Raw genomic sequence first — 113437 nt, 5'->3', positions numbered from 1 at the left:
GGAGCGCAGGTCGACGGGGGAGAGACAGCCGAGGGTGCGGGACCCGTCGCCGTCCAGGCGCCGCCGTGCGGTGACCAGCAGGGTCGCGGCGATCAGGGCGTGCACGGAGACGCCCGAGCCGCGCGCCGTCCGGCGCAGCCGCGAGGTGAGGTCCGGATCCAGGGTCAGCCTGCGGACCTCGATGTGCCCGTCCGGGCCGGTGGCGGGCGGGCGCCGCACATCGTAGGGCACCAGTTCGACCGGGTGCCGCCGTGCCTCCTCGAGGCGGCCGTCTAGGTACTTCGCCGTGTCGGCGTCGTCGGCCGGAGGCAGCAGCCGGCTGACGGGCTCGGGCAGGCGCGGGAGGCCGGGACCGCCGGCTCCGGCGGTGGGGTCCCCGTCGACCAGCGCCCGGTAGCGGTCCCACAGCGCGTTGTGCAGCGCGATGCTGCTGTGGCCGTCGGTGACGGTGTGATCCACCACCAGCACGAACAGATGGCTCTCGCCGTCCGGCGCGCTGACCAGGACGGCCCGGCTCAGCGGGCCGCCGACCGTGAGGGGCCTGTTCAGCTCCGCCGCGTAGGCCTCCTCCTCGCCGCCGGTCCGGGTGACCAGTCGGGGCCGCTCGGCCTCACCGAGAACGCGCAGGACGTGGCCCGCGCCGTCCTGTTCGATGCGGGACCGCAGCGGCGGGTTCGCCTCCGTCACGGCGTCGAACGCGGCCGACAGCGCCGCGACGTCCACGGGCCCGCGCAAGGCGCAGGACAGAACGGCCCTGCTCCTCTGGCCCACATAGAGCGTCTCGACCGGACACAGCGCACGATGCATGCCGTCAGCCTTCTTTCCGTCGTTCGATTCGGGTTTCCACGGCCCGGTTCGGTCTTCCGCCGCGGTTTTCCGCGGGTGTCGGGGGCCTTTCGAGAGTGCACGGCGGAACGCCGCCGAATCCAGCCGAGAGCCCGGAGTGAAGGGAAGTCGCGTGATTTCCCTAAAGGTCGGAGCGGGACGCGCACTCCCCGGCTCCGCGTTCTCCAGGGAAATCCCTGAAACGGCGTCCCGGGGGCCCGCTCCCCCTTGACCCGGCCGGTTCCGGTGCACCACCGTGCTGTGCCGTGAAACCGGGGCGGGTGACGTGATCCCCCGCCCTCGGCGTGCGACGTCCTTTCCGCCCCGTGGGCCCGCCCGGCGCGTACACACACGCGAGGGCGGCACGGAGCGGTGGCCGCACCCGTCCGATCCGGCCGGGCCTTCGCCGGCCGGGACATTACGGCTTGCCACGTGAGGGTTGTGCTATGTCACTCCAGGAGGACGAACGTCGACCGCTGTCCGGGGCCCAGGAGGGCCTCTGGTACGCCGGGCGGCTCGCACCGGACGGCGCCGCGTACAACACCGCGGAGGCGGTGGAGATCCACGGCCCCCTCGACACCGCTCTGTTCGAGACCGCGCTGCGGCGCACCGTCGGTGAGGCCGACACCTTCGCCCTGCGTTTCGCCGACACCGACGACGGGCCCCGCTGTCACCTCGCCCCGGACGCGGACGACTGGCCCCTGCACCGGGTGGACGTCAGCGACGCCGAGGACCCCGGAGCCGCCGCGTGGGCCCACGTCCGCGCCGATCTCACGGCCCCCGTGGACCTCGAGAAGGGCCCGCTGTTCGCGCACACCCTGCTGACCCTGGCCCCCGACCGCTTCCTCTGGCTGCTGAGGGCCCATCACCTCCTGCTCGACGGCTACAGCTACAAGCTCCTCGGGCGGCGCCTGGCCGAGACGTACAACGCCCTGGCCGAGGGGCGGGAGCCGGACCCCTGCGGCTTCGCGCCGGTGAGCCGGCTCCGGGCGGAGGAGGAGGCCTACCGCGCCTCCGAGCGGTACGCCCGCGACCGCGACCACTGGGCGCGGCGCCTGGCCGGCCTGCCGGAGCCCGCCCGGCTCACCTCCCGCACGGCCGCCCCCGTCGCGCCCTTCCTGCGCCGCACCGCCGAGCTGACGCCCGCCGAGGCCGGCGCCCTCGACGCCGCCGCGGCCCGCCTCGGGGTCCGGCGCACCGACCTGCTGACCGCCGCCACCGCCGCCTACCTGCACCGGATGACCGGCGCGGAGGACCTGGTGCTGGGCCTGGCCACGATGAGCCGGCTCGGCGGCGCCGCCCTGCGCACCCCCGGCACCGCCTCCGACGTCCTCCCGCTGCGCGTGGCCGCCGCCCCCGGGACGTCCGTCGTGGAGCTGGCGCGGGCCGTCGCCGGCGAACTGAAGGCCCTGCGCCGCCACCAGCGCTACCGGGGCGAGCTCCTCCGCCGCGACCTGGGTCTGCTGGGCACCGGACGCCGACTGCACGGGCCGGTGCTCAACATCGTCCCGTTCGACGAGTCCCCGGTCTTCGGCGGACACCCCACCACCTGGCACCACCTGTCCGGCGGCGCCGTCGACGACCTCCAGATCTCGGTGCGCCCCGGCGCCCGCCCCGGCGGACTGTGGCTGGCCCTCGACGCCAACCCCGCCCTGTACGAGGAGGACGAACTCACCCTGCACCGCGACCGGTTCCTCACGGTGCTGCGCCGGCTGGCCGAGGCGGAGCCGACGACGCCGCTGGGCGACCTGGACGTCCTGCTGCCGGGCGAGCACCCGCGCGACACCGCCGTGCACACGTACCCGGTCGAGCGGACCCTCACGGAGCTGTTCGAGGAGCGGGCGGCGGCCGGGCCCGAGCGGACCGCCGTCACCTGCGGGGACGGACGGCTCACGTACGCCGAACTCAACGCCGAGGCCAACCGCCTGGCCCGGCTGCTGACCGGACACGGCGCCGGCCCGGGCCGGGTGGTGGCGCTGGCCCTGGAGCGCGGAGCGCGGCTGCTGCCCGCCCTGCTGGCCGTCCTCAAGACCGGCGCCGCCTACCTGCCCCTGGACCCCGGCCACCCGGCCGAGCGGCTGCGGCTGGTCGTCGAGGACGCGGCCCCCGTCGCCCTCGTGACCGAGCACGCCCACGCCCACCTCGCCCGAGGCGCCGTCCCCACCGTCCTGCTGGACGACCCGGAGGTCGCGGCGGACCTCGCCCGCCGCTCCGGCGCCGACCTGGGCGACGCCGACCGGCACGGGCCGGTGAGCCCGTCCGACACCGCGTACATCATCCACACCTCCGGCTCCACCGGCCGCCCCAAAGGCGTGCCCGTCCCGCACGCGGCCGTCGTGCGGCTCTTCGCCGCCGCGGCCGAGCACATCGACTTCCGCGCCGACGACGTGTGGACGCTGTTCCACTCCTACGCCTTCGACTTCTCCGTCTGGGAGATCTGGGGCGCCCTGCTGCACGGCGGCCGGGTCGTCGTCGTGCCGCACGCCGTCAGCCGCTCGCCGGGGGAGTTCCTGGAGCTGGTGCACCGCGAGGGCGTGACGGTCCTCAGCCAGACGCCGTCCGCGTTCGAGCAGCTGATCGACGCCGACCTGGAACGGGCCGGGGACAGCGGGGCGCTGCGCCACGTCGTCCTCGGCGGCGAGGCCCTGCGCCCGGCGCGGCTGCGCCCCTGGGCCGACCGGCACGGCCTGGACCGCCCGGCGCTGACGAACATGTACGGCATCACCGAGACCACCGTGCACGTCACCCACCACCGCCTCACCCGCGCCGACCTGGACGACCCGCGCCGCGGCAGCGTCATCGGCACCCCGCTCGCCGACCTCCGCGTCCACCTGCTGGACGCCGCGGGACGCCCGGTGCCCCCCGGCGCCACCGGCGAGATGTACGTCTCCGGCCCCGGCGTCGCCGCCGGATACCTGAACCGGCCCGAGCTGACCGCCGAGCGCTTCCTCGACGACCCCTACGGCCCGCCCGGCACCCGCATGTACCGTTCGGGCGACCTGGCCCGGCGCCGCCCCGACGGCACGCTCGACTACCTCGGCCGCGCCGACGCCCAGGTGCAGCTGCGCGGCTTCCGCGTCGAACCCGGGGAGATCGAGGCCGTCCTCGCCGCCCACCCGGGCGTCGCCCGCGCCGCCGTCGTGCCCCGCCGCGCCGACAACGGCGCCCTGCACCTCGTCGCCTACGCCGTCCCCGCGGGCGACGGACCCGTCGACCCCGCCGAACTGCGCGCCCACACGGCCGTGCACCTGCCCGCGCACATGGTCCCGGCCGTCTGCGTCCCGGTGGACCGGCTGCCGTTGACCGCGAACGGCAAGCTCGACGTCCGGGCCCTGCCCGCCCCCGACTTCACCGCCGCCGCGTCCGGCACCCGCCCGGGGACACCGCAACAGGCCCTGGTGTGCGGACTGTTCGAGGACGTGCTGAAACTGCCGCGGGACACGGTGGGCACCGACGCGAACTTCTTCGACCTCGGCGGCGACTCCCTGCTCGCCACCCGCCTGCTGGCCCGCCTGCGGCACGAGACCGGCGCCGAGATCCCCGTCACCGCCCTGTTCGAGGCGCCGACCCCGGCCGCCCTCGCCCGGCGGCTCGCCGTGCGGGCGGGCGCCGTCCCGCCCCGGCCGGTCCTCGCGGGCGCCGCGCGCCCGCAGCGGGTGCCGTTGTCCTTCGCCCAGGAACGCATGTGGTTCCTGAACCGGCTCGACGGCGGAGCGGCCACCTACAACATCCCGCTCCTCGTCCCGGTCGGCGCCGACCTCGACACCGAGGCGCTGCGGTCGGCCCTCGGCGACCTGGCCGACCGCCACGAGAGCCTGCGGACGGTGATCGCCGAGCACGACGGAGTCCCCCACCAGCGCGTCCTGCCGCCGGGGGAGCTGCGTCCGGTGCTGCGGCGCGTCGACTGCCCCGCCGCGGAGACCGCCGCCCACATCACCGCCGCGCTGCGGCACCGCTTCGACCTCACCGCCGAAAGCCCCCTCGCCGCCTGGCTGCTGGGCACCGGAGCCGAGCGGACGCTGCTGTTCGTCCTGCACCACAGCGCGGCCGACGGCTGGTCGCTCGGCCCCTTCGCCGACGATCTGAGCACCGCCTACGCGGCCCGCCGGGCCGGCCGGGCGCCCGCGTGGACCCCGCTGCCGGTGCAGTACGCGGACTACGCGCTGTGGCAGCGCGCCCTGCTGGCCCCCGGACCGGACGGCCCGGGCCGGCTGGAGCGGCTCACCGCCCACTGGCGCACCGCGCTGGACGGCCTGCCCGAGGAGTGCACCCTGCCCGGCGACCGGCCGCGTCCCACCGCACCGCGCGGCGGCGGCGCGCACGTCGAGGCCACCGTCGACGCCGCCCTGCACCGCGCCCTGCTGGGCCTCGCCGACCGCGAGGGCGCCAGCCTGTTCATGGTGCTGCACGCCGCCGTCAGCGCCCTGCTCACCCGCTGCGGCGCCGGCGAGGACATCGTCCTCGGCACCCCCGTCGCGGGCCGCACCGAACCCGCGCTGGACCCCCTGATCGGCCTGATCGCCAACACCCTGGTGCTGCGCGCCGACACCTCCGGCGACCCCGCCTTCCGGGACCTCCTCGCCCGGCTGCGCACCGCCGACCTGGCCGCCCTCGACCACCAGGACCTGCCCTTCGACCGGCTGGTGGACGAACTCAACCCGCCTCGAACCCCCGGCCGGCACCCCCTGTTCCAGGTGATGCTGGCCCTGCAGAACAACGCCCCCGCCGTCCTCGAACTGGACGCCGTCCGAGCAGAGTTGCGGCCCACCGCCACCGGCACCGCCAAGTTCGACCTCTTCGTGGACGTCCTGGAACGCCACACCCCGGCGGGCGCCCCCGACGGCCTGACCCTGCACGTCGAGTACGCCACCGGTCTCTACGACGCCGGCACCGCAGAGGCGTTCACCCACGCCCTGCACGACGTCCTGCGCGCGGTGGGCGCCGACCCCGGGGTCCGCGTCGGGGAACTGCCCGCGCTCCCCGGGCGCACCCCCCTCCCGGCCGCGACCGACCCCGCGGAGCTGGAGGACGCGGCCCTCGCCGTGCCCGGCGTCCGCGACGCCCGCGCCCTGCCCGGCGCCGACGGCGCCCCCCCACGTCTGTACGTGGTGCCGGGGCGGGCGGACGCCGCCGAACGCGTCGAGGACGCCCTGGACCGCGCGGGCCACGGCACCGTCCGCGTCACGGCGGTCAACGCGCTGCCCCGCGCGCAGGACGGCACCGTCGACACCGCGGCGCTGCGCGCCCTGCCCGCCGTCGACCGCACCGCGGCCGGCACCTGGCGGGATCGCCTGACCGCCCTCCCCGGCGTCACCGACGCCGAGGTGACGGTGGAGCAGGCCCCCGAGGAACTGGACCGCCGTCACACCGGCCTGCCCGACCGCGGTACGACCCCCGCCCCCGCCCCCGCCCGCACCGACCGGGCGTCCGCCGTCCCGGCGCTCAGCGAGGGCCCCGCACTGACCGAGCCGTCCGTGCCGAGCTGGGCCGAGGCCCTGCGGCGTGCCGCCGCACGGGACCGGGGCGACATCGTCCACGTCCACGCCGACGGCAGCGAACACCGGCGCCGCTACGCCTCCCTGATCCCCGAGGCCTCCCGCGTCCTGGCCGGCCTGCGCCGGGCGGGCCTGCGCCCGGGCGACCGGGTCGTCCTCCAGTGCGACGCCACCGAGGACTTCCTCGCCGTGCTGTGGGGCTGCGTCCTCGGCGGCTTCGTCGCCGTCCCGCTGACCGTCCCCGCCTCCCACGACACGCCCTCGGCGGCGCTGACCAAGCTGGAGGGCGTCTGGCGGATGCTCGGCCGGCCCTGGATCGTCTGCTCCGCCGGCCGCGAGGCCGGACTGCGCGCCCTGGCCGCCCGGCAGAACTGGCCCGGACCACGGATCACCACGGCCGACGCGCTGCGCGAGGCGCCCGAGGACCGCGACTGGCACCCCGCCGAGCCGGACGACCTCCTGCTGATGCTCATGACGTCCGGCAGCACCGGCCTGCCCAAGGCGGTGCGGCTCACCCACCGCAACGTGCTGACCCGGTCCGCCGCCACCGAGCAGATGAACGGGCTCGGCGCGGACGACGTCTCCCTGAACTGGATCCCGCTCGACCACGTCACCGGCGTGGTGATGTTCCACCTGCGGGACGTGTACCTCGGCTGCCGCCAGGTCCACGCCCCCACCTCCTGGATCCTGCAGGACCCGCTGCGCTGGATGGACCTCGCCGACCGGCACCGGGCCACCGTCACCTGGGCGCCCAACTTCGCCTTCGGGCTCCTCGCCGAGCAGTCCCACCGCTTCACCGACCGCGCCTGGGACCTGTCACCGATGCGGCTGGTGATGAACGCCGGCGAGGTCGTCGTCGCCTCGGCCGCCCGCCGGTTCCTGCACGCGCTGAAGCCGTTCGGCCTGCCGCAGCACGTGATGCACCCCGGCTGGGGCATGTCCGAGACCTGCTCCGTGGTCACCGACGCCGTCCTGCCCGGCGAACCCGACGCCGCCGAGGGCGCGTTCGTCAGCTGCGGCCGGCCCTACCCCGGCTTCGCCATGCGGGTCGTCGACGACACCGGCACGGTCCTCCCCGAGGGGGACGCCGGCCGGCTCCAGGTCCGCGGCACCTCCGTGACCGGCGGATACCACGACAATCCGGCGGCCAACGCCGAGGCGTTCACCGGGGACGGCTGGTTCGACACCGGCGACCTGGCGTTCCTGCGGGGCGGCGAGCTGTACATCACCGGCCGCGCCAAGGACGTCATCATCGTCAACGGCGTCAACCACTACAGCCACGAGATCGAGGCCTGCGTCGAGGAACTGCCGTGCGTGGAGCGGAGCTTCACCGCCGCGGTCGCGGTGCGCACCGACCCGTCGTCGCCCACCGACGAACTGGCCCTGTTCTTCCACCTCACCCCCGAGGCAGCCGCCGACCCGGCCGGCGCCCTCCGCGAGATCGCCGGCAAGGTCACCCGGGAGATCGGCGTCAGTCCGGCCTTCCTGATCCCGGTGGCGCGCGAGACCGTCCCCAAGACGGAGATCGGCAAGATCCAGCGCACCCGACTGCGCAAGCGCTTCGAAGCCGGCGACTTCGACACCGAGGTCCGCCGCACCCAACTGCTGCTGGGCACCGCCGCCACCGTCCCCGACTGGTTCCTCCGGCCCGTGTGGCAGCGGGCGGAACGCCCCGACGCCCGCCCGGCGGCGCCCGGACGGCACACCCTCGTCCTGGCCCGGGACGGCGACGCCCTGGCCCAGCGGCTCGCGGACGCGCTGCGCGGGAGCGGCGGCCGGTGCACCGTGGCCGAAGGGGGCACGGCGTACGCACGCCTCGACGCCGCTCGCTACCGCGTCCGGCCCGGCGAGCGGAGGGACTACGCCGCACTGCTGGACCGGTTGGAACGCGACCAGCGGCCGGTCGACGCCGTACTGCACCTCGGCGCACCGCGGGGCACCGGCGCCGTGGAGCCGTACGACACGACCGGCGCGGAGGAACTGCTCTCCTTCGTCCGGGCCCTGACCGCGCGTCCCGAACCGTCGCGCCCCGTCCACCTGGTGCACGTGACGGCGGGTGCCCAGGCCGTGCACCCCGGCGAACTCCCCGATCCGGCCCACGCGATGACCGGTGCGCTGCTGAAGTCGCTGGGCGAGGAGTCCGGCAGGCTGCGCGCCACGCACCTCGACCTCCCCCCGACCGGCGACCCGGACCTGCCGACCCTCCTCGCCGAGGCGGCGGTCACGGCCGACGGTGCGGACGTGGCGTACCGCGACGGGCAGCGGTACGTGCGCCGCCTCGCCCCCCTGCCCGACACCCCGCCCCGCGCGGGACAGCCCGCGCCCGACGGTTTCACCCTGCTCACCGGCGGGCTGGGCGGCGTCGGCGCCGAGATCGCCGCCCATCTGCTGCGCACCCCCGGCACCCGGCTGCTCGTCATCGGGCGCACACCGAGACCCGACGGCCGTGTCCTGCCGCGTCTGCGCGAGCTGGGCGAGGTCCGCTACGCCCCTGCCGACGTCACCGACGAACGCCAGGTGCGGGCCGCGGTGGAGGCCGCCGCCGAGGAGTGGGGCGTGCCCCTGGGGTCGGTGCTGCACCTGGCCGGCACGCTCGTGGAACGCCCCGTGGGCGAGCTGGACGCCGCCGCCTGGCGCCGGGCGCTGGAGGCGAAGGCGCGCGGCGCGTGGACGCTGCACAGGATCACCGCCGACCACCCGGTCGGCTCCTTCATCACCTTCTCCTCGGTGAACGGCTTCTTCGGCGGCGCCATGAACGCCGCCTACGCCGCCGCCAACGCCTACCTGGACGCCCTCGCCCGCCACCGCCGCGCCCTCGGCCTGCCCGCGCAGTCCCTGGCCTGGAGCATGTGGCGCGAGCGCGGCATGAGCCGCGGCTACGGGCTCACCGCGCTCACCGAGGCCCGCGGCTACCGGCTGCTCGACGTCCCCGCCGCGCTGCGCTCGTTCGACCTGGCCCGCTCCCTGGACGAGCCGCACCTGCTGATCGGCGCCGACCGCACCGCCCCCTGGGTCCGCAGCCACGTCGTGGCCCCCGTGCGGCAGGTGCGGCGCCTGGCCGCGCGCGTCGGCCTGGAGGACGGCACCGACCTGGGCGCCCTGTACCGCGCTGCGGCCGACGGCGCCCACGCGGCCGGCCTGTCCGACGCCTGGACGCTGCGCTCGGCGGGCACCACCGCGCGCCCGGACGAGGCGGAGGCGGGAGAGGAACTGCGGCGGCTGGAGAACCGGCTCGCCGAGGTGTGGTGCGGCGTACTGGGCCGCGACCGGGTGGGCCGGGACGAGAACTTCTTCGACCTGGGCGGCAACTCCCTGCTCCTGGTCACCGCCAAGGCCGCCGTCAACCGCGCCTTCGGTACCGACCTGCCGGTGGTCGACCTGTTCGCGCACCCCACCGTCCGGGACCTGGCCCGCCACCTGTCGGCGCGCGTCGGCGCCGGCGCCACGACCGCCGTCGGACCGGCGCCGCGGCGCGAGCCCGCCGAGCCCTCGCACGGCGGTCTCGACCGGGCCAAGGACCAGGCACGGCGCCAGCGCGCGGCACGCGCCCGCCGATCGGCACGGCACGGCGAGGACCGGGGCCGTGCGTGACACCGCGGGGCCGGGAGAGGACGAGGCGACATCCATGCACGACACCACCGAGCCGGGAGAGGACGAGGCACAGGCCGTGCACGACACCACCGCACCCCACGACGAGGACCTCCCCGCCGTCGCCGTCATCGGCATGGCGGGCCGCTTCCCCGGCGCCGACGACCTCGACGCCTTCTGGGAGAACCTCGCGGCCGGCCGGGAGTCCGTGCGGCCCGTCACCGACGAGGAGTTCCTCGCCGCGGGCGGCGACCCGCGCGACCTGGACGACCCGACGCTGGTCCGGATGGCGTCGGTCGTCGAGGGCATCGACCGCTTCGACTCCGGCTTCTTCGGCTACGGCCCCGCCGAGGCCGCCGTCGTCGACCCGCAGCAGCGGCTCCTGCTGGAGACGGCGTACCACGCCCTGGAGGACGCCGGCTGCCTCGGCGGGGACCGCGCGGGGGAGGCGTTCGGCGTGTACGCGGGCGGCGGCGACAGCCGCTACTACCCGGCCCACGTGTACCCCCGCTTCGCCGGGCAGCCCGGCTCGGTGGCGCTCGTCCACGCGGCCACCGCCAACTCCCTGGGCACCCTCGCCACCCGCGTCTCCTACGAACTCGGCCTCACCGGCCCCGCCGTGTCCCTCCAGACGGCCTGCTCCACCGGGCTGGTCGCCGTGCACACCGCCTGCCAGGACCTGCTGGACCACCGCTGCGACACCGCGCTCGCCGCCGCCGTCTCCCTCAACCCCTCCGCGGCACTGGGCTACCGCCACGTGCCCGACGGGCCGTTCTCGCCCGACGGCCACTGCCGCGCCTTCGCCGCGGACGCCGCCGGCACCTCCTCCGGCGACGGCGTGGGAGCCGTCGTGCTCAAACGGCTGGAGGACGCCCTCGCCGACGGGGACCGGGTCCGGGCCGTCATCCGCGGCAGCGCCGTCAACAACGACGGCCGCCGCAAGGTCGGCTTCAGCGCGCCCAGCGCCGCCGGACAGACCGAGGTGATCCTCGCCGCGCAGGCCCAGGCGGAGGTCGACGCCGGCACCATCGGCCTGATCGAGGCGCACGGCACCGCCACCAGGCTCGGCGACCCGATCGAGGTGTCCGCCCTGACGGAGGCGTTCCGGCAGAGCACGCGGCGGACCGGATTCTGCGCGCTCGGCTCGGTCAAGACCAACATCGGCCACCTCGGAGCCGCCGCCGGCATCGCCGGACTCATCAAGGCGGTCCTGGCCCTGGAACACCGGCGGATCCCGCCGAGCCTGCACTTCGACCGGCCCAACCCGCTCATCGACTTCGACGCGAGCCCCTTCCGCGTGCCCACCGTCCTGGAGGACTGGCCCGCAGGGGAGCACCCCCGCCGCGCCGCCGTCAGCGCCTTCGGCATCGGCGGCACCAATGCCCACGTCGTCCTGGAGGAGGCCCCGCCGGCCCCCGCCGCGCCCCGCCCACCCGAGGACGGACACCGCCTGGTACTGCCGCTGTCCGCGCGCACCGCCGGCGCCCTGCGCGGCCAGGCCGAGGCACTCGCCCGGCACCTGGAACGCCGGCCGGCGCTCCGCCTGGACGACGTGGCCCACTCCCTGCGCGCCGACCGGCCCGCGCTGCGCCACCGGCTCACCGTCACGGCGGCCTCCCGCGACGAGGCGCTCGACGCGCTGCGCTCCGCCGTTCCCGCCACCCCGCCGCTCTCCGACGACCCGGCCCGCGTGGCGTTCCTGCTGCCCGGCGGCGGCACCCAGTACCCCGGCATGGGCGCGGACCTGTACCGCGACCGCACCGTCTACCGCGACACCGTCGACGAGTGCGCCCGCATCCTGCGGCCCGTCCTCGGCGCCGACCTGCGCGCCGCCCTCTTCGAGGAGCGGCGGCCCGACGACACCTCCGCGTTCCTCGGGCTCGTGGTCACCGAGTACGCCCTGGCCCGCACGCTCATGGAGTCGGGCGTGCGCCCGGACGCGCTGATCGGCCACTCGCTCGGCGAGTACACGGCCGCCTGCCTGGCCGGCGTCATCGACCTCGCGGACATGCTGCCCCTGGTCACCGAGCGCATCCGGCTCATCGGCTCCGCCGGCGGAGCCACGGTCGGCGTCGCCGCTCCGGCCGAGGAGGTCCGGCCGCTGCTCGACGACGAACTGTCCCTGGCCGCCGTCAACGGCCCCGGCGCCTGCACCGTCGCCGGACACCTCGACGCCGTCACCCGCCTCGAAGCCCGGCTCACCCGCCGCGGCGTCCCGTTCCGCCGCCTGCGCATCCCCGTCGCGGCCCACTCCCACGTGCTGGACCCGGTCCTGCCGGCCTACGAGAGCCACCTCGACCGGGTCACCCTGCGTCCGCCGCGCATCCCGTACGTCACCAACGTCACCGGCACCTGGGTCACCGACGCCCAGGCCACCTCCGTGCGGCACTGGATCGCCCACACCCGCGACACCGTGCGGTTCGCCGACGGCATCACCGCCCTGTGGGACCGCCTGCGCCCCGTCCTCGTGGAGATCGGTCCCGGCGACACCCTGACCAAGCTGGCCGCCGGCCGGCTCGCCGACGAGACACCGGTGACGGTGACCACCATGCGGCACGCCAAGGCCGAGGCGTCCGACGGGTTCGTCCTCGCCGAGGCGCTGGGGCGGTTGTGGAGCGCGGGCGTGGACGGCGCCCTGCCCCCGGTGCCGGGCGCGCCCCGACGGGTGCCGCTGCCCCCGTACGCCTTCGAACGCCGGCGCCACTGGATCGACGCTCCCGGCGCCCGCACGGAGCCCGCCGCGCCCGGCACCCCGGTCCCCGCGGACACCGGCCCCGGCCTCGCCCCGCGGCCCCGGCTGACGACGGAGCACGTACCGCCGCGCACCGAACGCGAACGGGCGGTGACCCGGCTCTGGGAGGAGACCCTCGGCATCGGCGGCATCGGCCTGCACGACAACTTCTTCGACCTCGGCGGCGACTCGATGCGCGCCGTGCTGCTGGCAGGCCGACTGCGCCAGGCCGGCGTCCTCGACGTCCCGGCGGCGACCCTGCTGGCCGCGCCCACCGTGGCCGGGGTCCTCGCCGCCGTCGAACCGGACGGGACCGGAGCGGGGAAGGCCCCCACCGCGCTGAGCCCGCTGCTGCCGCTGCGCGCCGAGGGCACCGCCACGCCCCTGTTCTGCGTCCATCCCGGGGCGGGCGTGTCCTGGCGCTACACCGGTCTGCTGCCGCACCTCGGCGGTGACCGGCCCGTCCACGGCATCCAGGCGGCCGGCCTCGACGGCACCGCCCCGCCCGCGCCGGACGCCGCCGCCATGGTCGGCCACTACCTCGGCCTGGTGCGCCAGGTGCAGCCGCACGGCCCGTACCGCCTGCTGGGCTGGTCCTACGGAGGGTTCGTCGCCCACGCCATGGCCTGCGCGCTCCAGCGCGACGGCGAGCGCGTCGACCTCCTCGCCATGCTCGACGCCCCCCAGCCGCACGGCACCGTCCACGACCCCGACGCGGCCGAACGCCAGGTGGCGGCCCTGCTGTCCAGGGTGGCCGGACTCCCCGCGGACCTCGCCGCGGCGCCCCCGGACGTCGACACCGTCCTGGACCGGATCGACACCCGGGTCACGGCCGACCCGGCGAGTTCGCCCGTCACCCGCGCCGAGGCCGCCGCCATCGCCGCCGTCATGCGCAACAACCTGCGCATCGCACCGCAGTTCGCCCCCGGCGTCTACCGCGGTGACGTGCTGTTCTTCAGTGCGGCCGAGGAGGACCCCACGGACTTCCCGGGCGACCTGGCGGTGCTGCCCGGCAAGGCCGACAGCTGGCGGCCCTACGTCGACGGCACGCTCCACGACCACCAAGTGCCTTGCGGGCACTACGAGATGACCGAACCCGAGCCGATCGCCCGCATCGGCGAGACGGTCGCCAAGGCCCTGCGCGGCCTCGACGGCTGAACCGCCGTTCCCGTTCCCCGTTTCCCGTTTCCCGTTTCCCCCGAGCACGCGTTGAGGAGACCCAGCGTGAGAGCGACCCAGGACTTGTACGAACTCGGCGACGCGCCCGAGATCGGCACCGTCCCCCGGAAGATGTACGCCTCGCTCATCCGCCGTGAGCGCTACGGACAGCCCGTCGACGCCTTCCGGACCGAGGTGGTCGACGTCCCGCCCGTGGGGCGCGGACAGGTCCTGGTGAAGGTGATGGCCGCCGGCATCAACTACAACAACGTCTGGGCGGCGCTGGGTTCGCCGCTCGACGTGATCGCCGCCCGGCAGAAGGCGGGTGCCGTCGAGGACTTCCACATCGGCGGCTCCGACCTGTCCGGGATCGTGTGGGCGGTCGGTGAGGACGTGCGCGGGGTGAAGCTCGGCGACGAGGTCGTCGTCCTCGCCAACCGCTGGGACGAGAGGGCCGAGGACGTCCGCCTCGGCGGCGACCCCACCTGGTCCACCAGCCAGCGGGTGTGGGGTTACGAGGAGAACTACGGTTCCTTCGCCCAGTTCGCGGTCGTCGACGACTACATGTGCCACCCCAAGCCCGCCCGGCTGTCCTGGCCGGAGGCCGCCTGCTACATGGCGACCGCGGCCACCGCCTACCGCCAGCTCTTCGGCTGGCCGCCGCACACGGTGCGCCCCGGCGACCCGGTGCTGGTCTGGGGCGGCGCCGGCGGACTGGGCTGCATCGCCATCCAGCTCGTCCGGCACGTCGGCGGCATCCCCGTCGCGGTCGTCTCGAGCGAGGAACGCGGCGCGTTCTGCCTCAAGCTGGGCGCCGAGGGCTTCATCGACCGGCGGGAGTTCGACCACTGGGGACGGCTGCCGGACACCTCCGACGAGGCGGCCATGGGCCGCTGGCTGTCGGGCGCCCGCGCCTTCGGCCGGCGCTTCTGGGAGGTGCTCGGCGAGCGCCGCGGCCCGCGCATCGTACTGGAGCACTCCGGCGCCGACACCGTTCCCACCTCGCTGTACCTGTGCGACAACGGCGGCATGGTCGTCCTGTGCGGCGGCACCACCGGCTACAACGGCGACGTCGACCTGCGCTTCCTGTGGATGCGGCAGAAGCGCCTGCAGGGCTCGCACGTCGCCACCGCCCGCGAGGCACGAGAGGTCACCCGGCTGATCGATCAGGGAATCATCGACCCGTGCCTGTCCCGTACCTTCGATTTCGACGAGATCGGCCTCGCCCACCAGCTCATCCACGACAACCGGCATCCGGCCGGGAACATGGCCGCACGGGTGGGCGACCGGGGGTGATTCGTGTCCGGCCTGAGGGGTACCTGCGGCGGGGTACGACGCACGCGCACCTCCCGGAGGTACCCCCCATGGGCAAGCTGGGCGACATGATGAACAAGGCCAAGCAGATGGCCAAGGGCCACCCCGACCAGGCCGACAAGGGCGTCTCGGGCGCCGAGCGCATGGTCGACGAGCGGACGGGCGGCAAGTACGACGCCAAGACCGACAAGGTGGCCGACGCGGCGCGGCGTTCCTACCGGGACGGCGGCACGCCGGAGCGCTGACCCGGCCCGTCTTCCCGCCCCCCGGCGCGCCGGGGGGCGGGAAACGCCTGTTCAGGCCCGGCCGGCCACGTAGCTGAACACCCCTGCCCCGACGCGCACCACCCGCACCCGTACGGCGCGTGCCGGATCCGCGCGCAGGCAGACGAGCAGGACGTCCCCGGACGGGCACGCCCGCAGGTCCCGCAGGCTCCCCGCCGGTCCGGTCCGGCCTCCGCCCCCCGGCACGTCCAGGGCCTTCCACGCGGCCTCCTTGGCGGAGAACAGCTCCGTCACCGACCGGGCCGCGCCCGCACCCCGCGGCGGCTCCCCGTCATCGAGCAGCGCCTCCTCGTCCGCGCGCAGCACCAGGCGAGCCGCCGCGCGGGGGAGGGGCCGCAGCTCCAGGTCGCAGCCGAGCGGCAGGTCCCGGTCCGGGGCGCGGGCCACGGCGACGGCGATCCCGGCGCTGTGCGAGATCGAGGCCGCCCGGCCCGGCGGGAACACCGGCAGCCGTCCCGAACGAGGGATCTCGCCGCAGTCCAGCCCCACCGCGCGCAGGGCCCGGCGGGCGGCCCGCCGACCGGCCAGGAACTCCAGCCGGCGCCGCGGCGGCATCGACGCCGCGGCGGCCGCCTCGGCCGGTCCGGCCGGCCGCGGACACGGTTCCGAGACGGCCGCGACGCCCAGACCGAGCCCGGCGGCGGCCAGCAGCGGACGCAGCGCGGACACGTCACCGTCCGTCGCCCGCCGCCGCGCGCTCACACCCGCAACAGCTTCTTGACGATCTTCCCGGCGGGGTTGCGCGGGACCTGCTCGATGAACTCCACCCGTCGCGGGCGCTTGTACGGCGCGAGCAGCCCCGCGACATGCGCGAGCAGCGCCGCCGCGTCCGCTTCCGCATCCGGCTCCAGGGCCACGTACGCCAGCGGCACCTCCCCGTAGTCCTCGTCGGGTGTCCCGACGACCGCCGCGTCCCGGACCGCCGGGTGGGTCGTCAGGGCACGCTCGATCTCCGAGGGGTAGACGTTCTGGCCCGCGCGGATGATGACGTCCTTCGTGCGGTCCACCAGGCTGATGCGGCCCTCGTCGTCCATGAAGCCGAGGTCGCCCGTCCTGATCCAGCCGTCGAGGGTGATCTCACGGGTGGCCTCCGGGTCGTTCCAGTAGCCCCGCATGACGCCCGGCCCGCGCACCACGATCTCGCCGATCTCATCGCGCGGCAGCTCCCGGCCCTCCTCGTCCACCACGCGGGCGGACATGCCCGGCACGACCCGCCCGCACGGGATGCGGGCGGTGACGTCCCCGGGAGCGGGGTGCTCGTCGGGGCCGAGCGTGACGAACGGGCCGCCCACCTCGGTCATGCCGTACACCTGCCGGAAGCCGCAGCCGAGCCGCTCGACCGCGTCGGCGTAGACGTCGAGCGGCATGGGGGCGGCCCCGTACAGGATCTCCCGCAGGGTGGACAGGTCGGCGCGGTGGGACGCCCGGGCCCGGAGCATGAAGCGCAGCATCTGCGGCACCAGCCACATGTGCGTGGCGCGGTGCCGCTCCACCGCGGACAGCGCCCGCTGCGGGGTGAAGCCGGGCATCAGCACGACCGTCGCGCCGGCCGCCAGGTAGGTCAGCGACACGACCATGCTGCCGTGGTACAGCGGGCAGCAGTTGACCATGACGATGTCGTCGGTGGGGCGTGCCATCACCAGCCAGCCGAGGGCGATGGCCCGCAGCGACGCGCTGTCGACGGTGACTCCCTTGGCCTGCCCGGTGGTCGCCGAGGTGTGCAGCACGGCGACCGGGTCGGTGTCGGCGACGTCCGGCAGGTCCCGCCCGGCGGCCAGGGTGCCCAGCGCCGCGAAGGCGGGCTTGTCGAGGGCCAGCCGGATCCGCACCGACGCCGGCAGTTCGGGGTGCCGGTCCAGCAGCTCGGACTCGCCGAGGACGGCCACCGCCCCGACGCGCTCGACGATCCCGGCGATCTCGGGCCCGGCCAGGCTGTGGTTCAGCGGCACGAACAGCGCGCCGAGCCGGGCCAGCGCGAAGTAGCTCTCCAGGACCTCGATCCGGTCCTTGGCGAGCACCGCCACCCGGTCACCCCGGCCTATGCCCAACTCGGCCAGCCCTCGAGCCAGTTCTATGGTGCGGTCGTGGAACTCGGCCCAGGTGACGCTGCGTTCCTCGTCCACCAGCGCGGTCCGGTCGGGCCGGCACTGGCGGTTGCGCTCCAGCAGCTGCGTCAGCCACATCACGCGCCGCCGCTCGCGCCGGCGGCCGCGCGCCCGGCCACGAAGCGCTCGTAGTCGCCGATGGTGTGCAGCCCTTCCATGTCCTCTGCGGTGATCTCCACGCCGAGCCGCTGCTCGACCAGGAGGACGAGGCGCACCAGGTCCCCGGAGTCGATGCCGCTGGCGGCCAGGTCGACGTCGTCGCCGACCTGGTCGGCGTACTCGGCCGTGCCGGTGAGTTCGACCAGCAACTCCCTGATGGTGCTCATGGTTTCCCCTTTCGCCTCGGCGTGCCGGCCGCCGCGCGGTGTACGACTGTCACCCCCTGGAGAGGCGGGCGGGGCCCGGTCCCACTCCCCGGGCCGGTCCGTGAGCTTTGTCACGCGCCCGAACCTCGCGCGGCGGGGATAGCCGGACCGCGCGCCCGTCCTCTTACCGCGACGAAGCCATCCGCTCCGTCCGGCCCGCTCCCGGCCGGACGCGGGCGGATCCGAGCCGAAGGAGTGATGCGAGTGCCCAGGCAGCCGGTACGGGTCCGGGCCCCGGGGCGGTGTCCGGAGCGCCGCACCGCCGCGGCGGACCCCGGACGCGCGGGCGGTGCCCGGTGACCCCGCGGACCGCCACCGCCACCGACGCCGCGGCCCCTGCGGACGGCGACGGGCCGCTCGCCCGCTTCGACGCGCTCGTCGCCGGCGGCGGGACGATCGAGCCGCGCGACTGGATGCCCGACGGGTACCGCCGCATGCTGGTCCGCCAGATCGCCCAGCACGCCCACTCCGAGATCATCGGCATGCAGCCGGAGGGGGCCTGGCTCACCCGCGCCCCGTCCCTGCACCGCAAGTCGGTCCTCCTCGCCAAGGTCCAGGACGAGGCCGGCCACGGCCTGTACCTGTACTCCGCCGCCGAGACGCTCGGCGTGGACCGCGCCGACCTGCTGGACGCCCTGCACGAGGGGCGGCAGCGGGCCTCCGCCACCTTCAACCACCCCGCGCTGACCTGGGCGGACACCGGAGCCATCGCCTGGCTGACGGACGGCGCCGCCGTCATCAACCAGGCACCCCTGTGCCGCACCTCCTACGGGCCGTACGCCCGGGCCATGCGCCGCGTCTGCCAGGAGGAGGCCTTCCACGTGCGGCAGGGCTACGACCTGATGCGCGCCCTGTGCGAGGGGACGCCGGAGCAGAAGGAGATGGCGCAGGACGCGGTGGACCGCTGGTGGCTTCCGGCCGTGGCGCTGATGTTCGGGCCGCCCGACACCGGGGCGGGCGGCGCCGGCGCCCGGACCGCCGCGCCGGGAGCCGCGGTCTCCCGCCGTGCGATGGCCTGGGGCATCAAGCGCCACACCAACGACGAACTGCGCCAGCGCTTCGTCGACAGTTGCGTCCCGCAGGCCGAACGCCTCGGCCTGACGCTGCCCGACCCCGCGATCCGCTGGAACGAGGAGCGCGGCCACTACGACTTCACGCCCGTCGACTGGGACACCTACCGCGAGGCGCTGGGCGACGACACCCACTGGGCGCGGCAGCGGATCGCGCACCGCAGGGCCGCGCACGAGGACGGCGCCTGGGTCCGGGAGGCCGCCGCCGCGTACGCCGCCCGGGCGGACGCGGCGGGAGGGGAGGACGCATGAGCGGGGCACGGGAGGGCGCACCGGCGTCCTGGGAGGTCTTCCTGCGGGCCCGCCGGGGCCTGGCCCACCAGCACGTGGGGTCGGTGCGCGCGGCCGGCCCGGACGCGGCGCTGGCCGCCGCCCGCGACCTGTACACGCGCCGGGGCGATCCGCTGTCGCTGTGGGTGGTCCGCTCCGACGCCGTGCACGCGACCTCCCCGGACGAACGCGACCCGTACTTCGCGGGCGCCCGCCACAAGCCCTACCGCTACCCCGAGCACTACGCGCCGCTGACCGAGGAAGGCCCCGAAGGTGAGCACGACGAGTGACGCCCCGGCGGTGCGCCCGGGCCCCCCGCCGTCCACAGCCCCCGATCTGGCCCTGCACCTCCTGCGCCTCGGCGACGACGCGCTGGTCCTCGGACAGCGCCTGTGCCAGTGGATCACCCGCGCGCCGACCGTCGACGAGGACCTGGCCCTGTCCAACATCGCCCTCGACCTGATCGGCCACGCCCGTGTCCTGCTCACCCGTGCCGGACGGCTCGACGGAACCGGCCGCACCGAGGACGACCTCGCCTACACCCGCCCCGGACGCCGGTTCACCAACGCCCTGCTGACCGAACTCCCCAACGGGGACTTCGCGACGACCGTGGCCCGCCAGCTCGCCTACAGCCACTACGCCGTCCTGTACTACGAGGCGCTCGCGCACTGCGCCGACACCGAACTCGCCGCGTTCGGGGCACGCGCCCGCAAGGAGGTCGCCTTCCACCGGATGCACGCGGACCGCTGGACGGTGACGCTGGGCCGCGGCACCGAGGAGAGCGCCCGCCGCATGCAGCGGGCCCTGGAACGGGTGTGGCCGTACACCGGTGAACTCTTCGAGGAGGACGAGGTGCTGCGCCGCCTGGCCGAGTCCGGCACCGTGCCCTCCCCGGCACCCCTGCGCGAGACGTGGCTCCACCGGGTCACCGGCGTCGTCACCGGGGCGGGGCTCACCGTGCCCACGCCCACCTGGTCGGCCAGGGGCGGCCGTTCGGGCCTGCACACCGAGGAGTTCGGTCCGCTGATCGCCGAACTGCAGTCGGTGCGCCGTCAGTTCCCCGGGGGAACCTGGTGAGCGGGCCCGCACCGGCCGCGGCCCGCCGCTCCGCCGAGGAGGTGCGCGAGCGGGTGGAGGCGCTCCCGGACCCGGAACTGCCGGTGATCGGCCTGGGCGACCTCGGCGTGGTGGGCTCCGTCGCCCCGGGCGCCGACGGCGTACTGGAGGTGGAGATCACGCCCACCTACCTGGGCTGCCCCGCGCTGCCCGAGATCACCGCCGCGGTACGGGGCGTCCTGACCGCCTGCGGCCACCCCGACGGCCGGGTCCGGCAGGTCCTGGCACCGCCCTGGACGACGGACCGCATCACCCCCGAGGGACGGCGCAGGCTCGCCGCGCACGGCATCGCCCCGCCCGTGTCCCCGGCCCCCGCCGGCCCGGTCCCCGTCGAACCGGTCGCGGTGCCCTGCCCGCACTGCGGCTCACGGGCCACCCGGCCGCACAGCCCCTTCGGACCCGCCCGCTGCCAGTCGGTGCTGTGGTGCACGGCGTGCCGCGAGCCCTTCCCCCAACTGACCGCACTGTGAGACACACCGTGAACACCGCCGCCCTCCCGCCCGCCCCCCTGGACGAGGCGCCGACCGGCCCGCCCCGCCGCGCCGGCTGGCACCCGCTCGAGGTCACCGAGGTCCGTCACCTGACCGCCGACACGGTGGCCGTCACCCTGAACGTGCCCGCCGCGCTGCGCGACGTCTTCACCCACCGCCCCGGCCAGCACGTCACCGTCCGGCACCGCCGCGCCGACGCCGAACTGCGCCGCAGCTACTCGGTCTGCCCGCCACCGCACGCACCCGGGGTGCTCCGCCTGGTGATCAAGCGGTCCGGCCCCGGCGGCTTCGGCGACCACGCCACCAGCCGACTCGCACCCGGCGACCACCTCGAACTCTCCCCGCCCACCGGCACCTTCACCCTGCCGGAGCTGCCCGGCGCCCACCACGTCCTCCTCGCGGGCGGCACCGGCATCACCCCCCTGGCCCCGATGGCCGCCCACGCGCTGCGCCGGGACCCAGCCTGCCGCGTCAGCCTCGTCCACTCGGTCCGTACCTCCGCGGACGCCCTGCTGGCCGATGAACTGGCCGGACTGAAGGACGAGTTCGTCGATCGCTTCACCGTCCTGTACGTGCTGACCCGCGAGGACACGGGCAGCGGGGGCGGCCCGCTCGCGCGGCGGCTCGACGCGGCCGGGCTGCGCCGCCTGCTGGCGGCCGTGGACGCCCGTCCCGGCCCGGACACCGCGTTCGCCCTGTGCGGACCGCCCGGCCTCCTCGACACCGCGGGGCGGGTCCTGGCCGGCCGGGGAACCGATCCCTCGCTCGTCCGCCGGGAGCTGTTCACGGCCGGCGGTGCGGCACGGCGGGCGCCGGATCCGGCCGGACCGGCACCGGAGGCGGGGGAGGTGCGGGTCACCGCCCTGCTCGACGGGCGCCGCCGTACCGCCACCGTCCTGCCGCACGATCCCGCCCTCCTCGACGCGCTGCTGCGCGCCCACCCCGACGTGCCGTACGCCTGCCGCGAGGGCGTGTGCGGCAGCTGCCGCGCGAAGGTCCTGTCCGGGCGGGTGGCGGCGGACCGCCAGCACGCCCTGGACGAGCGGGACCGCACCGCCGGCTACACCCTCGTCTGCCGGGCCCGGCCGCGCACCCCCGAGATCACCCTCGACTTCGACGCCTGACCCGCACGCCACGCCACCGCACAGCGAAGGAGACCCACGATGACCGTCACCGCCCGGCACGAGGGGAAGACCGCCCTGGTCACCGGAGGCAGCCGGGGCATCGGCAGAGCCGTCAGCCGCCGCCTCGCCCGCGAGGGCGCCCTGGTGGCGGTCCACTACGGCCACGACCTGACGGCCGCCGAACGCACCGTCAAGGAGATCGAGGCCGACGGCGGCCGCGCCTTTCCCGTGCACGCCGAACTCGGTGTGCCCGGCGACGCCGACACCCTGTGGTCCGCCTTCGACCGGGCCCTGGCCCGACAGGACGCGCCGGCGGGCCTGGACATCCTCGTCAACAACGCGGGCATCACCGTCCCCCGCCCGATCGCCCAGGTGACCGAGGCCGACTACGACCGCGTCTTCGCGGTCAACACCAAGGCGCCGTTCTTCATCATCCAGCGCGGCCTGGACCGCCTGCGGGACGGCGGCAGGATCGTCAACATCTCCTCCGTCGCGACCCGCGTCGCCCTCCCGGCGATCGTCTCGTACACCATGACCAAGGCCGCCCTCGACCACCTCACCCTCTCCCTCGCCCAGGAGCTGGGCCCCCGGGGCATCACCGTCAACGCCGTCGCACCCGGCTACACCGAGACGGAGATCAACCCCACCCTCGCCGTCCCGGAGATCCGCCGCCGCTACTCCGAGGCCTCCGTGTTCGGCCGGCTCGGCGATCCGGTGGACATCGCCGACGTCGTCTCCTTCGTCGCGAGCGACGACGCCCGCTGGGTGACCGGCCAGTGGATCGACGCCTCCGGCGGCGCCCACCTCGGTGTGTGACCCGTCCGCACCCCTAGGAGATGCGATGAACGACCGCACGTCCGCCCTCGACGAGCCGGTGACGGAGGACGCCCCGGCCCGGCCCTTCGCGGGCGCCAGCCCCTACGACGCGTACGTGCACGCGTCCGTCCTCAACTCGCTGCAGCACCCGCTCACCGAGGCCCCGGACGAGATGGGATTCCTCGTCACCACCCAGGTGATGGAACTGTGGTTCACCCTGATCGTGCACGAGTGGCGCACGGCCCGGGTGGCCTTCGCCAAGGACGACCTGCCCGCGGCCATGGACGCGCTGGAGCGCAGCCGCCGCGCGCTGACCGCCCTGGGCGGCGCCTGGGCGCCCATCGCCGCGCTGACTCCCGCCCGGTTCAACGGTTTCCGGGCCGCGTTCGGCCAGGCGTCGGGCTTCCAGTCGGCGATGTACCGGCACATGGAGTTCCTCCTCGGGGACAAGTCCGCCGGGCTGCTGCGCGCCCACCGCGGCGACCCGGCCGTCCACGAGGCGCTCGCCGAGACCTACCGCGAACCGTCCCTGTACGACGAGGTGCTGGCCCACCTCCACCGCCAGGGCCTGCCCGTCCCGCGTCACGTCCGCGAGCGGGACGTGACCCGCCCCTACACCGGCGACCCCGGGGTGGTGGAGACCTGGCGGCACGTCTACGCCGGGCCGAGGCACCACCGCCACCTGGCGCTCGGCGAACTGCTCACCGACGTCGCCGAACTCGTCATCCGCTGGCGGTTCGACCATGTCCTGGTGGTCCGCCGCGCCATGGGCGCCAGGCCGGGCAGCGCCGGCTCCGCCGGACTGGCCTGGCTGGAGCGGCGGGCGGCCCGGCCGGTCTTCCCCGAACTGTGGGAGGTGCGCGGTGACGTCTAGGGCGATCTCCGCCTTCGCGGCCGAGGAGGAGCGGCGGGTCCTGAGCCTGAAGCCGGTGCTGGCGCCGGTGCACGGCCGCTACGGCGACCACCCCCACCAGTCCTACGACGCCTGGCCGTCCGACGACCCCGACGCCCCGCTGGTGATCCTGCTGCACGGCGGCTACTGGCGCTACGACCGGATGCACCTGACCCCGTTCGCGGCCTACCTCTCCGAGCAGGGCTTCGACGTGCTGCTCCCCGGCTTCCGCCGCTCCGGCGGCGCGGGGGGCCACCCCGGGACCTTCGACGACGTCGCCCGCGTCGTGGACACCCTGCCCGGGGGGCGGCCCTACGTCCTCGCGGGCCACTGCTCCGGCGGCCACCTCGCCCTGTGGTGCGCCGCCCGGGGGCTGCTGCCGCCCGGCTCGCGCTGGCACACGCGCACCCTGCCGACGAGCGTGCTCGCCCTCGCGCCGATCACCGACCTCACCGCCACCCGCCGTGACGACCTCAGCAACGGCGCGGCGCTGCAACTCCTCGGTGGGGAGGAGAACTTCGAGGAGCGGCTGACCGAGGTCGACCCCCTCACCCTGCTGCGGGACGCCGGCACCACCGGGGTGCCCACCGTGCTGCTGCACGGGGCCGCCGACGAGGAGGTCCCGCTCACCCAGTTCAGCGACTACGCGGCCGTGCACCGGGACCTCAGGACGCTCGTCCTGCCAGGCACCGGCCACTACACCCTCATCGAACCGGGAGCGCCCGGAGCCCGCGCGGTCGCCGACACCCTGAGGGAGATGGCGGCCGCCTTCACCCCGGGGAACTCCGGCCGCGCGGGCGAGGAGGCCGCACACCGATGACCACCGCACCGGCCGACCTGCGCGCCCGGTTCCCGCTCCCGCCGGACGCCGTCCGCCTGCGGGACCTCACCCGGGGCGCCGCCTACGGCCCCGCGCCGCCGGCCGCGGGGCCGGTGACCCGAGGGGACCCGCCCCGGCCTGGCCGCCGGGCGTGGCGGTCCCGTGCCGCACGGCCCGTGCGCGCACAGCGCCGTCCTCGTGCTGCCGCCACCCGTCACCACCCCGTCGGCGTACCCGGTCGGCGGATACGGCGGGCATCGTCGCGGTGCCGGCCGGCGACCGTCTCGCGCGGCTCGCCGCCGTCGGCCAGGGCCTCGGCGGCTCGTTCCCGGTGGGCGCGGAAGCGGCGCAGGTACGACCGTGCCATGGGGCCCGGCGGGACGCCCCGGGCGAAGGCGCGCATGTTGCGTTCGCCCGTGTTGTAGCCGAGGGCGAGGAGTTCGTCGCGGGTGTAGCGGCGTACGTGCCGCCGCGGAAGGCTCCGGTCGAGGTCCTTCAGGTGCAGGGCGGCCGTGCGGACGGCGAAGGCGGGGTCGTCGCGCAGGTCCTGCCATCGTCCCGGAAGGCCGTGCGTCCGCCGGACCCGCTCGAACGTCGCCCGGTGCATGTTGGCCAGGCCGAAGGAGGCCCCGGGTTTCCACCACTGCCACAACCGCTCCAGCAGGGGATGGTGCGGCTTGTACGCCTCGTTGTGGAGCACGGTCATCACGAGCAGGGGCGAGACCCCGGCCTCCCGGGCACTGCGCACCACGACCGCCGCGTAGTCGGCCGGTTCGTAGCCGCCGGGGCGCAGCGGCGGTGTCCGGGCGTCCTCACGGTCCACTGTTCGAGACCCTTGCTTCTTTGCCGCCGCCGGTCGTTCGGCCATGGTCGATCACTCCTCCACCGTCCTGAGGTGCACGTGCCCCCGTGGCCCTGCCCCAATCCGGGCCTGCGGCGGACGAGGACGCCGATGATGCTCGGCGCCGCCCGCGTTGACGGAGCGCACGGCGAGGAAGGGCCCGCCTCCCCGGCCACCACGCCGTTGCCCCGCCCTGGTGACGAGCCGCGCCTGGACGAGGCCTTCGCGATGAGCCACGGCGAGTGGAACTCCCCCCGGCCACGTCCGCGTTCAGCGGCGCCCCACCCGGCTTGCGACCAGGCCGGCACCGGACGAGCGCCCCCGGCCACCGCCCCGGCGTGCCGGCTCCCGGGTTCGGCCGGGCTCCGAGCCTCTCGTCCTCATGCGGTGCGGGTCTCCGTCTCCTGCCAGAACGCGTCGACGCGCGCGTTCCATTCGTCGGGGACCTCCTGGAAGGGCTGGTGCGCCTCCTCCTCCATGACCGCGAACCGGGCGCCGGGGATCGCGTCGGCGACGGCGCGGCAGAGTTCGGGGCGGCTGGTGGAGTCACGGCCGCCGGCGAGCACCAGCGTCGGTACGTCGATGTCCGGCAGACGGTTCGTGGTGTCGTGGTCGAGGACGGCGTCGAGGAAACGCTTCAGGTTCTCGGTCGTCTGCTTGTGCGGGAAGGCGAGCGCGTCCTCGACGAACCGGTCGACCGTGCCGTCGTTGTGCGCCCGGGCCGTGTAGATGTCCAGGAAGAAGCCCTCGAGGAAGGCGCGTTCGCCAGGAGCGGTCTCGACCAGCCAGCGGACGAACAGGCCCCACCGGCGCAGGTAGGCGTCCGGCGCCGACCAGGTGCTCTGGAGGACCAGGCTGCGCACCAGCCGGGGGTGGCGGAGAGCCAGCTCCTGACTGATGACGCTGCCGCCGGAGAAGCCTGCGATGTGGGCGGACGGGATGTCCAGCGCCCGCAGCAGCGCGGCGGCGTCGTCGGCCATCGCTTCGACCGAGACGGGGCCCTCGGGCATGGCGGTCCGGCCCGCTCCCCGGTTGTCGAAGGCGGTCAGCCGGTAGCGGTCGGCCAGCCCGTCGAGCTGGAACTGCCAGGACTCGACGGTGTCACCGAGCCCTCCGACCAGCAGGACGTCCGGCCCGTTGCCGACCTGCTCGGTCCAGATGTCCAGTCCGCCCGCGCGTACGTACCGTCCCATCGGCCGTCCTCCTTCCACGGTCCCCTCAAGGGTCCGCCCGTCGAGCACGGCACGCCAACCGGACTCCGGCTCACCGGCCCGGGTGCGAGAAGGCGGTCGGGACGAGCGTCGGCGAGGCCGCTCCGTTGTGTCGCGGTGAGCGGGGCGGGGCCGGGAGCGGGAGCGGGGGGTGAGAGACCGGTCCGAGCGGATGGTCGCGCGCAGGCCGGGAGGGGCTGTGGTGCCCGGAGGGGAGGGGCTCCTTCCTTTCCGGGCAGTGGCCGGTGGTGTGGGCTGGAGGCAGGTGACGCGATCGGCGTCCGAGCCGTCGCTACCGCGTACCGCCGGCACCGGCCAGGTGGGACGACTGGCTGCCGGGCTTCCTCGCGCGATCCGTCTCGTCCTGTACGAGCAGGGAGAGCAGTGCGGCCACGGTCAGGCCCGCTTCCGCCGGGTGGCGCAGCACCTTGTCCGGTTCGATGCGGTAGGTGTTGGTGCGGCCGTCGCGGGTGTGGGAGAGGTAACCGTCCTGCTCGAGGTCGGAGATGATCCGCTGGACGGCACGCTCGGTGAGCCGGCAGTGGGCCGCGATGTCACGGATCCGGACGTTCGGGTTGTCGGCGATGACGGCCAGCACGCGCGCGTGGTTGGTGACGAACGTCCATCCGGAGTGAGATGCAGGCACTTCAACCATGCGCCGCATTCTACAGACCACTTTTGCCGGACACCCGATGCATGACATACTTTTCAGGCAATGGATGACAGGATCTGGCCGGGGGAGACGCGGGAGGGACCCGAGAGTGTCTTTGGATGAAGCGGTCACAGGGCGTTCGAGCGGTTCCGACGAGGGCCGGCTGCAGGTCCTGGAGCAGGGCACGGTGGTGCAGTACGAATGGTGCGGCGCCTGGGTCGTCGGCGCACGGGGCTCCTACGACATCTCCTCCGTCGCTCCTCTGGCGGACGCGCTGGGCGCCGCGGCCAAGGAGCACCCGAGAGTGGTCCTGGACGCCTCCGGCATCACCTTCGCGGACTCGGCGCTGCTGAACCTGCTGATCCTCACCCACCAAGCGGCGGACCTGCGCGTGGCCGCGCCGACGCGGCAGCTGCAGCGACTCCTGCAACTCACCGGAGTCGACACCGTCCTGAAGACAGGGGCGACGGTGGAGGAGGCCGCCACCTGCTAGGCATCCTCCCCGAACCCGCCGCCGAGGCCGTCCGCCGGGTGATCGGACCGCAGCCGGGCGCCGGCTGTGCGGAAACGGGCGGCTCGGAGACAGGGAGAAGCGTGGAGTAGACCCTTCGATACGGGGCATTCGGAGTTTCGCCTGACGCCGCCCGGTCGTGCACCGTGGTCGTCAGATGCCATGGAGGCAGTCACTTCCGCGCGGTGCGACCGGCCGTGCCGCGGGAGGGGCTCGTGAGGGGAGAGGTATCACCATGATCCTTCCGGCGGAGAAGGAGCTGCGCACGGTGCTGGCCCGGTTCGCCCAGGCGCGCATCGAACACGACGTACGTCCCACCGGCTACACCAGCAGGGCCCTCGAGGACGCCACGTACACGCTGTGCGTGATGACCGGGGCCCGCACCGCTGAGCAGGCTCTGCTCACGGCGGACACGTTGCTGGCGAAGTACGCCGACCGTACGAGCGTCTCCCGCGAGGACGAGACACTGGCCGCGTAGCCGACGCCGGACCTCTGCAGTCGGCTCCCGCGTCTTACGAGGACGCGCTCAGCGGCGCGGCCCCGCATGTCCCGGGCCCGTCGCTGAGGTCTTCTGCTGCGGCCGCACCTCACCGGAGTCGTCACCGCCCCGCAGACGCGGGTGGCCGGTCCCTCGGTGCTGTCCGGCTCCGAGGCGGTCCCGCCGGGCAGGTCCGCGCGGGCGGGTCCCGGCACCGGCCGAGGGCTTCGGGACGGGGCTTGCCGCTGTGCCCCCCGGGGGAGGCCTCGTACGGAAAGGCGGGCCAGTGCATAGAATCCGGTCTCATGCCGAAGCCTGACGAGCTGATCGTTAACATCGCCGCCCTTGTGGAGTCCGGGCGGAGCAGTCAGATGTCGTTGACCGTGGTCACCGGTGGCGCCGTCATCACCGGTCGCCTGGCTCCTGAAGCCGTGTGGCGGCAAAGGGTGTCGGAGGTGTTGACGGATTCCGCCCGACTGAAGGAGTTCTCCGCTGTCTTCGGCGCTCCTGAGAAGAAGGACGGACCGCCCACGCACCTGCACTTCCATGTCGCCCGGATCCTGCAGGGCACGGTGGGAATTCCGGAGACGGGCGGGATGTACCGCATCGCCATCGAGGACGTCAGCGCCTGGACCGTGGGCGACTTCAGCTACTCCGACCACTGACCCGGCCGCCGCGCCGGGAACGGCACGGGGCGGGCCCCGCCGGGATGTCCCGGCGGGGCCCCGCGCTGCTGTTCGGCCGGTTCCCGGCCGCGGGGCGAGCGGCGTGATGCGGCCCGGGACAGGAACCGCCCCCGGCTCCTTCGCCGTCGGTCCACCGGGTGAAGCGTACGGGCAGGCCGCGCGGCCCGTGGGTCGTCCTCCCGGGCCGCCGGGTGATGACCGCCGGACGGATGTCCAGGGCCAGGCGGCACGGCGGTGCAGCAGGGTGCCGAAGGCGACGCGCGCCTCCGGACGGGCCGGCGGGGCACCCGGGCAGGGAGGGGGACGCCGTGACCGAACGCCGTGTGGCCGCGGAATACTCGGCTGCGACCGGGGCCGGCCGGTCCGTAGGATCCTCGTCCGTGGCGCCGGCGTGGCGTCCTTCCGGCAGCGGAACTCGACGGACCGAGGATGCGTGGTGCCTTGAGCAGCAGACTTTTCGCGATCTCCTTCGACGCGCACCGGCCCGAGCGCCTGGCGCAGTTCTGGGCAGGTGTCCTGGGCCTGGAGAGAGCCGACGAGCATGACGACGGCGTCGCCCTGCTGTCCGGGAACGACGCAGGCTACCGCCTCGGCTTCCGTCCCTCCCGGGCACAGAAGACCGCCCAGAACCGGCTGCACTTCGACCTGACCAGCTCCTCCCCGGAGAACCAGCGGGAAACCGTGGCCAGAGCTCTCGGCCTCGGCGCGCAGTACGCCGACGTCGGCCAGGAACCGGACGCCTCCCACGTGGTGCTCGCCGACCCCGAGGGCAACGAGTTCTGTGTCATCGAGCCGGGCAACGCCTTCCTCGCCGGCTGCGGCTTCATCGGAGCGCTCGCCTGCGACGGTTCGCAGGCCGTGGGCTACTTCTGGAGCCAGGCGCTGGGATGGCCGCTGGTCTGGGACCAGGAGGAGGAGACCGCCGTCCAGTCACCCGACGGCGGTACGAAGATCACATGGGGCGGTCCGCCGCTCATGCCGGATCCCGGCAAGGACCTGCACTTCGACCTCGCGCCGAACGACGATCAGCACACGGAGGTCGAGCGCCTGCTCTCCCTCGGGGCGAAGCGTCTCGACCCCGCCCACGACGGGGACGGCGCGGTGCTGCTGGCCGACCCCGACGGCAACAGGTTCCGCGTGCTCCCCCGCCGGTGAGGCCGGAAGCGACGGGAACCGAAGCGGATGACTGCCCCGGCGCGAGCGTTCACCGGGCCGCCGACGGTGCCCGCACGCCGGCGTTCGCCTTCGCACCGCGGGAAGCCGCCGCGCCGCGTGGCCGACCAGGACCTGCGACACGCCGAGTGGGCGCTGTGGCGGCTCAGCACGGACGCGGAAGTCTCGGCCCCGGCGTCACTGCGCACTGCCCTTCGCGACCGCGCCACCGCGATGGCCACCTGCTACGAGGCCACGGCCCTCGACGCGGTCGCCGACGAACCGCTGTGACCGGCACGTCCTGACCGCGCTGGGCGAGCGCCCGGGCGGCTCGCGGTGTGCGGACGCATCGAGGACGGCCCGCCGATTTCCCGATGGGGATGCCGACTTGGTGAGGTGTTCCTCGAGGGTTACCGCGCACGGTGCGCGAGTTCGTCGGTGGAGCTGCGGCACGCACGGTGTCCCGGCCTGAGCGCGGCCATGGTGGGCAGGGCCGCTGCAGCGGGCGTTCCGCCGCAACGGCCGGCTGTGGCCATGTCGTCACCACCGGCTGACACCAGGTGAGGGAGAGGCCTTCCGGAGCCGGGCAGGCGGTGCAGGGCGTGAGCGTGCCGTTACGGGTTATCCGAGGCGTAGGACGGGGCGGCCGTCCGCACGGGAGACGCCGGTCGTCCGGCGACCGGGAGCCGCGGGCCCTCGTGCGGCAGCCGTCACGCTCCCGGATGTCGACGGCCGGACGTGAAGGGAAACTCCGGACGGGACCGCAGGGGACGGGAAAGGGGCTGGGCGCGATGACTGTGGTGGCGCGGCAGGGCGGTGGGGGAGGGTCCAGCGGTCTGTACGACGTACTGGAGCTGATTCTCGACCGGGGGCTGGTGATCGATGCGTTCGTGCGGGTCTCCCTGGTGGGTATCGAGATACTCAAGATCGACGTCCGGATCGTGGTGGCCAGTGTCGACACCTACCTGCGCTTCGCCGAGGCGTGCAACCGCCTCGATCTGGAAGCGGGACCGCGCAAGCCGGCCGGGCTGACCGAACTCCCGGGGCGGATCAAGGAGTCGGGGGCTCGGGGTGCGACCAAGGGAGTCCTGTCCGGTGCCGCGCAGACGATCTCCGAAGCTTTCCAGCAGGCCCGCGGCGAGGCACGGAAGAAATAGGGCGGCGCCCACAGGAGGGGGAAGCGCAGCCGGCGTGAGCGTGCCGGGCGTTCGCGGGACGTCGCTCCGCCGGGAGCGGGGCCACCGACACCGCCGGCCCCGTCGTCCCGGGCGGGCTCGCCACACACGGCGCCACCGCGGAGACCGGGGCCGCCGGACGGACCGGTGACCAGCCCTCACCCGGAATCGTCGGAGAAGGACGACGCCGACGGCCAAAGCGAGTGCGAGGAAGTCCGCGCGGGCCCCCGGCCGCGCCCTTTGGGCCGGGGCGGTGTGGCGGCCCCGTACGGCGGCTCCCGGCCGATGCGCTGCCGCACCCGCTCGGAGGGCGCGGCCGGGGGGCCCGCCGCCCCGGCGTTGCGCGCGGTCGTCAACACGCGGGTCGTCAGCCTCAGTTCCCCTTCGGCCCCGGCGGGTAGGCGTGCGGGGACCGCCGGGCGAACGGATCGGTGCAGGGCGCTCCGGCCTCGGGCGCGCGTGCCGCACCGGAGGCGCTCGTCGACCTCGGGCAGGAGGAGCGACGTCGCACGGCCGGCAGCGCTGGGCTTCCCCGGCGCGGTTCCTCTCGCGCACCTGGCGTTCCGCCTCGTCGGGTCACCGCTGCCCCGGAACGTGTGTCACCAGTCGCAGCCGCTGTTCGCACCTGCCCACCCCTACCGTCTGCCCCCACGTCAGCTCCAGGGCGTCGCCCTCCACACCGTCCCCGAAGGCGACGAGACGTTCGGACTCGACGGTGAGGTGCAGCCGGCCGGTGGCGGTGAGTTCGCCGGCCACCAGGGACGTCCCGGTGGCCGGCGACGGCCAGGCCTCGCGGACGAACCAGAGCAGGCGGTCCTCCGTGGGGTGTGGCAGGCGCAGGGCGCTGCCCCGCTCCTGCCACACCGACCGGAGCCAGCCGGTGGCGCCGGCGCCCGTGCCCACCAGCACCCCGGAGGAGGCCTGGGCCTCGACGACACCCCCGTCGCCCTCCAGGCCCAGGCGGTACCTGGCCGTCTGGTGTCCGACGGCGCCGAGGTAGATCTCGTTGAGCGCGACCAGCCGCTGGGTGTCGTCGGCGACGGCCTCGACCATGGTGAGTTCGTCCGTCCGGGCGGACGACGCGCCGCGCAGCAGCACCGCAGCGTCGGACGCCCGGTGCCGTACCAGTACGCCGGGGTTTCGCCCCGGCTCGGGATCGACACCGATCACCGGCTGTCCGGCGAGGTACTTGGCCACGTTGGCCACCAGTCCGTCCTGTCCCACCACGACCACGATGTCCTCCGGGGCGAACAGGAACCGGTCCAGGTCGTTCCGCTCCACCCGGGCCTGTCGCCAGGTCAGCGGGACCGCGGCCGCCACCTCGGCCAGCGCCCGGTGCGCGCGGCGGTGGCGTTCGGCGACTTCCCCGAGGTCCCGGCCCCGGGAGGAGAGGAAGAAGGCGGCCTGTCCGTGGGTGCCGTGCCGGGCCACCAGTTCCTCGTACTCCGTGGTGCGGTGGACCAGGACGGCCCGCGGGGCGAGGCTCATCCCCGGCCCCCGTCGCCGAGCCGGGCCAGCAGCCCGGTCAGCACGTCCGGCGAGACGGTCACGCTGTCGATGCGCGGCAGGTTCTCCGCCAGCCGTGTCCCGGTGAGCGCGCGCAGCGTCGCCACGTCGACGTCGCCGTGGACGCGCAGCCAGGCCGCCTGGGCCTCGGCCCGGGCCTCGCCGACCTCACGCGCCGCCTGGGCCTCCGCGTGGGCGAGCGCCACCGAACGGGCGGCCTCGGCCTCGGCGAGCTTGACCGTGCGCGCCGCTTCGGCCTGCGCACGCACCTGGTCCGCCGCCGCGCTCTCCTCCGCCTCGCGGCGTGCGTTCGCCCCGCGCTGCTCCACCAGCCGTTCCTCGCGACGGGCGAGTTCGATCCGGCTGGCCAGTTCGTTCTCGGCGATGGCACGCTCGCGCTCGACGGCGACGGCCCGCCGCTCATACGTCGCCCGGTCGGCCTCCTGCTGGATCCGCTCCCGGGCGGGCGTGCGCAGCGCGCGCTCCACCTCCGCCTCGGGCCGCACCGCCATGACCCGTACGGCCACCACCTCGATCCCGGTGGCCGGCAGCCGTGGCTCGGCGCCGAGGCCCGCCGCGATCCGGTCGCGCACCGCGGCCACCCCGTCGACCAGCGCCGCGGACAGCGGGGTGCGGGCCAGCACGTCCAGCGCGTGCTGCTGGGCCGTCTCGGTGAGCAGTGTGCCCAGTTGCTCCAGCGGAGCCCCGCGCCAGGCTCCGGTGTCGGGGTCGACGGAGAAGTCCAGGCGGGCGGCGGCGAGCGCCGGGTCGCCGATCCGGTAGGTGACGGTCGCCTGCACCGACACGTCCTGGAAATCGGCCGTGCGGGCGCGGAAGGTCATGGCCAACTCCCGGTCCTCGACCGGCACCTCGGAGAGAGCGGCGGTCAACGGACGGAACCAGAAGCCGAGCCCTGGCCCGTCGTGCACCAGCTTGCCGCCGCGGTGGTGGCGGATGTGGGCCGTGGGCGTGGAGCGCAGGTGGCGCCAGCCCAGGCGCCGGGTGATGTCGGCCATGAGAACCCCTCTTTCTCGTCCCACTGACGATAATGGGGAACCTTTTTATCGTCAAGAGGACGAGAATGGAGGTGCGTCGGCCGCGGTACGTGTACCGGAAGGTGGAGGAAGTCATGAAAAAGGGTGTCATCAACAGTCTTGACCGATTCAAGAAAAAGCGTACGGTCGTAAGGGAGATCGCAACCGTCCCCGAAAGCGCGCTTCTATGGATCGCACAGCTCCCCGGGAAGCCCTCCCGGGTGGAACGATCGTCGATGCGGCCGTTCCCTGCCCTCCGCGGCCGGCCACCGCCCTGCCGTCCGGTGCGGCGGCCGGGACCCACGTGGAACCGTTCATGCGCGGGCCCTGGTTCCTGCCGTGGTCGCCGATCGCGTGCTCCTCGGCGAGGGCCGTCGTACGGGACGTCCTGCGGCAGTGGGGTCTGGGCGACCTCGTGCCGACCGCCGAGCTGCTGGTCAGCGAACTGGTGAGCAACGCGCTGCGTCATGCCTCCGGCCCGCTGCGCCTCACCCTCGAGCGGGTGTCCGGCCTCCGCTGTCTGGTCGGCGACGGGAGCGTGGACCCTCCCCGCCCGGCCGACGCGGGTCCGCAGGACGAGTGCGGCCGCGGACTTCTCCTCGTGGACACGCTGGCCACGCGGTGGGGCTGTGAGGGCGGGCCCGGGGGCAAGGACGTGTGGTTCGAGCTCTGTGCGGACCCCCGCGCACGCGGTCTCGACGACGGCACGAAGGACGTGGCTGCATGACGCCCCCCGGCGCGGCCGATGAACCGATGGCCCTGGCCGCAGAACGGCTGCGTACGGCGGGTGTGCGGGTAACCGCTCCGCGCATGGCGGTGCTGACGGCCGTCCACGACTCGGGCGGTCACCTCGACGCCGAGACCCTGCGCGAGCGCGCTCGGCGGATCACCGGCCGCCTGTCCCTGCAGGCCACCTACAACGTGCTGCGCGCCCTCACGGACGCCGGGCTGGTCCGGTCCACCCAGATCGCGGGCCACCCCACCCGCTACGAGACCGAGCGCCACGACAACCACCACCACTTCGTGTGCCGCGCCTGCGGTTCCATCCGCGACGTGGAGTGCACGGTGGGCGCGGCACCCTGCATCGAGCCGCGGCTGCCGGAGGAATACGACACCCAGGAGGCCGCGGTCACCTTCTGGGGCCTGTGTCCCGGCTGCCGGGCCGCGGCGCCGGCTTCCTGACGGGACTCGCCCCCGCGGCCCCACGGGGGTGCGGGGAGAGCCCGGCGCCGCGGTCCGGCCGTGCCGGAGACGCGTACGGGCGGCTGGTCACCGGACGCGAGCACCTGCACTGTCACGGATCCGTGTCCGTATCATCCCGATAGGATCACTTTTGTGATCGGCTCAGGAAGGCTCCGGTACCGCCGTCGTCCGAACGGCGGCCAGCGGGAAGCCGTGCTGCTGTCACCGGTGATCGTCACCCTCCTCGTCGCCGGCCTGGCGTTCTCCACTCCGAGGGAGATCGCCTTCAGCCGTCTGCTGCCCGCGGCGCCCGCCCTCGCCGCCGCACTGTGGCCCGTCCTCCCGACGGTCCTGCTGGGGACGTTCTGCCTGCTGATCATGATCGGCCTCAGCTTCGTCTACTCCGATCTGGGAACGCCGTACACGGCCGCCGCGATCACCGCCGTCACCCTGGCGGCCGCGTACGCGAGCCATCTGCGACTTCGGCGGGAGGAGACGCTCTTCCAGGTCCGGCTCGTCGCCGACGCGGCTCAGAAGGTGCTGCTGCGGCCACTGCCGCACCGGGTCCGGCATGTCGAGATCGAGTCGCTGTATCTGGCGGCCCAGGAGCAGGCCCGGATCGGAGGCGACTTCTACGAGGCCGTCGACACGCCGTACGGGGTCCGGCTGCTCATCGGCGACGTGCGGGGCAAAGGCCTGTCAGCGGTGGGAGCCGCCTCCGCGGTGATCAACTGCTTCCGGGAGCACGCGTACGACCAGCCCGACCTCAGGGCCGTCGTCCGCCGGCTCCAGATCGCCATTTCCCGCTACAGCGCCGCGGTCCCCGCCGATGATCGGACGGAGCACTTCGCCACCGTCCTGATCGCCGAGATTCCGCACGGCGGCGAACACGTCAGAATCCTCAACTGCGGGCACCCTCCACCGGTGTTCGTGCGTGGCGGGGAGATCCACGTGCTCGAGCCCACCCTCACCTCGACCCCCCTCAATCTCTCGGCGCTCCTGGGAGACCACTACTACGTGGACACCGTCGCCTTCGCCCCGGGCGACCAGATGCTGCTCTACACCGACGGAGTGACGGAGACCCGCGACCGAGCCGGCGAGTTCTTCCCGCTGGCGCACTGGGCGCGGCAGCACAACCAGGCGCCGCCCCGCGCGCTGCTGGACCGGCTGCACGCGGACCTGCTCCGCTACGCGGGCGGAAGGCTCGACGACGACATCGCGGCCGTCGCCGTGCGCCGCCGGCACACCGGGGCTCCGGAGCAGTAGCCCGGTCCGAGGCCGGCGTACACGGCTCGCCGTCCGGCGATTAAGGGTGTGACCTGCGCGGCCGATGTGACGCGACCCATCCGTGCGGCGACCGGCGCCCGAGCGTGCATCCCGCGGTACGGGGGACACGGGCCGGTATGACGAGAAGAGTCGGGAACAGGGCGTCGGCGCAAACGGGGGAGCGGGGAGGGGCACGGGAGGCAACGGCGCTCAAGCGCACGCTGACGACCCCGCTGCTGTACTTCTTCATCCTGGGCGACGTGCTCGGCGCCGGCGTGTACGTCCTGGTCGGCCAGGTCGCGGCCGACGCCGGGGGAGCGGTGTGGATACCACTGGTCGTCGCGCTGCTGCTGGCGCTGCTGACCGCCGCATCCTATGCCGAGCTGGCGACGAAGTATCCGCGGTCGGGCGGGGCCTCCCACTACGCGACGCGCGCCTTCGGGCCGTTCGCCGGGTTCGTCGCGGGCTTCTGCATGCTGGCCGCCGGCATCGTCTCCGTGGCCGCGCTCGCCCGCGGTTTCGGCGGCGACTACCTGTCGGCCTTCGTGACACTGCCCGTGGGGCTCGTGGCCGTGCTGTTCCTGGCGCTGCTCGCCCTGGTCAACGCTCGGGGGATCAAGGAGTCGACCCGCGCCAACGTCGTCGCCACCGTCGTCGAGGTGGGCGGACTGGCTGTCGTCGTCGTCCTCGGCGCGTGGCTGCTGCTGCGCGGCGACGGCGACGTGGGGCGGCTGACGCAGCTGGGCACTCCGGAGAAGGGGGCGGCGGCGGCCGTGCTGAGCGGCTCGGTGCTGGCGTACTACTCCTTCGTCGGATTCGAGACCTCGGTGAACGTCGCCGAGGAGACCCGCGACCCGCGGCGCTCCTACCCACGCGCCCTGTTCGGCGCCCTCGCCACCGCCGGGGCCGTGTACGTGCTGGTGGGCATGGCCGCGTCCGCGGCGGTGCCGACCGCCCGGCTGGCCGGGTCGAGCGGGCCGCTGCTGGAGGTCGTCGAGGAGGCGGGCGGCGTGCCGTCCCGCCTGTTCAGTGCCGTCGCGCTCGTCGCCGTGGCCAACGGCGCGCTGCTCACCGGCATCATGTCCTCCCGCCTGGCCTACGGCATGGCGAAGGACGGGCTGCTGCCCGCCGCACTGACCAGGGTGCTGCCGCGCCGCCGCACGCCGTGGGCCGCGATCGCGGTCACCACGCTGCCGGCGATGCTCCTCGCGCTCACCGGCGGCGTCGCCACCCTGGCGTCCACCCTGGTTCTGCTGCTGCTGGTCGTCTTCCTCCTGGTCAACACGGCGGTGCTGGTACTGCGCCGGGACCCGGGCGAAGCCGACCACTTCCACACCCCGACCGCACTGCCGGTCCTGGGCATCGCGTCCTGTGTCGTGCTCGCCACGCAGATCGAGGCCCAGGTGTGGCTGCGCGGACTGACGATCGTGGCCGTCGGGACGGTGCTTGCCGCACTCGCCGTCGTGCGGCGGACCAGGCGGACGGACGGGGACGTGCGGGAGCCCGGCTGAAGGTCGCCTCCGTACCGGAAGAGCGGCCATGACCGGGCCCGCGCGATGTGCGACGGCATCCCCGGCCACGGCGGCGGCCGGGCGCCGCCGTGGCCGGGGATGCTCCACCACCGGCTCCAGCGAGGCCGCCATGCTCCGCGGCCTCGCCCTGAAGTGGCGGTGGCGCGACCGCCGACGCGCGGCGGACCGCCCCAACCTGGTGTGCGGGCCGGTGCAGGTGTGCCGGGAGAAGTTCGCCCGCCACTTCGACGTGGAGCCGCGTCAGGTGCCGGTGGAACCGGGCGCCACCGGCCTGCAGGCACCAACTGCGCCAGTACGTCGACGAGAACACCATCGGCGTCGTGGCGATCCTCGGGGTGACCTGCACCTGCACCTGCGAGTCGGCGGCACAGATCGCGGCCGAACCGGACCGCCTGCAGGCACAGACCGGTCCGGACGTTCCCCTGCACGTCGACGCGGCATCCGCGTACGGCACGGCGTCGCCCGCGACGAGATCGAACTTCTCGCCCAGGACATGCGCAGGGCGGTCGGGCACCTCGACGAGGGACACCCCCACGACTCGGCCCGCGTCGGCTTCCACCACTGACCACGCCCGGGCCGACGCAGGGCGGTGCGGCAACCGCCACCGACCGGATGCGCGGACGGCTCGGCTGCGAGGTCAGCCGGGCCGACCGGGTTCCCACCGGGCGCACGGGCCCCGGACAGGGCTGTCCACCCGGTGCAACGCCGCCTCGTGCGAAGCTCGTGACCGATGCCGGCGATCCGCACCACGAGACGCACGTCGGAGCGGGCCGGGAGCCCGGCGGCCCGCCCCGCACGGAACGAGCCACCGGGACGTGCCGGATCAGGCCGCCGGGGAAGCCGCCAGCAGGTCCGCGGGAATACCGCCCTTGTCGGGGGCGTAGAAGTTCTTGATCTCGGCTTCCCAGACGTCCACCCGGATCCGGTCGTCGTCGTCGGGCTCGAAGGCGTCGAAGAGGGCATGGATGTTCGGCAGGTCGAAACCGACCCCCCTCATCATGCCGGTGAACACCGGTCGGGTGACGGTACCGCTGCCGTCCAGGTCACCGAGGCGCGCGAAGCCGGCCGCGAACTCGCCGATCGCTCCGGTGAAGCGCTCCGGCGACAGGACGCACGCCTGGTACTCGTCGTAAGTGATCCGGCCGTCGTGATCGGTGTCGAGTTCACCGGCCAGCGTGTTCCAGTAGCGCGTGAAGCCGGCACGCATGGCCTGCTTCCGCGCCTCGTCGGCTTCGGGCACGGCCGCGGCGACCCGGTTGCTCATCAGATCGAAGTCGTCGGGTTCCAGGACCCCGTTTCCGTCTGCGTCGAACAGGGTGAACACGAGCTTGACCCGCTTGATCGCTTCGTTCCGCATGGGCTCTTGCCTTTCGTCGGACCAGGAGACGGGACGGCCGCGCGTGCCGGCCGCGCCGTACGGTGCGCGACGGCCCGCCGGTGCGCCGGTGAGCCGCCGACAAGTGCGGCGAGCACCCGCGCGGGGCGGGAAAGTCCACCTCCGGCCGACCGTACGGCCGTCGCGCTGTCACTATGCGGGCTGCGGAATCCGGCACCACGGGGAAGACCGGCTGTTCAACAGAAAGAATGAAAATGGCGTCGCCCCGGCATGAACCGCACACCGGCCCGTCGCCGGGCGGGCTGCCGGGAACGGAGGCGTCCCGCCCGCGCGTCTCCTGCGCCTCGTGGCCTCGCGGGAGGAACCGCTCCTGAACACTGCGGACCGGGCGGGAGCCGTCCGGGCCGGCGCGCGCGGCGCACTGAGCACGCCGACAACACCCCATTCGGCTTCCGCACGCCCTACCGGCGCCCCTGGGCCGCGGAAATGATGAACGCACCGCACACGAACCAGGTGATCCGCACCCCCGTCCCTCGGCCAGGCGGACATGCGGCGGAAGGAGCCCATGGTGTTGCTTCTCATCTCCCCGGACGGTGTCGAGGAGGCCCTCGACTGTGCGAAGTCGGCGGAGCACCTCGACATCATCGACGTCAAGAAGCCCGACGAGGGCTCGCTCGGCGCCAACTTCCCCTGGGTCATCAGGGAGATCCGTGACGCGGTCCCGGCGGACAAACCGGTCTCCGCCACCGTGGGAGACGTCCCGTACAAGCCCGGTACGGTGGCCCAGGCCGCGCTCGGCGCGGTCGTCTCCGGCGCCACGTACATCAAGGTCGGTCTCTACGGATGCACGACGCCGGAGCAGGGCGTCGAGGTCATGAGCGCGGTCGTCCGGGCGGTGAAGGATTACCGTCCCGAAGCGCTCGTCGTCGCTTCGGGCTACGCCGACGCCCACCGGATCGGCTGTGTCAATCCGCTCGCCGTACCCGACATCGCCGCTCGCTCCGGCGCCGACGCCGCCATGCTCGACACCGCCGTCAAGGACGGGACGCGGCTGTTCGACCACGTTCCGCCGGACAGCTGCGCCGAGTTCGTCCGGCTGGCCCACGCGTCCGGTCTGCTCGCCGCCCTCGCGGGCAGTGTCGGACAGATCGACCTCGGTCCGCTGACCCGCATCGGCACGGACATCGTGGGCGTGCGCGGAGCGGTCTGCGAGGGCGGCGACCGCAGGGCCGGGAGGATCCAGCCGCATCTGGTGGCCGCCTTCCGGGCGGAGATGGACCGGCAGGCCCGGAAACACGCGGTCGGCGTCACCGCCGGGAATTGACCAGAGGCATGCCCACCCCTGAGCCCGACCGCGCCCCCGGACGCCGGGCCGCGCGCTTCGGTGTCGTCGACCCGGCCACCGGGGAGACCGTCGACGAGGCCCCCGACCAGCAGCCGGACGAGCTGGACGCCGTGGTCGGCCGGGCCCAGCGGGCCTGGCACGGCTGGCGCGCCGACCCCGCCGCCCGCACCACCGCGTTGCGCGTGGCGGCCGAGGCCGTGGAGACGGCAGGCGACAGCCTCGCCCGGCTGCTCACCCGGGAACAGGGCAAGCCCCTGGCCGAGTCGTACGCGGAGATCGCCCGTACGGCGGCCCGCCTGCGCTACTTCGCGGACCTGGCCCCCAGAACCCGGCGGATCACCGACGGCCGGCCCGTGCACAGCGAGATCCGCTGGCGCTCCCTCGGACCCGTCGCCGCGATCGTGCCGTGGAACTTTCCCCTCCAGCTCGCGGCGGCGAAGCTCGCGCCCGCGCTCGCGGCGGGCAACACCATGGTCCTCAAACCCTCCCCGTTCACCCCCCTCGCCACCCGGCTGCTCGGCTCCGTCCTCGCCACCGTCCTGCCCGAAGGCGTACTGACCGTCGTCACCGGCCGCGAACCGCTCGGCGCCCGCCTCGCCTCCCACCCGGGCATCCGCCACGTGACCTTCACCGGCTCGGTGCCCACCGGGCGGGCCGTCGCCGAAGCGGCGGCGGCCTCGCTCGCCCGGGTCACCCTGGAACTGGGCGGCAACGACGCCGCCGTCCTGCTGGACGACGTCGAGGTGGACCGGATCGCGGACCGGCTGTTCTGGGCGGCGTTCCGCAACTGCGGGCAGGTCTGCATGGCGGTCAAACGCGTCTACGCCCCGGCCCGGCTCCACGCCGAGGTCGTCGAAGCCCTCGCCCAGCGGGCGAAGACCGTCACCGTCGGGTCCGGCCTGGATCCGGACACCCGGCTGGGCCCGGTCAGCAACGCCCCTCAACTGGTCCGCGTCGAGCAGGTCACGAAGCAGGCCCTGGCGGACGGCGCCCGGGCGGCGGCCGGCGGCCACCGGCTGGACGGGCCGGGCTACTTCTTCGCTCCCACGATCCTCACCGATGTCCCGCCCGACAGCCCGGTGGTGACCGAGGAACAGTTCGGCCCCATCCTGCCGGTGCTGCCCTACCGGAGCCTCGACGAAGCGGTCGACGCGGCCAACGGCACCGGCTTCGGACTGGGCGGATCCGTATGGGGCGCCGATCCCGACCGGGCCGAGGAGGTGGCCGGCCGGCTCGAATGCGGCACGGCCTGGATCAACCACCATGCCGAACTGTCCCTCGCCCAGCCCTTCGCGGGCGTCAGGAACAGCGGTGTCGGCGTCGCGGGCGGACCGTGGGGACTGTACGGCAACCTCCGGCCGTTCGTCGTCCACCGCCCGCAGGAGGAATGACGTGAGGTTTCAGGCGGCCGTACTGCGCTCGTACCAGGACCCGTTCGCGATCGAGGAGGTGACCCTGCGCACGGAACCCGCCGACGGCGAGATCCTCGTCGAGATCACGGGCTGTGGGATGTGCCGGACCGATCTCGCGGTCCGGCGGTCGGCCGGCCGCAGCCCGCTGCCGGCGGTGCTCGGCCACGAGGGGGCCGGGATCGTGGTGCGGACCGGCGGCCCGGACACCGTGATCGGCGTCGGTGACCACGTCGTGCTGAGCTTCGACTCCTGCGGACACTGCCGGAACTGCCGCGGTGCGTCACCCGCCCACTGTGACTCCTTCGCCTCCCTCAACCTCTTCGGAGGGCGCGAGGAGGACACGCCGCGGCTCACCGACGCGACCGGGGGAGCGCTTGCCCCCCGGTGGTTCGGACAGTCCTCGTTCGCCGAGTACGCGCTCGTCCCGGCCCGCAACGCGGTCCGGGTCGACCCCGCCCTGCCGGTCGAACTGCTCGGACCGCTCGGCTGCGGTTTCCTCACCGGCGCCGGAGCCGTGCTGAACACCTTCGGCGCCGGCCCCGGCGACACCCTCGCGGTCTTCGGCGCGGGAGCGGTGGGCCTGGCCGCGGTGATGGCGGCCACTGCCGCCGGCGCGCTGACCGTGGCCGTCGACCGGCATCCCGGGCGGCTGGCCCTGGCCGAGCGGTTCGGCGCGATCCCGCTGCCCGCCGGAACGGCAGGACTGCCCGAACGGATCCGGCGGCTGACCGACGGCGGCGCGCAGTACGCGCTGGACACCACGGCCTCGCCCCCGCTCATCAACGACGCGCTCCGGGCACTGCGCCCCACCGGCGGCCTCGGCCTGGTGGCACGGCTCCACACCGCGCTGCCGCTCGAACCGGGCACGCTGGACCGGGGCCGCAGCATCCGCCACATCTGCGAAGGAGACGCCGTGCCCGGACTGCTGATACCCCGGCTGACCGGGCTGTGGCAGGCCGGACGCTTCCCCTTCGACCAGCTGATCCGCACATACCCGCTGGCCGAGATCAACGAGGCCGAACGCGACTGCGAAGCGGGCCGCGTGGTCAAACCCGTCCTGCTCCCGGAGGGAAGAAGCCGATGAGCGAGGCACACGGCACCGCCGACCCACCACACCCGACAGGCAGGCACCCCGTGGTCCCCACTCCCGCCGACGGAGGAAGCATGGCCGGTACGGAGCCGCAGCACACGAACGTGGAAGGCGTGGACGCAGGCGTGGGTCTGACCGCCCTTCTGGTGGCCGCGGCACGGGCGATCGAGACCCACCGCCCCGACAGTCTGGCCCAGGACGTCTACGCGGAACACTTCGTGCGCGCCGCCCCGGCGTGCGCGCACTGGCCGGTGCGCATCCAGCAGGTCCCCGAAGGAGACGGCGACCCGCTGTGGGGGCGGTTCGCCCGCTACTTCGGCCTGCGGACCAGGGTCCTCGACGACTTCCTCCTCCGGTCGGTGCGCACGGGCGCCCGCCAAGTGGTCCTGCTGGGCGCGGGGCTGGACACCCGCGCCCTCCGGCTGGACTGGCCGTCCGACTGCGCGGTCTTCGAGATCGACAGGGCGGGCGTGCTGGCGTTCAAGCAGCAGGTGCTCACGGACCTGCCGGCCGCCTCGAGGGCGAAGCGCGTCCTCGTACCGGCCGACCTGCGCGCCGACTGGGTCACCGCGCTGACCACCGCCGGCTTCGACCCGGCCGCGCCGAGCGTCTGGCTGGCCGAGGGGCTGCTCTTCTACCTGCCGGGCCCCGTCGAGACGTACCTCATCGACACGGTGGACCGGCTGACCACCGAAGGCAGCGCACTGGCCTTCGAGGCCAAGCTGGAGAAGGATCTGCTGGAGTACCGCGACAGCGCGATCTACACGGCGACGCGAGAACGGATCGGCATCGACCTGCTCCACCTCTTCGACAAGGGGCCACGGCCCGACTCCGCGGGCGACCTGACGGCCAGGGGCTGGTCCACCTCGGTGCACACCCCCTTCGACTTCACCCAGCGGCACGGACGCGGCCCCCTTCCCGAGCCGAACGACGCGCTGGAGGGGAACCGGTGGGTGTTCGCGCACAAGCCCCGGCCGTGACGCCCACGGCGCTCACGGCGGCGTCCGTGCAGGGACGCGCTCCGTGCCGGGCGCACACCGGCGGCCGATCCGTGAGATCGGCCGCCGGTGTGAGCACCCCCTTCTGGCTCCAGGGCTTCCGTCGCCTGCGCGTCAGACGGGAAGAGCGGGACGACATCCACGAAGCCTTCCTCGGCCTCCTCACCCACCGCCATGTCCCACGTCTTCGCCGGAACCCCTCAGGAGGATGACCGGCCAGGAGCGAGAGCGTGGGTCAACGGGGAACCGTCGATCCGGGGCGACCGAGCGAGTCGCTCCCCGCGGGCCTCCGGGCTTGCGACTCCGGCCTCGGGGGCGGCCGGGCAGAGCGCACGGACGACGTACGCGCCGAGGGCGTCGTCGATCGGGTGTGCCCGCGGTACGCCGTCGTCGTCGAGTTCCTGGTACTTCATCAGATTCTGCGCGACGGTCATCTGGCGCTTGCCGTCCCGGCTGGACAGCGCGATCGTGCCGGCCCCGAACACCGCGCCGTCGTGGCCCCGGAAGCGGCCGCAGGGCAGGTTCAGGGCGTAGATCCCGAGGCCGTAGTCCATGCCGGAGCCGCTCCCCGTGCTCAGCCGTCAGCTGATCGTCATGGGCAGGAGACAGCGGGGCGGTGACCTCGCGGCACCCCGGCGACGAGAGGGCCACGGGCCACGGGCCACGGTCCCGGTGCGGACGAGACGCTCGACCAGGGCCTCGGCGTCGTCGGGACCGGGCGTCCGCCAGCGCGTGCCGTCCAGCCGGAACGTCCGGAGCGTGGTGTCGGGGAGCTCGATGCCGCCGTCGACCGGCGCCACCGCGGGCACGGTCCGCAGCGAGGTGCCCACGGCGAACTCGATGCCCGTGGAACTCGCGCCCTCCGGCGCCGGCGCCTTGCCCGTCCGCGTCTGGGGACCGGTGACGCCCGCGTACGCCCGGCCGCCCCGCTCCCGGAACACCGGGCCCAGGCGCGCTCCTGCGGGCGTCGGACAGAGTCGGGGTCCGCGGGCCGTTCCGCCGCGGGCCGAGGCAGCGGCCTTCTAGGCCCCGGCCCGGCGGACCACGCGGTGGCGGAGGTGGACCACTTTCGAGTGGAAGGTGCGGGTCTCGACGAGTTCGAGATCCACCCGGCGCTCGCGTCGGGGAAAGAACGGGATGCCACCGCCCACCAGCACCGGGTGGACCATGGTCCGGTATTCGTCGATCAGACCCGACGCCGCCACCTCGGCGGCGAGGGTCGCGCCGCCGATCGCGATGTCGCCCTCTCCCGGCTCGGCCCGCAACCGTTCGATCTCCTCCGCCGGACTGCCGGAGGCCAGGCGGGCAGTGCCCTGCACCGCCGACAGCGTGGTGGAGAACACCACCTTGGGGAGCGGCTTCCAGAGAGCGGTCCACTCGAGCGTCGACTCGTCGGACGAGGGATCCTGGTCGGCGGTCTCCCAGTACAGCATCGTCTCGTACAGCCGTCGTCCCATCAGATGGACGCCGACGTCTCGGATCTCGTCGATCCAGAAGCGGAAGACCTCCTCGTCGGGCGCCGTCCAGTCGAAGCCGCCGTCCGGCCCGACGATGTACCCGTCGAGTGAGACGCTCATCGAATAGGTCACGCTGCGCATCAGGACTCCCTTCGCCGACGGCTTCGACGGTACGACCGCCGAACGCCGCGGGACTCATCGGCCGGACACCGGGTTGTCGTCGGTCCACAGCGTCACACGCCGGTGGGTGAAAACGGGGCATTGTTCGACGACGCGGGGGCCGTTACCGAGGCTCCGGGCATCCGGGACGACGAGCAGGACTCGCGGCTCGACCACTCCGGCCGGCTTCCGCGAGCCAGGCTGCTTCCCGAGCCGGGAGCGCACGGCGGCGATCTCGGCCACCAGGGCCTCGAAACCGGTGCTCCAGCCGAACCGCCGCTCGCCGCATCGGGAAGTGTCCCTTCCCGTCCGTACGAGGGCGGGGACGTTCAGCTCCGGCCGCCCCGGACCTCAGCGGCGGTCAGAGCGAAGCCTCGTCGGCCGGCGAAGGCACGGCGTGCGGCCGGAGGACCATGAGTGAGTCTTCCGGGGCCGCCGCCATGGCGAAGGGGAACCGGTCGAGTTCGAGACAGAGTGCGACGTCGTCGGGATGGGCCCCCTGGCGCACGCCTCCCCGCAGTTCGGCGGCGGCTCGCGACGCGTCGGCGCGGCGGAGGAACTCGGCTGCGTCCGCACCGGCCCCGGCGGCCCTTTGCGCGATGTACTGGGCGCACGCCAGATCTTCGTCGGCCCGCCCGTCCTCGCCGGTGACCACGAACGTGACGCTGTCGCACCGGCGTGCCCGCAGGAGCCGAGCCGTCGCCTCCGCGACCACGAAGCCGGCGCACAGCACCAGCGACGCTTCCCTGACCGCGAGGGCGCCGACCGTCCCCGCGGTGGTCTTCTGCACGACGGTCCGTCCGCCGAGGTCGGTGGAGCGCAACAGACCTGGCGAGTTGACGGTGTCGAACCCCGGCGCGGGCGGACCGTCCTTGAGCGCCACCCAGTCCGGGTGGCGGCTTCTGAGCGCCAGTGCTTCGTCCAGCGACTCGGCGAGAACGATCTTTTCCGCTCCTTGGGCGAAGGCCCAGGCGGCCACCGTGAAAGCACGCATGACGTCGACCACGACCGCCACGGGCGGGGCTTCGACCAGTTCTGCGGTACCGAGGAAACGAGCCTGCATCGGGTCATGATCGCGCACGCCCGACCCGGAGCACCTGGACAGTGATGCGTATCACTTCGACGTTCTCGGGTTTCCTTCCCCCGGGCTGATCGACAGCCGCCGCGGACCACCGTTCCGGCACGGCGGCCGGGGTGGTGCGTCACGCTGAGGAACGAGGGTGAGCGGGCCCCGGAAGTGAGCCCTCCGTACCGCCGCGCGGCGCAGGACCTGCGTTTCGATTCGTGTGCACGCGGCGTCACCGCGGCCGCGCCCCCGGGCGTCGACCGTCAGGGGGAGCGGAGCGTGGTGGGGCCGAGCACCCGGCCGGACGGCAGCGCCCGCCTCGCGGGCGAGCGCGTCACCGACGCCACGGTGCACGGCGCGCGAGGTGGCGGCCGGACAGCGCTCCCTCGGCCGCCACGACCTGATGACCGTCCTGCGGTACCGGTACGACGACCGGTGTGCCCGTGTGGGAACGAAGTCCTGACGCGATCTCGGACGGACGCCTCTCGGTCGGCGTCTTCCAGGGGGGAGACCGGAAGGCGAATCATCCTGATTGTGCGCTTTTCCGAGGCCTCTGCCGGTACAGTCGCCGCAAGGCGCGGGCGGAGAGGCGGGTGCGGGAATGCTAGGGATCAGCGGGACCACCTGGGTGGTGACGATCGCGGTCATCGTGGGACTGCTGGCCCTGGACCTGACGATGGGATGGGTGAAACCGCATCGCGTCGGCTTCCGGGAGGCCGCGGCCTGGTCCGTGTTCTACGTCGCGGCCGCTGTCGTCTTCGGCGTGTGGTTCGCGAGCGCCCACGGAGGCACGTACGGCACGGAGTACTTCGCCGGTTATCTGGTGGAGAAGAGCCTCTCGGTCGACAACCTGTTCGTGTTCGTCATCATCATGACGACCTTCACCGTGCCGGAGGAGCACCAGCAGAAGGTGCTCTCCTTCGGCATCGTGCTCGCGCTCGCCATGCGTGCCGTCTTCATCGCGCTCGGAGCCGCGCTGATCTCCGCGTTCTCCTTCATGTTCCTGCTGTTCGGCCTGCTGCTGATCTACACGGCCGTACAGCTCTACCGGCACCGGGAGGAGGATCCGGACGTCGAGGACAACGGCGTGGTGAAGGCGGCCCGGCGGCTGCTCCCGGTCACCGAGGGCTACGTCGACGGCCGGATCCTCACCCGGGTGGAGGGACGGCGGATGGTGACGCCGCTGCTGATCGTGCTCATCGCGATCGGCAGCGTCGACCTTCTGTTCGCGCTCGACTCCATCCCCGCGGTCTTCGGCGTGACCGAGGAGCCCTACATCGTCTTCGTGGCCAACGCGTTCGCCCTGCTCGGCCTCAGAGCGCTGTTCTTCCTCGTCAAGGGTCTGCTGGATCGGCTTGTCTACCTGTCGACGGGCCTCGCGGTGATCCTGGCCTTCATCGGGGTGAAACTCGCCCTCCACTGGGCGCACGAGGACATCTCGCACGACGTTCCGGAGATCTCCACTCCGCTCAGCCTCGTCGTCATCGGGGTCGTGCTCGCCGCCGCCACGGTGGCCAGCCTGCTCAAGACCCGCCGCGATCCCACCAGCAAGGCGCACGCCGGGTCGCTCAAGGCCCACCGGACCCGGCCGGAGCGGGAAGAGGACTGAGGCCGCCGACACCCGCCCCGAAGATCGCACCGTGTCCTGAGCCGGCCATGCGGTTCGGTGGCGGGATCCAGGCGGCGGGCGCCGCGCGGCCGAGCTCCCCCGCGACCGCGGAGCGCCTCTCCGAGCTGGATCGGCTGGTGGCCGAGATGACAACCGAGATCGCCGGAGGCGGCGACGCCCCCCGGCTGGTGGCGTTGGACATCGCCTTCCACGACCAGATCTACGCCGCAGCCGGGAACGGCAGGCTCACCACCGCCTGGGAGGCGATCCGCTCTCAGTTGCACCTGTTCCGGCTGCGCCGCGTCGACGCGGTCTACGACCACTACCGCGCACGCGTGGTCGACGAGCATCGCGAGCTCGCCGCTCTCCTGCGCTCCGGCGACATCCGGACGCTGGCCCGCCGGGCCCAGGAGCATGTGGAATCCGCACGACGCAGCCTGCTGGCCGGCTTGCAGGCCCGCGCCGTTACGGAGAGCACCGAGGCGTCCGGCCACCACTGAGTGCGTCCCGTACTCGCGAAGCTGCCGGGAAGCGACAAGCATGCGAGAGCGGTGCCCAGCGGTGCGCACTCGTCGAACGCGGACACGCGGTCCGGGAGCGCGCCCGTACGCGCTCGATGCGCAACGCCCCACGGCCGAGGCGAGTCGTACGGTTGCGCGTGTGGCGCACGTAAGCCGGCCGTTCGCGAAAGGCCGGCCGCGCCCGGCCGGGGTGGACGGCGGCCTCGGGCCGTCGAACGCGTCGTCCCGCCCCCGTGGGACCGGCTCTGGACGTTCCTGGCGCACAACGCGCTCGCTGGGGCCCCGCACAGCGGATTCCAGCGGTTCGACAACCTGGCCCGCATGGTCTTCCTGGACCCGGCCGGACGTACCTTCCACCGGGACTGGGACAAGGCCGCGAGCTCGTGCGTGGCCGAAATGCGCGCGGCCTACGGACACGACCCCGACTCTCCGCGAATCACCGGGGTCGTCGAGACGCTCTGCGCGAGGAGCCCCGAGTTCGCCGGACCGTGGGCACGACACGAGGTGAAGGACAAGTCCCGGCAGACGAAGTACCTGGTGCACCCCGAGGCCGGTGCTCCGGACATCCGGTTCTCGGCCTTCACCGTCGGCGGTGCCCCGCATCAGCAGCTGGTCGTCTGTCAGGCCGAGCCGGCGAGAGCCACCGCGGTCGCCTTCGCCGAACTCCGTCCCCGCGCCGGCGGAGCGGAGTCCGTACAGGTGGTGCGGCAGGAGTCCGGCCTGGCCCGCAGCGACACCTGGCTTCGGGCCGTTCCGCCGACGGGCGTGTCACACCGTGCGCCGTCGGCCGCCCGCTCCGGCACCGGTGCCCGGAACGAACGGCCTCGACGGGGATCGTTGCGTGACTTGTCAGCCGCGCGACGGGATGCCTTCCCGTCGGACGCGCTCATCGCCCTCGCGGTAAAGCACCAGGTGCTCGTGGAAGAGGACACCGTCGCGGATGTCGCCGGTGGCGGTGAAGCCGGTGTCGTCGACGTAGTCGATGTGGTCGTCGGTGACGGTGTAGCGGCCGGTGTAGGCGCTCCGGCGCTTTCCGCGGGCCTCGTCGTAGCGGCCGTCCGGCAGGAGTTCCTGGCGGATGAATCCGTCCGCGGTCACCCACATCCCGACGTACGGGTGCGGGTCGCGGGGCGTGTCGTCGCTGTTCATGGCTCCACCCTCGGCCCCACGACGGGAAGCGACCAGGCCGCCGTATCCCCGGGTACAAGGTCCCTGGGGGCCGTGCACCCATGATCGCGAGCGGAACGGCGCGACGGAACGAAGGCGCCGGGACGAGTGAGCCCTCCCGGAGGGGGCGAGTCCGGGCCGTGCGGGAGCCGTGACCACGTTCCTCCCGCCGGTGCCCGTGACATCCCCCCACCGGACGCCGGCTCCGCTTCGCACCGGCAGCTCGTCCGGGGCCGGCCATGGGTGCCGCACACCCGGGGACACGGCGGCCTGGTTGCGATTCCGCGGTGCGACCAACCTGATGGTCATGCAGTTGCGGTGACTGCCGAGCAACTGCTCCCTGCCCGCACGGGCGCCCGCTTCGCTCGTCGGGCCGACCGATGAGCCGAACTCCCCTCGAGGAACACCATGACCACCACCGATACCGACACCGTGAGCTGGAACCCGGAGGCCCTCGGCGAGATCGTCTCGAACGACGGGGGCCGCCCCGTCCTGTTCACCAACGCCCGGATCGTGACGATGGACCCGCTGATCGGAACCATGACCACCGGCCGGAGGACATGTACATCGGCACCGAGCTGGCCGCCCTCACCGCGATCGACGGCGGCATCACGACCATGCTCGACTTCTCCCACAACTCCCGCACCCCCGAACACTCCGACGCCGCCGTCGAGGCCCTCCGCGACACCGGCATCCGCGGCGTGCACGCCTCCATGGGCCCGCACTTCGGCGACTGGGACGAACAGTGGCCCGGCGACCTGACCCGCCTCAAGGAGAAGTACTTCAACAGCGAGGACCAGCTGCTGACCCTGCGCCTGGCGACGCTCACCACCGACGAGATCGCCGGGCCGGCGCTCGCCTACGGTCCCGAACTCGCCCGCGCAGCCAAGGACCTGGGCATCGGAGTGAGCGTGGACGCGGTCTTCGGCACGGCCTCCTCCGAGGCGATCCTGCGCTGGGCCGAGGACGGCATCCTCGGCAGTGACGTCACCCTCATCCACGCCACCGGACTGACTCCCGCGGCATGGAAGGCGATGGGGGAGACCGGCACCACCGTGGCGCTCGCCCCCACCTCCGACGCGCAGATCGGCCTGGAGACCGTGATTCCCGCCGTCGACGAGGCCCTGTCCGTCGGCATCCGCCCCGGGCTGAGCATCGACGTCGAAGTCGCCTTGGCCAGCGACATGTTCACGCAGATGCGGGCCCTGCACGCCATCCAGCGGATGCGGGCCGTCAACGCCGCCCACGGCACCGGCCGGCAACCGGCCCGCATCACCACCCACGACGTCCTGGACTTCGCCACCCTCCAGGGCGCCCGCACCAACGGCCTGGACGGTGTGACCGGTTCGCTCACCCCGGGCAAGAAGGCCGACCTGCTGGTCATCCAGGTCGAGGACCTCAACAACATGCCGCTCAACGACCCCATCGGCACCGTCGTACTGGGCTCCGACGCCCGCAACATCAGCACCGTCCTCATCAACGGCGAGCCCCGCAAGTGGAACGGCCACGTCCTCGACGTCGACCTGCCCGCCCTGCGCCGCGAGGTCCACGCCTCGCGCGAGCACGTGCTGAACACCCCGGCTGCCTGATCATCCCGTCACCGCCCCCGGCCGGCCCCTCGCCGGTCGGGGACATCCACCGCACCGCGCATGCGGACGGCCGTGCGACCAGGAACGCGGACGGCCCGCCGGCCGAGGTCGAGTGCGCGTTCCGGCCGCAGGCGGACGGTTGGCGGGCCGGGAAGCGGAGCGCGAGGGCAGCGCGTGCCCGCGAAGAGCGTGAGCCGCCCTCGCACGTGTTCCGTCACCGAGGGAGCTCAGGCCGACCACGTTCACGACTTCGGTCTCCGGCTCGGCTTCCGAGGCGTGCACGTGCTGCCTGCCGGAAGCAGATCGCCGTCCGAGATCGCTACCGGCCCGGACGGCGACCTGCTGCGAGGGCCCGGTGGCACAGTGATCAGTCGGCAAGGGCCTGGTGAAGAGTGTCGTGACAGTCGATGACGGCGTCGACGCCGACGATCTGCAGGGTGCGCATCACGGTATCGGTGGGTGCGGCCAGACGCAGCCAGCCGCCGGCCCGGGTGAGGGCGTGACGAGCGGCGATGAGGACGTTGATGCCGCTGGAGTCCATGAAGGTCACCCCGCGCAGGTCGACCACGACACGGGGATGAGCAGTGGCGGCGACGTCCAGGGCGTGACGGAGGGCGTCGCCGGTGTGGTGATCGATCTCCCCGAACGGGTTCAGCACCTGGATGCCGTCAGTGGCGGTGGCTGCGACCGACAGTTGTTCCCGCTGTTCAGTCCGATTGCTGTTCGCCACTTCTTCCTCAGCCGTGTCAGTGATGCGTGCACACCAAACCTTCACCCGGTGATTTCCCCGCGCACACCGGGTGATGCCCGTATGTGACGGAGACGACAGAGGTGCATGGGGCGTCACCCGTCCTCGCGCGGGCACGCGCAGGATGTGAACGGGGTAGCGAAGGCGGCCGGGATGAATCCAGTTCCCTTGGGCGCGGACGGCGCCGCGCCGGGCGGGCAGCGCCCGCACACCACGATCGCCTTGGACGGGGACGGCGCCGACATCGCCCACGCCCGCCACCTGGCCGCCGACTTCCTTGCCCATGTCCGGGCCGAGCACGGCCTGCCGGTCTCCCGGCGCGCCGTCGACGTGACCCGGCTGGTGGTCAGCGAGCTGGTCACCAACGCCCGCAAGTACGCTCCCGGGCCGGCGCTGCTGGACCTGCGCATCACCGGTGACACGGTGGAGGTGGGAGTGCGGGACTCCGATCCGGTGCTGCCGATCGCCCGGGCCGCGGACGCCGGCCGGGTGGGCCAGCACGGCCTGGAGATCGTCATGGCCGTCTGCCAGGGCTTCACAGCGCAGCGTGAGCCGGTCGGCAAGAGCATCACCGCCCGCATCGCCCTGCTGGATGAGCCCGCAAGCGCTCCCGCCGGGCGGCAGCCGCTCTGACGTGCCCCCTGGACTGTGGACCGGGGTGAGCCGGGGAGCACGCCGAGGCCCTGTGCTCACTCAGGTGGCGGCGGGGCGGCCGTCCCGCCGTTCGCGCTCGCTCATGCGGAGGTCCTCGACGACCCGGTGGGTGCCGGCGCTGTCGTCGCGGGTGTGGGCCATGAAGGGGGCGCTCGACGGTGCCGTAGGCGGTCCGGGAGACCTGCCCGGCCTCGACGAAGCCGACCCACGGCCGGTGGGGGCCAGAGCCGGGGATGCCGGGCCGGCGGTCGTTCGCAGAAGTACGCACGGGCGGGCAGGAGGGACACCCCACACCTCTGCAACGGCACTGAGCCGCCCCTGCGCAGGCCGATGCATGGGGGCGAGTGCCCGGGGCATGAGGGGAACATGACGACGACGCTCGGTGCCTTTGTGCTCGGTACCCCCGATCCGCCCGCGCTGGCCGACTTCTACCGGGCTCTGCTGGGCTGGCAGGAAGTCGAGCGGGACCCTGAGTGGGTCCGGCTGCGGGATCCCGGACAGGACCGCCCCGGCCTCAGCTTCCAGCTGGAAGCCGACCACACGTCCCCGGTGTGGCCCCAACGACCAGGCACCCAGCAGATGCAAGCACACCTGGACCTGCAGGTCGACGACTTGGACGCGGAGACCGAGCGGGCTTGCGCCCTGGGCGCGACGCTGGAGGACCACCAGCCTCAAAAGGACGTGCGAGTCCTCCGTGACCCGCACGGTCACCCGTTCTGTCTCTTCCTGCCCGGCGCCTGAACGACCCCGGCCTCGCACCACGCCGACGTCGTCCGGTTCGTCCGAGGAGAGCTCCACGAAGCGCTCGCCCACCAGGCCGGGGCATCGCGCCCCTCTCGTGGGCATCAGGAGCCGGCCTTCACCGCCGGGTTGTCATCGCTCAGCACCGGGGCACTGCGCACGAGGCGCAATGCCGTCGTCAGAAGAAGGCCGCCGACGGCGTTGCCCAGGACCGCCCAGGCCAGCCACCCCAGCCAGTCGGTGTAACCGTAGGACGTCCTGCCGGTGTGCAGGCCGGCGAACGCGATCAGGGAGTCCAGGACCGAGTGCCACAACCCGAGCCCGGCCAGGACGAACGCGGTGGTGATCGACGCGGTGATCTTCCCGGTCATGGAATCGGTGCCGTGGTGCATGCGGGTCATGAGCGTGATGACGCCGCCGCCCAGCACGGTGAGGCAGAAGGTGCCCAGGGTGTAGCCTCCGTCGACGAACTGCGCGCCCAGAGCAGCCGTGGTGCGGTGCAGATCCGGATAGGCCCGCATGACCAGCCAGGTGAACACCCATCCGCCGATCAGGTTCATCACCAGGACCGTCGCCCACATGCGCACCAGGTCGAGCCAGGTGGCCGCACCGGCGATGACAGTGGCGACGGGCACCAGAAAGCCCTCCGTGAACAACTCGCTGTGACCGAGCAGCAAAGCGACGAGCCCCACGGAGAAAGCCAGTCCGGCCAGCAGTTCACTGCCGGTCTCGTGGCGTACGAACAGCAGCGTCATGACGCCGACACCGACGTCGATACCGCCCAGCAGCGAGGTGGCCACCAATGACGTCCAGGTGCGGTGCAATCGTGGCCGGCCCTCGGCCACGATCCGTTCCGCCGCTTCGGCGACTCGTCGCTCGCCGGGCCCCTGCATGATCCGGTCGTCCTGCGGCATGGGACTCCTTCGGTCTCGCGTCGCCACGGGAACGTCTCGTCGGCCTCGTGACGGAGACGTCTCCGGAGAGATCTTCGGTGAGGACGTCCCCGGATCTCGTGACCCACGCCGTCCGACTCGGCACGGTTCACGGCCCCGACCGTCCCGCCCGCCCGTGGAACCGGGACCTGGTGCCGGGAGCGGAACGACGGGACGGCGGGAGCGCTTGCCCGCGCCGCGCGTCGGCAGGACTGCTGCGTCGGTACGGCGGCGAGCGGCGGGCCGCGGGGGAAGGCGAGCGCCGGCTGCTGCCGGCCGTCTGTGCTGTCCGGGAGCGGGTACCCGTGCGGTGTCTGAAGATGGATACACCTGAGTGGCCATGGAGGAGTCCCGAAGTGGCCTGTCCGCCCAAGGCCGCGTGCCTGCCCGGCGAGGGGACCAGAGGTGTGACCGAGAGTAGTGCTGTGTCGCTGATGCGGCTGATGCAGGCCAGTCATACGGCCACGCTCGAACAGCTTCCGAGGATGATCGCTGAGCACGCCGCCGTGGCGGGCATGTACGACGTGGCGCTCTTCGTGATCGATATGCAGGAGACGGTGCTGCGCCGGCTCACCGGCCGGGGACCGGATGCCGGGGAGAGCGGGCAGGAGTTCACCGTCTCGGGCAGTCTGCCCGGCCGGGCCTACCAGCGCGTGGAGCTGCTCCCCGAATCCGAACGGGACGCCACGGGCGAGCATCCGGACGGGCGGCGGCGGTGGTGGGTGGCCGTCACCGACGGCGTGGAGCGCCTGGGCGTGCTGCGGGCCGACACCCGCACCGACGACGAACCCGTCCGGCAGGCCCTGCGCGACCTGGCGTCCATGACAGCCCTGCTGTTGCTCAGCAAGCGGTCCTTCAGCGACTCCTACGCACGTCTGGTGCGCACCGAGCCGATGAACGTGGCAGCCGAGATGCAGTGGAACCTCACCCCGCCGCCCGCCTACGCCGGGAACGACGCCACCGTGGGTGCGGTGATGGAGCCCGCCTACCAGATCGGCGGTGACGCCTTCGACTACGCGGTGGCCGACGGTACCCTCCACCTGGGTGTCTTCGACGCCATGGGCCACGACACCACCGCCGGTATCACCGCCAACGTCGCCGTGGCCGCCTGTCGCAACGCCCGCCGTCAGGGCGCCTCCCTGAGTGAGACCAGCCGGAAGATGGAACAGACACTGATCGAACAGTTCAGCACCAGCCGCTACGTCACCGGACTCCTCGCCGACCTGGACATGGACACCGGCCGGCTGACGTGGATCAACCGAGGCCATCACCTGCCGATCCTGATCCGCGGCAACCGCTGGACCACCGAACTGGACTGCTCCCCGGCCGGCCCCATGGGCGCCGACCTCGGCCTGCCGGTCACCACGGCCACCGAACAGCTCGAACCCGGGGACCGCCTGCTGCTCTACACCGACGGCATCGTCGAAGCCCGCGACGCAGAGGGCAGGGAATTCGGCCGGGACCGGTTCGTCGACTTCATCCGCCGTCACCACTCCGGCCGGCGCACCCTGCATGAGACCCTGCGCCGGCTGATGGCCGCCGTCATGGAGCACCATGACGGCAAGCTCGACGACGATGCCACTGTTCTGCTCACCGAGTGGCGCGGCGGCCACCAGCAGGAGCTGATCCCGTGAACCACGGCCCACCCGAAGAGAACCGATGATGAGCACGGACCGGCGGCACGCTCACCGCGATCGGCAGGGCGGCCTGGAGGTGTACGTCCACCGCCTGGGGGCCGACCGGAGCCTCGTCACGGTCGAGGGAGCCCTGGATCTGCACACGGCCTCCCGGCTCGCCGGCACCCTGCAGCCCCTGCTGCTCTCCGGTGGTCAGAGCGTGCTGGTGCACCTGTCCGGTGTCGACTTTCTGGATTCCAGCGGGCTCACCTGTCTGATCGCGGCCTACCGCACAGCCAGGAACACCGGCGCCCGGCTGGTGCTGATCGCACCCAGCGAACGCGTACGCCGCATGCTGGCCCTGACCGGTACGGACCAGGTGCTGCCCAGCTACGCCACCGTGGACTCGGTCCCCGACTGACCGCCCCCGCCACCGGCAGCCGCTGCCTCGGCGGGGGACGGCAGCGGGCCCGTTCCGATGCCCAGGAAGCAGTGCAGCCGTACGCCGGGCCGGCCGGGGGCTTGAGCGGTTGCGTTCCACCGCGGTGGCCGTCCACCGCGAAGCGGGCGCCTCCTGAGGACGAAGACGTCCGTCAGGACAGTGACGACGGGACCCGGATCGCGGAGATGTCGAACTGCAACCGGACCTTCTCGCTCACCATGGCGCCGCCGTTCTTGAGGCGCTGGTTGTAGGAAAGGCCCCACTCGGTGCGGTCGATGGTGGTGGTGCCGTCGAAGCCGGCCCGCTCGTACCCGAACGGATCCAGGACCGAGCCGAGGTAGTCGAGTTGCAGGTCGACGGGCCGGGTGACGCCACGGATGGTCAGCTCTCCCGTCATGCGGAAGCTCTCCCCGCCCTCGTGGAGGGTGGAAGTGCTGCGGAACACCATCTCCGGGTAGCGCCGCACGTCGAAGAAGTCGGGGCCGATGAGGTGCGCGTCCCTCTGTTCCACGCCCGTGTCGACGCTGGCCACCCGGATGACGAGATCGGCCCGCGACTCGCAGGGCCGTGCTCCGTCGAAGTACAGAGTGCTGTCGTAGTCGCTGAAAGCACCCCGGACCGTCGTCACCATCGCGTGACGGACGGAGAATCCGATACGGCTGTGCGGGCGGTCGATGGTCCATCGCCCGGTCAACGCCCGCAGCGTCGGATCCAGCGCGGCACCGGCGGCCGAAGCCCTCGCCGCGGGCACACCGACACCGGCAGTCGGCGTCGGCTCGATCACGTCTGTCTGGCGGCGGCTGAAGATGCCCATGACGTCGTAGGCCCTCTCTGTCTGGTCACCCCGTGCTATCACGAAGCCGACAGATGCTGCGGGGCGAGATGAGCGGCCTCGTCCGGGTTCCATGCCGTCGACTGCAAAGCTGCACAAGATCGACATGAGCGCTCCCCGGATGGCCGGTGAGGCCGGTCCCTCGCGTGGCCGGCACGTTCAGCGCCATGGAGAGGACGCGGGCGACCGGGGGCGCCACCGTGCTCACCGCCGGCCGCGTCACCGTTTCCTGCTGAGCTTTCGTGAGGCGGGGGATCTGATGCTCCGGCGCGGCGTCATCGTCTGCCACGGAACGTGCGCCGTCGGTGCGCCGAGTCCGGCCACGCTCACGCGAACGGACCGCGCCGTCGTCGGTCCCGGCCCGGTGACACCCGGCCCCTGCGGACGGCCGGGCGCGAAGGGCGGGCTCGGTCACGCGGGAGGCCCCGATGCCCACGGCCCCTGTGGTGACTCCGTCGGCCCGGGGACCGACTCGGGTCCGGGTGTTCTGCCGTCCTGCGGCGGACCGCCGCCCAGCCGCTCTTCAACGGCCGTCGCACGGGTCGCCGTCCACGGGCATCGGCCGGGTGCCGGCCGCCAGACCGGAGGAACACACCCGCGACGGCGCGGGCCGCGGCTCCGATGCCGGCAACAACCGGAGCCCGGTCGTGCGGCCGGTCAGGCGGAGGTGGGCTCGAGACGGACGACGAGGCCCTTCGACGCGGGCTGGTTGCTGATGTCGGCGACGCTGTCCAGCGGTACCAGGACGTTCGTCTCCGGATAGTAGGCGGCGGCCGAGCCCTTGGCGGCCGGGTAGGGCACGACCTCGAAGTTCTCGGCCCGGCGCTCGGTGCCGTCCGCCCAGACGCTCACGAGGTCGACACGATCGCCCTGGACGAGGCCGAGTTCGGCCAGGTCGGCCGGGTTGACGAGCACGACGTGGCGGCTGCCGTGGATGCCTCGGTAACGGTCGTTGTCGGTGTAGGGGACGGTGTTCCACTGGTCGTGCGAACGCAGTGTCTGCAGCAGCAGGTGACCTGCGGGCGCCCGGGGGATCACACGTTCGTTGCAGGTGAACAGGGCTTTGCCGACCTCGTTGTTGAAGACGCCCTCGTTGACCGGGTTGGGCAGTTGGAAGCCCCCCGGCCGGGTCACCCGTGCGTTGAAGTCGTGGAAACCCGGCACGACGCGGGAGACGCGGTCGCGGATGGTGCCGTAGTCGCCCTCGAACTCGGCCCAGGGAATGTCCGCCTTGCCGTCGAGCGTGCGGCGGGCGAGCCGGCACACGATGGCGACCTCGCTGAGCAGGAGGGGGGAGGCCGGTTCGAGGCGGCCCTGGGAGGTGTGCACCTCGCTCATGGAGTTCTCGACGGTGACGAACTGCTCCCCGCCGGCCTGGAGGTCCCGTTCGGTGCGGCCCAGGGTCGGCAGGATCAGCGCGGTGTCGCCGCAGACGGTGTGCGAGCGGTTGAGCTTGGTGGAGATGTGGGCGGTCAGGCGGCACGAGCGCATCGCCTCCTCGGTGACCGCGCTGTCGGGTGCGGCCCGGACGAAGTTTCCGGCCAGGGCGAGGAAGACCTTGACGCGGCCCTCGCGCATCGCCCTGATCGCGTTCACCGAGTCCAGCCCGTGGGCACGGGGCGGATCGAAGCCGAACTCCTTTTGGAGGGCGTCGAGGAAGGAGTCCGGCATCTGCTCCCAGATGCCCATGGTGCGGTCGCCCTGGACGTTGCTGTGGCCGCGCACCGGGCAGGCGCCGGCGCCCGCTCTGCCGAGATTTCCGCGCAGCATCAGGAAGTTCACGATCTCCCGGATGGTGGGGACTCCGTGCTTGTGCTGGGTGATGCCCATCGCCCAGCAGACGATGACGCGTTCGCTCCGCAGGACCTCGTCGCGGACGTGCTCGATCTCCTCGCGGGTCAGACCGGTCGCCGTGCGCACGTCGTCCCAGTCGACGGTGCGGGCGTACCGGGCGAACTCCTCGAAGCCGGTGGTGTGGGCGTCGATGAAGCCGTGGTCCAGGACGGTGCCGGGCCGGGCGTCCTCGGCCTCCAGCAGCAGGCGGTTGAGGGCCTGGAACAGGGCGAGGTCGCCGCCGGGCTTGATGTGCAGGAAGCGGTCGGCGATCTGGGTGCCGCGTCCGACGACCCCGCGCGGTTTCTGCGGGTTCTTGAAGCGCCGCAGCCCGGCCTCCGGCAGCGGGTTGACCGCCACGATCCGGCCCCCGTTGCGCTTGGCCTCCTCCAGAGCGGTGAGCTGGCGCGGATGGTTGGAACCCGGATTCTGCCCGACCAGGAAGATCAGGTCGGCGTGGTGGAGGTCGTCGAGGCTGACGGTGCCCTTGCCGGTGCCCAGGGTCTCGCTCAGGGCGAAGCCGCTGGACTCGTGGCACATGTTGCTGCAGTCGGGCAGGTTGTTGGTGCCGAACGCCCTGGCGAAGAGCTGCAGGACGAAGGCGGCCTCGTTGCCGGCCCGGCCGGAGGTGTAGAAGACGGCCTCGTCGGGGGAGGCCAGCGCCTGGAGTTCCTGCGCGAGGACGCCCAGGGCGTCGTTCCAGCCGATGGGCTCGTAGTGCTCGGAGCCGGGCCGCTTGATCATCGGCTCGGTGAGCCGCCCCTGCTGGTTGAGCCACATGTCGGAGCGGGCGGCGAGGTCGGAGACGCTGTGCTCACGGAAGAAGTCGGCGGTGATCCGGCGCGTGGTGGCCTCGTCGTTGATGTGCTTGGCGCCGTTCTCGCAGTACTCGTTGCGATGGCGCCGGCCCGGGGCCGGGTCCGCCCACGCGCAGCCGGGGCAGTCGATCCCGCCCACCTGGTTCATGGCCAGCAGGTCCACCCCCGTCCTGCGCGGGGAGGTCTGCTCCAGGGAGTACTCCAGCGCGTGCACGACCGCGGGGACTCCGGCCGCCCACTTCTTCGGCGGCGTCACGGAGAGGGCGGTCTCCCGCTCCTCGCCGGGCGGGTTCTGCATCGGTTCGCCTTTCTCTTGCCGTGTCCGGTGCGCGGGTCAGCCGACGGGCCACTGGGCCACGCGGCTCCTGGGCGGTTCCGGGCGATCGTGCTGCACACGGCCGTTGCGGATGGTGCCGCGCCAGGCCCCGCCCTCCTGCCCCAGTCCCTCGATGAACCGCTTGAAGCTCACGAGCTCGCCGCGCACCAGCCGGGCGGTCAGCCGGGCGGCCCGGGACGAGCGGGTGAGGACCCTCGCGGCCCCCCGCGGTTCCAGGAGCATCCGGACGGTGATCGCGGTGCCGCCGGACCCCGTCGGCCGGAACTCGACCTCACCCTGGTGGGAGGGGTTCTGCTCGAGACCGCGCCAGGCGAGGTACGAGTCGGGGTCCTGCTCCACGATCTCGACCGCGAAGCGGTGGCGCAGGGGCCCGTAGCCGATGGTCCAGGCGGTCACGGTGGGCCTGAGCTGCTCGACGCCGTGCACCACGGTCGAGAAGCGCGGGAAGGTCTTGAACTGAGTCCACTGGTTGTACGCCGTCCGCACCGGCACCTCGACCTCGACCGTCTCCTCGACGTGCCGCTCCCGCAACGGTCGGCGGCGTGTGGCGCCGTCCCCGTCGGTGCGCGTACCCGGCATGTTCGGCAGGGCATGCCGGGTGTCGTCTCCGTGCGCCATCGTGGTCTCTCCTCCGGTGAGGGAGCCGGGCGTGCGGACACCCGGCCTCCCCTCGTGCGTCAGGGTTTCTCCTCCGGTTCCCCCATCGCGCGCTTCGAGTCACTTCGTGGAGAGGTTCGTCGCCGAGGGACTCGTGGCGGCCCGACCGCCGGGAGGCCCCACATGGTCGTGGACGACCGGTGGGTGCCGGACACCGAAGGCCGAGCCGGTACTCCGACGCCTTGCCGACGAGGACGCCGGGGCTGCTCGCAGAACGTGTCCTTGATGACGGTCACGATCCGGGCGGCCCGGTCACTGCCGAGGTCGGGAACGTCGCCGCTCCCCGGCCGGAGTCCAGCCATGTGCCGGACGGCGGCTCCGGCATCTGCGTCATCCCCGTCCCTGACGGCTCGGCAGCGGAGCGAGTGACGGCGCCGGTACCTGCGGAGCAGTGGGGCCCGTCCAGGTGGCGATGAGCCCCCGTCCTTCTTCCGGGAAGCCCTCCTGCGACCGGTGCGGGGGCGGACGCCTGTGCGAAGATCGCGGCGTGAAGGACCTACGCTTCCGTCTCGCTGACGGCGTCGATCTTGCCGCCGTCGTGCGTCTGCGTGACGACGCGGCCCGCTGGATGCTCACCCGGGGTGTCACTGGTCAGTGGCAGCCGGGTGAGCTGGGTGAGGACCACTTCCGCCGGATCATGGAGAGCGGTGAGCTATGGCTCGCGGAGGCTGCCGATCGTGTGGTCGGGGCCTGGGAGCTCTGGTGGGAGGACGAGGACGCCTGGGGGCCGCAGCCGCCGGCGGCCGGCTATGTGCACCGGCTGATGGTGGACCGCGGAAGTGTTCCGCCCGGGACGGGGCGGCAGCTTCTGGGAGCCGCGGAGCGGCGCGTGGCCGAGGTGGGCCGGTCGTTGGTTCGCCTGGACTGCCTGGCCACCAACGCACGCCTGAGTGGGTACTACCTCGACGCCGGATATCGGGTCGTGGGACGCAAGGAGGGCAAGCCGCAGCCGGGCGGTACGCCCAAGTCGTTCACGCTCCTCGAGAAGTCCGTACGGGACGAGGCGGGGTAGATCGAGCGGCCAGGGCCTCGGGACGCTCGACGAGCCGGCCGTGTCGGAGGCGTACGACGTGCTCGGGGACGGCTGCTGCGGCAAGGGGGCGGGACAGCGGGCCAGGACGTTCGGCCTCGGCCCGACCGGTTCGGTGACGAGCGCGACGTCCGGTTCGTTCACGACTCGATCGCACGCCCCCACACCGGGGGAGGGGCAACCCGTCAGCTTCTTCGATCCGTGGACGGCCCAGGCGTCCGGAGCCTGCCGGATCATGTCCCCACCGGACGCGCCAACACGTCGACGGCCGCGGAGAACACCCCTGGCAGCCGCTGCGCCGCAGGCACCAGCGCCGAGCGGACCGGGAGGATCCTCGTCGCACCGAGCAGCGCCCGGGTCAGCCAGCGGTGGTGCCGGGTGAGCCGTCGCCACTCCCGCTCGTACGCTGCCAGGTCGTTGCCGACGACTGCCCGCACCGCCGCTGAGGCCTGCGCGAGCGCCAGCGCGATGCCCTCACCGGTCAGCGCGTCGACATAACCGGCCGCATCGCCGACGAGCAGCACCCGGCCGACGGTGCGTGCGTGCGTGTCCTGGCGGAGCGGCCCCGCCCCGCGCACCGGTCCGGCGGGCCCGGCTCCGGCCAGCCGCTCCCGCAACCCGGGGAAGGCCGCGAGGTGGTCGTCGTACGGTCCGCGGCCGGTGGTGAGCACCGCGACGCCTACGAGGCCGTCGCTCACCGGGGTCACGTAGGCCTCCGCGCCACGGGCCCAGTGCACCTCGACGCGGTCGCTCCAGGGAGCGAGCGCGTAGTGGCGGCGCAGCCCGTGTCGCCGGTGGGCCCGACGCGGCCGGTGCAGCCCCAGGGAGCGGCGGATAGGCGAGTGCAGGCCGTCCGCAGCGGCGAGGTGGCCGGCACGGGTGCCGTCGACCACCACACCGTCCTCGTCCTGCTCGACACGGCGCGCGGTGCGCTGCTCGACCCGTACGCCGGCGGCCAGCACCGCCTCCCGCAGCGCCGCGTGCAGGACGGTGCGACGTACCCCGCGGCCCGGCCCCGCCCGGAAGTCGGCGTCGGCCCGACGCGGCCCGCAGACGTACGCGATGCCGCGCAGGTCGTGTCCCGGCGGGTGGACACCGAGCGCTGCCAGGGCGTCGACGGCGCCCGGCATCAGGCCCTCGCCGCACGCCTTGTCGACGGTACCGGCGCGCTGCTCCCAGACGGCGACTTCGAGGCCTGCCCGGGCCGCGTGCAATGCCGTGGCGAGACCTGCCGGTCCTCCACCGACGACGAGAAGGTCCATGCGTCCCTCCTCAGGCCAGCCGCGCCAGGGCGGTGTCCTCGGCGCGGACGCGGACGGCGAGCAGGAACCCGTTCAGCACGGTGAAGACGGCCGCCGTGACCCAGGCCGAGTGCACCAGAGGGAGCGCGAGCCCTTCGACCACGACGGCGAGGTAGTTCGGGTGCGAAAGCCGGCGGTAGGGACCGCCGGTCACGCGCGCGGCGCCGGGCACGACGATCACCCGGGTGTTCCACTGCCGGCCCAGGGTGGCGACGCACCACCAGCGCAGCGCCTGCGAGGCCGCGACGAGGGCGAGCATGGCCCAGGCGAGGACAGGTACGACGCCCGGCCGCCGCACCCATACCTCCACGAGCGCGCCGACCAGCAGGCCCGTGTGCAGTACCACCATGAACGGGTAGTGGCCCCGCCCGGCCTCCACGCCGCCCCGCGCGATGCTCCGGACGGCGTTGCGGTGGGACACGAACAGTTCGGCGGCCCGTTCCAGGCCGACGGCCAGGACCAGGACGGTGAACAGCACCTCGCCGCTCATCTCTCATCCTCCCGGGGCGCGCAGGAGCACGAGTTCGGAGCAGAAGCCCGGGCCCAGGGCCAGCATGAGCCCGTGGGAGCCGGGCCGCGGAGGGCGGTCGGCGAGCGTGTCCGCCAGGACGTGCAGCACCGAGGAGGAGGACAGGTTGCCGATCCGGCGCAGTGAGTCCCAGGTCGCTCCCAGGGCGTCACGCTCGATCCCGAGCACTTCCTGCAGTGCTTCCAGGACCCTGGGGCCACCGGGGTGCGCGACGTACCAGCCGATGTCGTCGTCGGCGAGGGCGTGGTCGGCGAGAAAACCGCGAACGTCGTCGCCGACGTACCGGCGCACCAGGCCGGGGACCGAGGAGTCGAGTACGATCTTGAATCCGCCGGAGCCGACGTCCCAGCCCATCATGCGCTCCGAGTCGGGGTACAGGCGACTGCGCGAGGCGAGGACCTCGGGGCGGGCGGGGTCGTCGGACCGCGCGAGCGGATGCCCGGGGCCGACCGCGACCACCGCCGCGGCGCCGTCCCCGAACAGGCCGCTCGCCACGAGATTGGCGAGCGAGGTGTCCTCGCGCTGGAACGTGAGCGAGCACAACTCGACCGACACCAGCACCGCGACCCCGTCCGGGCGGCCGCGCAGCAGGTCGTGCAGGCGTGCGATGCCGGCCGCGCCGGCCACACAGCCGAGGCCGACCAGGGGCATGCGCACCACGTCGGGGCGCAACCCGATCTCCGCCGCGATGCGGGCTTCGAGCGAGGGGACGGCCAGACCGGTCACCGTGCACGACACGACGAAGTCGACGTCGGTCGGTGTGAGACCGACATCCTTGAGCGCGTTGACGACCGCGCGACCGCCCAGTTCGACGCCCGTCCGGATGAAAGCGTCGTTCGACCGGCCGAAGTCCCCGAGGCGGGCGTACTCCTCCAGCGCCAGCACGGTGTGCCGCGTCTCGACGCACGTGTTGCGGTGGAACCGTTCGACGACGCCGCGGTCGACCGCGCCCTCGGCCAGTATGCCGGTGAAGGACCCGGTGATCTCCTCCTGCCGGTAGCGGTGATCGGGCAGGACACCGCAGACACTGAGGATGCGCATGGTCATGCTGGCTCCTGGGGGCGGCCGGTCGGACGGCCGGGCGTGAGGAACGCCCGGCCGAGGCCGAGCGCGACGGTGGGGGTGAACCGGCCCCGGGCGACACCGAGTTCGACGAAGTCGTCGAATACGCGCTGGTCGGCGGCCGAGGCCCGCAGCCCGGCCTCGAGGACACCCGCGGTGCGGGCGAGCCGGGCGGCCAGAGCGGTGTGGCGCAGGTGGGGCAGCAGGATCCGGCGGGTGACGTGGGCGTATCGCTCTCCCGCCCGCTCGGGCCGTCCGTCACGCAGGGCTGCGGCGGCGGCGCGACCAGCCGCGATGCCGGTGGCCACGGCATGGTGGATGCCCTCTCCGGTCAAGGGGTTCACCAGGCAGGCGGCGTCGCCCACGAGCAGTACGCGGCCGGCCGGAGGGCGCCAACGCGCCGTCGAGAGCGGCAGGAGGTGCCCGGCCCAGCTCCCACCCCCCTCGGCCGCGCCGGGCAGGAGCGCTTCCAGCCGCTCGGACAACTGGGCGCGGGTCGGCGCCGGCCGTCCTCCGAGGAGGACCTCGCCGTATCCGACGTTCGCGTGGCCGTCACCGCGGTCGAAGGACCAGGCGTACGACGGCTGGTGGCGGGTGCCGAACTCGATGACCTGTACGCCTCGCCGCCCGGGTGCGACCGGGGCGTAGCCGCGCAGCGCCAGGGCCACCGGACCACGAGACCGGCCGAGCGCGCGCCGGACGACCGAGTGTTCGCCGTCGGCGCCGACCACGACCGCGGCGGAGACCTCACCGTCCAGGATCACCCCACCGGTGTCCTGCCGCAGGTCACGGACCCGGTGTTGCAGGAACCGGGCGCCGGCGGCGACGGCCGCGTCGACCAGCCGGGCATCGAGGACCCGGCGCGGCACCACCCACGCCGGGCGGGCCATCCGCCGTTCGACGACCAGGCCGCCCCGGCCGAGGCGTAGCCGCTCGACCGGGACCCGGTCGTCGACGAGACCGGTGACACGGACCTCGGAGAGGAGGTCGAGGACGTGCGGGGCCACCCCGTCGCCGCAGACCTTGTCCCGCGGAAAGCGCGCCCGGTCGAGGAGGGCGACGCGCAGCTCCGGGTCGGCGTGCAGCGCGCCCAGGGCGGTGGCGGCTCCGGCAGGTCCGGCACCGACCACCACGAGGTCCCAGCGAGCGGGTGCGGGCGCCATCAACCGGCCGCCACGAGCAGCACGACATCGAGCAGGGCGACGGCCACCGCGGCCCGGAAGGAAGTACGGCCGTGGGCGGCCGACGCAACCACCACAAGGACCGCCACCGGAGCGAGGACCGCCGGCGCCCACGCCGGAGGGAGACCGGCGGGACCGATGACGGCCGGCAGCGAGGCGGCGGACAGCAGCACGAGGGCCAGGATGCGCGAAAGGCGCTCGCCGAGCCGGTGCGGCAGGCCGCGGACGCCGGTGCGTTCGTCGTCGGCGAGGTCGGGCAGCGTGTCGAGCAGGTGTGCCCCGACACCGAGCGCGGCCCCGGCGCCGGTCATCCACAGCGGCGCCCAGGCCGGGGCGGGGCCGGCGAGGGTGACGACCGAGGGCAGCGTCCCGAAGGCGCTGGCGTACGGCACCCACGACCACCGGGTCGCCTTGAGCCCCAGGTTGTAGGCGTGGCCCGCGCCGGCGCCGAGGACGACGTTGACCAGCGCGCTGCGCCAGCCGGCGAGCGCGGACAGCACGACGCAGACGAGTCCGGCCACGACCAGGGCGCGCACCGCCCAGCCGACCGGGAGGGCTCCGGTGACCAACGGCTTGTCGGTACGGCCGACGGCGCGGTCGCGGGGGAGGTCCCGCAGGTCGTTGCCCCAGCCGATCGTGAGCTGGCCGGCGAGTACCGCAGCGGTGACGACGGCGGCATCGAGCGGGGACAGGTCGCTGCGGAGCGCGAGCAGGCCCGCGACGGCGGCGACCGCCAGGGCCGGCCCGCCGTGGGCGGCGGCGAGCAGCGCGGCCACGGGCGGCGGTCCGGGGCGCACCGGCGCCGTGCCGGTGGTCACGGGCGTCGCCGCACGGCGACCGGACCACGACGGACCGCGTCGCCGAGCGCCCCGAGGACGGTGCGTGGGCGCAGCACGGGTGTCCGGCCGGACGCGGCTTCCCTCATGCCCTCGATCACCTCGGCGAGCACCTGCGGGCCGTCCTTGGCCGGGGCCCAGTCGAGCTCCGTGCGCGCACGGGTCGTGTCCAGCGTCGGGAGCGCGAAGCCCATGTCGAGCCACCCGGTGTCGACCGGTTGCAGGCGTGCGTGCCAGGCGGCCGACATGGCGGCGCGGACCACGGCGGAGGGCACGTGCACCAGCCTGGCGCCGAGCGCGTCCGCGATGACCGCCGCGGTCACGGGCGTGTCGGCGGCGAGGTTGAACGGACCCGCCGCGCGCCGGTGCAGCACCGTGACGATCGCCTCGGCGACGTCGTCGGTGTGCACCATCGGGATGGTCAGCCTCCGGTCCATCGGCAGGACCGGCAGCAGGCCGAGCACCCTGGAGGGCACGAGGGCGGGCACGCCGTACCGCAGGAGAGCACTGCCGGCGGCGCGCTGTCCGACGATTCCCGGCCGGAGGCGGGTGACGAGCGTGCCGGCGCCGGAGGCCTCATGCCGGTCGAGGAGACGTTCGGCCGCCGATTTGTGCCGGCTGTACCGCGAACTGCGCACGCCCCCGGTGGGCCAGGACTCGTCCACCGGACGATCGTCCTTCTTCGGTGAGTAGGCGCCGACCGAGGACATGTGAATCAAGTGCGGGACACCGGTGTCGGCGACGGCCCGGAGCACGCGGCGAGTGCCGCCGACGCCGAGTTCGGTGAGATAGGCGAGATCGTGGGACGGCTGGAAGCCCCATGCCAGGTGGACGACCGCGTCCGCGCCGGTGAACGCCTCGACGAGTGTGCCGTGGCAGGCCTCGACGCTGAGGTCCGCCGAGCGCCAGTCGACACCCCGGCTGTCCGGGCCCTCGGGCAGTCGCCGGGCCAGACCCACGAGGTCGTGCCCGCCCTCGGCACGCAAGCGTCGCACGACGACAGAACCGATGTTTCCGGTCACCCCGGTGACCACGATGCGCATGCAGGATGCGTTGCCCGTCGCCCCTCCTCTCACACGAGGCACTCCGGCATCCGGCGGACACCGGGTCACCCGGCTGGCGCACCGCGCGTACGCGCTTCCCCCGGACCCGGAGGAAGCACGGAGTGTTTCCGGCGAGTGGACCGGACGCTTCGCGGCAGACCTCCGGGCGGACGGTGCGGACCGCCGGCCGGCGGATGGAGGACGTGGTCCTCATCGGTTCCGCCCCGATGGGGGAGACACGGGCATCGCTCCCGCACAAGGGGGAACCGGCTACTCCATGCATCACGATCACACACCCGCCAGGGGCGTCGCGCACGGTCGGCCGCCGGAACCGTGGTCCGTCGCGCCGTCAGGGAGGAACGGAGGCAGGCACCGGCGCGCCGGACGGCGCAGGGGCCGGTGGCGGCGCAGGCTCCTGGTCTATCGCGAGGTCGGACTGCTGCAGTCACCCGCGCCCGGCACCGCAGGGGAGGAGTGCCTGCTGATGGTCCATGTGCGCAGGGTGGTCGGCCAGGTGACCTACCGGACGTGCGAGGAGTGCGCCAAGGGTGTGATCACCGATGTGGTCATCGACGATCCGTTCCGCGACAGTGGACTGGGCACCAGGGCGCTGTCGCACCTGCGTTCCCGGTACCCCGGCATCACCTGGCGTGCCACCGACGGCCGTCGCCTCACGCGTGACCTGCTGCACAGGATGCGCATTCCCCGGGCGGCCACCGACGACCACTGCTCCCACCTCCGGTCCGCTGCCGTTGCCGGGAACGCCGGGTGAAGGGTTTCCCGCGGTCTTCTCCACGCGGCCTTCACAGCTGTGACCGTTGGGGTAGCCCGATCTCTCACGGGTACGTGTGTCCGGAATCCCGTCGGCGACGAGCGCCCGTACGGACACCTCTTCGAAGCAGTGGGAGACGAAATGAGGCTCCGCGAGTCGGCTTTGGCACTGACCTCCCGGTGTTCCGCCGAAGTGCTGGCCGGACGGTACCGTCTGGACGCACTCATCGGCTCGGGCGGTGCCGCCGACGTCCACCGCGGCTTCGACCTGCGTCTGAAGCGATCGGTAGCGGTCAAAGTCTTCCGGCCCGGCGCCGATATCGGCATGGAGGAACGCTTCCGGGACGAAGCGGTCATCCTGGCCAGGATGCACCACCCCGGGCTGGTCACCGCCTACGACGCCGGACGGCACAAGGACCGTGCCTACCTGGTCATGCAACTGGTCGAAGGCCCCACGCTGAAGAGCCGCATCACCGGAGGCCCCCTGTCCCCCGAAGAGGTGGCCGCACTCGGCGCCGACCTCGCCGAAGCCCTGGCTCACGCGCATGGAGCGGGGATCGTTCACCGCGATGTGAAGCCGTCCAACATCATCCTGGACGCATCCGGACGCCCCCACCTGACCGACTTCGGCATCTCCCGGCTGCTCGACGCCACCACCCGTACCGCCACCGGCACACTCATCGGCACCGCCGCGTACCTGTCCCCCGAGCAAGTGCTCGGCCGGTCCGTCAGCCGGCCCGCCGACATCTACGCCCTCGGCCTCGTACTCCTCGAGTGCCTCACGGGCAGGCTCGAATACGGTGGAGGCCCTCTCGAGGCGGCGATCGCACGACTCCACCGCCGGCCCGTACTGCCCGCGTCCCTGCCGGAAGACCTCGCGACCCTGCTGCGGAGGATGACCGCCCTGGACGAGTGGGAACGCCCGACGGCACACGAGTGCGCCCGGCTGCTGACCGCCCTCGCCGGCACGGCAGATTCCGTATCCGTTCCCTCCGCGCTCCGCGCCACGAGTGTCGCGCCGAGTCGGGGGCCGGTGCGGGATGCCGAGCCCACGCACCCGAACCCGTCGCCCGCGGGCAGCGCGACCGGGCCGAAAGCCGCCGCCACACGACGCCGCACCCTGGTCGCCGGTGGAACCGCCGCGCTCGCTGCCGTGCTGGCCACTGCCCTCGCCCTCCCTGACGGCCTCTCACACGAAGGAAGCGGCGAGAAAGAGACACGGGCTGCCGGCCGCTCCTCCACGCCGGCCGGCCCGCCGCACACCGCCGCCCAAAGGAATGACGCGGCATCTGCGGCTCCGTCGCCCTCCGTCCCCGACGCTCCGGCCGAGTCGTCCCGTGACACCTCCTCGGGGCGAAGCCCTCGCTCCGCCCCGGCTGATCCGGTCCGGAATCCAGTCACCGGGACAGCCGCGCACGGCGCCGGGGCCTCGACACCCCACTCCCGTCCGGCCGGTACTCGGGGCGACCTGACCGCAGACCTCCCCGATACGGGAGAGCGGACCGGGAAGAGGACCTCCGGCGAACGGCCCGGCAAGTCCGGAACGGCTGACAGGGGCGGGGGAAAAGGACGGGAGGAAGAAGGGAAGGCGCGGAAGAACATGGGGAAGCCGGCCGCCGCGGACCGGGGGTCCGACCACTGAGCCGAAGATCTGGCCCGGCGAGCGAGGCCGGCCTCCCCAAGGGCGGGGGCCGGTGTGCGCGGGCGTCATGTCCGAGGAGAACGGCCGGGGGCTCCGCTTCGGCAGGCCCCGTCAGCCGCACCACCCGCCCCTTGGCACCCCCTGGAGTGAGTACGCGGTCCGTCTCCCCGGCTCATGTACTCGGATGGTTCCGAGTACGCGTGCGCTGTCCGGCGGCGGCGGGCGGCGGGAGGCTCGAAGCATGCATCAAGGACTCGTGAAACTGCTGCCCCGGTTGACGTCGGCCCTCGTGCCGGCCGTGACGGCGTCGGTGATGTGGGCGGTGTGGCTGGGCTGGGACCAGCACCGTGACGTGCACTCCGACGGCTCGTCGACCGGCCCGTACGAGGCGTGGCAGGTGATCGGGCTGGTGCTCACCCTGCTGGTGCCGGTGTGCTGGGCGGTGTTCCGGAACCACGTGGTGGGCGCGGTGGCCGGCACCACGACCGGCCTGACCGCTGCCGCCTTCCTGGACTGGTCGGACGACGCCGGCGGCCTCTTCGTGATCGGCGTGGGGATGGTCATGATCGGCAGCCTCGCCGTGACCGCCGGTGTCTCCTCCGTGATCACCCTCGTGACACGGCACGGGCGACCGGTCTGAACCCGGCGGCACACCGCGCCGCCGAATCGCCGCCCCCGGGCCGTCGATCGGGATGCATGACGTCTCCATCACGCTGCCCGGGGTCCTCGTCGGTCATCCGGCCTGCCGCATGCGCTCGTGGAGCGGGGCGCGATACTCATCACCGGGGATTCCGCACCCGTTCCACGCGTCGCGGTGGCGCCGGATGGCCGCAGAGGAACCCCACTTCGACCGGGCCGCCACCCGACTGCACACGAGTGAGCCTCCGCCGACTTGAAGTCGCAGGTCAAAGGGCTGGTGTGGCCGGTTCCCGGGATGCTCGGGCTGGCCGTGGGCGAGAGTCCCCGGAGAGGATCGTCCGTCAGCGGTTGACTTCGAGGTTCGTCAGAACGGGCGGGGCGCGCAGGAGACGGGCCGCATGGGCGGGACCGGTGCGGAGCTTGGTGAGGGTCCGCCAGTTCTTCAGGCGGACGAATCCGTGCTCGACCGGCGTGCGCCCCGCGGCGGGGACACGGTTGGCGTCCTTCCGGCCGGGGTGAGCCTGTGGGCGCGGCCGGCTGTGAAGCCGGTGACGACCACGGGGGCGGGTACGTCGGATCCGTTTCACCAGCTCGGGATCCATGCACCGGATCGTGGAAGGCCACCAGGGCCACAGCGAGGAGGAACTGGCGAACCGACCGCGCTGACGGACGGTCTATGCCGTAGACAGCCGCCCATGACCAGCACGAGCACCCCGAAAGGCCGTCACACCATCCCTTCGGCCTGCAATTTGAAGTTGGTGCAGGCTCAGTGAACCGCCCTCTTGCAGGACTGCGGAAAACAGAACGGGGCGACATCGCCTCCTCGGCCACCCCACCAGGGTCTTCCGTACCCGTCGCCCCCGAGCACTCCCCACGCCGCACCGGCACGGCCATGATGGGAGCGCTCCCGCACCACCGCACGTGCAGATCTCCCGACACCGGAAGGACCGCTCATGCGCACCGCTCCCCCTCTCTCCCGGCGAGCACTGCTCACAGCCGCCGCCGCGAGCGTGACCGCGGGCGTCACCGTCGCCGCGGCCGCACCCTCCCAGGCGTCCGTCGCCCATCGCTCCCTGCCGCCCGCCGCTTTCACCGGGTTCCGGACGGCGGGCCGGGTCAAGAAGGCGGCCGACGGCTCGGTGCGGTACACCTGGCCCGGCGTCGCCTTCGAAGGCCGGTTCTGCGGCACCGGCGTCGGGATCGTGCTCGACGACTCCGCCAACGACTACGACGTCCAGATCGACGGGACGACCGTCAGCACACTGGTGACTCCCGGGCGCACCACGTCCTGGGTCAGGGATCTCGCCGACACCGAGCACACCGTGCGGATCGTCAAGCGGACGGAGAGCCCGTGGGCCGCCGGCCGCTTCGGTGGATTCGTCGCCGCTCGGGGAGGAAGGATCCTCGCCGCCCCCGCGGCGCGGAACAGGCAGATCGAGTTCATCGGCGACTCCTTCACCGCCGGATACGGCAACGCATCGGGCACGCGCGACTGCTCTGCCAACGGAGGAGTCGACCGGAACAGCAACGCGGACCTCGCCTTCGGCGCCCTCACCGCCCGCACGTTCGACGCCGACCACCAGCAGAACGCGTTCTCCGGCCGCGGCATGGTCCGCAACTACAACGGTGGTGAGCCCGGCACCGATTACCGCACCTACTACGACCGGGCCCTGTTGAACGTCGTCGGCGACGTCTGGCGGAAGCCGCGCGGCTGGCGGCCGCAGGTCGTCGTCATCGGCCTCGGCATCAACGATTTCTCGACCCCGCTCCGCCCGGGCGAGCCGTGGGCCACACAGAGCGAGCTGATCGCCGCCTACGCGAGCGCCTACCACGGCTTCCTCGACAAGCTGCGAGCCCGCTACGGAAGCAGGACGTTCCTGGTGGTCAGCGCCACCCCGGTGTCCGGCACCGCCTTCGCCGACACCGCCCGGGGCATCGTCGAGGACCGCAACGCGCGGGGGGACGACCGGGTCAGCTTCTGGTACTACGACGATCCTGGCCTGGACCGGCTCGGCTGTGACTGGCACCCCTCGCTCCACGACCACCAGATCATCTCCGGCCTGCTCGACCAGCACCTCGCCGCTCTGCCGCTGGACTGGTGACCGAGAGGACGGTCCGGGCAGGGTCCGGGCCGTCCGCCGCGGTGCGACACGACAACTGTCCGTCTGCACGGTCGCAGGGGCTTGGACCGCCCGGGAGTTCGGAGCGGGTCCGGAGTCCCCGCGCGACGAGGACGGCGCGGTCCTGGAGCCGGCAGCGCAGGGTTGGCGTGCACCGGGACGGACCGACGGGACGCGCGCGTATCGCCTCCGGCCGTGCGGTGGAGACCGGCATCCGACCCGGGACGTACGGCTCCGACGGCGGTTGGGACCGTGGAAGGACGCGGGGCCCGGGACCGGGACCGTAGCGTCCCCGGCATGAACAAGCTGACCCGGGCGGCCGCCGCCGCCCTTCTCGCCTGCGCGGTCGCGTTACCGGCCGCCACCACCGCCATGGCTGCGCCGACCCGTCCGCGCACCGCCACGACCGTCCCGGACCGGCCGGCCGAACGCATGCGGCTGCCGGCCCCCACCGGGCCGTACGGGGTGGGGAGTTCCGTCCTCCACCTCGTGGACCGCTCCCGCACCGACCCCTGGGTGCCCGAGGCCGACGGCCGGGAACTCATGGTCACCCTGCACTATCCCGCGTCCGCCCGGTACACGCCGGGCCGCCCCGCCCCGTACGCCACCCAGGAGGAGGCCCGGCTGCTGCTGAAGGGCGTGCCGGTCGAGGACCCGGCGTCGGTGCGGCAGGTGGCGCGGGCCCGTACGCACAGCGTGGTGGACGCGCGCCCCGCTCCGGGACGGCACCCGCTGGTCGTGCTCTCGCCCGGCTTCGGCATGCCGCGGTTCACCCTCACCAGCCTCGCCGTGGACCTCGCCTCCCGCGGCTACGTCGTCGCCTCGCTCGACCACGCCTACGAGTCGTCCGGTACGTCGGTGCCGGGTGGACGTACTCTGACCTGCGTCGCCTGCACCGTCATGGAGGAGGACGACCGGGCCAGGGGCCACCTGGTGACCGGGGCCCGCGCCGCCGACACCCGGTTCGTCCTGGACCGGCTGACCGGCCCCCGGCCCGCCTGGCGGTACGCGTCATCCATCGACCGGACGCGGATCGGCATGGCCGGCCACTCGATCGGCGGTGCGAGCGCCGTCAGCGCCATGGCCGCCGACCGGCGCATCGACGCCGGAGTGAACATGGACGGCACGTTCTGGGACACGGTGCCCCCCGACGGACTCGGCGGACGTCCGTTCCTGCTGCTGGGCACCGACGAGTTCCACCGGCCGGGCGGCGAGGACACCTCCTGGGACACCACCTGGACGGCCCTGAACGGCGAGAAGCACTGGCTGACCGTTGACGGCGCCGACCACCTCGGCTTCTGCGACGCGCCCGTGCTCCTCGGCCACCTCGGCCTCCCCGGCGGCGACCTTCCGGCCGACCGCGCGGTGACCGTCACCCGCGCGTACGTCGCCGCCTTCTTCGACGAGCACCTGCGGGGCAGGAACCAGTCGCTCCTCGACGGCCCGGACCCGGCCCACCCAGAGGTGCGGTTCCACCGTCCCTGAGCCCGGGACGGGCGACCGGACGCGGGGCGGGCACGCCACCGGGGCCCGCCCTGTGGACATGCTTATTCACGGACCGCCGGTAGGCTGCGGCGGTGCGTACGGTCGAGCTTTTGTTGGACGAGGCGGCGGAGTCGGCGGTTCGGGAGGCCTGGCGGCGGCTCGCGGACGCGGGGCTGCCCAGTCAGGCGCGTCACCGCTCACCGACCAACAGCCCGCATCTCACCCTGGCCGCCTGTCCGGAGCTGACCACCCCGATCCGCTGGGAGCTCGCCGGGGTGGCCGCCGCCCTGCCGCTGCCGGTGCGGTTCACCGGCGTGGTTCGCTTCGAGCGGCCCACCTCGGTGCTGGCCTGGGCGCTGGACCGCGACTTCGCGCTGGCCGGTCTGCACCGCCGGGTGTGGGAGGCGGTGGCCTCGGACAGTCCGCCCGGAACCCTCAGCCCGTTCCACGCTCCTGAGCGCTGGAGCCCGCACATCACCCTCGGCCGGACCCGGCGGGCGGGTGCCTTCGCCGGCCGGCGGGTCCCCGAACTGCTGCCGGCGCCGCCGCTGTCGGCCCGGCTCACCACCCTGCGCAGCTACGACACCGAGACCGGCGCCCTGGAGGTGCTGGCGCCTCGCCCCTGAACGCCCCCGACACCGAAGTCACCTGATCCAAGACGGCATTGCGGTGCGTACGGTTCCGCCCCGTCGGCCGGGCTCCGGCGCGGAAAGAGGACCACGTGCACGATGTGCTCACCCGGCCCCGAGGCGGCGCGGCTCGCCGGTGGTCCCGGGGAGGCCGCATCTCCTCCGGGCACGGTGGCGGCAGACCGGTGAACCTCCAGAACGGGCATGTCCTCGACCCGGAGCGAGGCGATGCTGACCGCGCGTCCTCCGGTGGGCGAGAGGTGCCCGATGTCCCACACGGGCCGCGGAACACCGGCGCCGGAGCTCGGCGCCGTGCGTCGATCCTCGGCAGCAGGACGAAGCGTCGGAGTCGCTCGGATCATTCCGTTGCGGATCCCCGAGCACCGCTGACGACACCGAGCCGCGCTCCGCTCGAACCGGAGCAGCCCAGTCGCTTCGGCGAGCTTCTCCCAGAACGCCGGAGGGGGCGGGCGGACGTCCCCGAGCTCCTCCGGCAGGCCCGGGGCGACCTCCCACTCGTCACGGGCGAGGTGGTCCCGGATGTCCCGCACCGTGATGCCGTTCGCGGCAGCGGTCTCTTCCGGAACCAGCAGGGAGGCTGATTGGAGCGGCCCGGGGACGTCCATGCGCTCATTGCCGACCCCCGGCGGGACGGCAGCGGACCCGCCCGGCACCGGCGTCGCCGTATCAGCAGCGGCGCACGTTCACCCGTGTGCCGACCCAGGTCGTGTGATCCAGCCTGTCGCCCACATCTGCGGCAGCCCCGACAGCATCCGGCATCACCGGGGAGAATCCATGCGGCGGCCGCCGGTCCCTCCACCACGGCCGACCACCCATGGCAGTTGAGTACCCGTACTCAAGCACCCTGCCCCGAACCGCTCATAGCGTTCGGCCCATGCACATAGACCATGCTGCTCCCGGTCCGTGGCGCCCCCTGGTGGGCATCACCGCGGTGGCCTCCTGCCTCCCCGAGCGCGAAGTGACGTCGGAGCAGCTCCAGGAACAGATCACCGCGGCCTCAGGGCTGACCCTGCCGGCGCGCGTCCTCGAACGGGTCACCGGCATCGCCTCACGCCGGGCGGCCGCGGAGGGCGAGTACGCCTCGACGCTCGCGGTGCGCGCGGCCCGCACCGCACTGGACAGGGCAGCTCTCACCCCTTACGACGTGGACCTGCTGGTGTTCGCCTCCGCCACCCGGGACGTGGCCGAACCGGCGACCGCGCACATCGTCCAGGCCGGACTCGGCTCCCGGGCACACGCGCTGGACGTGACCAACGCGTGCAACAGCTTCGTCAACGGCATCGACACGGCCCGCTCGATGATCCTCGCAGGCCGCGCCCGCCGCGCCCTGGTCGTCACCGGGGAGACCCCCAGCCGCGCGGTCCGGCACGCCCCGTCCGGCCCCGGTCAGCTACGGGACGGCTTCGCCGGATACACCTTCGGCGACGCCGGGGCCGCAGTCGTCCTGGAGCCGGTGGAGCGGGGCGGCATCCTCGACGTGGACACCGAGACGCACTCCGAACACTGGTCGGTCGGGGGCATCTTCGGCGGCGGTTCCCGCCACCCCCGCGGGGACGAGCACACCTACTTCCACGGTGACGGCGGCGAGCTGCGCGAGGTGTTCGAGAAGGTCGGAACATCGGTGCTCGACCGGATGCGGCGGCGCACCGCACTGGCGTGGGACGACTTCCGGCACATCCTGGTGCACCAGGTCACCGTGCCGTATCTGGAGCGGTTCGTCGAACTCACCGGCGTCCCCCGGGACCGGCTCGTCGTCACCGTCCCCGAGCTCGGGAACATGGCCAGCGCCACCCTCGGCGTCCAGCTCGACCGCGTCCACGAGCGGCTGCGCCCCGGCGACCGGGTCCTGTTCGTCGGTCTGGGCGGCGGCGTCAGCATCATGACGATGGTCTGGGAGAAGGCATGAGCGCCCTGTGGGTGGTGGTGCCCGCGCACCAGGAGGCCGCGCGCATCGGCGCCACGCTGAACGCGCTCGCGGCCCAGTACGACCGCGACTTCACTCTCGTCGTCGTGGACAACGCCTCCACCGACGGCACCGCCGCCCTCGCCCACGACTTCGCCCGCTGGGCGCCCTTCCCCGTCCACGTCCTCAGCGAGCCGGACAAGGGCGTGGGCTGCGCGGTGGACACCGGCTTCCGGTACGCGATCGAACACGGGGCGACCTGGCTGGCCCGCACCGATGCCGACTGCCTGCCGCACCCCGGCTGGACGGCCGGCGCCCGCGACGCCCTGCGGCGCGGCGCGGGCCTGGTCTGCGGGCGCATCGACGCACGCCGTGACGAGCACGGGCCGCTGGGACGGGCCGCCTTCCGCGTACTGGTCCGCATCGCCGCCCTCTTCGGCCGCATACGCCCCGCCCACCATCGCCGCCACGGCTACCTCGCCCCCTACCGGATGCACGCCGGGAACAACATGGCCGTCACGGCAGCGCTGTACGAGGCCGTCGGCGGGATGCCGCGCCGCCCGTCCCCCACCGACCGGCTCTTCCTGAACCGGGTGCGCCGCCGCACCACCGCCATCGTCCACGCCCCCGGCATGCGCGTGGAGAACTCCACCCGCCGGCTGCGCGCCTACGGCCTCGTCGGCACCGCCCGCTGGTACCTCGACAAGGGCCCGGGCCGCCACGGGGAGGACCCCCGCTGATGCTCGACACCCTCGCCCACACCCTGCGGCGCCACCCCGGCCGGCCCGCCGTCCTCGGCACCACCCGCACCGGCGCCGTACGCACCGAGGTCACCTGCGGGGACCTCGCCGACCTCGCCGACCGCTACACGGCCGCCCTCCACCGACGGGGCGTCGCACGCGACACCACCGTCGGTGTCGCCGTCCGGCCCGGACCCCGCGCTCTCGCGGTGATGCTCGCCGTGCACCGGCTCGGGGCGCGCGCCGCGGTGCTCGACCCCGGCGCCGGAGCGGACGTACTGCGTGCGCGGCTCGCCCTGGCCCGCCCCGGCATCGTCCTCGCCGACGCCGCCGCCCAGGCCGTCGCCGGATGGGCCCGGCCGCTCGCCCGCCGAGCCCGCCTGAGCCTGCCCGACCTCGCCGAGCTGGGGCCGGTGGCCACCATCGGGCCCCGGGCGCCCGGCTGCGCCCCGGCCCTGGACGCCGACGCCCGGGCCGTACCGCTGCCGCCCCCGGTGGACGAGGACGCGGACGCGGTCATCGTCTTCACCTCGGGCACCACCGCACGGCCCCGAGCGGTGGTGCACACACGCTCCTCGCTCGCCGCCGGCATGACCACCGTGACCGAGCTGGTACGGCCCGAAGCCGGGCGGCCCGTCCTCGGCGGCACCTTCTTCGTCCTCCTGCCGTCCCTCGCGAGCGGCGCGCCGGTCGCCCTGCCCGCCCGCTCCCCGCATGTCCTGGCACGGCAACTGCGCCGCCTCGCACCGCAGGCCACCTATCTGACGCCGCCGCAGCTGCGGCGGCTGCTCGCGAAGGACGGCCGGTTCTGCGGGCGGGTGTGGACCGGATCGGCCCCCGCGAGCGCCGACCTGCTCACCCGCGTCAAACGCGCGGGCGCCGAGGAGGCGTGGGGCGTCTACGCGCTGACCGAGCTGTTCCCCGCCGCGGCGGTCGAGCAGGCCGACAAGGCCGCTTTCACCGGCGACGGAGACCTGGTCGGCACGCCCCTTCCCGAAGTGGCGGCCAAGACCGACGCCTGCGGGGAACTGCTGCTGTCGGGCCCCGCCGCTCGGGACCGCTACCTGGGCGAAGAACCCGACCCGTGGGTCGCCACCGGCGACCGGGCACGCTTCGACGGCGGCCGGATCGTGCTGGAGGGCCGCCGCAAGGACATGGTCCTGCGGCGCGCCGAGAACATCTACCCGGGGCTGTACGAGCCGGCCCTGCACGTACCGGGTGTCGAACTGGCCCTGCTCGTGGGCGTACCGGCCGACGACGGCGACGAGCGCCTGGTCGCCGTCGTCCAGCCGAGCAGCGGGGCGGACCGCGCCGCGCTCCGGGCGGCCCTGCACGGACCGCTGGAGCGCATGGGCACCGCCCGGCCGGACGCGGTGCTGCTCGCCGGCATCCCGCTGTCCGGCCGCTCCCGCAAGCCCGACCGCGCCGCGACCGCGCGCCTCGCCGCCCGGCGCCTCGCCGAACGGAGCTGGGGATGACCGCCCCCGCCGGCGTGCCGTCGCTGTGGGCCGTGGTCCCCGCCTACAACGAGGAGCGAGGGATCAGGGCCACCCTCGCCGCGCTCGCCTCCCAGAGCGACACCGGCTTCGCCCTCGCCGTCGTCGACAACGCCTCCACCGACGCGACCGCCGCCCTCGTGCGCCGCTTCGCCGCCACCGCGCCCTTCCCCGTACACCTCGTCCGCGAAGAGGAGCGGGGCACCGGCGCCGCCGCCGACACCGGCTTCCGGTACGCCATCGCGCACGGCGCCCGACTGCTCGTGCGCACGGACGCCGACTGCCTGCCCGCCGCCGACTGGATCGCCCAGGCGCGCGCGGAGTTCGCACGAGGAACACAGATGGCCTGCGGCCGCAGCCTGCCACGCCGGGACGAGCGGCCCTCACTCGCCGAGCGGTACCTGCTCCCGGCGGCCGTCAGGGCGACCGCGCTGTACGGGCGCTACCGCGCCGAACACCGGCACCCGCGCTACCGCGCGCCCTACGTGCTGTGCCACGGTCACAACCTCGCCCTGACGGCCGCGCTCTACCTGCGCTGCGGGGGAGCACCCCGCACCCCGCTGGAGGGACCGCCCGAGGACGTCGTCCTCCTCAACCGGGCCCGTGAGCACAGCGACCGGATCGCCCGGGCCGAACGGATGGTGGTGCACGCCAGCCTGCGCCGCCTGCGGGCCTGGGGCGCCCGCCGGACCCTCCTGTGGTGCTGGGACCGTCGTTACCGGCCCGCCGACCCGAAGCAGGTACACGTCAGATGACCACGTCTCCCGCCACCCCCACCGCATCCACGCTCCGCGCCGCCCGGCGCCGCGACCGGCGCGTGTACACCCGCTCCCACCCCGTGCTGTTCGCCCTCCTCGCCGCCGCCCGCAGCCGCACGGTCACCCGCATCGGCGGCACGGTGCTGGTGCACGGCACCGACCCCTACCGGCAGGCCCTCACCCGGATCCCGCTGGACCGCACCGCCGCCGGCACCACCGGCGGCGCCGCCCGGCGACTGTCCGCGGGCGGCACGCTGTTCGACCAGGAGGGCACCGACCACCGCGCCACCCGGCGCGCCGTCGCCGACGATCTCGGCACCGCCGGGGTGGAGCGCCTGCGCCCGGTGTGGCGGAACGTCCTGGACCGCCGCCTCGCCCCGCTCCGCGCGGGCCGCGAGGTCGACCTGGTACCGCTGGCCCGTGAGCTGGCCGGGGCCACCGTGTGCGCGCTGCTGGGCACGGCCGGCGACCCGCAAGGCATCGCCGCGGCGGCGGCCGAGGCGGCGGCCGCCGCCGTACGCGACCACATGCCCGGCCCCCGGCGGCCGGGCAGCGCACGCACGGCCGCCGGGGCGACGGCGCGGCTGGAGGCACTGCTCACCCCGGCATCCGGCGAAACGACCGAACCGGCCCTGCGGGCCATGCTCGCGGTCGCCGCCGTCAACACCACCGTCGCCACCCTCCCCCGCGCCGCCGCCTGGTGCGCCGACGCGGGGCTCTGGGAGCAGGCGGCCGACGACCGGCTGCGCCCGGCCCTGGTGGGCGAGCTGCTGCGGGTGACCGCCCCCTCCCCGCTGCTGCCCCGAGTGGCGGCAGCCGACGCGGAGCTGGACGGCCGCCCGGTACGGGCCGGGGACCGCCTGCTCCTGGTGGCACGGCACGCCGCACGGGCCCATGACCGGCCACCCAACGCCCGGCACCCGGCTGCGCCCGCCGTGGCCCAGCTCGTCTTCGGCGCCGGCCCCCACGCCTGCCCCGGCGCACACCTGGCCCGTGCCCAGCTCGACGACGCCCTCGCCGCGCTCGCCCCCCACCGCCCCACCGTCCTGCGCGCCCGCGTGGACCGGGGCGCGGCCCTGCCCACCTGGCGCTCCCTCACCGTCCGGGCGGCCGACGCCCGCCCAACCGCGAGGAACCGATGACCACCATCGCCGTCACCGGTGCGAGCGGCTTCTGCGGCTCGCACGTCGCCACCACAGCCGCCGCCCGCGGCGCCGACGTCCTGTGCGTCGGCAGGCGCCCGGGCCCGGTCGGCCGGCACATCCCCTGGGACGCCACGCGCCAGGTGCCGGACCTGTCCGGCGCCGACCTCGTCGTGCACTGCGCGGCAGCCGTCGGCGACCCCGCGCCCGGCTCTCCGGCGGAGGCCACCATGCGCGCCGTCAACGTCGACGGCACGGCACGGCTGCTGGAGGCGGCCGCCGGCCGGCCGGTGGTGTGGGTGAGCAGCGCCAGTGTCTACGCGCCCGGCCCCGGGAGAGCCCGCATCACCGAGGACCATCCGGTGCGCGGACACCTGAACGCATACGGCCGCACCAAGGCCGCCGGCGAAACACTGGCACTCGCCGCGGGCGCCGTCGTGCTGCGGCCGCGGGCGGTCTACGGCACCGGGGACCCGCACCTGGCACCCCGGCTGCTCTCCCGCGTCCGCCACGGCCTGCTCATGCTGCCGGGGCCCAGCGTCCGCCTCAGCCTGACCGCCGTCGAGAACCTCACCGACGCCTGCCTCACCGCCGTCGGCTGGCCGCCGGGCGCGTACAACATCGCCGACCCGGTCCCCTACGACCGGGACGAGGCGATCCAGACGGTCCTGCGCGCCCACGGCGTACGGACGCGCATCAGCCACATCCCGCTGCCCGCGGCCCGGGCCGCGGCGGGCGCCGCCCAGGCGCTGGCCCGACTGCGCCCGCACGCGGAGCCGCCGCTCACCCGCTACGCCGTGGACCAACTGGCGCACTCCGTGGTCCTGGACGTGTCCAGAGCCGAGTCCCAAGGGTGGGCGGCCGGCCGCACCCTCAAGGACTACGAAACCGCCCTCCTGAGCAGACGAACGGCCACAGCGCGACAGACCCGCTGACCCCGGCCCCCCGTGCCGACGTCCCCGCCCGCGCGCCGTCAGCGGATGGCGGGCCGGCAGTCCTGCCGCCGTACACTGCCCGCGGCCAGGCCCTGCCTCGGGCAGGTCCGCAGCGATGCGGCGCAAGGGGAGAGGGCCTGGACGCGTGACCGGGCCTCCTCGGGCGAGCCGACGGACCACGACGCTGATCACGGCCCGTCGGGTCATGGTCTCGGCGCGGGCGGTCAGTCAGGGAAAGGTCCACTCGATCGCTCACCGCTCGGGCCGGTCCGGAGACCTCGCCGGACGAGGTCCTCCCGGACGATCTCCGGCTCGCGGGCGAGGATCCGGGCGGTCCGGTCGACCAGGTGGAAGGGGTGAGGCCGTGTGCTCCGGTCGGCTGAGGGTAGCAGGGGTTCATCTGTTCACCGCCTGCGGCAGTGCCGCCCACGGCCGATAGCGAGAGGGGTTCCGTGTGTCCGCCTCCCTGGTAGAGACAGTCGACATCGAGGCTCCCGTGTCCGTGACCTGGGCTCTGTGGAGTGACGTGACCAAGTGGCCGTCATTTCTGAGTCACGTCCGCATAGTGCAACGGCTCGACGAGCGCCGCTTCGCATGGCAACTGTCGTTGCCCGGCGCGGACAAGAACTTCGTGGCCGAACTGACCGAGGTGGTGCTCGAGCACCGGATCGCCTGGCGGACGACAGAAGGGGTCCACCACGCGGGCGTGGTCACTTTCCATCGGCTCAGCGACACATCCAGCAGGGTCACGCTGCAGATCGAGTACGACCCGAAGGGCTTCGTCGAGCATCTGGGGGCACTGACCAATCTGGATTCCGCACTCGCCAACTACGACTTGGGCGAGTTCCAGAAGCTCGCGGAAACCGCGGCTGCGTGACCTCGTAGGCACGCGCCGACGTGCCGCGCTGTGAGGGGCCCCTCCCGGCACGCCCTCGGGCGGTCATCGCCGGGCCGGGCCCGATGGACGGACCCACCGCCCGGACCGCGGGGCGGAAGGGCCGGCCATAACCGGTCCGCGCTCCACACGCATCCCGCGGTACGCGGTCGCGTTCGGCCTCCTGCGGCTCGGACTGCTCAGCCCGGACAACGGGCTGGCAGGACGGGCGGAGGGCGGCAACGCCTTCACCGCCGCCGGTCTCGGCAGCGACACCGCGTCCGCCTGCTGCGCGCAGGACGCGCACCGCATCCCGGTCGAGGACACGGCGCGCAACTTCTCCTTCAACGTCGCCGCCGGCCTCCGCGTCCAGCAGACGGTCAAGGACTCCCTCTCCACCGCCCCTCAGCCGAGGCGCTCCCGGACGCCCACGACGCTGACGATCGCCGAGCGCTCCTTTCGGGTCCGGCAGTGGGCGACAACCATCCTCGAGAACGCCCCCGCCGTCCAGCGCACCCAGTACATGCCCGGCGTCGGCCACCGGATGTGGAACGGTCCGGGTGACGACGACCAACGAGCAGCGGCCGTCATCACCGCATTCCTCCGGAGCGGGCCCGCACCACTGTCCGACTACCCGACCCGAGCCGACGTTCCGGCCTCCTCCGTGACCATAAGCAAGCGGACGATCCCTGGGGTTCGCTGTCTCGCCTCACTCGATCCTGCCGCTGGGTACGGCCGTCGCCCGCGACGCCGGGCTCCGGACCGGTGTACGAGGAGTGCGCACCGCGCCGCCCGGGGCCGGACCGGCCGGACACGCGGCCGTAAGCCCGTCCCCGCGCGGCCACCGTGGTGGTCGCTGTCCCGCTTGCGTGCGGCAGAGGTTTGGCGACTGGCGGTGCCGCACAGGCCGGGTCAGTCGAAGGCCGCGGCCACAGCGTCCGAGAGCTGGTTCAGTATGTCCCGCGAGAGTTGCACCGAGCCGGTGAACGACAGGAAGCCGTGAACGGCTCCCTCGACCGGGAGGTGCTGGACCGGCACGCCGGCGTCGGCCAGTTTGCGGGCGTAGTGGTCGCCCTGGTCGCGCAGGGGGTCGTTCTCGGCGGTGGCGATGACGGCGGGAGCGAGTCCGGCCAGCTCGCCGGAGCGCGCCGGCGAGACCCGCGGATCGGCGCCCTGGTCCGGGGTGCTGAGGTAGGCGCCCCAGAACCACTCGAGGTAGGAACGGGAGAGGACCGGGCCCGTCAGGTTCTCGTACATCGAAGGGCTGTCGTCGAACCGGTCGACCGCCGGGTAGGCGAGCACCTGGAGCGTGATGCGCGGTCCTCCGCGGCGCAGGGACTCCTGTGCGAGAACCGCGGCAAGGTTGCCGCCGGCGCTCTCGCCGAACACGGCGATGCGCTCTCCGTCGCCCCCGAAGCCGGCGGCGTTGTCCGCGACCCAGGTCAGCGCGGCGTAGGCGTCGTCGACCGCGGCCGGGAAGCGGTGCTCGGGTGCCAGCCGGTAGTCGACGGAGACCACGATCGTTCCGGAGCGGCCGGCCACGGTGCGGGCGATGTTGTCCTGGGTGTCCAGGTCACCGAAGACCCACCCGCCGCCGTGGAAGAAGAGCGTCACGGGCAGCGGCCCGGCGTTCGGCTCGGTGACGGGCCGGTAGACACGGACGGGTATTTCGCGGCCGTCGGCAACGGCCGCGGTGTCCCGGACGTCGGCGACCGGTGCGGGAGCGCCGGCCAGGGCGCCGAAGGCGCGCCCGAAGGCGCGGTTCTCCGCCACCGTCAGAGTCTCGGGCGCCGGTCTGTCTTCCGCGGCCACTTTCTTGAGCAGGGTCTCGATCTGCGGGTCGAGGGGCATAGCGCTCACCTATCTGGAGAGAGGGCCGTCTGGTGTGGAATGATCTTTCCAGGATCATCGAGGGCGCGTAATTGGAATGTCAATTCCAACTTGGGTAGCGTGGGTGCATGAGCGCATCAGTGAAGACCGAAGAGCCGAAGAAGCAGCGGCTCACCAAGGGCGGCCGCAAGACCCGCGAACGCATCATCGAGGCCGCTGCGGAACTGATGTTCCAGCGTGGCGCGGGAGGCACGAGCATCCCGGACATTCAGGCGGCCGCCGGGGTCAGCGCGTCGCAGATCTACCACTACTTCGGCGACAAGCAGGGCCTGGTCCTGGCGGTCATCGACCATCAGACGGACGCCCAGCTCGCCCAGCAGCGTCCGCTGCTGGACAACCTGGACAGCATCGAGGCCCTGCGCGAGTGGTGCGACAGGGCAGGGAGCCGGCAGGATGCCAGGGGATGCGAAGGCGGCTGCGAGATCGGCTCGCTCGCCAGCGAGCTCGCCGACAGCGGCCAGTCGGCACGGACCAGACTCGCCTCCGCCTTCGACCGGTGGGAAGGCCCCATCAGGACGGGACTCGCACGCATGCAGGCACGCGGCGAGCTGAGCGAGCGCGCTGATACCGCCGCGCTCGCCACCGCTCTGCTGGCCGCCGTCCAGGGCGGCATGCTGCTGTCCCAGGTCCGCCGGTCGAGCACCGCCTACCGGCAGGCCGTGTCAGCGGTGATCGACCACATCGAGAGCCACCTCGTCCGGTAACGGCTCGGGTGCGTCGGCTCACCGTGTATCGCCCTGCGAGGTCGGCGGCGCAGCTCATCGGTATGGATCTGGCCGAACTTCGCGCGTCGGCGGCGCGGGCGTCGGAGTCCGCGGTCGCGGTGAGACGCGGCTGGAAATCCAGCGTCGCCATCTGCGCCGACGCATGCGGACCCTGCGCGAGCAGGTGCGGCGCACCGCCCGCCGACGGGAGGTGACGCGGCGCCGGATCCGTGACCACGTCCCGTCCGTGGCGATCACCGGTTACACCGATGCCGGGAAGCCAGCTCCGCTGAACCGGCTGGCGGACGCGGACGCCGAGGTCGCCGACGTCCTGCGTCGTCGCCGGTGCCGCCCCCAGCCCCCTGACCGAGATCTGCCGCCTGGCCGGTCGGCTCCACGGCGACCAGGGCCGGATCACCCTGCCCGGCTTCTACCGCGGCTATGTTTTCCTCGCCACCGCCACCGCCACCGCCACCGCCACCGCCCTCACCATCTGGCTCCGCACGTGATCGCCCGGACAAGTCCCGTGCGGGCTGTCACATCTGTCGCCCCAGCAGCCCCTCTTCGGCCGGCAGATCACCGGCGTGAGCGGCGCAGGGCAGCGGTGAGCGAGACCCGGCCGTGAGGAGCGGGGACGGTGGTGGTCGTGATCAGCCTCCGTGGACGGTGAGCCGGTAGCCCTCGGGGCCGGTGAAGGTGAACGTCGGCCCGAAGGGGCTGTCCTGTACCGGGCCGGCCACCTCGACGCCTGCCGCGACGAGCTGCGCGTGCAGCCGGGTGGCGTCGTTGGTGCGCAGCCACAGCGCCACTCCCAGGCCTGGGGTCGAGTCGCCGGTCAGGTCGGTGCCCGGCAGCGGCTCACGGACGGCGAAGGGGATCGGGGTGGTGGCGAAGACCACCGCGTGGGGCGGCGAGACGGGGGCACGGCGCAGGCCGAGGTGCTCCTCGAAGAAGGCCGCTGCCGCGGGCAGGTCTGTGACCTGCAGAGCGATGAAGTCGGGGCCCTCGACGGTGGCGGTCATGGTTCCTCCAGAAATTGGATGTCAGTACTTTGACATCGAGGACTGTAGATACATCCTGTCGAGCATGTCAAAATGCTGACATGGAAGATCGGATGCCCGTTCCCCCGCCGCACCCAGCCCAGGACGTCACCGAGCACGTGGGATACCGCCTCAAGCGCACCTCGGCCGCGCTGCGCTCCGCCATGGACAAGGCGCTGCGCGAACACGGCCTGACCGTCCCGCAGTACTCCTGCCTGGAACTCCTTGATGAACAGCCCGGTCTGTCCAACGCCGACCTGGCTCGCGGCACGTTCGTCACCCGGCAGTCCGCCAACGTCGTCCTGCGCGGCCTGAGTGAAGCCGGCCTGATCACCCGCCCGGCTTCCGCCGAGCACGGCCGCGCCCTGCCCGTGCACCTCACCCCGGCCGGCCGGGAACGCCTGCACGCCGCCCGCGGCGCCGTCTATGCCATTGAGCAGCGCATGATCAGCAAAGTGGCCCCGGGCCGCCTGACGGCCCTGCTGGCCGACCTCGACACGATGGCCGAAGCCCTCGGCGACTGACCGGCCGGCAGCAGACGCCTCGGCTCGGGCAGGGCCCAGGTCACGTCTTCGATGCCTTCGAGGGTGGCCGGTCATTTCCTGAACACCCCCGCCTGCCTGCTCGACGCGCGTGGCGGACGTGCGGGCCGCGCGCCGATCGCGGAGGAAGCGGCGGGCCCCGGCGGCGCGTTCGGCCTGATCTCGCGCTGGGTGCTGCCGAGGCGGGCTGTGCTTGAGGTCGGCGTTGACCAGCTCGTCGGGGTTCTGTTCGACGGCCACGCAGCGGGCCGGACGCAGCCGTCCGGTCCCGGTCGGGGGCGCATTGCGGTGAGCCGCGGGGGCCTTTCCGGCCGCCGGTGGCCGGTGCAGATGTCGCGATCCACACCAGGCCAGAAGGCCCTCAGCCGTGACCCCTGTCACCGTCCGCGGCCTCCCCGGACGGAACGCCTGGAGCGAGTACGACCACGACAACCACGAGCACTGTTCCACCTGCCAGGCCTGGCCATACGCAACCCTCCGGCTTCCGGCCCTGCCCCGCGCGGCGGCCGGGTGACGCGCGCCCCGCGTCCCGGCCCGCTTTGACGCGACCGGCCGCGTCCTCCGGCCGCGGCATTCGGCTCGCCGTGCGAACCGGCCGGAACGTCACCAGCCACTCATACGGACGCGACAAGAGCTTCGGCGCCCGCCTGCAGCGACCACGACCCGGACGTGCTCCTCGAAGCCGTCGGCACCGCCGACCCCGACGCCGCTTCCGGCGCGGTGGGGGAGTGGCACGGCACGGTTGCACCCCCTGGAACAGGCCGGGACTCCGGAGTCCCGCAAAGGGGGTGGTGACCGCAAGCGGTCCACGAGGGATACGGCTGACGGACCGTGGTCGCACTGTTCTCGAGGGGCCCGCCGCAGCACTCCGGCTGATCGTCGAGGCAGTCGGTTCCCCGGATACGGCCGGTCGTCCGCCTGAGGGGGAACACGTGGGAGGAACCCACTTCCTTACCTCCTGAGCCTTGCGCGATGAGCTGCGGTGGGTGGCTGAGCGGTGGTCAGACGGGTCACACCATGGTCGACTCCTTTGCGCCCGCCCGGGCAGCTGCCGCCGGTCCGGGGGCGGACGTCGGCTTGGGACCGCCTTCGCTGAGGCCGTACCGCGCGTGGAACGTGCGCAGGAAGCCGGGCGCGTACCAGGCCGAGTTCCCCAGCAGACGCATCGCGGCGGGGACGAGCACGCCGCGGACGGCGAGGGCGTCGATGAGGATGGCCAGTCCGCTGCCGAGGCCGAACATCTGTATGAAGCTGAGTTCGGCGGTGCCGAAGGCGAAGAAGCTCACCGCGAGCAGGAAGGCGGCCGCGCTGACGATGCGCCCGGTGTGGCCGAGGCCGTTGACCACGGCGGTCTCGTTGTCCGCTCCCTGGTCGTGGAGCTCCTTGATCCGGCTGGTGACGAAGACCTCATAGTCCATCGAGAGGCCGAAGCCGATGCAGAACATCAGCACGGTCATCGACAGCTCCATCGGCTGGGCGGTGAAGCCGAGCAGTGAGGAGAGGTTGCCGTCCTGGAAGATCCAGGTCATCACACCGAGGGTGGCGCCCAGGCTGATGAGGTTGAGTGCCAGCGCGCGCAACGGCTGCACGACGCTGCCGGTGAACAGGAAGAGCAGCAGGAAGGTGGTGAGGACGACCAGGGCCACGGCCAACGGGAGCTTGTCGGTGATGGATTCCTTGGCGTCGACCAGTACGGCGTCGTTCCCGCCGACCAAGGGATCCGTCCCCGGAGGCGGAGTCACCGAGCGCACCTGCTCGACCAGGCTCTCGGCCGCCTCCGACTTCGGCGTCAGGCTGCTCACCACATTGATCCGCTGTGCGTCGGGCCGGCCGAGGGCGGAGTCGGCCGGGTCGGCCGCGGCGGGCCGTCCCGCGCTGTAGGTGCCCGCGCTGGTCTCGACGCGCTCGACGCCCTCGAGCGCGGCCAGTCGCCCCGCGTACGAGGCCAGTGGGGCTTCGGCCACGGAGGTGTCGATGGCGATGAAGACGGCCGAGTCCTCGCTGCCGCCGAACTCCTCCCGCAGGACCTGTGAGACCTGGCGGCTCTCGGCGTCCTTGGGCAGCACGCGCTCGTCCGACGTCCCGAAGGTGACGTTCAGCAGAGGGCTCGCCGCCAGCAGCAGCACGGCGAGAACGGGCACCGCTGTGAGCACGGGCCGCCGCATGACGGTGCGCGCCAGCCGTCCCCACACGGGTGCCTGAGCTTCGGAGCGCCGCGACTTCGCCCACGGCATCCGTCCGCCGTTGACCCGGTGCCCCAAGGTCTTCAGCAGGGCCGGCATCACGAACAGGGTGCTCAGGGCGGCGATGACGACGACGCCGACCCCGGTGAAGCCGAGCGAGCGCAGGAAGTACTGCGGGAACACCGTGAGGGCTGCCAGGGCCGCCGCGACGGTCGCTGCGGAGAAGGCGACGGTGCGGCCCGCGGTGTGCACCGTCCGCCGGACGGCGTCGTCCACGCTCACCCCGGCCGCGATCTGCTCCCGGAAGCGGCTGACCATCAACAGGGCGTAGTCGATGCCCAGTCCGAGACCCAGGGCGGTGGTGAGGTTGGTCGCGGTGTCGGCCACGTCGGTGACGCTGCCGAGCAGGAAGAGCTGGGCGAACGAGCCGATGACGGCGATGACGGCGATGGCGAGCGGCAACAGCGCCGCGACGACGCTGCCGAAGACGATCAGGAGCAGCACGAGGGTCAGCGGTATGGCGATCACCTCGGCGAGGACCAGATCCTCGACCACCTGGTTCGACACGTCGGCTCCTACAGCGGCGCCTCCTCCGGCCCGGACGGTGAGGGTGTCCTCGTAGGAGCCGCTGTAGGTGTCCAGGATCGCGATGGCGCTTTCCCGCTGCTCGGTGGTGTCGCCTTTCACGTGGGCGAGCACCATGGCCTCACGGCCGTCCTCGGAACGCAGGTGCGGGCTGTTCGTCTCCCAGAACGAGACGACGTTGCTGAGCCGCTCGTCCTTCTTGAGGTCGGCCACCAGGTCCTGGCCGTTCTCCTCGGCGGCGGGGGTGTCGATGCGGCCGTCGGGGGAGCGGACCAGCAGGACGAGGTTGGTCTCGCCGCCGAACTTGTCGGCGATGACGTTCGCTGCCCGTGTGGAGGGGGAGGCGGGGTCGTCGAAGCCGCCTCCCTTCAGCTTGCCGAAAGCGCCGGCACCCACCACGCCCATCAGTGCCACGGCCAAGGCAGCCACGACCAGCACCAGTCGGGACCGGCGGATCGCCAAGTCGGCCATACGTTCGAACACGAGTGGATCTCCTTCGGGGTACTTCGGGGAAAGCCGAGAGGCGGCGGCCGGGCGAGAAGCCGGCGGAATGCGTCGCAGAGCCCTCTTCGCCCCGGCAGGGGGTGCGCGATGCCGCGCTCGTCGCCGCCGGGAACGACGCTAACGGGGTAGTACGTTCTTGAGCAGGAGGAGATTTACCTGACACTGTCAGGTTTTTCGGTCGGGTGTAGTTCTCTGATGACCTGTCCCGTCAACCGCCTTAGGATCGCCGCATGTTCGCCGAAAAGCCCGCGACGGTCCTGCCCTCCCTGCGCCAGCGACGCCGAGCCGTCGCCACTCGAGAGATCGTGGACGCCGCCGAGCGCCAGATCGCCGAGCACGGGCCGCACGCCCTGTCCCTGCGAGCGGTCGCCCGCGACCTCGGCATGACCGTGCAGGGGCTCTACCACTACTTCCCGAACCGGGACGCCCTCGTCACGGCGTTGCTGGCCAAGGCGTACGACGACCTGACCGATGCCGTGACAGCAGCCGTCGACGCAGCGGCCGACGAACCGGCTGCACGGCGGTTCCTGGCCGCCGCCGAGGGCTATCGCCGCTGGGCCGTCACCCACGTCGAGCGATTCCAGCTGCTGTACGGCGCACCGCTGCGCCATTACGAGGCGCCTGCCGAGGGCCCGACCACCCAGGCGATGCGGCGACTGAGCACGGTCTTCCAGCGAGAGATGTTCGATGGGTTCACCACGGCACAACTCGCCGCAGCCGACACTCGGGCGCTCTCGCCGGCTCTGCAGACGCACCTGGAGCACCTGTTTCCGCATGGCGCGGAAACCCTGCCGCCTTCCGCAGCCGCTCTCCTCCTCGGCACCTGGGGGCACATGCACGGCATGGTCGTCCTGGAGGCCTTCGGTCACACCTCCTTCATCGGCGAGCACCAAGCGGAGATCTTCCGCATGGCCATGCGCGACCTGCTGGAGGACATCCATCGGCGGATCCCCGAACAGCCCCCGGGCACACCGGCTGCCCCTTGAGGGGCGGCGCTGGACGCGCGGCGGCCGCACGGGCGGCTGACCCGGTCCCGCACCGGGGCCGACACCGATGGGACGGGTGCTCCCGGTGCTGCCGACCCCTCGGCCAGACACGCGGGGGCAGGCCTCGGCCAGTGAGGCGCTGCCGCTCTGCTGGCACGTTGTGACCTGCCGGTCCTCGCACCGGCGCCAGGACGGGTGCCGTCGGAGTTCCGTCAAAGCCGTGGTACCGCCATGAGGCAGTCATCAACGAACGGGCCGACGTGGCCGACGGACGAGCCCCTCCCCGCCGTGGATCAGCGACGCGCGGCAGCTCCGCGGTGGCAAGGTCGCCTCGCTCGCGTACGACGACCAGGACAGCCTGTGAAAGGTGAAGCCGCCGGCGCCGCTGGGGTCTGTCCGGGCGATCACTCGTTCCGTCAGGGTGACCCGGCGGAGGGATCTGATGAGTGCTGCGGAGACGAGTCGCACGCAGGCGGTCGCGCTCGTGCAGCGGATGATGCAAGCGGACTGCACCTCGGACGGCGAGCGTGCGAGCGGGTCGCCACGGACGAGGAGCGGGCGCGTGACCTCCCCTTCGTGATCGACCGGTTGACAGCGCTTCGAGCCCTGTCAGGCACGATCCGCGGACAGGGGTGCCTCCCACACGCACGTATGGTCGACACTCGGCGGACCGGGGCGGCAGGGCACTCCACCGGTGGCGCGGCCGGCGTCCGCTTCGAGCGGCTGATCCCCGAGGCGGCGCGGCACGGACTGGCGCCGCTGGGCGGTTCCGCCCCGCACGTGGGCGTCGTCTCCTGCACCTTGGGCGGCGGACTCCCGCTGCTCGGACGCAGTCACGGCTGGGCGGCCGACCGGGTCCTGGCCATGGACGTGGTGACCGCGGACGGCGAGCAGCGCCACGTGACCCCGGAAGACGACCCGGACCTGTACGGGGCGCTGCTGGGCGGACGGGGCAACTTCGGCATCGTCACGGGCATGGAGTTCGGCCTGGTCCCGGTGGTCCGGCTCTACGGCGGCGGCCTCTTCTACGATGCCGAGCAGGCACCCGGCCTCCTGGAGGCGTACGCGGGGCGGACCACCATGGTGCCGGACGAGATGAACTCGTCGGTGGCGCTGATCCCCTTCCCGGAACACCTTCCGCCTCAACTACAACATCCCGCCGGTCGCCGGTGAATGTCATCGACTCCCGGAGAACTCGATGACACCGTCGTGCACGCCCGGCGCCGCGGCGCGGTCCCGCCCGCCGACGGCTGCCCGGCTCCGCCGCCTCCTCGCCCTGGACGCAACCGGGCGCGGGCGCTGCTCTGCCGGCCGTCCGCGCCCATCCGCCGCTCGCGTGGGTGCTGCTGGTCGCCGTGACCGGGGCCGTGTGGGCGGCGGCGAGCATCACCTCCCTCGCCCTCGACTGGCGGGACACCACCACCGCCCGCACGGCGTGGACCGTCCTGCAAGCCGTCCCCGTCCCGCTGCTCACCGTCCTGCAACCCGCCGCGCTGCGCGCCGGGGCCTGACCCCACTTCACTCCTGGAGTCCCGCGTGACCCGACGCATCCGACGTCGCGGTCGCCCACCGTCCGCGACGAGTCTCACCGAAGCCGACGACGGCGCCGCCGGTACGGCCGAAAGATCCGAACCGGTACCGGAGTCAGGCCGCGAGGAGTTCCTGCTCACGGTCCGGCGCCTTGACCTCGGGCTTCCTGTTCGGCAGCGAGAGCCGGAAGACCTTGCGCCACGCGGAGAACACCTGCTTGGGCAGCGGCCCGGTGACGTACTCCAGCTCGTATTTCTCGAACAGCGCGCGCACCTTCACCGCGACCTCGGCGTACCGGTTGCTCGGCAGGTCCGGGAACAGGTGGTGCTCGATCTGGTGTGACAGGTTGCCGGTCATGAAGTGCATGGCCCTGCTGCCGCTGATGTTCGCCGAGCCCATCATCTGGCGCAGGTACCACTGGCCGCGCGTCTCGCCCTTGATCGACCGGCGCTCGAAGACCTGCACGCCCTCGGGGAAGTGCCCGCACATGATCACCGAGTGGGACCAGATGTTGCGGACCAGGTTCGCGGTGAACGTGGCGGCGAGCGTGGGGAGGAACGACGGGCCCGACAGCAGCGGGTGAACCACGTAGTCCTTGAGCACCTGCTTGCGGATCTTGCGGCCCACGGCCCTGGCCCGCGCGCGGAACTCCGGGTCCTTGCGGCGGCGCTTGCGCAGGTTCTTGCCGAGCTCCAGGTCGTACGCTGCGATGCCGTACTCGAAGAAGCAGGCGTTGAGGAAGTTCCACAGCGGCTGGCCGAGGTGGAACGGGTGCCACTTCTGGTCCTCGTCGACGCGCATGATGCCGTAGCCGAGGTCGTTGTCCTTGCCGATCACGTTGGTGTACGTGTGGTGCAGCTCGTTGTGCGAGTGCTTCCACTGATCGGAGGGCGAGACGTGATCCCACTCCCAGGTGGTGGAGTGGATCTTCGGGTCTCGCATCCAGTCCCACTGGCCGTGCAGGACGTTGTGGCCGATCTCCATGTTGTCCATGATCTTCGCCACGGACAGACCGGCGGTGCCGAGCAGCCAGGCGGGCGGGAAGATCGAGAACAGCAGCACGCCTCTGCTGACCAGCTCGAGCTTGCGCTGCGCGGAGATGACCTTACGGATGTAGGCGGCGTCTTTCTCGCCGCGGCTGGCGATCACCTCGTCGCGGATCGCGTCCAGCTCGCGGCCGAGCTCCTCGATCTGTTCCGCAGTCAGGTGGGCGGTGGGGTCGATGGCGGTCAAGGTGCTCCTACCGTTCGATGTCGCAGGGGCCCGCCGCGGCGGACACGCAGGTCTGGATGAGGACGCCCGGCTCGGCCTCGGTGATCTCGCCAGTGCGCAGGTCGCGGACGGCGCCCGCCTTGAGCGGCGTGATGCAGCCGAAGCAGATGCCCATGCGGCACCCGGAGGGCATGAGCACGCCGGCCTCCTCGCCGATGTCCAGCAACGGCGTGGCGCCGTCCGCGTCGACGGTCTTGCCGGTGACGCTGAACGTGACCTCGCCGCCGTCGCCGGCGACGACGATGCCGGGGCGGAAGCGTTCGGTGTGCAGGCGCTCTTGTACGCCGTGCTCGCTCCAGTGCTCTTCGGCGGCGTCGAGCAGGCCCGCGGGCCCGCAAGCCCAGGTCTCGCGCTCGGCCCAGTCGGGCACGAGTTCGTCGAGACGGGCGATGTCGAGCATGCCGTCCGTGGCGGTGTGCACCTCGGAGAGCCGCAGCTTCTTGTCCGCGACCAGGTCGTGCAGTTCGTTGCGGAAGATGACGTCTTGCGGCCGTGGCGCGCAGTGGACCATGACGACGTCGTCGAACTCGGTGTCGCGCAGCATGCCCATCACGGGCGTGATGCCGCTGCCGGCCGTCAGGTAGAGCACCTTGGCGGGCTTGGGCTGCGGCAGCACGAAGTCACCGGTCGCCTGGTCGAGCTGGATCAGCGTGCCCGGTTTCGCCCTGCGGACCAGGTGGTTGCTGACCTTGCCGTCCGGGATCGCCTTCACGGTGATCGTGAAGCGGCCGTCCTGGCGGGTCGTCGGCGAGGTGATGGAGTAGGCGCGCCACAGGCGCACCCCGTCGACGTCGACCCCGATCCGCACGTACTGGCCGGCCGTGTGGCCGCGCCAGCCTCGCCCAGGCCTGATCACGACAGTCGCGGCGTCACCCGTCTCGGGGTGCACGGCCTCGATGCGCCCACGCAGGTCTGCGCCCGCACGCAACGGGCTGACCAGGTCGAGGTAGTCCGACGGCAGCAGCGGCGTCGTGACCATCTCCAGCAGTTTCCACGCCCTGCTGCGCAGGGCTGTACTCGTCATGACTCCAGCTTGCTGCCCCCCAAGGCGTAAAGTCCTGACCGCAGGACGTAAATCTGGTCGGTTGAATTGTTCGCAGGGAACAAAACGTGAGCCATGCAATCCGGAGGGCCAGCGAACTGGCCCTGGACGAGACGACGGTCACCGCACTTCGGGCCGCGCTGAAGACCACCGCCGACGAGGTCGTCCAGGCGATCATCGACGAGGTCCCTTCCTACGCCAACGCCCTTTCGGGCCACATGGGCGCCACCATCCGCCGAGCCGTCCGCACCGCCCTGGGGCACTACCTGGACCTCGCGAGCGGGAACGCCACAGGCGGCGACGCCGGTGACGCGGCCTACGAGCTGGGCCGCGGCGAGGTCCGGGACGGCCGTTCGATGGACGCCCTGCTCAGCGCCTACCGCGTCGGCGCCCGCGTGGCCTGGCGATGTCTGGCAGCGGGTGCCGTACCCGCAGGACTGCCCGCCGCCGAGGTCGCCAAGTTCGCCGAGCTGACCTTCGCCTACATCGACGAGCTCTCCGCCGCGAGCGCCGCGGGCCACGCCGACGAACTGGCCGCCCGGGGCAGGGCCCACGAGCGTCACCTGGAACACCTGGCCCGCGACCTCCTCGCCGACGCGAGCCCGGACGTGCTGCTGGCCTCTGTCCAAAGGGCCGGGTGGCAGCCTCCGGTTTCGCTGACCGCGGTCCTGCTGCCCGCCGCCCAGGCCCGGCCTGCCTACCGCGCGCTCGACCCGAGCACCCTCGTCCTCGACGATCTGCCGGACGCCACCGGTGTGCTGCTCGTCCCCGATGCGGACCGATCACATCTCTTGAGGCAGATGACCGACCGCACCGCCGTGGTCGGCCCGGCCCGGCCATGGACTCGTGCGTCCGCCTCGTACGCACGAGCCGTACGCGCGCGCTCCCTCTCCTCCGATATCCGCGACACCGAGGACCACCTGCCCGAGCTGGTGCTGAGCGCCGACGCGGAGGCGTTCGCGGACCTGCGTGCCCGAGCCCTCGCACCGTTGCGGACCTTGCCTGTCACGACCGCCCGGCGGCTGGAGGAGACGTTGCGGGCGTGGCTGCTGCACCAGGGCAGGCGGGAGGAGGTGGCGGCGGCGTTGTTCGTCCATCCCCAGACGGTCCGGTACCGGATGTCGCAACTGCGGGAGCTGTTCCCGGATCTCGCATCGCCACACCGGGTCCTTGAACTGACGCTGGCGGTCGGTCTTCGGATCAGCTGACGAGTACCTCGTCCTCGGTGCCGTCAGATGGCTCATGCGGTCCGGGGAAGAGCGGTATGGGCCGACTGAGACCGGGGGTTGACGAGGAAGACCGGACAAGGCCCCCGGGAAGCCCGTCGGGGGCGCTGTCGCCGAGCAGCGCGGTGGCGGATACGGCTCGACTGGATCCGGTGGACGATGCGCACCGGCCCGCTCGTCGGCGCGCTCATCGAGCGTCCGGCCGGTGAGCTGGGCCGCTACGCCCTGGAGAACGGCTTTCATGCCGCCGTGGAGGGCGCTGTTCTGGCACGAGCCGCCCCACGGGCGCGCATCGGGCCGCAGCCGGGTGACCGGCGGGGCGGTCAGGCCGGGTCACCAGGGGCGGGGCCGGACAGCTCGCGCCGGGGACCACCGTGGTTCCGCGACGGCCTCGTGCCTCCCTTCCGACAGGTTGACCGGACGACCGGCCGACCGGCCGGGCCGGCCTGGCGCACCGCCGTGTCTTCGTCGCGCTGCCATCCGCGAGCCGGGAGGCGAACCGCCTGTCCGGGACCGGCCGTTCCCCGGCTTCGGGGAGTTCACCGACCTTGACGGGAGCGGACACCGACCACAGGACGAAACGCCCCGGGCTGTGGGACCGCCAGGTGCGCCTGTACCGAGTGCATCGCGCGGTCACCGGCTGCCCCGATCCGCTCCCTGCGCGCCCTGGAGGGCGCCGTCGCCGGACGGCTGCGCGCTCGGCTCCCAGCTCACGTCCCTGCGCTGGCGGAGTGTGCCTCGCCCGGAGAGCGGGGTCATCGTCGCCGGAAGCCGGTTGAACTGCTGCCTTCGGCAGGGAAGGGTCTGCGGTCATGGAGTTCTTCTGCTACCACCGTGATCGGCCAGGCTCCCTCGCGTTACGCGAGGAGTTGCTGGAGGAGCACTGGTCCTACATGGACCGGTACGCGAAGGAGCTGATCGCTCGCGGCCCGACCTTCGCCGATGACGGTGAAACACCCACCGGCAGCGTGCACATCGTCGACCTGCCCGATCCCGCCGCCGCCCGCGCGTTCGCCTTCGACGAGCCCAACTACCAGGCCGGCGCGTACCGGGACGTGCTGCTGCGCCGGTGGCGCAACGTGCTGGGGCGCACCATGTGGGATTTTCCCGGAGGGTGGACCGGTGGCAACCGGTACCTGGTGCTCGGCCTCGGCGAGGGTCCGGCCGCCGACCTTGCCCTGCCGCTCGAGCGGGACGAACTGGTCGCGTACGGGCCGCTGCTGTCCGACGACGGCGACACCTGGCTGGGTACGGCGGTGCTGCTCAGGGCCCCGGACCCGGACACGGCACGAGCCGTCCTGCATCCGGACCGGTACGCGGATGTCGAGGTCCACGACTGGGAGTTCGGAGGACGTCGATGAGCCACGAAGGCACCGGGCTGATGTCGTCCCCGGACCACATTGACCCGGGGCAGCGGCGGTGACGGTGGCGATGCGGGCGGTTCCGCTGGTGGGTGGACCGGTGGAGTTGCGGGGTGCGCTGGACCTGGAGATCACCCGGGCAGGGGTGATGCCACGCCGGTTGCCCGCGTGGACCAAGGAGCAGTACCGGGAGCCGTCGGTCCACGGGGTGACCGCGATGCCTTCGGGGTGCGGCTGGTGTTCCGCACCGATGCGCGCGTATGGGAGTTCGAGGTGCTCACCTCCACCGGCCGGCTCGACTCCGACCCCCGCCCTTGCCCGACCGGGACCTGGCCGGTGGTGGCAGCCGTGCTCGGAGGAGCGGAGGTGATCAACCTCAGCCAGGCGGGCAACGCGCTGCTGGATCCCCATGTCGCCCGGACGATCCGCGATACGCCCGCCGACCTGATCAGCCTCAAGGTGGGCATCGACATCATGAGCCTGTCCGCCTTCCGGCTGCGGACATTCGGCCCGGCGGTACACGGATTCCTGGACACGAGGCGGGATGGACACCCGGACACCACGCTGTTGTTGATCTCTCCGGTGAGCTGCCCGGCCCTGGAGGGGCCCCGGCCCGACCGTGACCGGCCCGGACGGCGGGCTCGCCGCCCCTGGGCGACCCGGCCGATGTGGCCGCCGGGGCATTGTCGCCGGCGGTGGTCCGTGCCGAGCCGGCCCGCATCGCTGCGGCGCGACAGGCGTCCGATCCCCACCTCCACCGTGTCGACGGACGCGAGCTGCTCGGCCCGGACGAGGCAGAGGACCTGGCCGACGGCCTTCACCCCGCCGCCGCACATCGTCGCATGGGCAAGCGCTTCGCAGCCCACGCCTTCGCGACCGGTGGTCCCTTCCGCTGGGCGAGCTGAGCTCCACACTCTGCACCAGAGGTGTGGAGCTCCAACGCTCTTCCGGCCGGAGACGGGCGGTGGGGGAGTCAGGGCACTGCTCGCCTCGGAAAGGGTGATCACGGCCGGTCAGCGGGGCGATTCCCCGCGGTTCGAGCCCGTCCTGGAAGCGATCCGGGTTTCCCGGCTGGAGCTCGGCAGGCCGCGCAAGCGCCCGGACCGGGTCCGGGCCGACAAGGCGTACGAATCCCGCAGCAACCGCTCCTACCTGCGCAGACGCGGGATCAAGGCGATCATTCCGGTTCCGGTGGACCGGGGCCGCAACCGCCTCAAGCGCCACCGGGCCGTCGCCACGAGGTACGACAAACTGGCCGTCCGCTACGAACGACGTGCTGATCTCCACCAGGGCTTACACGAGACGGCCTGCAGTGCAGCCTCGTATGTCTCCGCCGCCCGCGGACCTCATTCTGGAACGATCAGTAATAGAACATATTGTTGTTCAAATGAACTTGTAGATGTTAGAAATGGTTCCTGGGCATCGCCGGCCGACGGAGCCTGGCCGCTGCGGTCGGCTTGGGCTCCGACGGGCCTTTCCTGTCGGAGCCCGCCCAGCGTCAGATCCCGTGGAGGAGACAGCCTGTGAACACCCACCCGCATTCGTTGATGATCCTCGTCGCCGGACCGTACCGATCGGGCACCGGTGACGACCCGCTCAAGCTGGAGGCGAACGTCCGCGCGATGAACGAGGCCGCCCTGACGCTCTTCCGCGCCGGCCACCTCGGAGTCACCGGCGAGGCACTCGCCCTGCCGCTGCTGGAGACCGCCGGCAGCACCGGCCCAGGCGACGCCGTCTACGAGGAGATGTTCCACCCCGTCGCCGAGCGGCTCCTCTCCCGCTGCGACGCGGTCCTGCGCATCGGTGGCCCTTCCGAGGGCGCCGACCTGATGGTCGCCTGGGCGCGCGCCTGGGACAAGGCCGTCTACACCAGCCTCGATGACATCCCGGCCGCCCGGTGACAGCCGGGATCGACGTACCCGACCGGCGCGGCCGTACCGGTCTCGACCGGCACGGTCGTGATCTGACCGGCAACCCGCGGGTGCGCATCCTCGACGTGCAGGTCCTGTCGTGCGACTGGTACGTCCTGCGCAGGACGACCTTCGACTACCGGCACAGCGACGGACACTGGAGTCGCGAGCAGCGCGAGACCTACGATCGCGGCGACGGCGCCGCCCTTCTCCTCCACGACGCCTCCCGCGGCACCGTTCTGCTGACCCGTCAGTTCCGGCTGCCGGCCTATGTCAACGGTCATCCCGACGGAATGCTCATCGAGGCGGCGGCCGGCCTCCTGGACGGGGACACGGCCGAGGAGGCGATCCGCAGGGAGGCGGCCGAGGAGACGGGCCGGACGGTCGGCACGGTCGAGCACGTCTTCGACGTGTACATGAGCCCCGGATCGGTCACCGAACGCCTGCACTTCTTCGCCGCCCCCTACGAGAACACCACCGTCCCTGCGGAGGGCACACGAGGAGTCGCCGGTGAGGGCGAGGACATCGAGGTCCTGGAACTCCCCTTCCCCGAGGCCCTCGCCATGATTCGCAGAGGGGAGATCGTCGACGCGAAGACGATCATGCTCCTGCAGTGGGCCGCGCTGGAGGGACCCTTCAAGCACATCCGTCGCTGAACCGTCCCCCGTCGTATGGACATCAGGGAGACGGTGCTGCGCCGGCTCGCCGGCCAGGGGGCTGATGCCGGGGACGGCGGGCAAGCGTTCACCGACCCGGGCAGCCTGACCGGCCGGGTCCACCAGCGCGTAGATCTGCTTCCCGAACCCGTTCGGGAAGCCCTGCGCGACCTGGCCGTCCAGGGCAGCCCTTTGATCAGGGCGGCGCCGCTGGGGCAGCGGGTGCCCCATGGGGTGGCTGTCCGGTCATCGCCGGCTCGGCCCTCGCCGCGCACACGATCCCGCACGGGGGAGCGGCGGGTGGAGTTCATGCGAGTTCCTCTCCGGAGCGCGCCACGCTCACCCTCCCGGGGAGCGAGCGCGACGCGGGACGGTGCCCGGGCGAGGCGTGCCCGATCCGGGAGCCGCGGCCCTGACGCACGGACGCGGGCGGCGGTGTCCTGCGCACACCGGCTCGGCGGCGTACGACGCACGGTGCCCTGTCCCTCACGAACTGCCCGCCGAAAAGGCGAACTTGCAGTTCGTCTCGGAGGGATGAACATTTTTCTTGTTCGCACGAACATGGCTGTGTTAAAAAATGCACGGGGTCCACGGAACGACACCGTTCCTCCGCATCCCCTCATCCGAGGGCGGAGGCGGTCACGCCAAGGCTGCGACCTGGAGGACCAGGCAGGCAGGCGATTCAGCGCGAGGCCGTCTCCCCGGTCCACGACTCACAGTCCGCGAGGAGACGAAATGACCTGTCGCACGCTCATGGCCGCGGTGCTCGGAGCGGCCACGGCCGCCGTGGTGGCACTCCCGGCGGTCGCGACCGCTTCCCCCCACGACCCGGAGACCCCCGTCACCGTCACCCGGGAGAAGGGACACGTGCTCGCGTGTACGGGCACGACGTCCGGTGTCGAAGTGGCGGTCGACCTCTACGACAACGACGTGTTCGGTACGCACGCCGCTGTGAGCGTGCGGACGCCGGACGACGAATACGTCCGGGGAGGGGAGACCGGGGCGGGCCTCTTCCACAAGGGCCGCATAAAGCGGGAGTTCGTCCTCGACTCCGAGACCTCGGGCACCGCGCAGACGGTCGTGGTCAGTGGCGCCTACGTACGGTCCGGGCCGCCGAAGCGCGTCCACGAGGTGTACGACGAGCCGTTCGGCCAGGTGGTGACCAAGGGGTGGAACTATCCGCTGGAGGCCGACGTGACGGTGCGGACGATGGGGCGGCAGGTGAAGCTCACCTGCGGAGAGGCCTTCGCCTACAAGCTCACGACATGGCGTCCGGCCGGCACCGCCGGGTGACCGGCCGGGCCCGTCGAGCGCGGCTGCGCCGTCGGCGTCCGGCCCGCCGCCCGAGGGAGAGCACCAGTGACACGCGTCCTGACCCGCAGCGATCTCCTGTCCGTCCTGGATGTCGGATCGTGCGTCGAAGCGCTGCGTGAGGGGTTTCGCGACGACGACCGTATCGCCGCACAGGGGTCGAGGGTGCACGGCGACCTCCCCTTCCCGGGCACGGCCACCGTGCTGGTCCCGGGGCTGCTTCCGGGAGTGGAGGCGTACTCGGTGAAGGTCAACGCCAAGTTCCCGGGCGCCCGACCCGCCCTGCGCGGCGTCATCTGCCTGCACCGAGGAACCGACGGGGCGTTGCTCGCCCTGCTGGATGCGGCCACCGTCACCGCGTGGCGAACGGGCCTCGCGGCCGCGCTGGGGACTCATGTCCTCACCACCGCGCAGGGGACCGGCGGTCCCGTCGTGGGCGTCGTGGGAGCGGGAGCTCAGGCCGAACTCATGGTGAGCGGCTTGCGCCACTTCCGTGACCTGCAGGACCTCCTCGTCCACGACACGGTCGCCGACCGGGCCGAGGATTTCGCGGGACGGCACGGTGGCCGAGTGGTCGGTTCGGCGTCCGAAGTCGCCGCGGCGTCCGACACGGTCCTCCTGGCGACCTGGTCACGCCGGCCGTTGCTGGGGCTCGCGGAGACGCGGCCCGGCCAGCACTTCACCACACTGGGCGTCGACGAGCCGGGCAAGCAGGAGCTGGCAGCCGACCTGCTCGAAGCGTCGTTCCTGGTGGTCGACGATCACAGCCTGGCAGCCGCGGCGGGCGTTCTGGCCGGGGCCGACGGAAGCGCGCGGATCACCGCGGACGCCTCGCTCGGCGAGCTCCTGCGGGGCGGGCGCTCCGGCCGGACGACGCGATCGGGGACCACGGTGTACGCCCCGGTCGGCCTTCCGTGGCAGGACCTGGCCATCGCCTGGCTCGCTTACCGGCAGGCCGAGCTGGACGACGTGGGCAGCAGGGTCGACCTGCTCGCGTGAGCGCCGGGGCGCGCAGGCCGCCGTGCCGGGTCACCGGCCGGTGCCTGCGCGGCCTTCCTCTGCCTTCCCGGCACTTGGTCACCCGCCGGCGGAATTCGGTCGTGTCCGATCTGCGCGGCGGCGAGTCGAGCAAGGAGACCGGTTGTCCCACGTCCGTCCGGGGGAGAGGGGCATCTCATGCACATGCGGACATCTTTCACGATCCGGTCCGCGGTCCTCGATGACGCGCAGTCGATCTGAGGCCTGACCAACACGGTCGGCGTCATCGAGACCGGCGAGTCCGAGACCGGAGTCGCCGAAGTGATACGTGACATGACCCGGACCGGGACTTCAGGTCGGCACAGCCGTGGCGGGCTGTGCCGAAGACGTGGTCCACCGGGCAATGCAGCGCGTCGCGGCCAGGGTGCAGACGGCGCGTACGGCACGTCGGGCAGCGCAGCAGGTCGGGGGACGGATCCAGCCTCGTGCGGTTTCAACCGGGCGCGGCGGCGCGTGCGGATCGTGCTTCCTGACGAAGGGCGGCCTCGTTGCTTCCGAGAGCGCCGCCCCAGTCCTGCGGTGGGCGGGGCGGCCCTGAGGTCCCCTCCAATAGGAGCACTCCGGAACCGAGTTCATGCGGCGCGCCCACGTCACCCCTGAGCGACGTGTGCTGATTTCCTCCGGTTCGGCCCGGGGTCCGCGGACCGGCCTGCGGTTCCGACCGGAGGGTTCGCGGGGGACGGACGCCGTGGGCGGGATCGGCGTGGGACGGGAGCGCGGTGGCCCTCCGCAGAAACGGCGACCGCGCCCCGTACGTGCTGTGCGCACGCGAACCGGCCGGTGACGGCCGACGTGTGCGCGGCGGACTCACCGGCTGTTCGCGGTGGCGGCGACGGCGGGGAGGATGACGAGGGCGAGAATGCCGGAGACGAGGGCGAGGACCGTGAAACCGCCGACGGAGACGACGACTCCGGAGGCGAGTCCGCCAGTGGCTCCCGCGACAGCGATGGAGACGTCGACCATGCCCTGTCCCTTGGCACGGGTGGTCGGCGGCAGGGCGTCGGTGATCATGGCCGTCCCGGAGACGAGGCCGAAGTTCCAGCCGAGGCCGAGGAGGGCGAGCGCCAGGGCGAGCAGGACGACGGAGTGCGCCGGGGCCGCGGCCGCGGTGAGGCCGGCGGCCAGCAGGGTGAGGCCGGCGGCCGCGGCGACGGTCCTGCGGCCGTACCGGTCGACGAGCCAGCCCGTCAAGGGCGACGGCAGGTACATCGCACCGACGTGGATGCCGATCACGAGGCCTGAAGCAGCGGTACCGTGACCGTGGTCGTGCATGTGCACGGGGGTCATCGTCATCACGGCGACCATGACGAGTTGAGCCAGGATCATCGTGAGGGCGCCGAGGACGAGGCCCGGTTTGCGGCTGGAGCCCGACGCCGGGGCGGTGGTGACGGCGCCGGCCCCGTGCCGCTCCCCTTCGAGACGACGGGCGAGGAGCAGGGGATCGGGACGGAGCCAGACGAGCAGGACGAGGGCGGCCAGGCCGTAGGCGACGCCGGCGAGGAGGAACGGCCCGGCGAGCGTGGGTATGCCCAGGGCGTCGGCGAGGACGCCGGCGGGGGCGGTGAGCGTGGGGCCGACGACGCCGCCGAGCGTGGTGGCCACCAGGACCGTCGAGACGGCCCGGGCGCGATGAGCGGGAGCGGCCAGGTCCGCTCCGGCATAGCGGGCTTGGAGGTTGGTGGCCGTGCCGGCCCCGTAGACGAAGAGGGCGGTGAACAGGAGCACGGCACTGCCGGCTGCTGCTGCCGCGACGACGCCGGCCGAGCCGACGGCGCCGGTGAGGTACCCGGCTGCCAGGCCCGGTCGGCGGCCGCGGGAGTGGGACACGCGGCCGACGCCCACGGCGGCGAGAGCGGATCCCGCGGTGAACAAGGCGCTCGGCAGACCGGCGAGGTCGGTCGAGCCGAGCATGTCCTGCGCGAGCAGGGCGCCGACGGTGATGCCGGCGGCGAGTCCGGCGCCGCTGAGGATCTGGGAGGCGACCAGGACGGTCAGGACGCGGCGCTGAGTGGCGGAGTGCGGCGGTGTGCCGGTCGGAGAGTCGTGTGCGGTTGTTGTCACAGGGGTTTCCTTACGGGGGCGGCCGCAGCCGTGAGGGCGGAGCGCCGGTTCGGTGCCGCGGCGTGGAGGTGGGAGCGGACCGCACGGAGGAGGCGGTCGGGCACAGGTGGGACCCATCGTCGGCCTACCGGCGGTTCCTGAGCCTGACGCCGCGTCACTGGCGGCGGACCCGTGCGTACGGGAGCGATGTTTCCGGTCGGGCCTCGGGGCGGCGCGTACGGTACGGGGATCCCGCGGTGCAGGATCCGGGAGCCACCGTCTTGTGCACCGCCCCCGGCGTGCGGATGCGTCTGGCGGGTCCCGCCGCCGGAGTGCGCGTCGGTGTCGCCGGCCGCCTGGGTCAGGTCGGTTCTTCCGCTGCGACGGGCATGTCGGCCAGGCGCCATTCGAGCATGCCGTCGCTGAGACGGACGGCGCGCCTTCCGCGGTCGGCCAGCAGGCGGACGGCGTCATGGGCGAGGACGCAGTACTCACCGCGGCAGTACACGACGATTTCGACGTCCCGGGGCAACTCGCCCACCCGGTCGGCCAGTTCACCCAGCGGGACGGACAGGGCACCCGGAATGTGGCCGGCGTGGTACTCCTCCTGCGGCCGGACGTCGAGCACCACGACCTCCCCTGCGGCCACGCGGGTCAGGAGCTCCTCGCGGCTGACCTCGGCGGCGCCGTCGTGACCCAGATAGGCGTCGCGTGCCGCCGGCACGGCACTGTGGTGCCTCTCGGCCACCTTGCGCAGGAGTGCGAAGAGCTGGGCGACGTCGTCACCGGCAAGCCGGTAGTGGATGCGCACGCCTTCTCGGCGCGTCGCGACGAAACCTGCCTGTTTGAGGATCTGCAACTGCGCCGACGCGGTCGTCAGGTTGAGGCCGGCTGCCTTGGCGAGCGAGTCGACGGTCCGCTCGCCCTGGGCGAGGAGGTCGAGCAGTTGTAGCCGCTTGCCGCTGGCGAGTGCCTTGCCACTGGCCGAGAAGGCCTCGTAGAGCCGTTCGGGAGAGGCCGACGGGGTCACATCCAAAATCCACTCCTCCATAGATCCATGGAATACTGTAGCTCATGGAGGAGGGGGTGATCGTCCGCCCCGGCGGTCGGGACGGGTCCTGCGGCACGCTCCCCGGGCACCCGACGGCCCAGAGGCACCTCGCGCGTCGCCGGAGGAGCTGTCCATGCGAGACAGCCAGGACGCGAGCAGTGTTTCGAGAGCCTCGGCCTCGGTGGGCGTCAGCAGATCGAGCAGGCGGCGCTCGTTGCGCATGTGGTCATCGAATGTCCTTGACGGCCTTGTCGAGGAGGACCACGGCCCGGTCGGGATGCGTGTCCGGGGCGACCTGCTCCGAGACGTGGCACGACGTCCCGAACGGGTTCTCGGACGCGGTGATGCAGGTGGCGATGGTGTCGCCGAAACCCGCGTCGTTGCCGCTGGCGGAGTGGACGATGGTGCGGGCGCTGTCCTGCTTCGCCACCTGATCCAGCTGACCGTCCTGCGGCTGTTCGCGCCCGGACGGCTTTCCGCCCGCCTCGAGCGGTGGGCTGTTCTCCGCGGTCGCCCCGGAGCGCGCCGGGTTCACCGTCTTGAGCATCCCGTCATCGAAGGGAACGGCCGCGCTCTTGATCTCGGTCGTGTCCGATCGGTAGCGCTCCCCGCTGCCGTCCAAGGACACGATGGCCGGAACATCCTGCACACTTCCTCGACCTCCCGGAAGCTTCGGGATCGAGCGGGAAGAGCGTCATGCGTGCCTCGTCCCGTGATGCCCTGATGTCCTTGTCGCGGTTCTCGTCCTTCACGCTCCCCGACCGGTGTTCCGGCACAGGCACGCAGCTCCGCCCGTCCCGCCGACTGCGCCGAGGACGGCACCGGTACGCCGTCGACGACCACTTCCACGCCGTCCTGAGCACCGCCCACCCCGATGTGCCGAGCACCGGGGGCCCAGGCGTGCGGCGTGCGCGTCCTCCGTCGCGCGGCCCCGGCCGCGGACGTGTTCGCGCAGTCCACGGCTCCGGCCTCGCCGGTCGGCTCGGGCAACGGAAAGCGCGTCGGGCCCTGCCTCCGGGCAATCGGAGGGCGTCACGGCATGAACATTTCGCCCATCTCCTCACAGGCGCGATATCCGGCCGGGAGGCGGCAGGTCCTCTCATTTGTTCAAACGAACAGAGTGCTGTTAGAAATGGTTCATGAGCGCCGGAGACCGTCTTGACCTGACCCTGCGGCTTGTCCAGAACGCGGGCAAGCTGTCCGTGTCGGAACTGGCCGAACGTCTCGGCGTCTCGGAGATGACCGTGCGCCGGGACCTGAACGCGCTGGAGAGCCAGGGTCTGCTGCGCCGGGTCCACGGGGGCGCCGTTCCCGTGCGCCCGCGGGAAGAGGGCGGGGGCTTCCTCGCCCGGCGCGAGTGGCAGGCCGCGACCAAGGACCGGCTGGGGGCGGCGGTCGCCGCGATGATCGAACCGGGGTCGAGGGTGCTGCTGGATGCGGGCACCACCACGGTTCACGTCGCCGAACACCTGGTGGAGCGTGCCCCGCTCACGGTGGCGGTACTGAGCCTGCAGGCAGCCGAGGTCCTGGCGGACAGGTCAGGCATCGAGCTTCTCGTCGTGGGAGGGCGATCGCGTCCGGGTGAACGCTCGCTGGTGGGCCCCCTGGCGTTGCGCACCCTGGAAGCCCTGAGCTTCGACTGCTTCGTCATGTCGATCGGCGGGGTCCACGCCGAACGCGGCTGGACGGAGCTTTCCCTCGACGACGCGGCGGTCAAGCAGGTGGGTCTCGTGCAGGCGGCGCGAACCGTCGTGGTGGCGGACGCCACCAAACTCGGCGTGCGAGCGTTCAGCCGGGTGGCTCCGCTGAGCGCGGTGGGCGCCTTCGTCACCGATGCCGCGGCGAAGGACGTGCAGACCCATCCGAACGGGCCGCTCACCCTTCAGACGCTGAGGGAGGCCGGGGTCGAGGTCCACCTGGCGTGACGGCCGCCGGCCCCGTGTCCGGGGCCGGCGAGACCCGTCTCACGCGACGGCCGCCCGCACGGGTCCCGGTGTGCGCCGATCCCGGCTCCGCGCGGGCCGTGTCGCGGCCTCCTGCTCCCCGCCCGCCGGTGCTCAGGACCGCGCCGGGGAACCGCCGGTCCGGCCGTCGGCGAGCAGATGCCGCAGGGCACGGGCCACCTGCTCCGGGTCCTGGAGCTGAAGTCCGTGTCCCACACCGTGCAGCTGTGCGATCCGTACGTCGGGGACCTGCGCCCTGATGAACTCGACGTCCGCGTCGGTGAGGAGGCCGCCGGCCGCCGGGTCGGCCCGGAGCACCGTGACGGGAACGCCCAGTCGGCCCAGCAGGCCCTCGTCCAGCCGCCGGTACGTATCGGTGAAGCGCTGCGTCACCGCGTCGAGGAAGTCGCCGTCGTGCCGGAACAGGGAAGCGGCCATCTCCCGGACGTACGGGTGGTCCCGGCCGAAGACGTCGGCCATCGTGGCGGTTCCCCGCGGGGTCGGGACCTCCAGCGTCAGGAGGCCGTCCAGCACCTCGCGCTCCGACGAGACGACGGTGGTCAGAGTCCGCCACGATCGATTGATCCCGTAGGCCGACTGCATGTGCGCGAGCATCCTGCCGCGGGTCATCGGGGCGTCACCGATGATCAGGCCGGCCACCAGATCGGGTCGGTCCTCCGCGAGCACGGCGCCCACGTGGGCGCCGTGGGAGTGTCCCATCACCCAGCAGGGCGGGGCTCCGGCGTGCTCCAGGACCTCGGCCACGGCCGCGGCCGAGTCCTCCAGCCGGTAGGCCCCAGGGGTCGCCGGCGACTCCCCGTGGCCCGGCATGTCAGGACGGACCATCCGCGTCCCATCCGACAGCAGAGGGGTCAGGAAGTCGAACCACTGACGACGGCCCGAACCGCCGTGAAGCAAGAGCAGTGTCGTCTCACCGCTGCCGACGACGTCGTAGGCCACGCCTGCTGCGGTCCGGCGTGTCTGTGTCTGCATGTCACCACTCCCGAGTGATCTTCCGTGCGGGGCTCGCCGGGGGAGGGGAGGTGAGGCGGTCGTCGAGGCGGCTGCCCCTGCCGCACGGCGGGACGCACCGGAGCGGCGCGGGGTGCGTGCTGCACCGGCGGGGCGGCTCGCACGCCCTCGCGCGCCCCGGAGCAGCGCCGCGGGGACACCTCGGGGTCATGCGAAGTCCTGCGGGCGGAAAGCGTGCTCCGTGAAGCTGCCGCACGCCGTGAACCCCAGGCGCTGGTAGACCGGCTCACCGTCCGCTGTCGCCTGGAGCACTGCGCGGCACTGGCCGTGTCCGCGTGCCGCGTGCAGCGCGGCCACGGTGATGGCGCCGCCGTAGCCGCGGCGGCGGTGGCTGGCGAGGGTGCTGATGTTGTAGATGCCGGCCACACCGGCGTGGTGGAAGACTTCCGCCGAGCAGACCGGCTGGTCACGGTGGTACCCGACGAGGTACCGGGCAGGACAGTCGGGGCGGAGGGCCCAGTGGGCCGCTTCGCGGTAGAAGGCCCGCACCGTGGCGGCCGGAGGGTCCCAGTTCGCGGACAGCACCGCCGCGTAGTCGGCGAGTTGTCCAGGGGTCCTGACCTGATGGACGTCCAACTCCGCGACGCGGCGGCGGGGTGGGAGCTCATCGAGGGGAGCCCACATCGCCGTCTCGCTCTCGGTCGCCCCGAGGCCGGCCGCCTCGAGGCGACCGGAGAGGTCCGAGGGCGTGGAAGCGGGGCCGACCCACCAGGAGAAGGGACGTCCCGCGGCCTTCAGCGTGTGGACCGTCGATTCGATGCGAGCCACGTCCTGTCCGGGGGCGAAGCGTGCCGCAGCCACGATGTTGAACGTGTCGTCGTCGATCCCGCTGTCGGCGATCAGCAGGTCGTCCGTCTCGGTCACCGTCGCACCGGCCACCTGCCGGTGCAGGTGGGCCGCGTGCTCCGCCAGGTTGGTCTCCATGCGCACGAGGATGTCCGCTGTACCGACATCTGCGCACTGCTTCGTGATCACTACCGCCTTCAATCTCTCCAGGTGTCACACGGCTTCCGCCTCACCGGACGACCGGTTCCATACCGGATGACCCGTCAGCGATCCGGAGACGGTGAGCGGACTCGAACGAGAAGTGCTGCCGGCGCGTGCGGTGGCAGTGGTCCCCCGCTGCCCGGCGGGAGACGGGGCCGCGCCTCGTCGAACGCCTCCTCCGGGGCGGGGCGACCGCCCACGGTGATCCTCTGTCGCGTCGCCCGGCGGACTCCGTGGGGGTGTTCACCGTCCCGCGGCGGGTCGACAGCCTTACGGGGGGAGGAGGCTGACGGCGAGGGCGGGACGCCCCCGTCCGGGCACCGCGTCAGGCCTGCACCACCCTGCCGGCCGACTCGAGCCTGCACCTGACGGGCTGCGGACCGTCCTCGGCGCCGGTGTAAGGGCTCGAAGGCCGAGGTCCGCCAAAACACCTCCGTCGAACACGACATCACCGCGGGACACCGGGGCCGAGACGGCGGCGTCGCCGGTGCCGGTCGTGAACTTCGCGGCGAGGCCGCAGGCGTGGGGCGGACTGCCGCCGTTGCGCACCCCGACCCGCGCTGCCGGACGCCCGACGGCATCACCGTACGCGCAGTTCGTGATCCGCACGTCGCGCAGGGCGTTCGTGGTGCCCGGCTTCAAGTGAAAGGTCCTCTGGTGTTCTGTGTGCGTGCTGTCGGACTTCTTGCCGGAACTACCGCCGTGCGAGCCGGAGCTGCCTGCGCTGGTCAGGGCGACCGGAACGACGCCGAAGGCGGCGACGGCACGGATATGGAGAGGCTTCACCCTTCAATCCCCCCTGAATCGGCGCCACGGGTGCACTATCGGCGAACGCGACCACACTGTAACACCAATCGCACATGACATGTTCGTATGAACATGGGGATGGCAGGACCGTGTGAGACGGGCCGTTCCGTCGAAGTTGCACGACATGCCCGCAACAGCGTTCGAGGAGGGGAGCTTGAAGCGGTGGACGTGTCCGAACGAACAACGCCGGTGCGCACGGGAGCGGAGGCCGTGGCGACCGATCCGGCCGGCACTTCCGTCGCGACGCGCGAACCGCGGGCAGCCGCGCTCCGGCCTGCGGCAGTCACCACGCGTGGCACCGATGGCACGGCCTGGCGGCGAACGGGACGCCGAGGGGCGGCGGCGTCCCCACGGACGGTTGCCGGACGGGATGTCCAGCCGTTCACTCCGATGCCCTGGCGCTAACGGCGCGAAGTGGCCCCGGACTCCCGGCCCGGGCTGTCTCCACGTCCGTGGTTGAAACGATGCTTGTTCCGGCCTGAAGTGGCTTTGGACTCCGGTCCCAGCAGGGCCAGAGCCAGGGTAGGGGTGGGGCCGTTGAGGTGGGCTGATGGGCCATGAGAGAGAATGCCGGGCATGACGACTTGAAGAGCGCCGGCCGGTCGGCGGCACTGGGTCAAGGTCGCGATCTGGGACACGGTCATGGACGGTGATCGCCGAAACTGTGCTGCCTGCGGGACAGCAGTCCGCTCCTGCCGGTTCCGTCTCCATCCGCCTGAGTCCTCCATGTTTGAGCGGTGCGTCGGCTTGGCCTGGTGTTCCGGGTGCCGGATCTACCCCGGTGCGATGGTCCACATTCCCCGAACACGTGTCCTCGCCGACGCACTGGAGGCCCTGCCTGAGGACGAGTCCGTTCGACTGCGCCGCAGCGAAGCTAAACTGGTTGACCACCTCGATCGCCAAGGGCGCCGGCAGCCGTGATCCACATCCGGAGGGTGACCGATCATCTGTGAGGGCTACTTCTTCGCCTCAGGCTGCCGGCCGGCGCTGAAGGCCCCTGACGCCTCCTGCACGAGCCACCCGCGCTCCGTCAGGCGCCTGGCCTTCGAGCGCACCCTCTCGCCCTTCGCCGTCGTCTGAAGGCCCAGCTCCACCGCGGTCTCCCTGGCCTTGGGCGGTCCCTGGACCGCCGGCTGCCACTCATCGATCACGCCCAGGATCGGCCGGCAGTCCGTCACCGGCACCGTCACCGGCAAGCCTTCGCGCCGGGGCGGCACGATCGAGCCCGGCACGGGCGCGGGCGCGGACACGTTTTCTTGCGCCGCCTCGGCCCCGGCCACGGCAGCCGAGGCTGCCAGGGCCTCGACCAACTCCTCCCGCGCGATCACCCGCCGGTCCAGCTCGATTTCCGCGGCCTCCAACACCCCAGCCAACCGGGCGGCTTCCTCCCGGAGCCCTTCACCTGCACACGGGCCGCCGTCTCCCGCTCCTCCAGCATTCCCAGCACCGACGCCATCGCGCACCCCTTTGTGCATGGAGCGGAAGCAAGACGCCGAATGCCTCCCTCATTCGGAGCTAGACCATGCCTGACCAGCAGAAATCAAGCGATCATGTTCGGTTGGGATACGGCTTCCAAGCAGGGCTGCGGCCTGTGGGCGACGGGTCGGGGGCCTTGGGGCGCCCCGCGGCCCGTGGTGGCGCCCCTGCGGGTGCCGCCGCTCGGAGGCGACCCCTGCCTGCCGTTGCCCCTGGCCAGTCCCCGTCGGTGGCCGGTGGCGGTGGTACCGGGTTCCGGCGCCTCGCTCGGGTGCGGCCTGCCTTGACGGCGTCGTCCGGCACTCCTTACGCTAACGACGTTAGAAAAGTTAACGACGTTAGGTCGGTGTGGTGCGGACCGGTGCCACGCCGTCTCAGGGCAAGGAGACTCACATGCGTACGCGTACTTTCTTTCCCGGCCTCGCTGTCGGGGTGGCCGCGGCGGCCCTGATGGCCGGCACCGTCGGTGCCGGACCCGCGGCCTCTTCCGAGGCGTCGCCCGGCCAGCGGGCCGCGCAGGCTGCGCAGGCCGGGTCGCGGCAGGGCGTGGGCGCGGCGAAGCACGAGAAGGACCGGGTGCCGGCGATCGGGCGGCGCTGGGCCGCCGCGTGGACGACGGGCGACACCCGCGATCTCGCCCGTCTGTACACCAAGGACGCGGTCTACACCGACCGTGCCGTCAACCTGGTGTTCCGCGGTCCTGAGGGGGTCGAGGAGTGGGAGACCGGGTCCCATCAGCTCATCGAGAATCTCGGGTTCGAGGCGACCGGTGGGTTCCGCGGGCGGGACGGGGTCGTGGTCGAGGGGGTGTTCACCGGCCACATCGTCGGTGCGCCTCGTCCGTTCGCGGTCCCGCTCGTGACCGTGCTGCGGCTGCGCGGCAACCTGATCCAGTCGAGCAACGACTACTACAACCGGACTGAGATCCTGAGCGATTCCGGCCTGCCCGCGGACTGGACCCCGCCCGGCAGTTGATGTCGCCCGCCGAGCCCGCCCCCGCGCGGGGCGGACCCGGCGTGAGGCGACCGCGATCGCGGGTGGCGGTCGTCCCGCCCCGGTCCGGTTCAAGCAGCTGATCTCCACCGGGGCCGGGCAGCACCGACGGACGGGTCGGCGATCGGTCCCGGTCCGGTTT

Annotated in this window: 99 protein-coding genes and 5 pseudogenes (1 of these 104 running past the window's edge); 66 read left to right on the top strand and 38 right to left on the bottom strand. The window is 72.9% G+C overall.

The features are described from left to right. A protein-coding gene (locus ACZ8ZB_RS01370; protein ID WP_470735877.1) for a phthiocerol/phthiodiolone dimycocerosyl transferase family protein crosses the window boundary here: on the bottom strand, positions 1-807 show its 5' portion. The gene continues 501 nt to the left of window position 1, outside the view; the window shows 807 of its 1308 coding nt (coding positions 1-807); its start codon is at positions 805-807; its stop codon lies off the left edge, out of view. 464 nt (positions 808-1271) lie between these two features. Between ACZ8ZB_RS01370 and ACZ8ZB_RS01365 the strand changes: the two genes are divergently transcribed. From ACZ8ZB_RS01365 to ACZ8ZB_RS01350, 4 genes are all read left to right on the top strand, one after another. After that, complete coding sequence (locus ACZ8ZB_RS01365; RefSeq protein WP_470735876.1) at positions 1272-9911, top strand: amino acid adenylation domain-containing protein; 8640 nt, start codon at positions 1272-1274, stop codon at positions 9909-9911. Next, a complete protein-coding gene (locus ACZ8ZB_RS01360) occupies positions 9904-13797 on the top strand; it encodes a type I polyketide synthase (protein WP_470735875.1) in 3894 nt (1297 codons plus the stop codon). Before ACZ8ZB_RS01365 ends, ACZ8ZB_RS01360 begins: the two co-directional genes overlap by 8 nt. A 66-nt stretch (positions 13798-13863) precedes the next feature. Next, positions 13864-15093, top strand: a complete 1230-nt coding sequence (gene ccrA / locus ACZ8ZB_RS01355) for a crotonyl-CoA carboxylase/reductase (RefSeq protein WP_470735874.1) — start codon at positions 13864-13866, stop codon at positions 15091-15093. Positions 15094-15161: 68 nt separating this feature from the next. Next, a complete protein-coding gene (locus tag ACZ8ZB_RS01350; RefSeq protein ID WP_470735873.1) occupies positions 15162-15356 on the top strand; it encodes an antitoxin in 195 nt (64 codons plus the stop codon). 51 nt (positions 15357-15407) lie between these two features. Here the strand turns inward: ACZ8ZB_RS01350 and ACZ8ZB_RS01345 are convergent, their stop codons facing one another. The 3 genes from ACZ8ZB_RS01345 to ACZ8ZB_RS01335 are packed head-to-tail and all read right to left on the bottom strand — an operon-like array spanning position 15408 to position 17826. Then, complete coding sequence (locus tag ACZ8ZB_RS01345; protein ID WP_470735872.1) at positions 15408-16097, bottom strand: 4'-phosphopantetheinyl transferase superfamily protein; 690 nt, start codon at positions 16095-16097, stop codon at positions 15408-15410. Next, a complete protein-coding gene (locus ACZ8ZB_RS01340; protein ID WP_470741393.1) occupies positions 16094-17578 on the bottom strand; it encodes a class I adenylate-forming enzyme family protein in 1485 nt (494 codons plus the stop codon). The genes ACZ8ZB_RS01345 and ACZ8ZB_RS01340 overlap by 4 nt, the downstream gene beginning before the upstream one ends. Next, complete coding sequence (locus tag ACZ8ZB_RS01335) at positions 17578-17826, bottom strand: acyl carrier protein (protein WP_470735871.1); 249 nt, start codon at positions 17824-17826, stop codon at positions 17578-17580. The genes ACZ8ZB_RS01340 and ACZ8ZB_RS01335 overlap by 1 nt, the downstream gene beginning before the upstream one ends. Before the next feature lie 335 nt (positions 17827-18161). Between ACZ8ZB_RS01335 and paaA the strand changes: the two genes are divergently transcribed. Genes paaA through ACZ8ZB_RS01295 form a run of 8 tightly spaced genes read left to right on the top strand, consistent with a single transcriptional unit; the run spans position 18162 to position 24464 of the window. After that, positions 18162-19187, top strand: a complete 1026-nt coding sequence (gene paaA / locus ACZ8ZB_RS01330; RefSeq protein ID WP_470735870.1) for a 1,2-phenylacetyl-CoA epoxidase subunit PaaA — start codon at positions 18162-18164, stop codon at positions 19185-19187. Further along, positions 19184-19495, top strand: a complete 312-nt coding sequence (gene paaB / locus ACZ8ZB_RS01325; protein ID WP_470735869.1) for a 1,2-phenylacetyl-CoA epoxidase subunit PaaB — start codon at positions 19184-19186, stop codon at positions 19493-19495. Before paaA ends, paaB begins: the two co-directional genes overlap by 4 nt. A gap of 10 nt (positions 19496-19505) precedes the next feature. Beyond that, positions 19506-20282 carry a 1,2-phenylacetyl-CoA epoxidase subunit PaaC gene (gene paaC / locus ACZ8ZB_RS01320; protein WP_470741392.1) on the top strand — a complete coding sequence of 259 codons (777 nt, stop codon included), beginning with the start codon at positions 19506-19508 and terminating at the stop codon, positions 20280-20282. After that, the gene (gene paaD, locus ACZ8ZB_RS01315) at positions 20279-20791 is read left to right on the top strand and encodes a 1,2-phenylacetyl-CoA epoxidase subunit PaaD (RefSeq protein ID WP_470735868.1); all 513 of its coding nucleotides are present in this window, start codon (positions 20279-20281) and stop codon (positions 20789-20791) included. Before paaC ends, paaD begins: the two co-directional genes overlap by 4 nt. Then, the gene (locus ACZ8ZB_RS01310) at positions 20788-21936 is read left to right on the top strand and encodes a 2Fe-2S iron-sulfur cluster-binding protein (RefSeq protein WP_470735867.1); all 1149 of its coding nucleotides are present in this window, start codon (positions 20788-20790) and stop codon (positions 21934-21936) included. The genes paaD and ACZ8ZB_RS01310 overlap by 4 nt, the downstream gene beginning before the upstream one ends. A gap of 39 nt (positions 21937-21975) precedes the next feature. Continuing rightward, positions 21976-22752, top strand: a complete 777-nt coding sequence (locus ACZ8ZB_RS01305; protein WP_470735866.1) for an SDR family oxidoreductase — start codon at positions 21976-21978, stop codon at positions 22750-22752. 25 nt (positions 22753-22777) lie between these two features. After that, positions 22778-23626 carry a tryptophan 2,3-dioxygenase gene (locus ACZ8ZB_RS01300; protein ID WP_470735865.1) on the top strand — a complete coding sequence of 283 codons (849 nt, stop codon included), beginning with the start codon at positions 22778-22780 and terminating at the stop codon, positions 23624-23626. After that, positions 23616-24464: an alpha/beta hydrolase family protein gene (locus ACZ8ZB_RS01295; RefSeq protein ID WP_470735864.1), complete on the top strand. Its 849-nt coding sequence runs from the start codon at positions 23616-23618 to the stop codon at positions 24462-24464. Before ACZ8ZB_RS01300 ends, ACZ8ZB_RS01295 begins: the two co-directional genes overlap by 11 nt. Positions 24465-24678: 214 nt before the next feature. Here ACZ8ZB_RS01295 and ACZ8ZB_RS01290 read toward each other — a convergent pair whose 3' ends face one another. From ACZ8ZB_RS01290 to ACZ8ZB_RS01280, 3 genes are all read right to left on the bottom strand, one after another. After that, positions 24679-25287, bottom strand: coding sequence for a lytic transglycosylase domain-containing protein (locus ACZ8ZB_RS01290; RefSeq protein WP_470735863.1), 609 nt, complete (start codon positions 25285-25287; stop codon positions 24679-24681). Positions 25288-25685: 398 nt separating this feature from the next. Next, a complete protein-coding gene (locus ACZ8ZB_RS01285; RefSeq protein ID WP_470735862.1) occupies positions 25686-26498 on the bottom strand; it encodes an alpha/beta fold hydrolase in 813 nt (270 codons plus the stop codon). A gap of 310 nt (positions 26499-26808) precedes the next feature. After that, the gene (locus ACZ8ZB_RS01280) at positions 26809-27171 is read right to left on the bottom strand and encodes a helix-turn-helix transcriptional regulator (RefSeq protein WP_470735861.1); all 363 of its coding nucleotides are present in this window, start codon (positions 27169-27171) and stop codon (positions 26809-26811) included. Positions 27172-27277: 106 nt separating this feature from the next. On the opposite strand from ACZ8ZB_RS01280, the gene ACZ8ZB_RS01275 reads away from it, so the two are divergent. The 6 genes from ACZ8ZB_RS01275 to gvpJ all read left to right on the top strand — a co-directional run bounded on the left by ACZ8ZB_RS01275 (position 27278) and on the right by gvpJ (position 31152). Next, on the top strand, positions 27278-27661 hold the full coding sequence (locus tag ACZ8ZB_RS01275; protein WP_470735860.1) for an STAS domain-containing protein: 384 nt from the start codon (positions 27278-27280) through the stop codon (positions 27659-27661). Positions 27662-27914: 253 nt separating this feature from the next. Then, on the top strand, positions 27915-28157 hold the full coding sequence (locus ACZ8ZB_RS01270) for a DUF5133 domain-containing protein (protein WP_470735859.1): 243 nt from the start codon (positions 27915-27917) through the stop codon (positions 28155-28157). A gap of 305 nt (positions 28158-28462) precedes the next feature. Beyond that, positions 28463-28822 (top strand): hypothetical protein, encoded by a 360-nt coding sequence (locus tag ACZ8ZB_RS01265; RefSeq protein WP_470735858.1) that lies wholly within the window; start codon positions 28463-28465, stop codon positions 28820-28822. Between the two features lie 462 nt (positions 28823-29284). Continuing rightward, complete coding sequence (locus tag ACZ8ZB_RS01260) at positions 29285-29998, top strand: VOC family protein (protein WP_470735857.1); 714 nt, start codon at positions 29285-29287, stop codon at positions 29996-29998. Positions 29999-30115: 117 nt separating this feature from the next. Then, on the top strand, positions 30116-30286 hold the full coding sequence (locus ACZ8ZB_RS01255; RefSeq protein ID WP_470735856.1) for a WCX domain-containing protein: 171 nt from the start codon (positions 30116-30118) through the stop codon (positions 30284-30286). 500 nt (positions 30287-30786) lie between these two features. Then, positions 30787-31152 carry a gas vesicle protein GvpJ gene (gene gvpJ, locus ACZ8ZB_RS01250; protein ID WP_470735855.1) on the top strand — a complete coding sequence of 122 codons (366 nt, stop codon included), beginning with the start codon at positions 30787-30789 and terminating at the stop codon, positions 31150-31152. A gap of 594 nt (positions 31153-31746) precedes the next feature. On the opposite strand, the gene ACZ8ZB_RS01245 is transcribed toward gvpJ, so the two are convergent. Together ACZ8ZB_RS01245 and ACZ8ZB_RS01240 are read right to left on the bottom strand one after the other, a co-directional pair. Then, complete coding sequence (locus ACZ8ZB_RS01245; RefSeq protein WP_470735854.1) at positions 31747-32658, bottom strand: NAD(+)/NADH kinase; 912 nt, start codon at positions 32656-32658, stop codon at positions 31747-31749. Continuing rightward, complete coding sequence (locus ACZ8ZB_RS01240; protein ID WP_470735853.1) at positions 32655-33692, bottom strand: SPFH domain-containing protein; 1038 nt, start codon at positions 33690-33692, stop codon at positions 32655-32657. Before ACZ8ZB_RS01240 ends, ACZ8ZB_RS01245 begins: the two co-directional genes overlap by 4 nt. A 334-nt stretch (positions 33693-34026) precedes the next feature. Between ACZ8ZB_RS01240 and ACZ8ZB_RS01235 the strand changes: the two genes are divergently transcribed. From ACZ8ZB_RS01235 to ACZ8ZB_RS01215, 5 genes and pseudogenes are all read left to right on the top strand, one after another. Further along, positions 34027-34437 carry an ATP-binding protein gene (locus ACZ8ZB_RS01235; RefSeq protein WP_470735852.1) on the top strand — a complete coding sequence of 137 codons (411 nt, stop codon included), beginning with the start codon at positions 34027-34029 and terminating at the stop codon, positions 34435-34437. Then, entirely contained in the window at positions 34434-34892 is a 459-nt protein-coding gene (locus ACZ8ZB_RS01230; protein ID WP_470735851.1) for a Fur family transcriptional regulator, read from the top strand. The genes ACZ8ZB_RS01235 and ACZ8ZB_RS01230 overlap by 4 nt, the downstream gene beginning before the upstream one ends. Before the next feature lie 153 nt (positions 34893-35045). Continuing rightward, the gene (locus tag ACZ8ZB_RS01225; protein ID WP_470735850.1) at positions 35046-36158 is read left to right on the top strand and encodes a PP2C family protein-serine/threonine phosphatase; all 1113 of its coding nucleotides are present in this window, start codon (positions 35046-35048) and stop codon (positions 36156-36158) included. 137 nt (positions 36159-36295) lie between these two features. Continuing rightward, entirely contained in the window at positions 36296-37669 is a 1374-nt protein-coding gene (locus ACZ8ZB_RS01220; RefSeq protein WP_470735849.1) for an APC family permease, read from the top strand. A gap of 97 nt (positions 37670-37766) precedes the next feature. After that, positions 37767-38133, top strand: a pseudogene (locus ACZ8ZB_RS01215) (pyridoxal-dependent decarboxylase); the annotation flags it as partial. A gap of 380 nt (positions 38134-38513) precedes the next feature. On the opposite strand, the gene ACZ8ZB_RS01210 reads toward ACZ8ZB_RS01215, so the two are convergent. Beyond that, positions 38514-39047, bottom strand: a complete 534-nt coding sequence (locus ACZ8ZB_RS01210; RefSeq protein ID WP_470735848.1) for an EF-hand domain-containing protein — start codon at positions 39045-39047, stop codon at positions 38514-38516. A 547-nt stretch (positions 39048-39594) separates the two neighbouring features. On the opposite strand from ACZ8ZB_RS01210, the gene ACZ8ZB_RS01205 reads away from it, so the two are divergent. The 4 genes from ACZ8ZB_RS01205 (at position 39595) to ACZ8ZB_RS01190 (ending at position 43853) form a co-directional block, all read left to right on the top strand. After that, a complete protein-coding gene (locus ACZ8ZB_RS01205; protein WP_470741391.1) occupies positions 39595-40350 on the top strand; it encodes a (5-formylfuran-3-yl)methyl phosphate synthase in 756 nt (251 codons plus the stop codon). Between the two features lie 8 nt (positions 40351-40358). After that, positions 40359-41762 carry an aldehyde dehydrogenase family protein gene (locus tag ACZ8ZB_RS01200; RefSeq protein ID WP_470735847.1) on the top strand — a complete coding sequence of 468 codons (1404 nt, stop codon included), beginning with the start codon at positions 40359-40361 and terminating at the stop codon, positions 41760-41762. Between the two features lies 1 nt (position 41763). After that, positions 41764-42867 (top strand): NAD(P)-dependent alcohol dehydrogenase, encoded by a 1104-nt coding sequence (locus tag ACZ8ZB_RS01195; protein ID WP_470735846.1) that lies wholly within the window; start codon positions 41764-41766, stop codon positions 42865-42867. 80 nt (positions 42868-42947) lie between these two features. Next, positions 42948-43853, top strand: a complete 906-nt coding sequence (locus tag ACZ8ZB_RS01190) for a class I SAM-dependent methyltransferase (RefSeq protein ID WP_470735845.1) — start codon at positions 42948-42950, stop codon at positions 43851-43853. Positions 43854-44071: 218 nt separating this feature from the next. Here the strand turns inward: ACZ8ZB_RS01190 and ACZ8ZB_RS01185 are convergent, their stop codons facing one another. The 4 genes from ACZ8ZB_RS01185 to ACZ8ZB_RS01170 form a co-directional block, all read right to left on the bottom strand. Further along, positions 44072-44425 (bottom strand): hypothetical protein, encoded by a 354-nt coding sequence (locus tag ACZ8ZB_RS01185; RefSeq protein ID WP_470735844.1) that lies wholly within the window; start codon positions 44423-44425, stop codon positions 44072-44074. A gap of 27 nt (positions 44426-44452) precedes the next feature. After that, positions 44453-44812 carry a hypothetical protein gene (locus ACZ8ZB_RS01180; RefSeq protein ID WP_470735843.1) on the bottom strand — a complete coding sequence of 120 codons (360 nt, stop codon included), beginning with the start codon at positions 44810-44812 and terminating at the stop codon, positions 44453-44455. 81 nt (positions 44813-44893) lie between these two features. Then, on the bottom strand, positions 44894-45469 hold the full coding sequence (locus ACZ8ZB_RS01175) for a dihydrofolate reductase family protein (protein WP_470735842.1): 576 nt from the start codon (positions 45467-45469) through the stop codon (positions 44894-44896). 379 nt (positions 45470-45848) lie between these two features. Then, complete coding sequence (locus tag ACZ8ZB_RS01170) at positions 45849-46550, bottom strand: 2-phosphosulfolactate phosphatase (RefSeq protein ID WP_470735841.1); 702 nt, start codon at positions 46548-46550, stop codon at positions 45849-45851. A 604-nt stretch (positions 46551-47154) separates the two neighbouring features. Here ACZ8ZB_RS01170 and ACZ8ZB_RS01165 point away from each other — a divergent pair. The 3 genes and pseudogenes from ACZ8ZB_RS01165 to ACZ8ZB_RS01155 all read left to right on the top strand — a co-directional run. Next, positions 47155-48162, top strand: a complete 1008-nt coding sequence (locus ACZ8ZB_RS01165) for a TerC family protein (RefSeq protein ID WP_470735840.1) — start codon at positions 47155-47157, stop codon at positions 48160-48162. 47 nt (positions 48163-48209) lie between these two features. Continuing rightward, the gene (locus ACZ8ZB_RS01160; protein ID WP_470735839.1) at positions 48210-48662 is read left to right on the top strand and encodes an FCD domain-containing protein; all 453 of its coding nucleotides are present in this window, start codon (positions 48210-48212) and stop codon (positions 48660-48662) included. Continuing rightward, positions 48663-49286, top strand: a pseudogene (locus ACZ8ZB_RS01155) (MmyB family transcriptional regulator); the annotation flags it as partial. 246 nt (positions 49287-49532) lie between these two features. Here the strand turns inward: ACZ8ZB_RS01155 and ACZ8ZB_RS01150 are convergent. After that, positions 49533-49832: an Atu4866 domain-containing protein gene (locus ACZ8ZB_RS01150; protein ID WP_470735838.1), complete on the bottom strand. Its 300-nt coding sequence runs from the start codon at positions 49830-49832 to the stop codon at positions 49533-49535. Between the two features lie 563 nt (positions 49833-50395). On the opposite strand from ACZ8ZB_RS01150, the pseudogene ACZ8ZB_RS01145 reads away from it, so the two are divergent. Next, a pseudogene (locus ACZ8ZB_RS01145) lies at positions 50396-51439 on the top strand (amidohydrolase family protein); the annotation flags it as partial. Between the two features lie 367 nt (positions 51440-51806). Here the strand turns inward: ACZ8ZB_RS01145 and ACZ8ZB_RS01140 are convergent. Next, positions 51807-52169 (bottom strand): STAS domain-containing protein, encoded by a 363-nt coding sequence (locus tag ACZ8ZB_RS01140; protein ID WP_470735837.1) that lies wholly within the window; start codon positions 52167-52169, stop codon positions 51807-51809. A gap of 171 nt (positions 52170-52340) precedes the next feature. Here ACZ8ZB_RS01140 and ACZ8ZB_RS01135 point away from each other — a divergent pair, with 171 nt between their 5' ends. Together ACZ8ZB_RS01135 and ACZ8ZB_RS01130 are read left to right on the top strand one after the other, a co-directional pair. After that, positions 52341-52820 carry an ATP-binding protein gene (locus tag ACZ8ZB_RS01135; RefSeq protein ID WP_470735836.1) on the top strand — a complete coding sequence of 160 codons (480 nt, stop codon included), beginning with the start codon at positions 52341-52343 and terminating at the stop codon, positions 52818-52820. A 387-nt stretch (positions 52821-53207) separates the two neighbouring features. Further along, complete coding sequence (locus ACZ8ZB_RS01130; RefSeq protein ID WP_470735835.1) at positions 53208-53582, top strand: VOC family protein; 375 nt, start codon at positions 53208-53210, stop codon at positions 53580-53582. A 104-nt stretch (positions 53583-53686) separates the two neighbouring features. Here the strand turns inward: ACZ8ZB_RS01130 and ACZ8ZB_RS01125 are convergent, their stop codons facing one another. Next, positions 53687-54496: a formate/nitrite transporter family protein gene (locus ACZ8ZB_RS01125; protein WP_470735834.1), complete on the bottom strand. Its 810-nt coding sequence runs from the start codon at positions 54494-54496 to the stop codon at positions 53687-53689. 452 nt (positions 54497-54948) lie between these two features. Between ACZ8ZB_RS01125 and ACZ8ZB_RS01120 the strand changes: the two genes are divergently transcribed. Both ACZ8ZB_RS01120 and ACZ8ZB_RS01115 read left to right on the top strand, forming a co-directional pair. Continuing rightward, positions 54949-56148, top strand: coding sequence for a PP2C family protein-serine/threonine phosphatase (locus tag ACZ8ZB_RS01120; RefSeq protein WP_470741390.1), 1200 nt, complete (start codon positions 54949-54951; stop codon positions 56146-56148). A 25-nt stretch (positions 56149-56173) separates the two neighbouring features. Then, a complete protein-coding gene (locus tag ACZ8ZB_RS01115) occupies positions 56174-56551 on the top strand; it encodes an STAS domain-containing protein (RefSeq protein ID WP_470735833.1) in 378 nt (125 codons plus the stop codon). A 172-nt stretch (positions 56552-56723) separates the two neighbouring features. On the opposite strand, the gene ACZ8ZB_RS01110 is transcribed toward ACZ8ZB_RS01115, so the two are convergent. From ACZ8ZB_RS01110 to ACZ8ZB_RS01100, 3 genes are all read right to left on the bottom strand, one after another. Next, entirely contained in the window at positions 56724-57386 is a 663-nt protein-coding gene (locus tag ACZ8ZB_RS01110) for a YceI family protein (protein ID WP_470735832.1), read from the bottom strand. 675 nt (positions 57387-58061) lie between these two features. Further along, on the bottom strand, positions 58062-60353 hold the full coding sequence (locus tag ACZ8ZB_RS01105) for an FdhF/YdeP family oxidoreductase (RefSeq protein ID WP_470735831.1): 2292 nt from the start codon (positions 60351-60353) through the stop codon (positions 58062-58064). 36 nt (positions 60354-60389) lie between these two features. Further along, positions 60390-61010: an SRPBCC family protein gene (locus ACZ8ZB_RS01100; RefSeq protein ID WP_470735830.1), complete on the bottom strand. Its 621-nt coding sequence runs from the start codon at positions 61008-61010 to the stop codon at positions 60390-60392. Positions 61011-61536: 526 nt separating this feature from the next. Between ACZ8ZB_RS01100 and ACZ8ZB_RS01095 the strand changes: the two genes are divergently transcribed. Beyond that, on the top strand, positions 61537-62061 hold the full coding sequence (locus ACZ8ZB_RS01095; RefSeq protein ID WP_470735829.1) for a GNAT family N-acetyltransferase: 525 nt from the start codon (positions 61537-61539) through the stop codon (positions 62059-62061). 251 nt (positions 62062-62312) lie between these two features. On the opposite strand, the gene ACZ8ZB_RS01090 is transcribed toward ACZ8ZB_RS01095, so the two are convergent. The 6 genes from ACZ8ZB_RS01090 to ACZ8ZB_RS01065 are packed head-to-tail and all read right to left on the bottom strand — an operon-like array spanning position 62313 to position 68031. After that, entirely contained in the window at positions 62313-63341 is a 1029-nt protein-coding gene (locus ACZ8ZB_RS01090) for an NAD(P)/FAD-dependent oxidoreductase (protein WP_470735828.1), read from the bottom strand. Between the two features lie 10 nt (positions 63342-63351). Continuing rightward, complete coding sequence (locus tag ACZ8ZB_RS01085) at positions 63352-63870, bottom strand: isoprenylcysteine carboxyl methyltransferase family protein (protein WP_470735827.1); 519 nt, start codon at positions 63868-63870, stop codon at positions 63352-63354. Positions 63871-63873: 3 nt separating this feature from the next. Further along, positions 63874-64956: a type III polyketide synthase gene (locus tag ACZ8ZB_RS01080; protein WP_470735826.1), complete on the bottom strand. Its 1083-nt coding sequence runs from the start codon at positions 64954-64956 to the stop codon at positions 63874-63876. Beyond that, positions 64953-66134, bottom strand: a complete 1182-nt coding sequence (locus ACZ8ZB_RS01075; protein WP_470735825.1) for an NAD(P)/FAD-dependent oxidoreductase — start codon at positions 66132-66134, stop codon at positions 64953-64955. Before ACZ8ZB_RS01075 ends, ACZ8ZB_RS01080 begins: the two co-directional genes overlap by 4 nt. Then, a complete protein-coding gene (locus ACZ8ZB_RS01070) occupies positions 66134-66970 on the bottom strand; it encodes a UbiA family prenyltransferase (protein WP_470735824.1) in 837 nt (278 codons plus the stop codon). Before ACZ8ZB_RS01070 ends, ACZ8ZB_RS01075 begins: the two co-directional genes overlap by 1 nt. Beyond that, entirely contained in the window at positions 66967-68031 is a 1065-nt protein-coding gene (locus tag ACZ8ZB_RS01065) for an NAD-dependent epimerase/dehydratase family protein (RefSeq protein ID WP_470735823.1), read from the bottom strand. The genes ACZ8ZB_RS01070 and ACZ8ZB_RS01065 overlap by 4 nt, the downstream gene beginning before the upstream one ends. Positions 68032-68515: 484 nt before the next feature. Between ACZ8ZB_RS01065 and ACZ8ZB_RS01060 the strand changes: the two genes are divergently transcribed. The 13 genes from ACZ8ZB_RS01060 to ACZ8ZB_RS01000 all read left to right on the top strand — a co-directional run bounded on the left by ACZ8ZB_RS01060 (position 68516) and on the right by ACZ8ZB_RS01000 (position 83189). Beyond that, a complete protein-coding gene (locus tag ACZ8ZB_RS01060; RefSeq protein WP_470735822.1) occupies positions 68516-68803 on the top strand; it encodes an N-acetyltransferase in 288 nt (95 codons plus the stop codon). Between the two features lie 141 nt (positions 68804-68944). Beyond that, positions 68945-70444, top strand: coding sequence for a serine/threonine-protein kinase (locus ACZ8ZB_RS01055; RefSeq protein ID WP_470735821.1), 1500 nt, complete (start codon positions 68945-68947; stop codon positions 70442-70444). A gap of 241 nt (positions 70445-70685) precedes the next feature. Further along, entirely contained in the window at positions 70686-71084 is a 399-nt protein-coding gene (locus ACZ8ZB_RS01050) for a hypothetical protein (RefSeq protein WP_470735820.1), read from the top strand. 952 nt (positions 71085-72036) lie between these two features. Next, positions 72037-73185, top strand: a complete 1149-nt coding sequence (locus ACZ8ZB_RS01045) for an SGNH/GDSL hydrolase family protein (protein ID WP_470735819.1) — start codon at positions 72037-72039, stop codon at positions 73183-73185. A gap of 315 nt (positions 73186-73500) precedes the next feature. After that, positions 73501-74688, top strand: coding sequence for an alpha/beta hydrolase family protein (locus tag ACZ8ZB_RS01040; RefSeq protein WP_470735818.1), 1188 nt, complete (start codon positions 73501-73503; stop codon positions 74686-74688). 92 nt (positions 74689-74780) lie between these two features. Next, a complete protein-coding gene (locus ACZ8ZB_RS01035) occupies positions 74781-75314 on the top strand; it encodes a 2'-5' RNA ligase family protein (RefSeq protein ID WP_470735817.1) in 534 nt (177 codons plus the stop codon). An 898-nt stretch (positions 75315-76212) separates the two neighbouring features. Further along, positions 76213-77244, top strand: coding sequence for a 3-oxoacyl-ACP synthase III family protein (locus tag ACZ8ZB_RS01030; RefSeq protein WP_470735816.1), 1032 nt, complete (start codon positions 76213-76215; stop codon positions 77242-77244). Continuing rightward, entirely contained in the window at positions 77241-77981 is a 741-nt protein-coding gene (locus ACZ8ZB_RS01025) for a glycosyltransferase family A protein (protein WP_470735815.1), read from the top strand. Before ACZ8ZB_RS01030 ends, ACZ8ZB_RS01025 begins: the two co-directional genes overlap by 4 nt. Continuing rightward, entirely contained in the window at positions 77981-79459 is a 1479-nt protein-coding gene (locus ACZ8ZB_RS01020; RefSeq protein ID WP_470735814.1) for a class I adenylate-forming enzyme family protein, read from the top strand. Before ACZ8ZB_RS01025 ends, ACZ8ZB_RS01020 begins: the two co-directional genes overlap by 1 nt. After that, entirely contained in the window at positions 79456-80232 is a 777-nt protein-coding gene (locus ACZ8ZB_RS01015; RefSeq protein WP_470735813.1) for a glycosyltransferase, read from the top strand. Before ACZ8ZB_RS01020 ends, ACZ8ZB_RS01015 begins: the two co-directional genes overlap by 4 nt. Beyond that, the gene (locus ACZ8ZB_RS01010) at positions 80229-81377 is read left to right on the top strand and encodes a cytochrome P450 (RefSeq protein WP_470735812.1); all 1149 of its coding nucleotides are present in this window, start codon (positions 80229-80231) and stop codon (positions 81375-81377) included. Before ACZ8ZB_RS01015 ends, ACZ8ZB_RS01010 begins: the two co-directional genes overlap by 4 nt. Beyond that, positions 81374-82312: an NAD-dependent epimerase/dehydratase family protein gene (locus ACZ8ZB_RS01005; protein WP_470735811.1), complete on the top strand. Its 939-nt coding sequence runs from the start codon at positions 81374-81376 to the stop codon at positions 82310-82312. The genes ACZ8ZB_RS01010 and ACZ8ZB_RS01005 overlap by 4 nt, the downstream gene beginning before the upstream one ends. 454 nt (positions 82313-82766) lie before the next feature. Beyond that, on the top strand, positions 82767-83189 hold the full coding sequence (locus ACZ8ZB_RS01000) for an SRPBCC family protein (protein ID WP_470735810.1): 423 nt from the start codon (positions 82767-82769) through the stop codon (positions 83187-83189). 402 nt (positions 83190-83591) lie between these two features. Here the strand turns inward: ACZ8ZB_RS01000 and ACZ8ZB_RS00995 are convergent, their stop codons facing one another. After that, positions 83592-83777 carry a hypothetical protein gene (locus tag ACZ8ZB_RS00995; RefSeq protein ID WP_470735809.1) on the bottom strand — a complete coding sequence of 62 codons (186 nt, stop codon included), beginning with the start codon at positions 83775-83777 and terminating at the stop codon, positions 83592-83594. A gap of 321 nt (positions 83778-84098) precedes the next feature. After that, positions 84099-85037 (bottom strand): alpha/beta hydrolase, encoded by a 939-nt coding sequence (locus tag ACZ8ZB_RS00990; RefSeq protein ID WP_470735808.1) that lies wholly within the window; start codon positions 85035-85037, stop codon positions 84099-84101. A gap of 107 nt (positions 85038-85144) precedes the next feature. Here ACZ8ZB_RS00990 and ACZ8ZB_RS00985 point away from each other — a divergent pair, with 107 nt between their 5' ends. Both ACZ8ZB_RS00985 and ACZ8ZB_RS00980 read left to right on the top strand, forming a co-directional pair. Further along, the gene (locus ACZ8ZB_RS00985) at positions 85145-85780 is read left to right on the top strand and encodes a TetR/AcrR family transcriptional regulator (RefSeq protein ID WP_470735807.1); all 636 of its coding nucleotides are present in this window, start codon (positions 85145-85147) and stop codon (positions 85778-85780) included. An 85-nt stretch (positions 85781-85865) separates the two neighbouring features. Further along, a pseudogene (locus tag ACZ8ZB_RS00980) lies at positions 85866-86405 on the top strand (hypothetical protein); the annotation flags it as partial. A gap of 25 nt (positions 86406-86430) precedes the next feature. Here ACZ8ZB_RS00980 and ACZ8ZB_RS00975 read toward each other — a convergent pair. Next, the gene (locus tag ACZ8ZB_RS00975; protein ID WP_470735806.1) at positions 86431-86802 is read right to left on the bottom strand and encodes a VOC family protein; all 372 of its coding nucleotides are present in this window, start codon (positions 86800-86802) and stop codon (positions 86431-86433) included. Between the two features lie 80 nt (positions 86803-86882). On the opposite strand from ACZ8ZB_RS00975, the gene ACZ8ZB_RS00970 reads away from it, so the two are divergent. Both ACZ8ZB_RS00970 and ACZ8ZB_RS00965 read left to right on the top strand, forming a co-directional pair. Further along, on the top strand, positions 86883-87344 hold the full coding sequence (locus tag ACZ8ZB_RS00970; RefSeq protein ID WP_470735805.1) for a MarR family winged helix-turn-helix transcriptional regulator: 462 nt from the start codon (positions 86883-86885) through the stop codon (positions 87342-87344). 385 nt (positions 87345-87729) lie between these two features. Beyond that, a complete protein-coding gene (locus ACZ8ZB_RS00965; protein WP_470735804.1) occupies positions 87730-87876 on the top strand; it encodes a hypothetical protein in 147 nt (48 codons plus the stop codon). Positions 87877-88372: 496 nt separating this feature from the next. Here ACZ8ZB_RS00965 and ACZ8ZB_RS00960 read toward each other — a convergent pair whose 3' ends face one another. Continuing rightward, the gene (locus tag ACZ8ZB_RS00960; RefSeq protein WP_470735803.1) at positions 88373-90613 is read right to left on the bottom strand and encodes an MMPL family transporter; all 2241 of its coding nucleotides are present in this window, start codon (positions 90611-90613) and stop codon (positions 88373-88375) included. A gap of 251 nt (positions 90614-90864) precedes the next feature. Here ACZ8ZB_RS00960 and ACZ8ZB_RS00955 point away from each other — a divergent pair, with 251 nt between their 5' ends. The 3 genes from ACZ8ZB_RS00955 (at position 90865) to ACZ8ZB_RS00945 (ending at position 93131) form a co-directional block, all read left to right on the top strand. Then, positions 90865-91620 carry a TetR/AcrR family transcriptional regulator gene (locus tag ACZ8ZB_RS00955; protein WP_470735802.1) on the top strand — a complete coding sequence of 252 codons (756 nt, stop codon included), beginning with the start codon at positions 90865-90867 and terminating at the stop codon, positions 91618-91620. 651 nt (positions 91621-92271) lie between these two features. Beyond that, entirely contained in the window at positions 92272-92793 is a 522-nt protein-coding gene (locus ACZ8ZB_RS00950) for an FAD-binding protein (RefSeq protein WP_470735801.1), read from the top strand. Positions 92794-92960: 167 nt separating this feature from the next. Continuing rightward, positions 92961-93131, top strand: a complete 171-nt coding sequence (locus ACZ8ZB_RS00945; RefSeq protein WP_470735800.1) for a hypothetical protein — start codon at positions 92961-92963, stop codon at positions 93129-93131. Positions 93132-93264: 133 nt separating this feature from the next. Here ACZ8ZB_RS00945 and ACZ8ZB_RS00940 read toward each other — a convergent pair whose 3' ends face one another. Both ACZ8ZB_RS00940 and ACZ8ZB_RS00935 read right to left on the bottom strand, forming a co-directional pair. Next, positions 93265-94383 (bottom strand): fatty acid desaturase family protein, encoded by a 1119-nt coding sequence (locus tag ACZ8ZB_RS00940; protein ID WP_470735799.1) that lies wholly within the window; start codon positions 94381-94383, stop codon positions 93265-93267. Between the two features lie 7 nt (positions 94384-94390). Further along, positions 94391-95446 carry a ferredoxin reductase gene (locus ACZ8ZB_RS00935; protein WP_470735798.1) on the bottom strand — a complete coding sequence of 352 codons (1056 nt, stop codon included), beginning with the start codon at positions 95444-95446 and terminating at the stop codon, positions 94391-94393. Between the two features lie 86 nt (positions 95447-95532). Here ACZ8ZB_RS00935 and ACZ8ZB_RS00930 point away from each other — a divergent pair, with 86 nt between their 5' ends. The 8 genes and pseudogenes from ACZ8ZB_RS00930 to ACZ8ZB_RS00895 all read left to right on the top strand — a co-directional run bounded on the left by ACZ8ZB_RS00930 (position 95533) and on the right by ACZ8ZB_RS00895 (position 102927). After that, positions 95533-96672: a PucR family transcriptional regulator gene (locus ACZ8ZB_RS00930; RefSeq protein ID WP_470735797.1), complete on the top strand. Its 1140-nt coding sequence runs from the start codon at positions 95533-95535 to the stop codon at positions 96670-96672. A gap of 830 nt (positions 96673-97502) precedes the next feature. Next, a complete protein-coding gene (locus ACZ8ZB_RS00925) occupies positions 97503-98051 on the top strand; it encodes a YciI family protein (RefSeq protein ID WP_470735796.1) in 549 nt (182 codons plus the stop codon). 695 nt (positions 98052-98746) lie between these two features. Then, the gene (locus ACZ8ZB_RS00920; protein WP_470741655.1) at positions 98747-98956 is read left to right on the top strand and encodes a hypothetical protein; all 210 of its coding nucleotides are present in this window, start codon (positions 98747-98749) and stop codon (positions 98954-98956) included. Between the two features lie 94 nt (positions 98957-99050). Next, a pseudogene (locus ACZ8ZB_RS00915) lies at positions 99051-99317 on the top strand (transposase); the annotation flags it as partial. Positions 99318-99598: 281 nt separating this feature from the next. Then, positions 99599-99952: a DUF4406 domain-containing protein gene (locus tag ACZ8ZB_RS00910; protein WP_470741389.1), complete on the top strand. Its 354-nt coding sequence runs from the start codon at positions 99599-99601 to the stop codon at positions 99950-99952. After that, on the top strand, positions 99949-100617 hold the full coding sequence (locus tag ACZ8ZB_RS00905; protein ID WP_470735795.1) for an NUDIX domain-containing protein: 669 nt from the start codon (positions 99949-99951) through the stop codon (positions 100615-100617). The genes ACZ8ZB_RS00910 and ACZ8ZB_RS00905 overlap by 4 nt, the downstream gene beginning before the upstream one ends. Positions 100618-101352: 735 nt before the next feature. Further along, positions 101353-101910 (top strand): hypothetical protein, encoded by a 558-nt coding sequence (locus ACZ8ZB_RS00900; RefSeq protein WP_470735794.1) that lies wholly within the window; start codon positions 101353-101355, stop codon positions 101908-101910. A gap of 66 nt (positions 101911-101976) precedes the next feature. After that, entirely contained in the window at positions 101977-102927 is a 951-nt protein-coding gene (locus tag ACZ8ZB_RS00895; protein ID WP_470735793.1) for an ornithine cyclodeaminase family protein, read from the top strand. Positions 102928-103773: 846 nt separating this feature from the next. On the opposite strand, the gene ACZ8ZB_RS00890 is transcribed toward ACZ8ZB_RS00895, so the two are convergent. The 3 genes from ACZ8ZB_RS00890 to ACZ8ZB_RS00880 form a co-directional block, all read right to left on the bottom strand. Further along, the gene (locus ACZ8ZB_RS00890) at positions 103774-105027 is read right to left on the bottom strand and encodes an MFS transporter (protein ID WP_470735792.1); all 1254 of its coding nucleotides are present in this window, start codon (positions 105025-105027) and stop codon (positions 103774-103776) included. 340 nt (positions 105028-105367) lie between these two features. Then, complete coding sequence (locus ACZ8ZB_RS00885; protein WP_470735791.1) at positions 105368-106057, bottom strand: ArsR/SmtB family transcription factor; 690 nt, start codon at positions 106055-106057, stop codon at positions 105368-105370. A gap of 226 nt (positions 106058-106283) precedes the next feature. Beyond that, positions 106284-106706, bottom strand: a complete 423-nt coding sequence (locus tag ACZ8ZB_RS00880; RefSeq protein ID WP_470735790.1) for an SGNH/GDSL hydrolase family protein — start codon at positions 106704-106706, stop codon at positions 106284-106286. A 490-nt stretch (positions 106707-107196) separates the two neighbouring features. Between ACZ8ZB_RS00880 and ACZ8ZB_RS00875 the strand changes: the two genes are divergently transcribed. Continuing rightward, positions 107197-107982 carry a DeoR/GlpR family DNA-binding transcription regulator gene (locus ACZ8ZB_RS00875; protein ID WP_470735789.1) on the top strand — a complete coding sequence of 262 codons (786 nt, stop codon included), beginning with the start codon at positions 107197-107199 and terminating at the stop codon, positions 107980-107982. A 132-nt stretch (positions 107983-108114) separates the two neighbouring features. Here ACZ8ZB_RS00875 and ACZ8ZB_RS00870 read toward each other — a convergent pair whose 3' ends face one another. From ACZ8ZB_RS00870 to ACZ8ZB_RS00860, 3 genes are all read right to left on the bottom strand, one after another. Continuing rightward, a complete protein-coding gene (locus ACZ8ZB_RS00870; RefSeq protein WP_470735788.1) occupies positions 108115-108993 on the bottom strand; it encodes an alpha/beta fold hydrolase in 879 nt (292 codons plus the stop codon). Positions 108994-109179: 186 nt separating this feature from the next. Then, on the bottom strand, positions 109180-109956 hold the full coding sequence (locus tag ACZ8ZB_RS00865; RefSeq protein WP_470735787.1) for a GNAT family N-acetyltransferase: 777 nt from the start codon (positions 109954-109956) through the stop codon (positions 109180-109182). 1826 nt (positions 109957-111782) lie between these two features. Continuing rightward, the gene (locus tag ACZ8ZB_RS00860; RefSeq protein WP_470735786.1) at positions 111783-112199 is read right to left on the bottom strand and encodes a hypothetical protein; all 417 of its coding nucleotides are present in this window, start codon (positions 112197-112199) and stop codon (positions 111783-111785) included. A gap of 496 nt (positions 112200-112695) precedes the next feature. Between ACZ8ZB_RS00860 and ACZ8ZB_RS00855 the strand changes: the two genes are divergently transcribed. Continuing rightward, the gene (locus ACZ8ZB_RS00855) at positions 112696-113277 is read left to right on the top strand and encodes a nuclear transport factor 2 family protein (protein ID WP_470735785.1); all 582 of its coding nucleotides are present in this window, start codon (positions 112696-112698) and stop codon (positions 113275-113277) included. The last annotated feature ends 160 nt before the right edge of the window (positions 113278-113437 follow it).

This window comes from Streptomyces sp. 12E (assembly GCF_055633275.1).
The sequence above is the reverse complement of the archived record's forward strand: the minus strand, read 5'-3'. Positions and strand labels throughout refer to the sequence as shown.

Bases quoted from the DNA above. Each gene is read 5' to 3' on its own strand.
- ACZ8ZB_RS01235 (WP_470735852.1), top strand. From the start codon at position 34,027: ATGCGCGGGCCCTGGTTCCTGCCGTGGTCGCCGATCGCGTGCTCCTCG.
- ACZ8ZB_RS00935 (WP_470735798.1), bottom strand. From the start codon at position 95,446: ATGACGAGTACAGCCCTGCGCAGCAGGGCGTGGAAACTGCTGGAGATG.
- ACZ8ZB_RS01285 (WP_470735862.1), bottom strand. From the start codon at position 26,498: ATGGGACGGTACGTACGCGCGGGCGGACTGGACATCTGGACCGAGCAG.
- ACZ8ZB_RS01065 (WP_470735823.1), bottom strand. From the start codon at position 68,031: ATGCGCATCGTGGTCACCGGGGTGACCGGAAACATCGGTTCTGTCGTC.
- ACZ8ZB_RS01160 (WP_470735839.1), top strand. From the start codon at position 48,210: ATGCGGTTCGGTGGCGGGATCCAGGCGGCGGGCGCCGCGCGGCCGAGC.
- ACZ8ZB_RS01185 (WP_470735844.1), bottom strand. From the start codon at position 44,425: ATGGACTACGGCCTCGGGATCTACGCCCTGAACCTGCCCTGCGGCCGC.
- ACZ8ZB_RS01150 (WP_470735838.1), bottom strand. From the start codon at position 49,832: ATGAACAGCGACGACACGCCCCGCGACCCGCACCCGTACGTCGGGATG.
- ACZ8ZB_RS01105 (WP_470735831.1), bottom strand. From the start codon at position 60,353: ATGCAGAACCCGCCCGGCGAGGAGCGGGAGACCGCCCTCTCCGTGACG.
- ACZ8ZB_RS01045 (WP_470735819.1), top strand. From the start codon at position 72,037: ATGCGCACCGCTCCCCCTCTCTCCCGGCGAGCACTGCTCACAGCCGCC.
- ACZ8ZB_RS00875 (WP_470735789.1), top strand. From the start codon at position 107,197: ATGAGCGCCGGAGACCGTCTTGACCTGACCCTGCGGCTTGTCCAGAAC.
- ACZ8ZB_RS00955 (WP_470735802.1), top strand. From the start codon at position 90,865: ATGTTCGCCGAAAAGCCCGCGACGGTCCTGCCCTCCCTGCGCCAGCGA.
- paaB (WP_470735869.1), top strand. From the start codon at position 19,184: ATGAGCGGGGCACGGGAGGGCGCACCGGCGTCCTGGGAGGTCTTCCTG.
- ACZ8ZB_RS00865 (WP_470735787.1), bottom strand. From the start codon at position 109,956: ATGGAGACCAACCTGGCGGAGCACGCGGCCCACCTGCACCGGCAGGTG.
- ACZ8ZB_RS01050 (WP_470735820.1), top strand. From the start codon at position 70,686: ATGCATCAAGGACTCGTGAAACTGCTGCCCCGGTTGACGTCGGCCCTC.
- ACZ8ZB_RS01300 (WP_470735865.1), top strand. From the start codon at position 22,778: ATGAACGACCGCACGTCCGCCCTCGACGAGCCGGTGACGGAGGACGCC.
- ACZ8ZB_RS00855 (WP_470735785.1), top strand. From the start codon at position 112,696: ATGCGTACGCGTACTTTCTTTCCCGGCCTCGCTGTCGGGGTGGCCGCG.
- ACZ8ZB_RS01165 (WP_470735840.1), top strand. From the start codon at position 47,155: ATGCTAGGGATCAGCGGGACCACCTGGGTGGTGACGATCGCGGTCATC.
- ACZ8ZB_RS01135 (WP_470735836.1), top strand. From the start codon at position 52,341: ATGAATCCAGTTCCCTTGGGCGCGGACGGCGCCGCGCCGGGCGGGCAG.
- ACZ8ZB_RS01240 (WP_470735853.1), bottom strand. From the start codon at position 33,692: ATGGCCGACATCACCCGGCGCCTGGGCTGGCGCCACCTGCGCTCCACG.
- ACZ8ZB_RS01030 (WP_470735816.1), top strand. From the start codon at position 76,213: ATGCACATAGACCATGCTGCTCCCGGTCCGTGGCGCCCCCTGGTGGGC.
- ACZ8ZB_RS01245 (WP_470735854.1), bottom strand. From the start codon at position 32,658: ATGAGCCTCGCCCCGCGGGCCGTCCTGGTCCACCGCACCACGGAGTAC.
- ACZ8ZB_RS01125 (WP_470735834.1), bottom strand. From the start codon at position 54,496: ATGCCGCAGGACGACCGGATCATGCAGGGGCCCGGCGAGCGACGAGTC.
- ACZ8ZB_RS01040 (WP_470735818.1), top strand. From the start codon at position 73,501: ATGAACAAGCTGACCCGGGCGGCCGCCGCCGCCCTTCTCGCCTGCGCG.
- ACZ8ZB_RS01010 (WP_470735812.1), top strand. From the start codon at position 80,229: ATGACCACGTCTCCCGCCACCCCCACCGCATCCACGCTCCGCGCCGCC.
- ACZ8ZB_RS01190 (WP_470735845.1), top strand. From the start codon at position 42,948: ATGGCCGGTACGGAGCCGCAGCACACGAACGTGGAAGGCGTGGACGCA.
- ACZ8ZB_RS00970 (WP_470735805.1), top strand. From the start codon at position 86,883: ATGGAAGATCGGATGCCCGTTCCCCCGCCGCACCCAGCCCAGGACGTC.
- ACZ8ZB_RS01350 (WP_470735873.1), top strand. From the start codon at position 15,162: ATGGGCAAGCTGGGCGACATGATGAACAAGGCCAAGCAGATGGCCAAG.
- ACZ8ZB_RS00985 (WP_470735807.1), top strand. From the start codon at position 85,145: ATGAGCGCATCAGTGAAGACCGAAGAGCCGAAGAAGCAGCGGCTCACC.
- ACZ8ZB_RS01115 (WP_470735833.1), top strand. From the start codon at position 56,174: ATGATGAGCACGGACCGGCGGCACGCTCACCGCGATCGGCAGGGCGGC.
- ACZ8ZB_RS01130 (WP_470735835.1), top strand. From the start codon at position 53,208: ATGACGACGACGCTCGGTGCCTTTGTGCTCGGTACCCCCGATCCGCCC.
- ACZ8ZB_RS00990 (WP_470735808.1), bottom strand. From the start codon at position 85,037: ATGCCCCTCGACCCGCAGATCGAGACCCTGCTCAAGAAAGTGGCCGCG.
- ACZ8ZB_RS01170 (WP_470735841.1), bottom strand. From the start codon at position 46,550: ATGCAGGCTCGTTTCCTCGGTACCGCAGAACTGGTCGAAGCCCCGCCC.
- ACZ8ZB_RS01025 (WP_470735815.1), top strand. From the start codon at position 77,241: ATGAGCGCCCTGTGGGTGGTGGTGCCCGCGCACCAGGAGGCCGCGCGC.
- ACZ8ZB_RS01200 (WP_470735847.1), top strand. From the start codon at position 40,359: ATGCCCACCCCTGAGCCCGACCGCGCCCCCGGACGCCGGGCCGCGCGC.
- ACZ8ZB_RS01090 (WP_470735828.1), bottom strand. From the start codon at position 63,341: ATGGACCTTCTCGTCGTCGGTGGAGGACCGGCAGGTCTCGCCACGGCA.
- ACZ8ZB_RS01110 (WP_470735832.1), bottom strand. From the start codon at position 57,386: ATGGGCATCTTCAGCCGCCGCCAGACAGACGTGATCGAGCCGACGCCG.
- ACZ8ZB_RS01015 (WP_470735813.1), top strand. From the start codon at position 79,456: ATGACCGCCCCCGCCGGCGTGCCGTCGCTGTGGGCCGTGGTCCCCGCC.
- ACZ8ZB_RS01265 (WP_470735858.1), top strand. From the start codon at position 28,463: ATGCCGAAGCCTGACGAGCTGATCGTTAACATCGCCGCCCTTGTGGAG.
- ACZ8ZB_RS01020 (WP_470735814.1), top strand. From the start codon at position 77,981: ATGCTCGACACCCTCGCCCACACCCTGCGGCGCCACCCCGGCCGGCCC.
- ACZ8ZB_RS01365 (WP_470735876.1), top strand. From the start codon at position 1,272: ATGTCACTCCAGGAGGACGAACGTCGACCGCTGTCCGGGGCCCAGGAG.
- ACZ8ZB_RS01075 (WP_470735825.1), bottom strand. From the start codon at position 66,134: ATGGCGCCCGCACCCGCTCGCTGGGACCTCGTGGTGGTCGGTGCCGGA.
- ACZ8ZB_RS01005 (WP_470735811.1), top strand. From the start codon at position 81,374: ATGACCACCATCGCCGTCACCGGTGCGAGCGGCTTCTGCGGCTCGCAC.
- ACZ8ZB_RS01085 (WP_470735827.1), bottom strand. From the start codon at position 63,870: ATGAGCGGCGAGGTGCTGTTCACCGTCCTGGTCCTGGCCGTCGGCCTG.
- ACZ8ZB_RS00910 (WP_470741389.1), top strand. From the start codon at position 99,599: ATGATCCTCGTCGCCGGACCGTACCGATCGGGCACCGGTGACGACCCG.
- ACZ8ZB_RS01060 (WP_470735822.1), top strand. From the start codon at position 68,516: ATGGTCCATGTGCGCAGGGTGGTCGGCCAGGTGACCTACCGGACGTGC.
- ACZ8ZB_RS01335 (WP_470735871.1), bottom strand. From the start codon at position 17,826: ATGAGCACCATCAGGGAGTTGCTGGTCGAACTCACCGGCACGGCCGAG.
- ACZ8ZB_RS01280 (WP_470735861.1), bottom strand. From the start codon at position 27,171: ATGGTTGAAGTGCCTGCATCTCACTCCGGATGGACGTTCGTCACCAAC.
- ACZ8ZB_RS00885 (WP_470735791.1), bottom strand. From the start codon at position 106,057: ATGGAGGAGTGGATTTTGGATGTGACCCCGTCGGCCTCTCCCGAACGG.
- ACZ8ZB_RS00995 (WP_470735809.1), bottom strand. From the start codon at position 83,777: ATGACGGCCGCTGCTCGTTGGTCGTCGTCACCCGGACCGTTCCACATC.
- ACZ8ZB_RS00950 (WP_470735801.1), top strand. From the start codon at position 92,272: ATGGTCGACACTCGGCGGACCGGGGCGGCAGGGCACTCCACCGGTGGC.
- ACZ8ZB_RS01305 (WP_470735866.1), top strand. From the start codon at position 21,976: ATGACCGTCACCGCCCGGCACGAGGGGAAGACCGCCCTGGTCACCGGA.
- ACZ8ZB_RS01055 (WP_470735821.1), top strand. From the start codon at position 68,945: ATGAGGCTCCGCGAGTCGGCTTTGGCACTGACCTCCCGGTGTTCCGCC.
- ACZ8ZB_RS01270 (WP_470735859.1), top strand. From the start codon at position 27,915: ATGATCCTTCCGGCGGAGAAGGAGCTGCGCACGGTGCTGGCCCGGTTC.
- ACZ8ZB_RS00975 (WP_470735806.1), bottom strand. From the start codon at position 86,802: ATGACCGCCACCGTCGAGGGCCCCGACTTCATCGCTCTGCAGGTCACA.
- gvpJ (WP_470735855.1), top strand. From the start codon at position 30,787: ATGACTGTGGTGGCGCGGCAGGGCGGTGGGGGAGGGTCCAGCGGTCTG.
- ACZ8ZB_RS01340 (WP_470741393.1), bottom strand. From the start codon at position 17,578: ATGTGGCTGACGCAGCTGCTGGAGCGCAACCGCCAGTGCCGGCCCGAC.
- ACZ8ZB_RS00925 (WP_470735796.1), top strand. From the start codon at position 97,503: ATGGAGTTCTTCTGCTACCACCGTGATCGGCCAGGCTCCCTCGCGTTA.
- ACZ8ZB_RS01080 (WP_470735826.1), bottom strand. From the start codon at position 64,956: ATGACCATGCGCATCCTCAGTGTCTGCGGTGTCCTGCCCGATCACCGC.
- ACZ8ZB_RS01100 (WP_470735830.1), bottom strand. From the start codon at position 61,010: ATGGCGCACGGAGACGACACCCGGCATGCCCTGCCGAACATGCCGGGT.
- ACZ8ZB_RS00900 (WP_470735794.1), top strand. From the start codon at position 101,353: ATGACCTGTCGCACGCTCATGGCCGCGGTGCTCGGAGCGGCCACGGCC.
- ACZ8ZB_RS00870 (WP_470735788.1), bottom strand. From the start codon at position 108,993: ATGCAGACACAGACACGCCGGACCGCAGCAGGCGTGGCCTACGACGTC.
- ACZ8ZB_RS01230 (WP_470735851.1), top strand. From the start codon at position 34,434: ATGACGCCCCCCGGCGCGGCCGATGAACCGATGGCCCTGGCCGCAGAA.
- ACZ8ZB_RS01220 (WP_470735849.1), top strand. From the start codon at position 36,296: ATGACGAGAAGAGTCGGGAACAGGGCGTCGGCGCAAACGGGGGAGCGG.
- ACZ8ZB_RS01175 (WP_470735842.1), bottom strand. From the start codon at position 45,469: ATGCGCAGCGTGACCTATTCGATGAGCGTCTCACTCGACGGGTACATC.
- ACZ8ZB_RS01210 (WP_470735848.1), bottom strand. From the start codon at position 39,047: ATGCGGAACGAAGCGATCAAGCGGGTCAAGCTCGTGTTCACCCTGTTC.
- ACZ8ZB_RS01120 (WP_470741390.1), top strand. From the start codon at position 54,949: ATGCGGCTGATGCAGGCCAGTCATACGGCCACGCTCGAACAGCTTCCG.